Annotated in this window: 106 protein-coding genes, 2 tRNA genes and 2 pseudogenes (1 of these 110 only partly in view); 36 read left to right on the plus strand and 74 right to left on the minus strand. The window is 64.4% G+C overall.

What is annotated here, in order from left to right:
• Positions 1–72: 72 nt before the first annotated feature.
• Genes QJT82_RS02745 through yajC form a run of 5 tightly spaced genes read right to left on the minus strand, consistent with a single transcriptional unit; the run spans position 73 to position 4,365 of the window.
• Positions 73–936, minus strand: coding sequence for a phytoene/squalene synthase family protein (locus QJT82_RS02745; protein ID WP_028342065.1), 864 nt, complete (start codon positions 934–936; stop codon positions 73–75).
• On the minus strand, positions 933–1,316 hold the full coding sequence (locus QJT82_RS02750) for an Mth938-like domain-containing protein (protein ID WP_018271534.1): 384 nt from the start codon (positions 1,314–1,316) through the stop codon (positions 933–935). Before QJT82_RS02750 ends, QJT82_RS02745 begins: the two co-directional genes overlap by 4 nt.
• Before the next feature lie 6 nt (positions 1,317–1,322).
• Positions 1,323–2,357, minus strand: a complete 1,035-nt coding sequence (secF, locus tag QJT82_RS02755) for a protein translocase subunit SecF (protein WP_028342066.1) — start codon at positions 2,355–2,357, stop codon at positions 1,323–1,325.
• A 10-nt stretch (positions 2,358–2,367) separates the two neighbouring features.
• Positions 2,368–3,969, minus strand: a complete 1,602-nt coding sequence (gene secD / locus QJT82_RS02760) for a protein translocase subunit SecD (RefSeq protein WP_028342067.1) — start codon at positions 3,967–3,969, stop codon at positions 2,368–2,370.
• A gap of 39 nt (positions 3,970–4,008) precedes the next feature.
• A complete protein-coding gene (gene yajC, locus QJT82_RS02765; RefSeq protein WP_026192737.1) occupies positions 4,009–4,365 on the minus strand; it encodes a preprotein translocase subunit YajC in 357 nt (118 codons plus the stop codon).
• Between the two features lie 190 nt (positions 4,366–4,555).
• Here yajC and QJT82_RS02770 point away from each other — a divergent pair, with 190 nt between their 5' ends.
• Complete coding sequence (locus tag QJT82_RS02770) at positions 4,556–5,539, plus strand: ATP-binding protein (RefSeq protein WP_028342068.1); 984 nt, start codon at positions 4,556–4,558, stop codon at positions 5,537–5,539.
• A 243-nt stretch (positions 5,540–5,782) separates the two neighbouring features.
• Here QJT82_RS02770 and QJT82_RS02775 read toward each other — a convergent pair whose 3' ends face one another.
• The gene (locus QJT82_RS02775; protein WP_028342069.1) at positions 5,783–7,174 is read right to left on the minus strand and encodes a LysM peptidoglycan-binding domain-containing M23 family metallopeptidase; all 1,392 of its coding nucleotides are present in this window, start codon (positions 7,172–7,174) and stop codon (positions 5,783–5,785) included.
• A 110-nt stretch (positions 7,175–7,284) separates the two neighbouring features.
• The gene (locus tag QJT82_RS02780) at positions 7,285–7,941 is read right to left on the minus strand and encodes a protein-L-isoaspartate(D-aspartate) O-methyltransferase (protein ID WP_051447967.1); all 657 of its coding nucleotides are present in this window, start codon (positions 7,939–7,941) and stop codon (positions 7,285–7,287) included.
• Positions 7,942–8,317: 376 nt separating this feature from the next.
• Between QJT82_RS02780 and QJT82_RS02785 the strand changes: the two genes are divergently transcribed.
• Positions 8,318–8,695: a response regulator gene (locus QJT82_RS02785; protein WP_026192734.1), complete on the plus strand. Its 378-nt coding sequence runs from the start codon at positions 8,318–8,320 to the stop codon at positions 8,693–8,695.
• Positions 8,696–8,808: 113 nt separating this feature from the next.
• On the opposite strand, the gene surE is transcribed toward QJT82_RS02785, so the two are convergent.
• Positions 8,809–9,576: a 5'/3'-nucleotidase SurE gene (gene surE / locus QJT82_RS02790; RefSeq protein ID WP_028342071.1), complete on the minus strand. Its 768-nt coding sequence runs from the start codon at positions 9,574–9,576 to the stop codon at positions 8,809–8,811.
• Between the two features lie 623 nt (positions 9,577–10,199).
• On the opposite strand from surE, the gene QJT82_RS02795 reads away from it, so the two are divergent.
• The gene (locus QJT82_RS02795; protein WP_155258598.1) at positions 10,200–10,622 is read left to right on the plus strand and encodes a hypothetical protein; all 423 of its coding nucleotides are present in this window, start codon (positions 10,200–10,202) and stop codon (positions 10,620–10,622) included.
• Between the two features lie 108 nt (positions 10,623–10,730).
• On the opposite strand, the gene serS is transcribed toward QJT82_RS02795, so the two are convergent.
• The 10 genes and pseudogenes from serS to QJT82_RS02845 form a co-directional block, all read right to left on the minus strand.
• Positions 10,731–12,062: a serine--tRNA ligase gene (gene serS, locus QJT82_RS02800; RefSeq protein WP_028342073.1), complete on the minus strand. Its 1,332-nt coding sequence runs from the start codon at positions 12,060–12,062 to the stop codon at positions 10,731–10,733.
• A gap of 204 nt (positions 12,063–12,266) precedes the next feature.
• The gene (gene tatC, locus QJT82_RS02805; protein WP_028342074.1) at positions 12,267–13,073 is read right to left on the minus strand and encodes a twin-arginine translocase subunit TatC; all 807 of its coding nucleotides are present in this window, start codon (positions 13,071–13,073) and stop codon (positions 12,267–12,269) included.
• Positions 13,070–13,612: a Sec-independent protein translocase protein TatB gene (gene tatB, locus QJT82_RS02810; protein ID WP_028342075.1), complete on the minus strand. Its 543-nt coding sequence runs from the start codon at positions 13,610–13,612 to the stop codon at positions 13,070–13,072. The genes tatC and tatB overlap by 4 nt, the downstream gene beginning before the upstream one ends.
• Positions 13,613–13,772: 160 nt before the next feature.
• Entirely contained in the window at positions 13,773–14,006 is a 234-nt protein-coding gene (locus QJT82_RS02815; protein WP_016846882.1) for a twin-arginine translocase TatA/TatE family subunit, read from the minus strand.
• Between the two features lie 222 nt (positions 14,007–14,228).
• A pseudogene (gene scpB, locus QJT82_RS02820) lies at positions 14,229–15,053 on the minus strand (SMC-Scp complex subunit ScpB); the annotation flags it as partial.
• Positions 15,054–15,075: 22 nt separating this feature from the next.
• The gene (locus tag QJT82_RS02825) at positions 15,076–15,897 is read right to left on the minus strand and encodes a ScpA family protein (protein ID WP_028342077.1); all 822 of its coding nucleotides are present in this window, start codon (positions 15,895–15,897) and stop codon (positions 15,076–15,078) included.
• A complete protein-coding gene (gene nagZ, locus QJT82_RS02830) occupies positions 15,894–16,916 on the minus strand; it encodes a beta-N-acetylhexosaminidase (protein ID WP_028342078.1) in 1,023 nt (340 codons plus the stop codon). Before nagZ ends, QJT82_RS02825 begins: the two co-directional genes overlap by 4 nt.
• Positions 16,917–16,962: 46 nt before the next feature.
• The gene (locus tag QJT82_RS02835; protein ID WP_028342079.1) at positions 16,963–18,429 is read right to left on the minus strand and encodes an SPOR domain-containing protein; all 1,467 of its coding nucleotides are present in this window, start codon (positions 18,427–18,429) and stop codon (positions 16,963–16,965) included.
• Between the two features lie 118 nt (positions 18,430–18,547).
• Positions 18,548–20,344: an arginine--tRNA ligase gene (gene argS, locus QJT82_RS02840; protein ID WP_028342080.1), complete on the minus strand. Its 1,797-nt coding sequence runs from the start codon at positions 20,342–20,344 to the stop codon at positions 18,548–18,550.
• A gap of 9 nt (positions 20,345–20,353) precedes the next feature.
• Positions 20,354–21,562: a deoxyguanosinetriphosphate triphosphohydrolase gene (locus tag QJT82_RS02845; RefSeq protein ID WP_028342081.1), complete on the minus strand. Its 1,209-nt coding sequence runs from the start codon at positions 21,560–21,562 to the stop codon at positions 20,354–20,356.
• Positions 21,563–21,700: 138 nt separating this feature from the next.
• On the opposite strand from QJT82_RS02845, the gene erpA reads away from it, so the two are divergent.
• The gene (gene erpA / locus QJT82_RS02850) at positions 21,701–22,030 is read left to right on the plus strand and encodes an iron-sulfur cluster insertion protein ErpA (RefSeq protein ID WP_016846874.1); all 330 of its coding nucleotides are present in this window, start codon (positions 21,701–21,703) and stop codon (positions 22,028–22,030) included.
• Between the two features lie 63 nt (positions 22,031–22,093).
• On the opposite strand, the gene QJT82_RS02855 is transcribed toward erpA, so the two are convergent.
• The gene (locus tag QJT82_RS02855; protein ID WP_264641819.1) at positions 22,094–25,222 is read right to left on the minus strand and encodes an efflux RND transporter permease subunit; all 3,129 of its coding nucleotides are present in this window, start codon (positions 25,220–25,222) and stop codon (positions 22,094–22,096) included.
• 3 nt (positions 25,223–25,225) lie between these two features.
• Positions 25,226–26,359 carry an efflux RND transporter periplasmic adaptor subunit gene (locus QJT82_RS02860; protein WP_028342083.1) on the minus strand — a complete coding sequence of 378 codons (1,134 nt, stop codon included), beginning with the start codon at positions 26,357–26,359 and terminating at the stop codon, positions 25,226–25,228.
• A gap of 162 nt (positions 26,360–26,521) precedes the next feature.
• Here QJT82_RS02860 and xth point away from each other — a divergent pair, with 162 nt between their 5' ends.
• Positions 26,522–27,313 (plus strand): exodeoxyribonuclease III, encoded by a 792-nt coding sequence (gene xth / locus QJT82_RS02865; RefSeq protein WP_028342084.1) that lies wholly within the window; start codon positions 26,522–26,524, stop codon positions 27,311–27,313.
• A 21-nt stretch (positions 27,314–27,334) separates the two neighbouring features.
• Here xth and QJT82_RS02870 read toward each other — a convergent pair whose 3' ends face one another.
• From QJT82_RS02870 to QJT82_RS02880, 3 genes are all read right to left on the minus strand, one after another.
• Positions 27,335–28,171, minus strand: a complete 837-nt coding sequence (locus tag QJT82_RS02870; protein ID WP_028342085.1) for a tetratricopeptide repeat protein — start codon at positions 28,169–28,171, stop codon at positions 27,335–27,337.
• Complete coding sequence (gene ilvD / locus QJT82_RS02875) at positions 28,158–29,882, minus strand: dihydroxy-acid dehydratase (RefSeq protein ID WP_028342086.1); 1,725 nt, start codon at positions 29,880–29,882, stop codon at positions 28,158–28,160. The genes QJT82_RS02870 and ilvD overlap by 14 nt, the downstream gene beginning before the upstream one ends.
• Before the next feature lie 391 nt (positions 29,883–30,273).
• Positions 30,274–31,890, minus strand: a complete 1,617-nt coding sequence (locus QJT82_RS02880) for a sensor domain-containing diguanylate cyclase (protein ID WP_028342087.1) — start codon at positions 31,888–31,890, stop codon at positions 30,274–30,276.
• 232 nt (positions 31,891–32,122) lie between these two features.
• Here QJT82_RS02880 and QJT82_RS02885 point away from each other — a divergent pair, with 232 nt between their 5' ends.
• The gene (locus QJT82_RS02885) at positions 32,123–32,305 is read left to right on the plus strand and encodes a hypothetical protein (RefSeq protein WP_016846867.1); all 183 of its coding nucleotides are present in this window, start codon (positions 32,123–32,125) and stop codon (positions 32,303–32,305) included.
• Between the two features lie 252 nt (positions 32,306–32,557).
• On the opposite strand, the gene QJT82_RS02890 is transcribed toward QJT82_RS02885, so the two are convergent.
• The 4 genes from QJT82_RS02890 to QJT82_RS02905 all read right to left on the minus strand — a co-directional run bounded on the left by QJT82_RS02890 (position 32,558) and on the right by QJT82_RS02905 (position 38,409).
• Positions 32,558–33,472: a hydroxymethylglutaryl-CoA lyase gene (locus QJT82_RS02890; protein ID WP_028342088.1), complete on the minus strand. Its 915-nt coding sequence runs from the start codon at positions 33,470–33,472 to the stop codon at positions 32,558–32,560.
• On the minus strand, positions 33,469–35,478 hold the full coding sequence (locus QJT82_RS02895) for an acetyl/propionyl/methylcrotonyl-CoA carboxylase subunit alpha (protein WP_028342089.1): 2,010 nt from the start codon (positions 35,476–35,478) through the stop codon (positions 33,469–33,471). Before QJT82_RS02895 ends, QJT82_RS02890 begins: the two co-directional genes overlap by 4 nt.
• Before the next feature lie 14 nt (positions 35,479–35,492).
• Positions 35,493–37,097 carry a carboxyl transferase domain-containing protein gene (locus QJT82_RS02900; RefSeq protein ID WP_028342090.1) on the minus strand — a complete coding sequence of 535 codons (1,605 nt, stop codon included), beginning with the start codon at positions 37,095–37,097 and terminating at the stop codon, positions 35,493–35,495.
• Positions 37,098–37,236: 139 nt separating this feature from the next.
• The gene (locus tag QJT82_RS02905; RefSeq protein WP_028342091.1) at positions 37,237–38,409 is read right to left on the minus strand and encodes an isovaleryl-CoA dehydrogenase; all 1,173 of its coding nucleotides are present in this window, start codon (positions 38,407–38,409) and stop codon (positions 37,237–37,239) included.
• Between the two features lie 192 nt (positions 38,410–38,601).
• On the opposite strand from QJT82_RS02905, the gene QJT82_RS02910 reads away from it, so the two are divergent.
• Together QJT82_RS02910 and QJT82_RS02915 are read left to right on the plus strand one after the other, a co-directional pair.
• Positions 38,602–39,255, plus strand: a complete 654-nt coding sequence (locus QJT82_RS02910) for a TetR/AcrR family transcriptional regulator (RefSeq protein ID WP_028342092.1) — start codon at positions 38,602–38,604, stop codon at positions 39,253–39,255.
• A gap of 2 nt (positions 39,256–39,257) precedes the next feature.
• Positions 39,258–39,752 carry an Lrp/AsnC family transcriptional regulator gene (locus tag QJT82_RS02915; RefSeq protein WP_035632032.1) on the plus strand — a complete coding sequence of 165 codons (495 nt, stop codon included), beginning with the start codon at positions 39,258–39,260 and terminating at the stop codon, positions 39,750–39,752.
• Between the two features lie 33 nt (positions 39,753–39,785).
• Here QJT82_RS02915 and QJT82_RS02920 read toward each other — a convergent pair whose 3' ends face one another.
• Positions 39,786–40,091, minus strand: coding sequence for an ETC complex I subunit (locus QJT82_RS02920; RefSeq protein WP_016846428.1), 306 nt, complete (start codon positions 40,089–40,091; stop codon positions 39,786–39,788).
• A gap of 244 nt (positions 40,092–40,335) precedes the next feature.
• Here QJT82_RS02920 and QJT82_RS02925 point away from each other — a divergent pair, with 244 nt between their 5' ends.
• Positions 40,336–41,499, plus strand: a complete 1,164-nt coding sequence (locus QJT82_RS02925; protein WP_028342094.1) for an OpgC domain-containing protein — start codon at positions 40,336–40,338, stop codon at positions 41,497–41,499.
• A 6-nt stretch (positions 41,500–41,505) separates the two neighbouring features.
• Here the strand turns inward: QJT82_RS02925 and QJT82_RS02930 are convergent, their stop codons facing one another.
• Positions 41,506–43,326 carry a carbamoyltransferase C-terminal domain-containing protein gene (locus QJT82_RS02930; protein ID WP_028342095.1) on the minus strand — a complete coding sequence of 607 codons (1,821 nt, stop codon included), beginning with the start codon at positions 43,324–43,326 and terminating at the stop codon, positions 41,506–41,508.
• 366 nt (positions 43,327–43,692) lie between these two features.
• On the opposite strand from QJT82_RS02930, the gene QJT82_RS02935 reads away from it, so the two are divergent.
• Positions 43,693–43,977, plus strand: coding sequence for a hypothetical protein (locus QJT82_RS02935; RefSeq protein WP_080686822.1), 285 nt, complete (start codon positions 43,693–43,695; stop codon positions 43,975–43,977).
• Positions 43,978–44,317: 340 nt separating this feature from the next.
• Here QJT82_RS02935 and QJT82_RS02940 read toward each other — a convergent pair whose 3' ends face one another.
• From QJT82_RS02940 to QJT82_RS02960, 5 genes are all read right to left on the minus strand, one after another.
• Positions 44,318–45,094 carry a cyclase family protein gene (locus QJT82_RS02940; protein ID WP_028342096.1) on the minus strand — a complete coding sequence of 259 codons (777 nt, stop codon included), beginning with the start codon at positions 45,092–45,094 and terminating at the stop codon, positions 44,318–44,320.
• 797 nt (positions 45,095–45,891) lie between these two features.
• Positions 45,892–45,968 (minus strand) — tRNA-Pro (locus tag QJT82_RS02945).
• A 120-nt stretch (positions 45,969–46,088) separates the two neighbouring features.
• On the minus strand, positions 46,089–46,526 hold the full coding sequence (locus tag QJT82_RS02950) for a DUF192 domain-containing protein (protein ID WP_196238190.1): 438 nt from the start codon (positions 46,524–46,526) through the stop codon (positions 46,089–46,091).
• Positions 46,527–46,689: 163 nt separating this feature from the next.
• Positions 46,690–47,352 carry a cold-shock protein gene (locus QJT82_RS02955; protein WP_018271501.1) on the minus strand — a complete coding sequence of 221 codons (663 nt, stop codon included), beginning with the start codon at positions 47,350–47,352 and terminating at the stop codon, positions 46,690–46,692.
• A 210-nt stretch (positions 47,353–47,562) separates the two neighbouring features.
• On the minus strand, positions 47,563–48,324 hold the full coding sequence (locus QJT82_RS02960; protein WP_028342098.1) for a Sir2 family NAD-dependent protein deacetylase: 762 nt from the start codon (positions 48,322–48,324) through the stop codon (positions 47,563–47,565).
• 251 nt (positions 48,325–48,575) lie between these two features.
• Here QJT82_RS02960 and QJT82_RS02965 point away from each other — a divergent pair, with 251 nt between their 5' ends.
• Positions 48,576–48,737: a hypothetical protein gene (locus tag QJT82_RS02965; RefSeq protein ID WP_162832435.1), complete on the plus strand. Its 162-nt coding sequence runs from the start codon at positions 48,576–48,578 to the stop codon at positions 48,735–48,737.
• A 439-nt stretch (positions 48,738–49,176) separates the two neighbouring features.
• On the opposite strand, the gene QJT82_RS02970 is transcribed toward QJT82_RS02965, so the two are convergent.
• The gene (locus tag QJT82_RS02970) at positions 49,177–49,362 is read right to left on the minus strand and encodes a hypothetical protein (RefSeq protein WP_035632016.1); all 186 of its coding nucleotides are present in this window, start codon (positions 49,360–49,362) and stop codon (positions 49,177–49,179) included.
• A gap of 254 nt (positions 49,363–49,616) precedes the next feature.
• Positions 49,617–50,060, minus strand: coding sequence for a GrlR family regulatory protein (locus tag QJT82_RS02975; protein ID WP_245288787.1), 444 nt, complete (start codon positions 50,058–50,060; stop codon positions 49,617–49,619).
• A gap of 73 nt (positions 50,061–50,133) precedes the next feature.
• Here QJT82_RS02975 and QJT82_RS02980 point away from each other — a divergent pair, with 73 nt between their 5' ends.
• The 4 genes from QJT82_RS02980 (at position 50,134) to QJT82_RS02995 (ending at position 53,072) form a co-directional block, all read left to right on the plus strand.
• Positions 50,134–50,307 (plus strand): hypothetical protein, encoded by a 174-nt coding sequence (locus QJT82_RS02980; protein WP_018271496.1) that lies wholly within the window; start codon positions 50,134–50,136, stop codon positions 50,305–50,307.
• A 68-nt stretch (positions 50,308–50,375) separates the two neighbouring features.
• A complete protein-coding gene (locus QJT82_RS02985; protein ID WP_028342101.1) occupies positions 50,376–50,603 on the plus strand; it encodes a hypothetical protein in 228 nt (75 codons plus the stop codon).
• 1,026 nt (positions 50,604–51,629) lie between these two features.
• On the plus strand, positions 51,630–52,082 hold the full coding sequence (locus QJT82_RS02990; RefSeq protein ID WP_028342102.1) for a VOC family protein: 453 nt from the start codon (positions 51,630–51,632) through the stop codon (positions 52,080–52,082).
• A gap of 348 nt (positions 52,083–52,430) precedes the next feature.
• Complete coding sequence (locus QJT82_RS02995; RefSeq protein WP_028342103.1) at positions 52,431–53,072, plus strand: glutathione S-transferase family protein; 642 nt, start codon at positions 52,431–52,433, stop codon at positions 53,070–53,072.
• Between the two features lie 18 nt (positions 53,073–53,090).
• On the opposite strand, the gene QJT82_RS03000 is transcribed toward QJT82_RS02995, so the two are convergent.
• From QJT82_RS03000 to QJT82_RS03010, 3 genes are all read right to left on the minus strand, one after another.
• The gene (locus QJT82_RS03000) at positions 53,091–53,339 is read right to left on the minus strand and encodes a hypothetical protein (RefSeq protein WP_035632019.1); all 249 of its coding nucleotides are present in this window, start codon (positions 53,337–53,339) and stop codon (positions 53,091–53,093) included.
• A 130-nt stretch (positions 53,340–53,469) separates the two neighbouring features.
• Entirely contained in the window at positions 53,470–53,727 is a 258-nt protein-coding gene (locus QJT82_RS03005) for a PilZ domain-containing protein (RefSeq protein WP_018271493.1), read from the minus strand.
• Positions 53,728–53,812: 85 nt separating this feature from the next.
• The gene (locus QJT82_RS03010; RefSeq protein WP_028342104.1) at positions 53,813–54,022 is read right to left on the minus strand and encodes a hypothetical protein; all 210 of its coding nucleotides are present in this window, start codon (positions 54,020–54,022) and stop codon (positions 53,813–53,815) included.
• A 251-nt stretch (positions 54,023–54,273) separates the two neighbouring features.
• Between QJT82_RS03010 and QJT82_RS03015 the strand changes: the two genes are divergently transcribed.
• Positions 54,274–54,915 carry a methyltransferase domain-containing protein gene (locus tag QJT82_RS03015; RefSeq protein WP_051447968.1) on the plus strand — a complete coding sequence of 214 codons (642 nt, stop codon included), beginning with the start codon at positions 54,274–54,276 and terminating at the stop codon, positions 54,913–54,915.
• A gap of 323 nt (positions 54,916–55,238) precedes the next feature.
• Here QJT82_RS03015 and QJT82_RS03020 read toward each other — a convergent pair.
• The 3 genes from QJT82_RS03020 to QJT82_RS03030 all read right to left on the minus strand — a co-directional run bounded on the left by QJT82_RS03020 (position 55,239) and on the right by QJT82_RS03030 (position 56,042).
• A tRNA-Glu gene (locus QJT82_RS03020) sits at positions 55,239–55,313 on the minus strand.
• A gap of 158 nt (positions 55,314–55,471) precedes the next feature.
• A complete protein-coding gene (locus QJT82_RS03025; protein ID WP_196238189.1) occupies positions 55,472–55,621 on the minus strand; it encodes a hypothetical protein in 150 nt (49 codons plus the stop codon).
• A 76-nt stretch (positions 55,622–55,697) separates the two neighbouring features.
• Positions 55,698–56,042: a hypothetical protein gene (locus QJT82_RS03030; protein ID WP_155258600.1), complete on the minus strand. Its 345-nt coding sequence runs from the start codon at positions 56,040–56,042 to the stop codon at positions 55,698–55,700.
• A 178-nt stretch (positions 56,043–56,220) separates the two neighbouring features.
• Here QJT82_RS03030 and QJT82_RS03035 point away from each other — a divergent pair, with 178 nt between their 5' ends.
• Positions 56,221–57,453, plus strand: a complete 1,233-nt coding sequence (locus QJT82_RS03035) for a Zn-dependent hydrolase (protein ID WP_028342106.1) — start codon at positions 56,221–56,223, stop codon at positions 57,451–57,453.
• Between the two features lie 7 nt (positions 57,454–57,460).
• On the opposite strand, the gene QJT82_RS03040 is transcribed toward QJT82_RS03035, so the two are convergent.
• Positions 57,461–58,330 carry a sulfite exporter TauE/SafE family protein gene (locus tag QJT82_RS03040; RefSeq protein WP_245288788.1) on the minus strand — a complete coding sequence of 290 codons (870 nt, stop codon included), beginning with the start codon at positions 58,328–58,330 and terminating at the stop codon, positions 57,461–57,463.
• A 391-nt stretch (positions 58,331–58,721) separates the two neighbouring features.
• On the opposite strand from QJT82_RS03040, the gene QJT82_RS03045 reads away from it, so the two are divergent.
• The 4 genes from QJT82_RS03045 (at position 58,722) to QJT82_RS03060 (ending at position 63,680) form a co-directional block, all read left to right on the plus strand.
• Positions 58,722–59,759: a PrsW family glutamic-type intramembrane protease gene (locus QJT82_RS03045; RefSeq protein WP_028342108.1), complete on the plus strand. Its 1,038-nt coding sequence runs from the start codon at positions 58,722–58,724 to the stop codon at positions 59,757–59,759.
• Between the two features lie 78 nt (positions 59,760–59,837).
• Entirely contained in the window at positions 59,838–61,697 is a 1,860-nt protein-coding gene (locus tag QJT82_RS03050) for an acyltransferase family protein (protein ID WP_035632022.1), read from the plus strand.
• Between the two features lie 88 nt (positions 61,698–61,785).
• On the plus strand, positions 61,786–62,358 hold the full coding sequence (locus QJT82_RS03055; protein ID WP_028342109.1) for an HdeD family acid-resistance protein: 573 nt from the start codon (positions 61,786–61,788) through the stop codon (positions 62,356–62,358).
• A 236-nt stretch (positions 62,359–62,594) separates the two neighbouring features.
• Positions 62,595–63,680, plus strand: coding sequence for a 3-deoxy-7-phosphoheptulonate synthase (locus tag QJT82_RS03060; protein WP_028342110.1), 1,086 nt, complete (start codon positions 62,595–62,597; stop codon positions 63,678–63,680).
• Between the two features lie 66 nt (positions 63,681–63,746).
• Here the strand turns inward: QJT82_RS03060 and QJT82_RS03065 are convergent, their stop codons facing one another.
• From QJT82_RS03065 to epmA, 3 genes are all read right to left on the minus strand, one after another.
• Entirely contained in the window at positions 63,747–64,013 is a 267-nt protein-coding gene (locus tag QJT82_RS03065; protein WP_028342111.1) for a hypothetical protein, read from the minus strand.
• A gap of 242 nt (positions 64,014–64,255) precedes the next feature.
• Positions 64,256–65,347: a lysine-2,3-aminomutase-like protein gene (locus QJT82_RS03070; RefSeq protein ID WP_028342113.1), complete on the minus strand. Its 1,092-nt coding sequence runs from the start codon at positions 65,345–65,347 to the stop codon at positions 64,256–64,258.
• Positions 65,344–66,396, minus strand: coding sequence for an EF-P lysine aminoacylase EpmA (epmA, locus tag QJT82_RS03075; RefSeq protein ID WP_028342114.1), 1,053 nt, complete (start codon positions 66,394–66,396; stop codon positions 65,344–65,346). Before epmA ends, QJT82_RS03070 begins: the two co-directional genes overlap by 4 nt.
• A 504-nt stretch (positions 66,397–66,900) precedes the next feature.
• Here epmA and efp point away from each other — a divergent pair.
• The 3 genes from efp to QJT82_RS03090 all read left to right on the plus strand — a co-directional run bounded on the left by efp (position 66,901) and on the right by QJT82_RS03090 (position 69,951).
• A complete protein-coding gene (gene efp / locus QJT82_RS03080) occupies positions 66,901–67,467 on the plus strand; it encodes an elongation factor P (RefSeq protein ID WP_016844580.1) in 567 nt (188 codons plus the stop codon).
• A 128-nt stretch (positions 67,468–67,595) separates the two neighbouring features.
• The gene (locus tag QJT82_RS03085) at positions 67,596–69,200 is read left to right on the plus strand and encodes a peptidoglycan DD-metalloendopeptidase family protein (RefSeq protein ID WP_028342115.1); all 1,605 of its coding nucleotides are present in this window, start codon (positions 67,596–67,598) and stop codon (positions 69,198–69,200) included.
• A 328-nt stretch (positions 69,201–69,528) separates the two neighbouring features.
• Positions 69,529–69,951, plus strand: a complete 423-nt coding sequence (locus QJT82_RS03090) for a DUF805 domain-containing protein (protein ID WP_028342116.1) — start codon at positions 69,529–69,531, stop codon at positions 69,949–69,951.
• Positions 69,952–69,972: 21 nt separating this feature from the next.
• Here the strand turns inward: QJT82_RS03090 and QJT82_RS03095 are convergent, their stop codons facing one another.
• The 3 genes from QJT82_RS03095 to QJT82_RS03105 all read right to left on the minus strand — a co-directional run bounded on the left by QJT82_RS03095 (position 69,973) and on the right by QJT82_RS03105 (position 72,021).
• The gene (locus QJT82_RS03095; protein ID WP_028342117.1) at positions 69,973–70,866 is read right to left on the minus strand and encodes a dihydrodipicolinate synthase family protein; all 894 of its coding nucleotides are present in this window, start codon (positions 70,864–70,866) and stop codon (positions 69,973–69,975) included.
• Between the two features lie 127 nt (positions 70,867–70,993).
• Positions 70,994–71,500 carry a cupin domain-containing protein gene (locus QJT82_RS03100; protein WP_028342118.1) on the minus strand — a complete coding sequence of 169 codons (507 nt, stop codon included), beginning with the start codon at positions 71,498–71,500 and terminating at the stop codon, positions 70,994–70,996.
• A 41-nt stretch (positions 71,501–71,541) separates the two neighbouring features.
• On the minus strand, positions 71,542–72,021 hold the full coding sequence (locus QJT82_RS03105; RefSeq protein ID WP_028342119.1) for a carboxymuconolactone decarboxylase family protein: 480 nt from the start codon (positions 72,019–72,021) through the stop codon (positions 71,542–71,544).
• Positions 72,022–72,116: 95 nt separating this feature from the next.
• Here QJT82_RS03105 and QJT82_RS03110 point away from each other — a divergent pair, with 95 nt between their 5' ends.
• Both QJT82_RS03110 and QJT82_RS03115 read left to right on the plus strand, forming a co-directional pair.
• Positions 72,117–72,692, plus strand: a complete 576-nt coding sequence (locus QJT82_RS03110; RefSeq protein ID WP_028342120.1) for a MarR family transcriptional regulator — start codon at positions 72,117–72,119, stop codon at positions 72,690–72,692.
• 140 nt (positions 72,693–72,832) lie between these two features.
• On the plus strand, positions 72,833–74,068 hold the full coding sequence (locus QJT82_RS03115; protein WP_028342121.1) for a lytic murein transglycosylase: 1,236 nt from the start codon (positions 72,833–72,835) through the stop codon (positions 74,066–74,068).
• Positions 74,069–74,352: 284 nt separating this feature from the next.
• Here QJT82_RS03115 and QJT82_RS03120 read toward each other — a convergent pair whose 3' ends face one another.
• The 7 genes from QJT82_RS03120 to QJT82_RS03150 all read right to left on the minus strand — a co-directional run bounded on the left by QJT82_RS03120 (position 74,353) and on the right by QJT82_RS03150 (position 82,080).
• The gene (locus QJT82_RS03120) at positions 74,353–75,171 is read right to left on the minus strand and encodes a glucose 1-dehydrogenase (protein ID WP_028342122.1); all 819 of its coding nucleotides are present in this window, start codon (positions 75,169–75,171) and stop codon (positions 74,353–74,355) included.
• An 18-nt stretch (positions 75,172–75,189) separates the two neighbouring features.
• A complete protein-coding gene (recJ, locus tag QJT82_RS03125; RefSeq protein ID WP_028342123.1) occupies positions 75,190–77,031 on the minus strand; it encodes a single-stranded-DNA-specific exonuclease RecJ in 1,842 nt (613 codons plus the stop codon).
• Positions 77,032–77,086: 55 nt separating this feature from the next.
• Positions 77,087–77,806 (minus strand): haloacid dehalogenase type II, encoded by a 720-nt coding sequence (locus QJT82_RS03130; protein ID WP_028342124.1) that lies wholly within the window; start codon positions 77,804–77,806, stop codon positions 77,087–77,089.
• Between the two features lie 124 nt (positions 77,807–77,930).
• Entirely contained in the window at positions 77,931–78,929 is a 999-nt protein-coding gene (glpX, locus tag QJT82_RS03135; RefSeq protein WP_028332190.1) for a class II fructose-bisphosphatase, read from the minus strand.
• An 80-nt stretch (positions 78,930–79,009) separates the two neighbouring features.
• Positions 79,010–80,329: a homoserine dehydrogenase gene (locus QJT82_RS03140; protein WP_028342125.1), complete on the minus strand. Its 1,320-nt coding sequence runs from the start codon at positions 80,327–80,329 to the stop codon at positions 79,010–79,012.
• Positions 80,330–80,367: 38 nt separating this feature from the next.
• A complete protein-coding gene (locus QJT82_RS03145; RefSeq protein WP_016842955.1) occupies positions 80,368–81,588 on the minus strand; it encodes an LL-diaminopimelate aminotransferase in 1,221 nt (406 codons plus the stop codon).
• A gap of 216 nt (positions 81,589–81,804) precedes the next feature.
• A complete protein-coding gene (locus QJT82_RS03150) occupies positions 81,805–82,080 on the minus strand; it encodes a hypothetical protein (protein ID WP_016842954.1) in 276 nt (91 codons plus the stop codon).
• 291 nt (positions 82,081–82,371) lie between these two features.
• Here QJT82_RS03150 and phaC point away from each other — a divergent pair, with 291 nt between their 5' ends.
• Both phaC and QJT82_RS03160 read left to right on the plus strand, forming a co-directional pair.
• On the plus strand, positions 82,372–84,180 hold the full coding sequence (phaC, locus tag QJT82_RS03155; protein WP_028342126.1) for a class I poly(R)-hydroxyalkanoic acid synthase: 1,809 nt from the start codon (positions 82,372–82,374) through the stop codon (positions 84,178–84,180).
• A gap of 73 nt (positions 84,181–84,253) precedes the next feature.
• Entirely contained in the window at positions 84,254–84,652 is a 399-nt protein-coding gene (locus QJT82_RS03160; protein WP_028342127.1) for an MAPEG family protein, read from the plus strand.
• A 50-nt stretch (positions 84,653–84,702) separates the two neighbouring features.
• Here QJT82_RS03160 and QJT82_RS03165 read toward each other — a convergent pair whose 3' ends face one another.
• The 8 genes and pseudogenes from QJT82_RS03165 to QJT82_RS03200 form a co-directional block, all read right to left on the minus strand.
• A complete protein-coding gene (locus tag QJT82_RS03165) occupies positions 84,703–85,293 on the minus strand; it encodes a class I SAM-dependent methyltransferase (protein WP_028342128.1) in 591 nt (196 codons plus the stop codon).
• A gap of 14 nt (positions 85,294–85,307) precedes the next feature.
• Complete coding sequence (gene argC, locus QJT82_RS03170; protein WP_028342129.1) at positions 85,308–86,288, minus strand: N-acetyl-gamma-glutamyl-phosphate reductase; 981 nt, start codon at positions 86,286–86,288, stop codon at positions 85,308–85,310.
• Positions 86,289–86,408: 120 nt separating this feature from the next.
• The gene (gene argC, locus QJT82_RS03175) at positions 86,409–87,455 is read right to left on the minus strand and encodes an N-acetyl-gamma-glutamyl-phosphate reductase (RefSeq protein WP_028342130.1); all 1,047 of its coding nucleotides are present in this window, start codon (positions 87,453–87,455) and stop codon (positions 86,409–86,411) included.
• Positions 87,452–88,126, minus strand: coding sequence for an FMN-binding negative transcriptional regulator (locus QJT82_RS03180; protein WP_028342131.1), 675 nt, complete (start codon positions 88,124–88,126; stop codon positions 87,452–87,454). Before QJT82_RS03180 ends, argC (QJT82_RS03175) begins: the two co-directional genes overlap by 4 nt.
• A 342-nt stretch (positions 88,127–88,468) precedes the next feature.
• On the minus strand, positions 88,469–89,458 hold the full coding sequence (locus QJT82_RS03185) for an MBL fold metallo-hydrolase (RefSeq protein WP_028342132.1): 990 nt from the start codon (positions 89,456–89,458) through the stop codon (positions 88,469–88,471).
• A gap of 217 nt (positions 89,459–89,675) precedes the next feature.
• Positions 89,676–90,113, minus strand: a complete 438-nt coding sequence (locus tag QJT82_RS03190; protein WP_245288791.1) for a tetratricopeptide repeat protein — start codon at positions 90,111–90,113, stop codon at positions 89,676–89,678.
• 18 nt (positions 90,114–90,131) lie between these two features.
• Positions 90,132–92,326, minus strand: a pseudogene (locus QJT82_RS03195) (DUF3857 domain-containing protein); the annotation flags it as partial.
• A gap of 141 nt (positions 92,327–92,467) precedes the next feature.
• Positions 92,468–92,998 carry a DedA family protein gene (locus QJT82_RS03200; RefSeq protein WP_028332199.1) on the minus strand — a complete coding sequence of 177 codons (531 nt, stop codon included), beginning with the start codon at positions 92,996–92,998 and terminating at the stop codon, positions 92,468–92,470.
• A gap of 189 nt (positions 92,999–93,187) precedes the next feature.
• Between QJT82_RS03200 and QJT82_RS03205 the strand changes: the two genes are divergently transcribed.
• The 4 genes from QJT82_RS03205 to QJT82_RS03220 all read left to right on the plus strand — a co-directional run bounded on the left by QJT82_RS03205 (position 93,188) and on the right by QJT82_RS03220 (position 97,732).
• The gene (locus QJT82_RS03205) at positions 93,188–93,556 is read left to right on the plus strand and encodes a hypothetical protein (protein WP_028342133.1); all 369 of its coding nucleotides are present in this window, start codon (positions 93,188–93,190) and stop codon (positions 93,554–93,556) included.
• 126 nt (positions 93,557–93,682) lie between these two features.
• Positions 93,683–95,743: a DNA topoisomerase IV subunit B gene (parE, locus tag QJT82_RS03210; protein WP_028342134.1), complete on the plus strand. Its 2,061-nt coding sequence runs from the start codon at positions 93,683–93,685 to the stop codon at positions 95,741–95,743.
• Between the two features lie 228 nt (positions 95,744–95,971).
• Positions 95,972–96,763: a hypothetical protein gene (locus QJT82_RS03215; RefSeq protein ID WP_028342135.1), complete on the plus strand. Its 792-nt coding sequence runs from the start codon at positions 95,972–95,974 to the stop codon at positions 96,761–96,763.
• A 198-nt stretch (positions 96,764–96,961) separates the two neighbouring features.
• Positions 96,962–97,732 carry a glucose 1-dehydrogenase gene (locus QJT82_RS03220; RefSeq protein ID WP_016842941.1) on the plus strand — a complete coding sequence of 257 codons (771 nt, stop codon included), beginning with the start codon at positions 96,962–96,964 and terminating at the stop codon, positions 97,730–97,732.
• 36 nt (positions 97,733–97,768) lie between these two features.
• Here QJT82_RS03220 and QJT82_RS03225 read toward each other — a convergent pair whose 3' ends face one another.
• Positions 97,769–99,013, minus strand: a complete 1,245-nt coding sequence (locus QJT82_RS03225) for an FAD-dependent oxidoreductase (protein ID WP_028342136.1) — start codon at positions 99,011–99,013, stop codon at positions 97,769–97,771.
• Between the two features lie 72 nt (positions 99,014–99,085).
• Positions 99,086–100,582 (minus strand): caspase family protein, encoded by a 1,497-nt coding sequence (locus tag QJT82_RS03230; RefSeq protein WP_028342137.1) that lies wholly within the window; start codon positions 100,580–100,582, stop codon positions 99,086–99,088.
• 230 nt (positions 100,583–100,812) lie between these two features.
• Between QJT82_RS03230 and QJT82_RS03235 the strand changes: the two genes are divergently transcribed.
• The 4 genes from QJT82_RS03235 (at position 100,813) to QJT82_RS03250 (ending at position 105,883) form a co-directional block, all read left to right on the plus strand.
• Positions 100,813–101,766: a helix-turn-helix transcriptional regulator gene (locus tag QJT82_RS03235; protein ID WP_028342138.1), complete on the plus strand. Its 954-nt coding sequence runs from the start codon at positions 100,813–100,815 to the stop codon at positions 101,764–101,766.
• 250 nt (positions 101,767–102,016) lie between these two features.
• Complete coding sequence (locus QJT82_RS03240) at positions 102,017–102,709, plus strand: helix-turn-helix transcriptional regulator (protein ID WP_245288789.1); 693 nt, start codon at positions 102,017–102,019, stop codon at positions 102,707–102,709.
• 253 nt (positions 102,710–102,962) lie between these two features.
• The gene (locus QJT82_RS03245; protein WP_028342139.1) at positions 102,963–104,498 is read left to right on the plus strand and encodes a DEAD/DEAH box helicase; all 1,536 of its coding nucleotides are present in this window, start codon (positions 102,963–102,965) and stop codon (positions 104,496–104,498) included.
• Between the two features lie 317 nt (positions 104,499–104,815).
• Positions 104,816–105,883 (plus strand): GGDEF domain-containing protein, encoded by a 1,068-nt coding sequence (locus QJT82_RS03250; RefSeq protein ID WP_028342140.1) that lies wholly within the window; start codon positions 104,816–104,818, stop codon positions 105,881–105,883.
• Positions 105,884–106,000: 117 nt separating this feature from the next.
• Here QJT82_RS03250 and QJT82_RS03255 read toward each other — a convergent pair whose 3' ends face one another.
• From QJT82_RS03255 to QJT82_RS03290, 8 genes are all read right to left on the minus strand, one after another.
• Positions 106,001–106,483, minus strand: coding sequence for a TfoX/Sxy family protein (locus QJT82_RS03255; RefSeq protein WP_028342141.1), 483 nt, complete (start codon positions 106,481–106,483; stop codon positions 106,001–106,003).
• Positions 106,484–106,660: 177 nt separating this feature from the next.
• Positions 106,661–107,050, minus strand: a complete 390-nt coding sequence (gene sufA, locus QJT82_RS03260; RefSeq protein ID WP_264641923.1) for a Fe-S cluster assembly scaffold SufA — start codon at positions 107,048–107,050, stop codon at positions 106,661–106,663.
• A gap of 74 nt (positions 107,051–107,124) precedes the next feature.
• Entirely contained in the window at positions 107,125–107,496 is a 372-nt protein-coding gene (locus QJT82_RS03265; RefSeq protein WP_028342143.1) for an SUF system Fe-S cluster assembly protein, read from the minus strand.
• Positions 107,493–108,734 (minus strand): cysteine desulfurase, encoded by a 1,242-nt coding sequence (locus QJT82_RS03270; RefSeq protein WP_028342144.1) that lies wholly within the window; start codon positions 108,732–108,734, stop codon positions 107,493–107,495. Before QJT82_RS03270 ends, QJT82_RS03265 begins: the two co-directional genes overlap by 4 nt.
• 2 nt (positions 108,735–108,736) lie before the next feature.
• Positions 108,737–110,059, minus strand: a complete 1,323-nt coding sequence (gene sufD / locus QJT82_RS03275; protein ID WP_028342145.1) for a Fe-S cluster assembly protein SufD — start codon at positions 110,057–110,059, stop codon at positions 108,737–108,739.
• Positions 110,060–110,076: 17 nt separating this feature from the next.
• Positions 110,077–110,829, minus strand: a complete 753-nt coding sequence (sufC, locus tag QJT82_RS03280; protein ID WP_028342146.1) for a Fe-S cluster assembly ATPase SufC — start codon at positions 110,827–110,829, stop codon at positions 110,077–110,079.
• 57 nt (positions 110,830–110,886) lie between these two features.
• Complete coding sequence (gene sufB, locus QJT82_RS03285; protein WP_038380064.1) at positions 110,887–112,383, minus strand: Fe-S cluster assembly protein SufB; 1,497 nt, start codon at positions 112,381–112,383, stop codon at positions 110,887–110,889.
• Positions 112,384–112,477: 94 nt separating this feature from the next.
• On the minus strand, positions 112,478–113,268 hold the 3' portion of the coding sequence (locus tag QJT82_RS03290) for a cysteine desulfurase family protein (RefSeq protein WP_028344969.1). It continues 367 nt past the right edge of the window; only the last 791 of its 1,158 coding nucleotides appear in the window; its start codon lies beyond the right edge, outside the window; its stop codon occupies positions 112,478–112,480.

Below are 113,268 nucleotides of genomic sequence, written 5' to 3' on the forward strand. Positions count from 1 at the left end.
TTTGCCTCCATCCTTGGCACAGCGACGCGAATCTACTGCGAATCTATGATTGCGAACTTGTGACTCGGGACACTAGCGACCGAACTCCTCCGTGCGCGCGGCTCGCCACAACGTCCAGAGCGTGCGCAGGCGCGAGACCGGCCTCGGCAGGAACGGGTCGTAGTCCTCCCTCCTCGCCCGGTTCAGCTCGCGCCTGACGCAAGCGAGCGGCAGAAAGATCGGCCTCACGCCGGATGGGACATCCGCAAGCAGTCCGAATGCAGTCTTGAGATGGCCCTGGGCCTCGTCCGCAAGCTGATCGATCGCGGCACGGATGTTCGGCGTCACCTTGCCGGCAAACACCTCCTCCTTGCTGCCGCCGTGCTGCTGCAGCAGTTGCAACGGCAGAAACAGCTGCTGCCGTGAGGCGTCGCGGCCGAGCGAAGCGATGACCTGCGCCATGCCCTGGGCAAGACCCGCATGACGGACCAGGTGATCGATCGCCTCCGACGGCCGCGCCACCACGCGCGTGGCCTGCGAGAACAGCCCTGAGGCCGTGGCGTCGAGATAGCCCTCGAGCGCCGTCAGCGACGGCATCGGGTCGTTGTAGAGATCGAACTGGTGCTCCTCGACCAGCAGCGAGAATGGCGAGACCGGCAGACGGTGATTGCGGATCGTGTGCAGCAGTTCTGCCGCGACCGGATTGCCCTCGACGCCGCCATGGCCCGCTCCGGCCAGCATGTCGGTCCACCATTGCAGCCGCATCTCGCCGGGCAGCGGCTGGCTGACCTGCTCGTGCACGCGCGCGACCTCGATGTTGAAGGCGTAGATCGCAAGCATCGCCCGCCGTTCCGAACCCGGCAGGAACAGGGTCGACGCGTAGCGCACGAAGTCATGGCTCCGCACCAGATCGGCGCAGAAGGCCGCGCCGTCCTGCGGTGCCTCCGTCGCGCTCATGGCACCGCGATCAGCGCCGCCGCGACGCGCCGCCGCTCGCCCAGCATGATGTTGTAGGTGCGGATCGCGGGTCCCGTCTGCATCGGATCGAGCACCACCCGCACGGCCCGCAGGGCCTCGCGCAGGCCCTTTGGCGGGACCCAGACGTCGGTGCCGGTGCCGACGATCAGCGTGTCGATCGCATTGGCGGCGGCGAACACCTTTTGCAGCGAGTATTCGTCGATCTCCTGCGGTCTGGTGACCGGCCAGGCCCAGATCGAGTCAGGCAGGCACAGGAGCGAGCCGCGGTGCGACATATCGGCAAACGCGAAGCCACCCTTGCCGTAGGCCTCGATCGGCGCCGACCTCGGAAGATGGGGAGCGTCCGAGGAGTTGCTCATGACCGGCTACTTCTTGGCTGCCGCCGTGTCCGGCTTCTTGGCCGGCGCGTCCTGCGCCGCCTCTCCACCCCGCGTGGTGTGAACACCGAGATAGATCAGGATCGGCGCCGCGATGAAGATCGAGGTGTAGGTGCCGACCAGCACCACGCCGAACATCATGACCGCGGTGAAGCTGTGGATCGCCTGGCCGCCGAACAGCAGCAGTGCGAGCAGCGCCAGCGTCACGGTGACGTGCGTGATGATCGAACGCGACAGCGTCGAGTTGATCGATTCGTTCAGCAGCTGCGGCATCGGCATCTTCTTGTAGCGCCGCAGCATCTCGCGGATACGGTCGTAGATCACGACGGTGTCGTTGAGCGAGTAGCCGAGAATCGTCAGCAGCGCCGCGATGCTGGTGAGGTCGAAATCGACCTGGGTGATCGACATGAAGCCGATCGTGAGCACGATGTCGTGGACGTTGGCGATCATGGCGCCGAGCGCGAACTGCCATTCGAACCGGAACCAAAGGTAGATCAGGATGCCCATGATCGCGAACATCAGGCCGATCATGCCGTAGGCCAGCAGTTCGCCGGAGACGCGCGGTCCCACCACCTCGACGCGGCGGTAGTCGACGGATTCGCCGAGCGCGCCGCGCACTTTCGTCACCGCATCCTGCTGCGCCTTGTCGCCGCCGGGCTGCTCGGCGACGCGGATCAGGACTTCCGCCGGACCGCCGAACTGCTGCAGCTGCACCTCGCCGAGGCCAAGGCCGTTCAAGGTCGTGCGCATCGCGGCGATGTCGGCGGTGCCGGACTTGGCCTGCACCTCCAGCAGCGTGCCGCCCTTGAAGTCGATGCCGAAATTCAGGCCGTGGGTGAAGAACAGCGTGATGGCAAGGATCGAGAGCAGCGCCGAGATCGGGAAGCTGATGCGGCGAAAGCGAGTGAAGTCGAAATGCGTGTCGTCAGGCACGATGCGCAGCGCCGGCAGCAGGCCGAGCGCCGCGACCACGGTCAGCACGGTAATCAGGATACCAAGGCCAATGAGAACGGTATGAGTCACAACAGGCCTCTCAGATCGGCACGGTTTGCGGCCGCTTCCACCGCACCCAGCCGGCGACGATCAGGCGCGTCAGGGTAAAGGCGGTGAACACCGTGGTGATGATGCCGATGCCGAGCGTCACGGCAAAGCCGCGGACCGGTCCGGTGCCGATGTAGAACAGCACGGCGGCGGCGATGAAGGTAGTGATGTTGGAGTCGAGGATGGTCGCCAGCGCCCGCTTGAAGCCGGCGTCGATCGCCGAGATCGCGTTGCGGCCGCCGCGCAATTCCTCGCGGATGCGCTCGTAGATCAGCACGTTGGAATCGACCGCGATGCCGACGGTCAGCACGATGCCGGCGATGCCCGGCAACGTCAGCGTGGCGTTGAGCAGCGACAGCAGCCCGAAGATCATGGCGACGTTGATCGCCACCGCGATGTTGGCGAACACGCCGAACAGCCGATAGGTGATCAGCATGAACACGATGACCAGGATCGAGCCGACATAGGCCGCGAGCTCGCCCTTCTCGATCGAGTCCTGTCCGAGGCCGGGACCGACGGTGCGCTCCTCGATCACGGTCAGTGGTGCCGGCAGCGCGCCGGCACGCATCAGGATCGCCAGATCGTTGGCCGATTGCACGGTAAAGCTGCCGGAGATCTGGCCCTGTCCGCCGGTGATCGGCTCACGGATCACGGGTGCCGAGATCACCTTGTTGTCGAGCACGATCGCAAACGGCTGGCCGACGTTTTCGGCGGTCGCCTGCGCGAATTTGCGCGCGCCCGACGTATTGAACTTGAAGCTGACAATCGCCTCGCCGGTGCGCTGGTCGAATCCGGGCTGGGCATCGGAGAGCTCGCCTCCGGAAACCAGGACCTGCTTCTTGACGACATACGGAACCGGCGGCGGTGACGCGCTCATCAAGAGCTCGGAGTCCGGCGGCAGGCGGCCCTGCTGGGCCTGGTCGGGCGACACCGAGCTGTCGACCATGCGGAATTCCATCTTGGCGGTCTTGCCGAGCAGTTCCTTCAGGCGTGTCGGATCCTGAAGGCCCGGCACCTGGACCAGGATGCGGTCGGTGCCCTGACGCTGGATCACCGGCTCGACCGTGCCGAGCTCGTTGACGCGCCGTTCGACGATCTGGATCGATTGCTCAATGGTCTGCCGGATGCGCTCGGTGATCGCGGCCTGCGGGACCGTCAGGCGGATCAGGCCGCCGCCGGCATCGGCAACCTCGAGGCTGCGCTGGCCGCTGGAGCCGAGCAGGCCGCCGAGCGGCTGCGACAGCTCGCGGAGCTTCGACAATGCCGTCGACTGGTCGCCTTCCTTGGAGATGCGGACTTCCACCGCGTCGTTGCGTGTGTTGAGGCCGGTGTAGCCGATCTTGGCTTCACGAAGCACCTTCCGAACATCGTCGCGAATCTGGTCGAGCTTCTCCTTCTTCACGTAGTTGGAGTCGACCTCGAGCAGCAGATAGGAGCCGCCCTGCAAATCGAGGCCGAGGACCAGGCGCCGCTGCGCCCAGGCCGGCCAGGTCTTCACCTGCGCCTCGGGGAAGAAATTGGGCACGGCGCACAGGCAGACCACCAGCGCTGTCAGGATAATCCCCAGCGCTCGCCACCGCGTGAAATACAACATCGAGTTGACCCGTCAGATTCCAAAAAGGCGCCGCGGCGATCAGCTCGCGGACGCCTCGTCCTTGGCGTCGCCCTTCGCCGGCTCACCCTTGGTACGCACACCCGAGATCATCTGGCGCATCTGGCGCACGCGCACGCCGTCCGAAATCTCGAACTCGATCTGGTCGTCGTCGACCACCTTGGTCACCTTGCCGACGAGGCCGCCCGAGGTCACCACAGTGTCGCCGCGGCGGATGTTCTTCACGAGGTCCGCATGGTCGCGCACCTTCTTCTGCTGCGGGCGCAGAATCAGGAAGTACATGATGACGAAGATCAGCGCGAATGGCAGCAGCGACATCAACATGCTGTTGGTGTCACCAGTCGCTCCAGCCTGGGCAAACGCAGGAGTAATCAGCATTCGGACGATCCTCGGATAAGACGGGAAAGAACCGGCAGCGCCCTCGGATTCGGGGCGGTATGGCGGTCCGGACAAATTCGCGCGGACTATAGCGGCCGCGGTCCCAATTGCAACGTTAACGCACCTTCATTTAGGGCGCTTGCGGGACCGCCGCCAGCCCGATAAGGCTGCGCCGTCAGGAACTGGACAAATGCCGAAAAAAGCCAAGAAAACGACCAGTAAAACAACCCGCAAAACCACCCCCAAGGCTGCCGCCAAGCGTGCTGAAAACGCCGCGACAAAACGCCCGGTAACGGCGCTCGACGGCGCAGCGGCCGAGCGGATCGCGAACGCCCTGGAGGTCATCGCCAGCCGCCTCGCTGACGCCTCCCCGGCCCTCGATCCGGCCGAGACCTTCGGCGCCGCGGACGCCTTTGTCTGGCATCCGGACGGGCGCCTGGCCCCGGTGCCACGCGTCAGCCGCGTCGAGATCGGCCTGCTCAAGGGCGTCGACCGGATGCGCGATATCCTGATGGAGAATACCGAGCGCTTCGCCGACGGCCTGCCCGCCAACAATGCGCTGCTCTGGGGCGCCCGCGGCATGGGCAAGTCGTCGCTGGTCAAGGCCACCCATGCCAGCATCAATCTCGACCGCAAGCCGGCCGACCGGCTGAAGCTGATCGAGATCCACCGCGAGGACATCGAGAGCTTGCCCGGCCTGATGGAGCTGCTGCGCAGCTCCTCCTTCCGCTTCATCGTCTTCTGCGACGACCTCTCGTTCGACGGCAACGATGCCTCGTACAAGTCGCTGAAGGCCGTGCTGGAAGGCGGCATCGAGGGGCGCCCCGACAACGTCATCCTCTATGCGACCTCGAACCGGCGGCATCTGTTGGCGCGCGAGATGATCGAGAACGAACGCTCGACCGCGATCAATCCCGGCGAAGCGGTCGAGGAGAAAGTCTCGCTGTCGGACCGCTTCGGCCTCTGGCTCGGCTTCCATCGCTGCAGCCAGGACGAATACCTCGCGATGGTGAAGGGCTATTGCGACCATTACGGCATCAAGATCGCCGAGGACGAACTCGAGCGCGAGGCGCTCGAATGGTCGACCACCCGCGGCTCGCGCTCGGGCCGCGTCGCCTGGCAGTACACGCAGGAGCTCGCAGGCCGGCTCGGCGTGCGGCTGAGCGGCAACTAACAGGCGATGGGAGGCATAGCCCCTCCCGTCATCGCCCGTGTAGCCCGGATGGAGCGCAGCGCAATGCGGGATCGGTGCACTCCGCGAGTGAGCTCCCGGATTTCGCGTCGCTCCATCCGGGTTACGCGGCTGAGCGGCAAGTAATCGCCGCTGCAATCGCCAAAACAAAACGGGGGAGGCTTGCGCCTCCCCCGCTGTCTTTGTTGTGAGACTTGGAAGTCCCTTGAAGTCCCGACGCGTAGCTTACGCGCCGTTGAGGAACTGGAGCGGATCCACCGGCGACGATCCCTTGCGGATCTCGAAGTGGAGCTGCGGCGAGCCCGCCTCGCCGGACTGGCCCGACTTGGCAATCACCTGACCGCGCTTGATGGTATCGCCGCGCTTCACCAGGATTTCGCTCGCATGGGCGTAGGCGGTGACGTAGCCATTGGAATGACGGACCAGCACGAGATTGCCGTAGCCCTTCAGCTCATTGCCCGAATAGGCGACGACGCCGTCTTCGGCCGCTTTCACCGGCGTGCCCTCGGGCACCGCGACGTTGATGCCGTCATTGACCTTGCCGTTGGTCTTCGAGCCGTAGGCGGTGATGACCTTGCCGCGCACCGGCCAGCGGAAGGTCGGCAACGCGCCGGTGGCCTCGCTCGACTTGGTGACGACGGGCGCTTCAGCGGCGGCCGCCGGCTGCTCGACCGTCGCGGTTGGCTGGACCAGCCGCGCGCTCTGCTGCGGCAACGCGGTTGCAACAACCTTCGGGGCCGCGACCGCCGGCGCCGGAGCCACGGCAGCAACCGGCGCGGCGGCAACAGGTTGCGCAACGGGCGCGGGTGCCGCCATCGCCGTCTTGGCGCCGGGCACCACGAGCTTCATGCCGAGGCTCAGCCGGGCCGACTGGTCGAGATTGTTGGCGCGGGCGAGTTCGGCCACCGGAATGTGGTGCTGGCGCGCGATGCTGTGCAGCGTGTCGCCGCGATTGACATGGTGGACGCCGGCGGGCGCGGCTGCCACGGCGACAGGGCGCGCGGCCGGTGCGGCCATTGCTGGCGCCGCGGCCGACGCCGTCGGGCGCGGAATGACCAGCTGCTGGCCGGGCGACAGCGCGCGCGGTCCCTTGTAGCCGTTGGCGCGCAGGATCTCGGCGGTCGAGACGTTGTAGCGGCGTGCCAGCACTTCCAGCGTATCGCTGGTGCCGACGATGATGGTGGTGCCGTTGTGCCCGGCAGGGGCTGCGGCGACCGAATGCGGAACGGTGCCGGTGGATTCGATCTGCGGACGCGCGGGCGGCGGCGTGTAGGACGAGACCCCGCGCCCTCCTCCGGAGACGCCGGCATTGCCATTGGCGACCGGATAGGACTGCGGCGCCGCTGCGACCGGCGGCGGCAACGGCTGTGACTGGTATTGCGAATACTGCGGTTGCGTTCGCGGCCGCGCGTATTGCGGCAACTCGCGCGGCGGCGGCGCCTGCTGCACGGTGCCGGTCGGCTGCGGATCAAACGCAAACGGATTTTGCGAGTAGGAGTTTTGCGAGAAGCGCGACGACATATCGGCGCTGCAACCGGCAAAAGCCATGGACATCAGCGTCAGCACCGCAACCTGCGGCACGCGACGCGAGCGAAGCAACTCGACAACCCCAGACATGGTTACTCACTCGTACGCAACAAAAGACTGTTTTGAGTAAACACGTACCGAGTAAATAACCGCTTAACCCTGCGAATAAGGCGTTGGTGCCAAGCAGCAAATCGCCAAATTTACAATTCGCGCGCGATTCCCGGCAGCGCCGGCACAAAGCGGACGTCGACCAATTCCTTGCGGTCGAAGCCGTTCTCGGTCCGCACCACGCGGACGAGGGTCTGGGTACCCTGATGCGGCCCGACCGGGGCGATCAGGATGCCGCCGGGTTCGAGCCGCTCCAGCAGCTTCTCCGGGATCTGCTCCATCGCCGCGGTGACGATGATGCGGTCGAAATCGCCTGCCCCGGCCGGAACGTCGAAGCCGTCCCCGAGCAGCACCTCGATATTGTAATAGCCCAGCTTTTCGAGGCGCTTGCGGGCGCCGTCGGCCAGCGTCCGGTAGCGCTCGATGGTCAGAACCTGCTTGCACAACCGGGACAGCACGGCCGCCTGGTAGCCCGAGCCGGTGCCGATCTCGAGCACGCGATGGTCCTTCTGCAGCTGCAGTTGCTCGGTCATGTAGGCCACGACGAAAGGCTGGCTGATGGTCTGCCCGCAGGCGATCGCAAGCGCGCTGTCGCGATAGGCCTCGTTGCGATCGCGCGGATCGACGAAGACCTCGCGCGGCACCTCCTCCATCGTACGCAACACCGCCCGATCGCTCACCCCGCGCCGCCGCAGGGTCAGCTGAAACATCATCTTCTCGGTCGGATCGGGGTTCACGGCCATGTTCATCAGCGTCTCTGGGCAGCAGCGCGGAATCTCCGCCCTCTTGATGCCATTGAAATCCGAAATACCGCGTTAAGGAAAAATTTCCCGTCGCGTTTTGTTCCCGGCCAGGAACCATCGCCCGGTTTCGCATTGGCGCTGGCCCGGTTGCATCACATATAATCGCGACGATGCGCGGGTTAACGTCTGGGTGGTGCAGATCGGGGCTCTGGTAGAGCCAACATACCTCGTCGGCTGTTGGGCAAATCTTGCGCAACAAGGTCAGCCAGGGCGACGCGGCAAACCCTGCTGCGCGCTGGAAAAGGACCAATTCCCAAACGTTTGCATTGCGCGCTGTAATGTTATTTGCGAGCCTGATTCAGGGAAGGGCAAGGATTCCATCATGACAGCGATACGGCCGGCGGGCTGTTCAGTTTTCCTCGTAGAGGACGAGGTCATGATCCGGATGATGGTCGCCGATATGCTGGAGGAACTCGGCCATAGCGTCGCGGCCGAGGCCGGCGAGATCGGCGAAGCGGTCAAGCTTGCGCAATCGACCGAATTCGACCTCGCGATCCTCGACGTCAACGTCAATGGCAAGGTGATCACCCCGGTCGCCGAGCTGATCAACGCCCGCAACCGCCCCTTCATCTTCGCGACCGGCTATGGCTCGTCCGGCCTGCCTCCGGAGTATCGCGACCGTCCGGCGCTGCAAAAGCCCTTCCAACTGGAAACGCTGGCCCAGGTGATCTCCAGCGCGATGAAGGGTGCGCCGGTTTAGATCTCACCGCATTGGAGGTGCGTAGCCCGGATGCAGCGAAGCGCAATCCGGGAATCTTGCACCCATTGCGAGCGGACCCGGATTTAGCTTCGCTTCATCCGGGCTACAAGGGCTCACTTCAGCGTATCAAGCAACGTTTCCGAAAATGCTTCATCGGTGCGGTCGAGCCGCAGCGGCGTCACCGAGACGTAGCGCGCCGCAAGCGCGGCGAGATCGGTGCCTTCAGCCGGCGCATCCATCATCGCCGCGCGCTCGAAGCCGATCCAGAAATACGGGTTGCCGCGTCCGTCGTGACGGCGATCGATCTTCAGGAAACCCTGATTGCGCTTGCCCTGCCGCGTGATCCGGATGCCCTTGACGTCATCGGGCATGCAGGACGGGAAGTTGACGTTGATAACCGTGTTCCTGGGGACGCCGGCGCCGATCACCTTGCGGATGATGTCGGGTCCGAATTTCAGCGCAGTGTCCCACAGCGGCGCATTGCGCGTCTCGATCGAGAATTCCTGCGACAGCGCGAATGACGGAAAGCCCAAAATGGTGCCTTCCAGCGCACCGGCGATGGTGCCGGAATAGACCACGTCCTCGGCGACGTTGCGGCCCTTGTTGACGCCGCTCAGCACGAGATCGGGCAGCTTGTCTCCGAGAATGTGGCGCGCGCCCATGATGACGCAATCGGTCGGCGTGCCGCGCACTGCGAAATGACGCGGGCTGACCTCGCGCAGACGCAGCGGATCGTTGAGCGACAGCGAATGCGAGACGCCGGACTGATCGAGCTCGGGGGCAACGATCCAGACATCGTCGGACAACGCGCGTGCGATCTGCTCGACGACCTTAAGGCCCGGAGCGTGGATGCCGTCATCATTGGTGCAGAGAATTCGCATCCGTCAAAGTGCCTTTTGTTCCGATTCGACGCGGGTTTCTTACGCTGCGGTTTCTTGAGTTGATTGCCGTCTTAACCGGCTAGGGCCGCGGAGGCAAACCTGGCGATGGCCCGTGCCATCGTGCCGACGTCACGCGCCATGGACGGACAAATCGCGCGCTGCCGGCAATCTTGCGCTCGAACACCGGCCAGGCCGGTCTCGCCGGCCGCCGAACAACCGCGATAACGGGCGCTGGCGGCGGCGCCCCTGGCATTTTTACCCGCGGGGCCTGACGCAGTTCGGCCCCGAGACCCCGGGACGTGACAGCTTCTGACCTTGGAGGCTCGGGCTTGGCAGGTTCAGGCTTTGGCTCTTCAACCTTGGAAGCTTCAGACTTGGAAGCATCAGCCTTGGGAGCTTCAGACTTGGAAGCTTCAACCTTGGGCGGCTCACCCCTCCGCGCTTCCGGCCTGGCGGGCTCAAGAGCAATTGGTGCGGTTTGGCGAGGCTCGGGCTTGGGAGGCTTCGGAAGCTCCGATGTGGGGAGCTCGGACTTGATGGAATCGGCCGTGATGGGATCGGCCTTGGCGGGTGCGGTCGTGAGCGACTCGGCCTTCGGAGCTTCAAACGCGCGAGGCTCGGCCTTGGACGGTTCGGGGGCGACCGAAGCCGCCTGGGGGAGCTCAGACCTCGCCGGCTCGACTTTCCGAGGCTCAACCCTGAGCGGTTCGGGTTTGGGCGGCACCGGAGCGAGTGCCTCGGCCGGCTTTGCGATCGGCGCCGTCGCAGCCGATTTCGATTTCAGCCTGGCCAGCAGCTCCTCGATCGAGGGCACCGATGTCGCGTCAAGCGGCACGCGCGGCGGCGGGGCCGGCGGCGTCGCCCGGACCGGTGGTGGCGACGACGCAATCGGTGCCGGTGGTGGCGGCAAATCGGCCGGCGCCAATTGGGCGAACTTGCCGCGCGCGATCTCCAGCGCCTTGTCGAAGTCGGGCCTGTCGATCCAGGCCTTCGATTGCACCTCGGTCACGCGCGCCTCCCACAGGCGCGCGGCCTCGATGTCGTAATAGCCCATCTGCTTCTGATTGATCAGCTGCAGACCGTGGCCCGTAACGGCCCATTGTCGACCAAGCCAGTGGATGTCACGGTGGAGCGGCATCACACTGGCCCTCGCCTCACATGCCGTGCTCGATGACCTTGAGCCCGCCCATATAGGGCTGCAGCACATCGGGCACCGCGATCGAACCATCCTGCTGCTGATAGGTCTCCATGACCGCGATCAAGGCGCGCCCTACCGCGGTGCCGGAGCCGTTCAGCGTATGCACGAAGCGCGGCTTGCCGTCAGGGCCGCGATAGCGCGCGTCCATGCGGCGGGCCTGGAAATCGCCGCACACCGAGCAGCTCGAAATCTCGCGATATGCGCCGCCGTCGCCCTGCCCCGGCATCCACACCTCGATGTCGTAGGTCTTCTGCGCGGAGAAGCCCATGTCGCCGGCGCACAGCGTCATCACACGATAATGCAGGTCGAGCTTCTGCAGAACCTGCTCGGCGCAGGACAGCATGCGCTCCAGCTCATCCTTGCTGGCTTCCGGTGTCGTGATCGACACCAGCTCGACCTTTGTGAACTGGTGCTGGCGGATCATGCCGCGCGTGTCGCGCCCCGCCGCGCCGGCCTCCGCACGGAAGCACGGCGTCAACGCGGTGAGCCGCATCGGCAGCTCCTTCTCGTCGAGGATGGATTCGCGCGCGAGGTTGGTCAGCGACACTTCCGCGGTCGGGATCAGGCCGAGGCGCTCGCTGCGCAGATCGGCATCCGGTGCCGCGAGCAATTCACCCTTGATCGCCCAGAACTGATCGTCCTCGAATTTCGGCAACTGGCCGGTGCCGAACATCACGGCGTCGCGCACCAGCAGCGGCGGATTGATCTCGGTGTAGCCGTGCTCGCCGGTGTGCAAATCGAGCATGAACTGCCCGATCGCGCGCTCGAGCCGCGCCAGCCCTTTCTTCAGCACGACGAAGCGTGCGCCGGACAGTTTCGCCGCCGCCTCGAAATCCATATAGCCGAGCGCGGTGCCGAGATCGTCATGCAGCTTCGGCGCAAAGCCGTAGTCGCGCTTCTTCCCGTACACATGGTGCTGGATATTGCCGTGCTCGTCGGTGCCGTCGGGCACCTCGTCGAGCGGCAGGTTCGGAATCGACGACAGCTCCTTGGTCAGCTCGTCATCGGACGATTTCGCCGCCGCCTCGAGCTCCGGCATCGTGGTCTTCAGCTCGGCGACCTCGGCCATCAGCTTGGCCGCACGCGCCTCGTCCTTGGCCTTCTTGGCCTCGCCGATCTCCTTCGAGGCCGCATTGCGCCGCGCCTGGGCCTGCTCGGACGCCAGGATCGCCGCCCGCCGCTTCTCGTCGATCGCCAGCAGCGACGGCGACAACGGCCCAAGCCCGCGGCGCTTCAGGCCGGCGTCGAAGGCTGTCGGGTTGTCGCGGATCGCTTTGATGTCGTGCATGGGTCAGTCCTGGCAGGCTATGCGTATGCAACCAACTATTGCGCTGGCAAACTACGGCTATGTAGTTCCACTATCACGACCCTCATCGTCAGCGAAAGCGGGTGATCCAGCATTCCAGAGACGTCGGCGTGTCACCGAGAAGTCACGGCGTGCTGGATACCCCGATTTCGCGGGGTATGACACCGACTGTGAGGCGAAATCACTCTATTCGGCGGGATTGGTCGCCGACGGCGCCCCGGACGAGGCGGTCGAGGTGGCAGCCTTCTTCTCCACGATGCGGACCGCGATGATGGCGCCCTCGTAGAGCGCGAGCAGCGGGATCGCGAGCGAGGCCTGGCTCAGCACGTCGGGCGGCGTCAGCACCGCGGCGATGATGAAGGCGATCACGATGAAGTAGCGCCGCTTCTCCTTCAGCATCTTCGAGGTGACGATGCCGATGCGGCCGAGCAGCGTCAGGATCACCGGCAGCTGGAACGCGATGCCGAAGGCGAAGATCAGCGACATCATCAGCGAGAGATATTCGCCGACCTTGGGCAGCAGCTGGATCTGCGCGGTCTCCGCGCCGCCGGCCTGCTGCATGCCGAGCGAGAACCGCACCAGCATCGGCAGCACGACGAAATAGACCAGCGCCGCGCCCATCACGAAGAACACCGGGGTGGCGATCAGATACGGCAGGAACGCGTTGCGCTCATGCCGGTAGAGACCGGGCGCGACGAATTTGTAGATCTGGGTGGCCACGATCGGAAACGAGATGAAGCCCGCGCCGAACAATGCGAGCTTCAGCTGGGTGATGAAATATTCCAGCAGCGCGGTGTAGATGAATTTCGAATTCTCCGGCCCGGCGATCCAGACGAACGGCCAGACCAGCACATTGTAGATCTGCTTGGCGAAGAAGAAGCAGATGATGAAGGCCACGCCGAAGCCGAGCAGTGCCTTGATCAGCCGCGAGCGCAGCTCGATCAGGTGATCCATCAAGGGGGCCTTGCTGGCCTCGATGTCTTCGGCGCTCATGACGCCCTCGCGTCCTTGCGCACATCGGGCTGCGTCGGCGTCACGTCCTGCGGCGTCGGCTCGCCCTTCACCTCATTGGTGATCGCGAGCGGCTCGCTGACGGCAACATGCGTCTCGGCCTCGACGAAGGTTTCGGGCGTCGGCTCGGCGGGAGTCGTGGGAGTAACCGGTGCGTCACTTGACGTCACCAGTGCGTCGCTGGACGTCACCGGTGCGTCGATTGCGGACGCAACCTGCGCATCGACCGGCTTGTCGATCTGCAGGGCGTCGCCGACGTCCTTCTGCAGCGAGGTCATGATGTTGCCGCTGGTGATGCCGGTTGCGGCCTCCCTGACCTCGTCAAAGCTCTTCTTGAGGTCGGCCATCTCGGCCTCGCGCATGGCTTCCTGGAACTGGCCCTGGAATTCGGAGGCCATCTTGCGGGCCTTGCCCATCCATTGCCCGACCATGCGCAGCACGCCCGGCAGTTCTTTCGGGCCGATGGCGATCAGCGCGACGACCGCGATGACGACCAGTTCACTCCACCCGATATCGAACATGAATTCTTCCGCCTAAGCGCGCCGCCATCGGCCCCATCGCTCCTAACAGGATCTGGGGCTGCCGGCGCCTTTTCTCAATCGGCGTCCATAGCGCGTCTGTGCGACGGCGTCACCGTTTCGCGCAAGAAAAAACGTCGAAATATGCGTCAGTACAAGCGCGTTAGACGGCCTTGCTGCCGACGTCCTGGCGCGCGGCCGACGTCGCCGCATTGTGATCGATCGACTTGGTGGGCTCGGTCTTCTCGGCGACCTTGTCGTCGTCCTGCATGCCCTTCTTGAAGGCCTTGATGCCCTGAGCGACGTCACCCATCAGATCCGAAATCTTGCCGCGTCCGAACAGCAGCAGGACCACTGCGATCACGACGATCCAGTGCCAAATGCTCAACGAACCCATCCTGCAACCCTCCAGAAATGGCCGGCGGACCGGCCTGAACTTTGCCGGAAGGTAGGCCCGCGGGGTGTCAAAAACAAGGACCTCGGCCGCGGCAAATCGCTGTCGCGGCTACGTAATATTGCTAGGCTTAACCGGGAATATTCAGGCTTATTCGCCCTTGTCCTCGGCGTTGGCCTCATCACCCGCATGGTCGATCCGGTCTTGCGGCTCGCCAGCGTCAGGTTCGGCCGTATCCGCGTCAGAGGCAACATCCGCCTCGACCTCGGCCTCGGCGGTGGTTTCAACCTCCGCAGTCGCTTCGACCTCAGTCTTTTCGGCCTCAATCTTGGGTTCCTCGGCTTCCGGCTCGATGGCCGGCGCCAGCAGCAGTTCCAGCGTATCACCCGGCTCGAGCGGCTCCTCGTCCTCCCGCAGCGTCGCGTCATCCGACGGCGACGGAACGGAAAATCCGGTCGGCAGACGCGAGTCGAGCAGACCCGTGCCCTTCAGCTCCTCGAGCCCCGGCAGGTCGCCGAGCGCTTCCAGGCTGAACTGCGAGAGGAACGCGTCGGTGGTTCCGAAGGTCAGTGGACGGCCCGGCGTCTTGCGGCGGCCGCGCGGGCGGATCCAGCCGGTCTCGAGCAGCACGTCGATCGTGCCCTTCGACGTGACCACGCCGCGAATCTCTTCGATTTCGGCGCGGGTAACCGGCTGGTGATAGGCGACGATCGCCAGCACCTCGATCGCGGCACGCGACAGCTTCCGGGTCTCGGTGCTCTCGCGCGTCATCAGCCACGACAGATCGCCCGCGGTGCGGAACGTCCACTTGTTGGCGACACGCACCAGGTTGACGCCGCGCGGCGCGTATTCCGCCTGCAACTGTGCCAACGCCGCCTTGACGTCGACGCCGTCGGGCATCCGCTTTGCCAGCGTTGCCTGATCGATCGGCTCGGCCGATGCAAACAACAGGGCTTCCAGGAGCCGCAATTCCTCAGGACGCGCCACCGGATCCATAGGAGAAACCTCCTCCTCGGGCTCTTCTCTGCGCACTTCCGCCAAGCTTGCCATGGGCTTGCTCTCCTTCTTCCACTTACTCAACCGACAGGTCCGGCGCGGCCATTGCGGCCTGCGCTTGACGCTTTCGGAAATAGATCGGCGCGAACGCCTGCTTCTGGTTGATCTCCATCTCGCCTTCGCGAACCAGTTCGAGGGCGGCCGCGAAGCTCGAGGCGAACACCGTCGCCTTCTGCTTGGGATCTGCGACGTACTTCATCAGGTACTCGTCGAGGCAGCTCCATTCCTCGGCGAGGCCGACCAGCCGCTCCAGCGACGCGCGCGCTTCGGCGAGCGACCACACCGTCCGCTTGGCCAGATGCACCGATGTCAGAACGCGCGACGCGCGCTGCGTGGCATAGGCCGACAGCAGGTCGTACAATGTCGCGGTGAACTTCGGATGCTTGATCTCGGCGATCGATTCCGGATTGCCGCGCGGAAAGATATCGCGCTGGAACTGCGGCCGGTTCATCAGCCGGTTCGCCGCCTCGCGGATCGCCTCCAGCCGGCGCAGCCGGTTGGCGAGCGCGGTCGCCATTTCCTCGGCGCTCGGCCCCTCCGCGGTCGGCGGCTCGGGCAGCAGGAGCCGCGACTTCAGGAACGCCAGCCACGCCGCCATCACCAGGTAGTCGGCCGCAAGCTCGAGGCGAATCTTGCGCGCCGCCTCGATGAACGAAAGATATTGGTCGGCGAGCGCGAGGATCGAGATCTTCGACAGGTCGACCTTCTGCTGTCGCGCCAGCGTCAACAGCAGATCGAGCGGGCCCTCGTAGCCCTCGACGTCGACCACCAGCGCCGGTTCGCCCTCGGCGAGGTCGGCCGGCCGCCCGGTATCAAACGAAAGAATTTCAGCGGTCATGCCGTCCCTACCCGATCCAACAACGCATCCAGTTCAGCCCGTGCCGCCTGCCGGTCGAGCGGCTGAGGCGGCTTGCGCGCGGCGAGCGTCGCGTTGGCGCGCTCAAGCGCCTTGCCGGTCAGTTCCGGCGTTTCGCGTGCGACCTCGCGCATCTCGTCAATATTGCCGTTGCAGTGCAGAACCATGTCGCAACCGGCGGTGACGATGGCGCGGGTCCGCTCGGCAATCGATCCGGCCAGAGCATTCATCGACACGTCATCACTCATCAACAAACCTTGGAACCCGATCAGGCCGCGAATCACCTGTTCGACGATTGTCGCAGAAGTCGTCGCCGGATGGACGGGGTCGAGCGCGCTAAACACAACATGTGCAGTCATCGCCATCGGCAGGTCCGCGAGCGGCTGGAACGCAGCAAAATCGGTCCGTTCCAGCTCGTCCCTGGCGGTACCGACCGTCGGAAGCCGGAAATGGCTGTCCGCCGTGGCCCGGCCATGGCCGGGAATATGCTTGAGAACCGGCAGCACCCCGCCCTGTTCCAGCCCGTCCGTGACCGCGCGGGCGATCGCCGCGACCTTGTCCGGCTCGGTTCCATAGGCCCGGTTGCCGATCACCGCATCCGCCCCGGCCACGGGAACGTCGGCCAAGGGCAGGCAATCGACGGTGATTCCGAGATCGATCAGATCGGCCGCAATCAGCCGTGAGCTGAGCCGGGCTGCCGCAAGTCCAAGCTTCGGATCAATGTCGTAGAGCGCCCCAAAGCTCGCGCCCGGGGGATAGGCCGGCCAATGCGGCGGGCCGAGCCGCTGCACCCGCCCGCCTTCCTGATCGATCAGGACCGGGGCATCGGCGACGCCGACTGCGGACCGGAGTTCCCCAACAAGAGCCGCCACTTGGGCAGGACTCTCGATGTTGCGCTTGAACAGGATGAAGCCCCATGGCCGCTCGGCGCGAATGAATTCGCGTTCGGCGTCGTTGAGGATCAGCCCGGATATGCCTGTGATGAATGCGCGGTTCGTCATTCGGCCGATTAGGCCGTATGCAGCTCACGGGTCAAGGAAACCGCCCTTAATTTCTTTGGATGAGGCACTGCGGTCCACCCGCCGACATCAGGCTCTTGCACACTTGGCTCGCCTCTTCCGAGGACGCGAACGGGCCGGCAAAGGCGCGGTAGTAGACGCCTTTCTCTCCGAGATCGACGCGCTTCACCACCAAGGGCTGCGAACCGAGCACGTTGCGATACTTGCCCTGCAGCGTCCGATAGGACGCCTGCGCGTCCGCCTCGTTCTTCTGCGAGGACACCTGGACCAGATATCCGCCGCCACCAACCGGAGCCGCCGAGGTCGACGCCACCCTGGTCGGAGGCGCGGCCGGAGCCGCCTCAGCCTGGCCGGGAACAAGCGACATTGGCGAGTTGACGCTGGCATTGGCCGCAGCCGGGTTGCCACGCGACACCGGAGGCTTCGCCGCCGCCGGAGGTTTTGCAGGCACGGCCGCGGTGGCCTGCGTGCCATCGGGCGTATCGCCCTTAACCGAGAGGGTGCGGACCTTGCGCGGCTCGTTGTTCGGCAACGTGCCGTTCGCGGTGAGCGGCGCCGGCGCGGGTTGCGCCGTCTGCACGCTGGCCGCCGGCGGCGGATTCGCATTGGCGTTCAGCGGCGGAAACACGACGCGCGGTCCGGCGGTCTTCGAATTGACGTCGACCGGCGTCTCTTCACGCGACACGATCTTCTCGGTGCCGTCGCCCGTCGCCATCCGGTCCGGCGTCTTGGCCGGCGCATCGGCCTGGGCCGGGATCACCTTGGTCGGCGTGTTGTCAGCCTTGATGATCGGCGGCTCACCGCTGCGGGGCGAGCCGACATAGGTCCGGTAGGCGTACGCGCCACCGACGCCGAACACGCCAAGCGCCAGCACCGCGGCGACCGTTATCAGGCCGCTGCGCCGCCGACGGGGCTCGGGTTCTTCCTCGTATGCCTCCTCATAGGCATAGGGATCGTCCGGATAGGCGGGATCGCGCTGCAGGTCCTGCTCGCCGGCTTCCAGCTGGCCGTAGAGCGCGTCGTCATAGCGCGACGGATCCTGACTCTGACCGCCACTCTGATAGTGCGGCTCCTCGTCAAATGCCTCCGGCTGCCGAGGGGCCTCGACCGGCCGATACTGCGCCACCGGCGCAGGCGCGGGCTGCGCCTGTTGGGCCGCATAGCGGTGCAACGGATGCACCGGCTTCGGCTGGTAGTCCTGCTCGGGCTCTTCGTCTTCGGTGTGCTGCACGGGAGGCGGAGCGACGGCCTCCTGCCGCGCGCGCTGCATCCAGGGCGGCGGGCCCGCGGGCGGCGCATCCTCTTCCGCGGCCTGCGGCTCGTATTGTTGCGGCCGCGCGTTGGCGCGCGACTGCAGCGGACGCGGCGGCGGCTTGTTGGAGGAGCCGAACGGATCCGTCTGGCCGATCAGCCGTGCCAGTTCGGCAAGCGGATCGCTGTCGGCCTTGGAAGCCGTGTCGGCGGGAAAATGTCGGTCCTGATATCGATCAGCCATTGTGATGATGCATCCCCTTCGGGACAGCGCCAAGATCGCCGGCACAGCCGGTCCGTACGAGTTGGCCTCTGCCAGACGCCCTCACAAATCCCCACTCGTGAGGGCCTAATGCCCCTGCCTACCGCATCTCGGTCGGAGCGTGGACGCCTAGAACAGCTAAGCCCGATGCCAGAACCGAGACGACGCCCTGAACCATTGCCAGTCGCGCCCTCGTGATCTCTGCATCATTATTGATAATGAAGCGTAAATAGGGCAAATCGCGCCCCTTGGTCCAAAGCGCATGAAATTCACTGGCCAAATCATAGAGATAAAAAGCGATTCGGTGCGGCTCATGTGCCACCGCCGCAGCCTCGATCATCCGCGGATAAAGCGCAAGCCGCTTGAGCAGCTCGAGCTCGGCCGGGTCGGTCAGCCGCTCGACCGTAGCATTACGGAGATAGGCCAGCCGGGCCTCATCGGTCTCGGGCAGATCGGGAACCGCTTCCTCCCGCGCGTTGCGGAAGATCGAGTGGCCGCGGGCGTGGCCGTACTGGACGTAGAAGACCGCGTTGTCCTTTGACTGCTCGATCACCTTGGCGAGGTCGAAATCGAGCACCGCGTCGTTCTTGCGGAACAGCATCATGAATCGGACAGCGTCGGAGCCGACCTCGTCGACCACCTCGCGCAGCGTGACGAACTCGCCGGACCGCTTCGACATCTTCACCGGCTCGCCGTCGCGCAGCAGCTTCACGAGCTGCACGATCTTGACGTCGAGCACAGCCTTGCCCGCGGTCACCGCCTTCACGGCGGCCTGCATGCGCTTGATGTAGCCGCCGTGATCGGCACCGAACACGTCGATCAGATTGGTGAAGCCACGCTCGAACTTGTAGCGGTGGTTGGCGATGTCGGATGCGAAGTAGGTGTAGGATCCGTCCGACTTGATCAGCGGACGATCGACGTCATCGCCATAGGCGGTGGCGCGGAACAGCGACTGCTCGCGGTCCTCGTAGTCCTCGACCGGCTTGCCCTTCGGCGGCGGCAAACGGCCCTCGTAGATGTCGCCCTTGGCGCGCAGGAAATCGATGGTCTCGGCGACCTTGTTGTTGCCTGACGTGATCAGCGAGCGCTCGGAGAAGAACACGTCGTGATGGATATTGAGCGCGGCGAGATCGCCCTTGATCATCTCCATCATCATGGCGATCGCCTTGTCGCGTACGATCGGCAGCCACGCGGCTTCCTGCATGTCGAGCAGCTTCTCGCCATATTCTTTGGCGAGCGCCTCGCCGACCGGCACGAGGTAGTCGCCGGGATAGAGCCCTTCCGGGATCGCGCCGATGTCCTGGCCGAGTGCCTCGCGGTAGCGCAGGAACGCCGAACGCGCGAGCACGTCGACCTGGGCGCCGGCGTCGTTGATGTAATATTCGCGGCAGACGTCGAAGCCCGCGAATTGCAGCAGGCTGCACAGCGCGTCGCCGAACACGGCGCCGCGGCAATGGCCGACATGCATCGGCCCGGTCGGGTTGGCCGAGACGTATTCGACATTGACCTTCTCGGCCTTGCCGACGTCGCTGCGCCCGTAAGCCGAGCCGGCGGCCAGCACGGCGCGTAGCGCGTCCGACCAGACTTGCGGCTTCAAGGTCAGGTTGATGAAGCCGGGCCCGGCGACATCGACCGACGCCACCAGCGCATCGGCGCGCAGGCGCTCGGCGATCTTGTCGGCAAGCTCGCGCGGCTTGGCCTTGGCGTCCTTGGCGAGCACCATCGCGGCATTGGTCGCCATGTCGCCATGGCTGGCGTCGCGCGGCGGCTCCACCACGACGCGGGACAGATCGATGCCGGCGGGCCAATTGTCCTCGGCTGCCACAGCGGCACAGATCGCGTGCACGCGCGTCAACATGTCGGCAAAAAGGTGTGGTGAAGCAGTGGTGTCGGCCATGGCAGGGCGCTAACGCAAATCCGGGGTCGAGTCAAAAAGCCTTTGGTGCTCGATCAGGGCGAAACGGTCGGTCATCCCGGCAATGAAATTGCCGATCCGCCTGTTCCGAGCGCCCCCGGTCTCCTGCACGCTCCCCTCGATCCATTCCGCCGGCAGGTCTTCAGGCGATTGCTGGTAGCGCTCGAACAGATTGCGGACCACCTCCTCCGCCTCCCCCATCACCAGCATCACCCGCTTGTGGCGATACATCCGCCGGAACAGGAACGCCTTGATCGCCGCCTCCTGCTCCGCCACCTCGGACGGAAACGCAATCAGCGGGGCATTGTGGTGGCGCACGTCGTGCGCCGATTGCGGCTGCGCCGCCGCGAGGCGTCGGCTGGCCTCGTTGAAGACTGCGCTGATGAAGTGTGAGATCAGCTCACGCACCAGTTCGGCGCCGCGCCGGACCTCGTCGAGCCCGGGATAGTGACGGTCGATCTCGGCGATGATGTCGGCGGTCAGCGGCATCTCCTTGAGATCGTCGACCGCGAAAAGACCGGCACGCAGGCCGTCATCGATATCGTGCGCGTCATAGGCGATGTCGTCGGCGAAGGCCGCGATCTGCGCCTCGAGCGAGGCATAGCTCCAGAGCTCGAGGTCGTAGCCCTTGTTGTAGTCGGCAATTCCGATCGGGATTCCACTCTCCAGGTAGCGGCCTGCGGGCGCGCCATTGCGCTCGGTCAGCGGACCGTTGTGCTTGACGATCCCCTCGAGCGATTCCCAGGTCAGGTTCAGCCCGCCGAATTCGGGGTAGCGATGCTCCAGCGACGTGACGACCCGCAGCGCCTGCGCATTGTGGTCGAAGCCGCCGTCATCCCTGAGGCATTCGTCGAGCGCCCGCTCGCCGGCATGCCCGAACGGCGGATGGCCGAGGTCATGCGCCAGCGCCAGCGTCTCGGTCAGGTCCTCGTCGACCCCGAGTTGGCGGGCCAGCGCCCGGGCGATCTGCGCGACCTCCAGCGAATGGGTCAGCCGGGTGCGGTAGTGATCGCCTTCGTGGAAGACGAAGACCTGGGTCTTGTGCTTGAGGCGGCGGAACGCGGTGGAATGGATCACCCGGTCGCAGTCGCGCCGGAACGGGCTGCGGGTCCGGCTCGGCGGCTCCGCGACCAGCCGGCCGCGGCTGCGATCGGGGTCGCAGGCATAAGGCGCGCGGGGGGCAGCCATTCCGACCGACACTGTATTTTAGTCCTTATCCATTTGATTCCATGGTCCGACGCACTTAACTATGACTGAGGCGGCCGACCAAATGAATTGGGGATGACGCCGGGCCTGATCCCGATCGGATCACGCTCAAATAGGGTTTCGGAGACCGACATGACTGCTGCCATCACCGTCAGCGAACGGGCCGCCCGCCGGATCGGGCAGATCCTCAGCAAGGAAGGCGAAGGCGCCAAGCTGCGCATTTCGGTCGAGGGCGGCGGCTGCTCCGGTTTCCAGTACAAGTTCGACGTCGAGCGCACCCAGGCCGATGACGACCTCGTGATCGAGCGCGACAGCGCGGTGGTGCTGATCGATCCCGCCTCGGTCCCCTTCCTCGCGGGCTCGGAAGTCGACTTCGTCGACGACCTGATCGGCGCCTCGTTCCGCGTCGTCAATCCAAACGCCACCGCCTCCTGCGGCTGCGGGACCAGCTTCTCGATCTAACGCCTCACGATCCGGAGCAGTTTCTCCCGGCGAGCCGGTTTCCGGCTCGCGCCGAACGCTCGGCTATTCCGCCGCGACCACCTGCGGCCGCTCGACGTCGCCGCCCGCCTCCACCTGCGGATCGAGCTTGCGCCGCAGCCTGCGGTCGATGCGGTCGAGGTAGATGTAGATGACCGGCGTGATGAACAGCGTCAGCAGCTGCGAGACGCAGAGGCCGCCGACCACGGCGACGCCGAGCGGCTGACGCAGTTCGGCGCCGGCGCCCGCGCCGAGCGCGATCGGCAGCGTGCCGAAGATCGCCGCGAACGTCGTCATCATGATCGGACGGAAGCGCAGCAGCGCCGCCTCGCGGATCGCATGCTCGGCGCTCAGGCCGACCCGGCGTCGCTCCAGCGCGAAGTCGACCATCATGATCGCGTTCTTCTTGACGATGCCGACCAGCATCACGATGCCGATCATCGCAATCACCGACAGCTCCATTCCGAACATCATCAGCGTCAGGATCGCGCCGATGCCGGCCGACGGCAGGCCGGAGATGATCGTGATCGGGTGGATGAAGCTCTCATAGAGAATGCCGAGGATCACAAACGCCGCGAACACCGCGGCGAGGATCAGCACACCCTGCCCGCGCAGCGAATCCTGGAACACCTGCGCGGTGCCGGAGAAGCCGGTCACAATCGTCGGCGGCAAATTCGCGGTCTGCTCGAGTTCGGTGATCTTGTCGACCGCGTAGCCGAGTGAGGTGCCCGGCGCGAGGTTGAAGGAGATCGTTACCGCCGGCTGCTGGCCCTGGTGGTTGATCTGCAACGGCCCGACCGTCGGCACCAGCCTCGCCACCGCATCCAGCGGAATGGTCTGGTTGTTCGCGGTCTTCATGTAGAGCTTCGAGAGGTCGGACGGATCGACGCGGAACTGCGGCTGCACCTCGAGGATGATCTGGTAGTCGTTCGACGGCATGTAGATGGTGCCGACCTGCCGCGCGCCGTAGGCGTTGTAGAGCTGGTTGCGGACCTGATCGACGGTGACGCCGTAGACCGCCGCCTTCTCGCGATCGATGTCGACCGTCATCTGCGGGTTCTTGATGTAGAGGTCGGTGGTGACATCGAGCAAGCCCGGTATCTTCTCGATCTTGTCGCGCATCTCGGGCGCCAGCCGGTACAGCGCCTCGGTATCGCCGCTCTGCATCACATACTGATACTGGCTCTTGGAGATACGCCCGCCGATGCTGAGGTTCTGGATGCTCTGGAAGAACGCCTGCATGCCCGGGATCTCGCGCGCCTTCTGCCGCAGACGGCCGATCACGACGGTGGCGTTGTCACGCATCTTCTGCGGCTTCAGCGCGATGAACAGCCGGCCGTAATTCGCCGTCGGATTGGGACCGCCGGAGCCGACCGTAGAGTTGATGTACTCTATCGCCGGATCGGTCCGGAGCACCTCGACCAGCGCCTGCTGGCGCACCTTCATCGCCTCGAACGAGGTGTCGGTCGCAGCCTCCGTCACGCCGATCAGAAAGCCGGTGTCCTCCTGCGGGAAGAAGCCCTTCGGCACGATCATGTAGAGGTAGATGGTGCCGCCCAGCGTAGCCAGCGTCACCACCAGCATCAGGGCCTTCTTGGCCAGCACCCAATCCAGCGCCCATTCATAGGCCCGCAGCCAGGCCTCGAACATCGCCTCGAACGCCCGCAGCACCACGTTCGGCCGCTTGGTCGCGTCATGCGTGCGCAGCACGCGGGCGCACAGCATCGGCGTCAAGGTCAGCGACACGAAGCCGGAGACGATGATGGCAACCGAGATCGTCACCGCGAACTCGCGGAATACGCGGCCCACAATGCCGCCCATCAGCAGCACCGGAATGAACACGGCGATCAGCGAGAAGGTGATCGAGATGATCGTGAAGCCGATCTCGCGGGCGCCCTTCAGCGCCGCCTCGAACGGCTTCATGCCGTGCTCGATATGGCGGACGATATTCTCCAGCATGACGATGGCGTCGTCGACCACGAAGCCGACCGAGAGCGTCAGCGCCAGCAGCGTCATGTTGTTGATGGAGTAGTCCAGCGCGTACATCGCCGCGCAGGTGCCGAACAGCGAGATCGGCACCGCCAGCGCCGGAATGAACGTGGCAGAGGCCGAGCGCAGGAACAGGAAGATCACGAGGATCACGAGGCCGATCGCGATCAGCAGGGTCTCCTCGACGTCGCTGACTGCCTGGCGGATCGAGACCGAGCGGTCCATCATGACCTGCATGGTCACCGAGGGTGGGATCGCGGCGCGCAGCGACGGCAGCTTGGCCAGCACGCCATCGACCACCGCCACGGTGTTGGCGTCGGGCTGCTTCTGGATCGCGAGCACGATCGCCCGCTCGTCGTTCATCCAGGTCGCGATCTTGTCGTTCTCGACGCTGTCATAGACCTTGGCGATCTCGTCGAGCCGGACCGGCGAGCCGTTGCGCCAGGCGACATAGATCTGGCGGTAGTCGGCCGCCTTGTCCATCTGGCCGGAGGCCTGCAGCGCGACGTCCTGCTTGGGGCCGTTCAAGGTGCCGACCGGGGTCGAGGAATTGGCGCGCGACACCGCGGCGCGGATATCCTCCATCGAGACGCTGCGGGCAGCCGCCGCCTCCGGATCGGCCTGGACGCGGATGGCAAATTTCTGCGCGCCGTAGATCAGCACCTGGGCGACGCCCGGCAGCTGCGACAGCGCCTGCCCGATGGTGATGTCGCCATATTCATTGACGCTCGACAGCGGCAGTGTCGCCGAGCCGAGCGAAACGAACAGCACCGGGAAGTCCGCCGGGTTCACCTTCCGGAAGCTCGGCGGGATCGTCATCTCGATCGGCAGGCGGCGTTGCGCGATCGTCAACGCGGTCTGCACGTCGAGCGCGGCAGCGTCGATGTTGCGGTTGAGGTCGAACTGGATGGTGATGACGCTCGTGCCCTGCGAGGAGTTCGAGGACATCGAGGAGATGTCGGCAATGGTCGAGAGCTGGCGCTCGATGATGCCGGCGACCGAGGCCGCCATGGTGTCGGCGCTGGCGCCGGGCAGGGTCGCGGTCACCGCGATGGTCGGGAAGTCCACCTTGGGCAGCGCCGAGACCGGCAGCAGGCGGAAGCCGAACACTCCGAATGCGATGATCGACGCCGTGATCAGCGTCGTCATGACCGGGCGGCGGATGCAAAGCTCGGAGAGCGTCATCGGTCAGGCTCCGGCCTTGCGCGCCCGCAGTTCGACCCGCGATCCCTCGGACAGCAGCAGCTGGCCGTCGACGACGACGCTTTCATCGCCCGCCAATCCGTCTGAGATCACCGAGCTGCCCTGGAAGGTGCGATCGACCTTGACCGGCTGGACCTTGGCGACGCCGTCCCTGACGACGAAGACGAAATTGCCGTTCTGGCTGCGCTGCACGGCGACCGTCGGCACCACGACCGCGTCTTCGCTGCGGATGATCAGCTTGGTCTGCACGATGGTGCCGGGCCACAGCGTCTCGCTCTCGTTGTTCATGATGCCGCGCACGGTCACCATGCCGGTGGTCGCGTCGACGGCGTTCTCGACCATCGCGACCTTGCCGCGCTCGGAACGCTGGTGGCCGGGAATGGTCGCGATCACCTTTGAATCGCCCTTGCCCATCGCGTCGCGCAGATCGACCAGCGCCCGCTGCGGGATCGCGAAGGTGACATAGACCGGCGCCATCTGGTTGATGACCGCGAGCGGCTGGGTGTCGGCGGGGCGGACGAAGTTGCCGACCTTGACGTTGGCGGCGCTGATCCGTCCCGCGAACGGTGCGCGGATGACGGTGTAGCTCTTCTGGACGCGGAGATTTTCCAGCGCGAACCGGTCGGCCTTGATGGTGCCGATCAGGACGTCGGACTGGGTCTTGGCGTTGTCGAGGTTGACCTGCGTGGTCGCGCCCTTGCCGACCAGCTCGGTGTAGCGGCGGAGGTCGCGCTGCGCGCCCTCGAGCTGGGCCTGGTCGCGGGCCAGGACGCCCTCGGCCTGCTCGATCTGCGCGTCGATCTGCCGCGCGTCGAGCGTGAACAGGAGATCGCCTTCATTGACCTTGGCGCCGTCCTCGAAATGCACCGAGACGATGGTGGTCTCCAGCCGCGACTTCAGCGCCACGCTGGAGACCGGCGTGACCTGCCCGATGGCATCGACATCGACCGGAACCGATTTGCGTTCCGCCTTGGCGAGATCCACGGACACCACGCGCGGCCGCGCCGTCCCTTGCGCGGTGGCGGCGCCGCCACCCATCCATGAAGTGCGGGTCATGTAAGCCGCCCCGGCCGCAATGCCGAGAACAGCGACAGTCAGAACCAAATTGCGTTTTTTCATAAGTTTTGCACGTGCGCCGCCGGCTTCCCTTGCAGGCCGGTGCGCGTCGTCACTCCCCCGTCGGCAATTGTTGCGCCTTGTTTCCGGAGAGGGTTAGCACAGGCGGACCGCCCATGGTATGCCACCTAAGTGAAATAGTGCGGCTTCAATCCGGTCATTTGCATGCGCATCGCTACGTGGAACGTCAACTCGGTCCGGCAACGGATCGAACTTCTGGTCAGCTGGCTGAAGGAGTGTTCCCCCGACATCGTCTGTCTGCAGGAGATCAAATGCGTCGACGACGCGTTTCCCCGCCTCGAGGTCGAGGCGCTCGGGTACAATGTCGTCACCCACGGCCAGAAGACCTTCAACGGCGTCGCGCTGCTCTCCAAGCTGCCGTTCGACGAAACCAAATCGGGCCTTGCCGGCGACGACGAGGACGCCCATGCCCGCTTCCTCGAAGGCGTCGTCACGCTGAAGCAGGGCGTGATCCGGGTCGCGTGCCTCTATTTGCCCAATGGCAATCCCGCGAATACCGACAAATATCCGTACAAGCTCAAGTGGATGTCGCGGCTTCTTGAGTATTCGAAGGAGCGGCTGAAGGCCGAGGAGCCGTTGATCCTGGCCGGCGACTTCAACGTCATTCCGGCGGCCCGCGACGTCTACAATCCCGCCGCCTGGGCGGATGATGCCCTGTTCCGCCCCGCCACCCGCGAGGCCTTCCAGTCCCTGCTCGGCCTCGGCCTGACCGACGCGCTGCGGGCGGTCAATGACGAGCCCGGCCAGTACACCTTCTGGGACTACCAGGCCGGCGCCTGGCAGAAGAACTGGGGCCTGCGCATCGACCACCTCTTGATGTCGCCGCAGGCGAGCGACCGGCTGATCGATGTCGGCATCGACAGCTATGTCCGCGCCTGGGAGAAGCCGTCCGACCACGTCCCGGTCTGGGCCGATCTCGATTTCGAGACCGCCTGACCTCGCCGGCCGGCCGGGAGATCAATCCCGGCGGCCCTGCACCCAGTGCTCGAGCATCTGCAGCGCCATCGCGCGATCGTCCTCGGACGCCTTGGCGATCGCCCGGTTGTAGCTTTCCTTGATCCAGGCCTCGTCCGGCGTCGCGCTGTCGCGCGCCAGCGTCAGCCACATCAGGCCGCGTGCCCGCTGCGGCGGCAGGCGGTCGCCGTTGAACAGCATCTGGCCGAGCAGCGCCTGCGCCTGATGCTGGCCCTTCTGGGCGGCGAGCCCAAGCCAGCGCGCCCCGTAACGGAAGTCGTCCCGCGAGGCGTCCGGCGTCTTCAGGTACAGCCGGGCAAGATCGTACTGGGCGTCGGCATTGCCGAAATAGGACGCGGCATAGGAGAACATCTCCCGCGCCCGCTCGGTATCCGCCTTCACCTTGGAATTGGGAATGCCGCTCAGATAGTAGCGGCCGAGCGCCACGAAGGCGTTGGCCACGATCGAGGCCTGCGGCGCCGACGGAGAATCCTCGGCATGCGCATTGGCGATCCGGCTGAAATACTCGAAGGCGCGCATGTCGTCCTGGATGACGCCATCGCCCTCGGCGTACATCTTGCCGAGCTTCCACTGCGCGACGGGGTGACCGCCCTCGGCCTGATACTGCAATGAGCTGAACGACGAGGTCGGCGAGGTCGCCGCAGGCGCCACCGGAGTCGCGGCCCGTTTCAGCGCGCCGGCTGTCCCGGGCTGCGGGGAAACCACAGGAAGAACCGTATCTTGTGGGTTAACCGGAGCGCCGTCGAATCCGAATCCGGGGCCCGCCATCGGGATGGCCCCTAACGCAAACGCAAATATCGTACGCCTAAACGTCCGCATAACACTGTTTCTCGTACGCGCCACCCGGATGGGTGACTGCGCCATCCACCGCCGGCCCCACTTGCTCGGCGTACTTCCACAGCGCACCAGATGTATGGTTCGTCGCGCGAGGGGCCCATTTGGTCTTACGATTTGCGAGTTCGGCGTCGCTCAAATTTACGTTAAGGGTGCCGGCAACCGCATCGATCTCGATGATGTCGCCGTCTTGCAACAACCCGATCGGCCCGCCGACGGCCGCTTCGGGTCCAATATGTCCGATGCAGAAGCCACGAGTGGCGCCGGAGAACCGGCCATCGGTGATCAGGGCAATCTTGCCGCCCATCCCCTGCCCGGTCAGTGCCGCCGTGGTCGCCAGCATCTCCCGCATGCCGGGACCGCCCTTCGGCCCCTCGTAGCGGATCACGATAACCTCGCCTTCCCTGTAGGTGCGCTTCTGCACCGCCTCGAAGGCGTCTTCCTCGCGGTCGAAGCACCGGGCCGGACCGGTAAACCTCAGGTTGGACATTCCCGCGACCTTCACGATCGCACCCTCCGGAGCGAGATTACCCTTCAGCCCGACAACGCCACCTGTCACGGTGATCGGATTGTCGGCGGGCCGCACCACATCCTGGTGCGGATTCCATTTCACGCTTTTGAGGTTTTCGGCGATCGTTCGGCCAGTGACGGTCAGGCAATTCCCGTGCAGGTGGCCATTGTCGAGCAGCGTCTTCATCAGCAGCGGAATGCCACCTACTTCAAACATGTCTTTGGCAACATAACGGCCGCCCGGCTTCAAATCCGCGACGTAAGGAGTCTTTTTGAAGATTTCGGCGACGTCGAACAAATTGAATTTAATGCCGCACTCATGGGCGATCGCCGGCAGGTGCAGCGCAGCATTGGTCGAACCACCTGAGGCTGCAACCACGGCCGCAGCATTTTCAAGGGCTTCGCGGGTGACGATGTCGCGGGGCCGGATGTTCTTCTCGATCAGCTCCATCACCTTCTCACCGGCGGCGGCGCAGAAGGAGTCGCGGATCTCGTAAGGCGCCGGGGCCCCGGCAGAATACGGGAGCGCGAGGCCGATCGCCTCGGAGACGGTGGCCATGGTGTTGGCGGTGAACTGGGCGCCGCAGGCACCGGCCGACGGGCACGCCACCCGCTCGATCTCGTCGAGGTCCTCGTCCGACATGGCTCCGACCGAGTGCTTGCCGACCGCCTCGAACATGTCCTGCACGGTCACCGGCTGCCCGCGGAAGTTGCCTGGCAGGATCGAGCCGCCATAGATGAAGATCGACGGCACGTTGAGGCGGACCATCGCCATCATCATGCCCGGCAGCGACTTGTCGCAGCCGGCGAGCCCGATCAGCGCGTCATAGGAGTGGCCACGAATCGTCAGCTCGACCGAATCGGCGATGCATTCACGCGACGGCAGCGACGAGCGCATGCCGTCATGGCCCATCGCGATTCCGTCGGTCACCGTGATGGTGCAGAACTCGCGCGGCGTGCCGCCGGCCGAGGCCACGCCCTTCTTCACCGCCTGCGCCTGGCGCATCAGCGAAATGTTGCAGGGAGCGGCTTCATTCCAACATGAAGCAACGCCGACAAAGGGTTGATGAATCTGGGCTGTCGTCAGCCCCATCGCATAGAGATAGGACCGGTGCGGTGCGCGCTCTGGGCCCTCCGTCACGTGACGGCTGGGCAGCCTGCCCTTGATGTTCGTCTTGACGTCCATCGCGACCCTGTTCCCGGCGCTCTTTCCTGCATCAACGCCGGAACCCGAAAAAATGTCCCACCGTCGGATTCAGCTACGTGAATATCCTTTCATGTCGGGGTGTGGCTAAAAAGCGGCGCGACTACGGACCGGGTGCTTTTAAGGTTAAATGTTCAAGAACCGTTGCAGTTTCGCAACAATCGTGGCCGCCGGGCAACCATGTATTATCAATCCTTATGGGAACCTGACGCGTGGCTGACCACATAGCTGTCAGATTGCCGCCTTGTGATGGAGCTCGCTTGAGTAGCGGGATTGAAGGACAGCCCTTGCTCACGGATTCAACTGTCAAACGGCGTATTCGGTGTCATCACCCGCGCATGCGCATGCGGGTGATCCAGTATTCCAGAGCCGTTTACCCGGTGGCCAGCTTCGGTGGCGACGGAGGTGACCAGCACTCCGTGCGATTCCGGCCGTGCTCCTTGGCCTGGTAGAGCGCCGCATCGGCGGCCTTCATCAGGGCATCGATCCCGGGCATGCTTGTGAGGGCCTCGGCAACGCCGATGCTTACCGTGAGTGACACCGGCCGATCATCCGCGCCCACCGTCAACGCTTCCGCCCTCTTGCGGATGCGCTCGGCGACGGTTCGGGCGCGCGACAAAGTGGTCTCCGGCAGCAGGACCGCGAACTCCTCGCCTCCGACGCGGCCGACGACGTCGGACTTGCGCTTGCCCCGAATGCATATCCCGGCGACAGCCTTGATGGCTTCGTCGCCGACCGCATGTCCGAAGCGGTCATTGATGCTCTTGAAGTGATCGATATCGACCATCAGCACGGATACCGAACGATAGTAGCGCTGGAACCGGCTCCACTCCGCATCCAGCGTCGTCAGGAAGTGCCTGCGGTTGAACAATCCGGTGAGCGGATCGGTGGTCGCAAGCACCTCCAGCTGCCGTGCGTTGCGTACGAGATCGGTCACGTCGACGAAGGTCAGCATGCGACCGCCGTTTGCCATCGTCGAGCAATGGATCCTGATATGGCGGCCGTCCGGCGTCTGCATGTCGCGCTTGTGGTCGCCCGCCTTGATCTCGGCGATCCGCTTCGCGGGAAAGGCCCTGACTTGCTCCGGGGTCGCGTCCGCCGGAACGGCGCGGCGGTTGCGCGTGAGCAGCGTGATGTATGCCGGATGCCGCGCGACCTCCTCCTCGCTCACCTCCCAGAATTCCCGCATTCGCCGATTGAGGAAGATCGCATTGAGATCGCGGTCGAGCAGGACGACGCCGTCCTCCACGTTCTCGAGCGCACCGGTCAGCAGCTTCAGCTTGTCCGATGCGCGCACGATGTCGGTCACGGGCGTGTAGCTCACCATCCGGCCGCCGTCGGGCAGCGGCGTGCACTGACATCGAACCACATCACCATTGCTGCGCCTGAGATCGATCGGGTTTGGGTCCCCGACGCTCACGAGGCGGACGCGCTCGGCAAGGTAGGCATGAAGCTGCTCAGCCGGCAGCTCATAGGCCATGGTCTTGCAGCCGTGCTGCATCAGATCGGCGAAGGTGGGGTTGCGGTCGGCCACCGCGTCCGGAAGCGCCCACATGCTCCGAAACGCACGATTGATAAACAGGGCTTTCAGCTCTGCGTCCAACAGCAGGATGCCGACGGGGATCTGATCGAGCGCTGCGCGCAGCGCCAGCATGTGCCCGCGCAGAATATCGCCGCTGCGCCGCTCCGGAATGGCGGCCGGCGCGGGAGCGGCAGGCGCGGGCGCCGCAGCGTTGGCCTGCTGCTCTTCAAAAACCAGGCCAAGCTGGCGGTCCGATTGCCACAGCCGTTTGCATGGCTTCACCTGATTGCTGCCGACGAGCAACAGTTGAATGTGATCGGGAATGCCAACGACACTTTCGAGTTCCACGGTGGCGCTCGTCTCCGTGAGCTGGCGGACCGTGCAGTCGAAGGCCGACCGGCCGAAGTTGAAGACGATTTTTCCGGCCAGAAACGTTCGGCCGCGGGAAGCTGACACCTGTCCGGACATGGCGAGAATCCACCTGGAGCAATTGCGAGCCCCCTCACCTCAGCACGTTTGAGTCACCAAGCCATGAACGCTTTCGGGAGGGTTTAATCGGGCGCCGCGCCGATGACGGCGGCTGTGTGCGCCGCAAAACTGCCGGGAAGAATTTAGTTCTACCCTATAATTATGCTGCGCTAGACGCAGTCGGAGTAGTAGCGTCGCAACTCCCTCAGTAACAGTCAGGGAAATTCCCGCCATGTCTGCTCTTCAAGCGAAGCTGGAACGATTTGAGATCCTCGCCGACGAATGCGAGCTGATCGCTAGCAGGACGCTGGATGGGAGCAACCGCGAACTGTACCAGCGGCTGGGCGGGCACTATCGCGAGCTGGCGACCGATATGAGGGCCGTGATCGCGACGATCAACGCTCCGGCAGCGTAAGAAAAAGGGCCGCTCGAAACAACAAGCGGCCCAAGTCTAGGGAGGAAACGCCCTCAAGGAGGGCGGCGATAGCGCAAGGCGCTGTCGCACCATACGCATATGGGTTGAGAGTCCAGCTTCGGGAGCCCAGACTGCGCAAGCCGGGGGTGCGACTATGTGCCTTGAATCTGCGCTTCGCAGCGCATAAGTCCGAGCGCGACCGCCGAAGATTGAGGCGGCTACAATCCCAAATCGCTCCAAGCATCCCACAATTTACGATTTGGGGAGCCGCTTGCGCTTCGCGTTGAGCGCGGACGCAACACGGCTGACCGGCGGACGGCCGAGCAATCCGGCGACCTCGTTCGTCGTGGCCAGCAGCCTGTCCATGTCGATCCCTGTCTTCACGCCCATGCCTTCGAGCATGTAGACGACGTCCTCCGTCGCCACATTGCCGGTGGCGCCGGGGGCGTAGGGGCAGCCGCCGAGACCGCCCGCGGCGGCATCGATGACGCGGACGCCCTCTTCCATGCCGGCATAGAGATTGGCGAGCGCCTGGCCATAGGTGTCGTGGAAGTGCATCGCGAGGTTGCCGACCGGCAACTCAGAACCGACCGCACGCAGCATCTGCTTGGCCTTCAGCGGCGTGCCGACGCCGATGGTGTCGCCGAGCGAGATCTCGTAGCAGCCGAGATCCCACAACGTCACCGCGAGGTCGGCGACCGCCTTCGGCTCGATCTCGCCGTCGAACGGACAACCGAGCACGCAGGAGATATAGCCGCGCACCTTGACGCCGTCGGCCTTGGCGCGGGCCAGCACCGGCTTGAAGCGCTCGATCGATTCCGCGACCGAGCAGTTGATGTTGGCGCGGGAGAAGCCTTCGGAGGCCGCCGCGAACACCGAGACCACCTGGGCGCCCGCCGCGCGCGCTGCGTCATAGCCCTTTTCGTTCGGCACCAGCACATGGAATTCGGCACCCTTGACGTGGCTGACGCCGCGCAGCACCTGGTCGGAGCTTGCCATCTGCGGGATCGCCTTCGGCGACACGAAGGCGCCAACCTCGACCGTATTGAGCCCGGCCGCCACCAGCGCCTCGACGAAGGCGATGCGCGCCTCGACGCTGACCGGCGTCTTTTCGTTCTGCAGGCCGTCGCGCGGCCCCATCTCGATGATCTTGATCTGATCGCTCATGACGCGGCCGCGGGCTCGACTTCGGCAAGCTCGACGCCCTCGCCGACGATGTCGCCGACCTTGCATTTGAGCTTCTTCAGCACCCCGGCATAGGGCGCGCGCAGGGTCTGCTCCATCTTCATCACTTCCAGGGTGAGGATCGGCGCGCCCTTCTCCAAGGTCGCGCCCTCTTCGGCCAGCAGCGCGACCACGGTGCCCGGCAAGGGAGCCACGATCTTGTCCTCGCCGACCTGCTCCTCGCTCTCGCCGCCGAACGGATCGACCCAATGCAGGTCGAAGCGGCCGTTGCGGGTGCGCAAGTAAAGCTCGTGGCCCTCGACGACCGAAGCAATGCGCGACTTGAGACCGTTGAGCGTCAGGTCGAAGCCGTCATCGCCGGCTGACGAGATCGCGAAGACGAGCTCGCGGCCGCCGACGGAGAGCGTCGACGGTCCGTTGCCATAGTGCAGCGTGATGGTCTGGGCGGGCTCATGGCCCTGCCGGAACGAAAACACCCGCTGACGGCGGCCGACCGGCATCCAGCCGAAGGCCTGCCAGGGCGAGTTGGCCTCGCGCCGCGCCGCCTTCTGCTCGTCGTTGACGATCGCGGCCACCGCCGCGCAAAGCTCGAACTCGCCGGCCGTGCCCGTGCCCGATGTCAGGTTCTTCAGCTCGCGCTCGATGAAGCCGGTATCGATCGCATTGGCTCGCGTATCCTTATGCGTCATCAGCGACGACAGGAACGGGATGTTGGTGACGATGCCGCGGACATCGGTTTCCTCAAGCCCGCGATTGAGCTTCTCGATCGCGCCCTCGCGCGTCGGCGCCCAGGCGATCACCTTGGCGAGCATCGCGTCGTAGTAGGGCGAGACATTATCGCCGCTGCGATAGCCGGCATCGATGCGCAGGCCGTCGCCTTCCTGTGGCGTGCGCCAGGTCTTGATGCGGCCGACCGAGGGCATGAAGTTCTTCTGGGGATTTTCGGCGTAGACGCGCGCCTCGATGGCATGCCCGTTCAGCCTGATCTCGTCCTGCTTCAGCGGCAGCGCCTCGCCGAAGGCGACGCGGAGCTGCCATTCGACGAGATCGACGCCGGTGATCAGCTCGGTGACGGGATGCTCGACCTGCAGGCGGGTGTTCATCTCGATGAAGAACACGTCCTTGCCGTCGGAGACGAACTCGATGGTGCCGGCGCCGATATAATTGACCGCGCCGGCAGCCTTGCGGGCGGCCTCGCAAACCGTCTCGCGTTGCGCGGCGTTCAGCGTCGGCGACGGCGCCTCCTCGATCACCTTCTGGTGGCGGCGCTGCAGCGTGCATTCGCGCTCCCACAGCGAGAGCAGATTGCCGTGGCTGTCGCCGATGATCTGCACCTCGATGTGGCGCGGGTTCTGCACGTATTTCTCGATCAGCATGCGATCGTCGCCGAATGCCGCCTTGGCCTCGCGCTTGGCGCTGGTGATCGCGGCCGTGAGTTCAGCCGCCGAATTGACCACGCGCATGCCGCGGCCGCCGCCGCCGGCGGACGCCTTCACCAGCACGGGGAAGCCGATCCGGTTGGCGGCCTCCGCCAGCGTCGCCTCGTCCTGGGCCTCGCCGTGATAGCCGGGCACCAAGGGCACGCCGGCCTTCTCCATCAGCGCCTTCGAGCCGGACTTCGAGCCCATCGCCGTCATCATCTCGGCGGTCGGGCCGACGAACACCAAGCCTGCTTCAAGACAGGCCTGCGCGAACTCCGCATTTTCAGACAGGAAGCCGTAGCCGGGATGCACGGCCTCGGCGCCGGTCTCCTTGGCCGCCGCGATGACGCGCTCGATGTTGAGATAGCTGTCGCGCGCCCGCGCCGGCCCGAGCAGCACGGCCTCGTCGGCGAGCGCGACATGCATCGCGTCGCGGTCGGCCTCGGAATAAACCGCGACGGTGCGCAGCCCCATGGCGCGCGCCGAGCGGATGACGCGGCAGGCGATCTCGCCGCGGTTGGCGATCAGAAGCGTGCGGAAACGCCGGGTGAGTTTTGAGCGGTCCATGGTCAGTTCCTGGGTCACATCCTGAACAGGCCGAACTTCGTCGGCTCGATCGGCGCGTTGGCCGCCGCCGACAGGCCGAGCCCGAGCACGAGGCGCGTATCGGCCGGATCGATCACGCCGTCATCCCACAGCCGCGCCGTCGCGTAATAGGGATTGCCCTGCTTCTCGTACTGCGCGCGGATCGGCTCGCGGAACTTGTCTTCCTCTTCCGCCGACCAGCTCTCGCCCTTGGCCTCGATGCCGTCGCGGCGCACTTGACTGAGCACCATCGACGCCTGCTCACCGCCCATCACCGAGATGCGCGCGTTGGGCCACAGCCAGAGGAAGCGCGGGCTGTAGGCGCGGCCGCACATGCCGTAATTGCCGGCGCCGTAGGAGCCGCCGATCACGACGGTGAATTTCGGCACCCCGGCGGTGGCAACCGCCGTCACCAGCTTGGCGCCGTCGCGCGCGATGCCGCCGGCCTCGTATTTCTTGCCGACCATGAAGCCGGTGATGTTCTGCAGGAACACCAGGGGAATGCCGCGCTGGCAGCACAGCTCGATGAAATGCGCGCCCTTCAGCGAGCTCTCGCTGAACAGGATGCCGTTGTTGGCGATGATGCCGACCGGATAGCCAAAGATATGGGCGAAGCCGCAGATCAGCGTGGTGCCGTAGAGCTTCTTGAATTCGTCGAATTCGGAGCCGTCGACGATCCGCGCGATGATGTCGTGCACGTCGAACGGCTTTCTGCCGTCGGCGGAGACCACGCCATAGATCTCCTCGGCCGGAAACAGCGGCTCCTGCGCAGGGCGCATGTTGAGCTGAGCCTTCACCGGCTGCTTCAGTGTGCCGACGATACGGCGCGCGATCCCGATCGCGTGGGCGTCGTTTTGCGCATAGTGATCGGTCACACCCGACTGCCGGGAGTGCACATCGGCGCCGCCGAGCTCTTCGGCGGTGACGACCTCGCCCGTCGCCGCCTTCACCAGCGGCGGACCGCCGAGGAAGATGGTGCCCTGGTTGCGCACGATGATGCTCTCGTCGGACATCGCCGGCACATAGGCGCCGCCCGCAGTGCAGGAGCCCATCACGATCGCGATCTGCGGGATGCCCTGCGATGACATCTGGGCCTGGTTGTAGAAGATGCGGCCGAAATGCCGCTCGTCGGGAAAGATCTCGTCCTGCAGCGGCAGGAAGGCGCCGCCGGAATCCACCATATAGACGCAGGGCAGATTGTTCTGCCGCGCGATGTCCTGGGCGCGCAGATGCTTCTTCACCGTCATCGGGTAATAGGTGCCGCCCTTGATGGTGGCGTCGTTGGCGACGATGATGCACTCGCGCCCTGCGATGCGCCCGACGCCGGTGATGACGCTGGCGGAATGCACGTCACCGCCATAGAGCCCGTTGGCGGCGAGCGGCGACAGCTCCAGAAACGCCGTACCGGGGTCGACCAAAAGATCGACGCGATCGCGCGCCAGCACCTTGCCGCGCGAGGTGTGCCGCTTGCGCGAGGTCTCGCCGCCGCCGCCGGCCACCTGGTTGAGTTTTCCGCGGAGCTCCGCGACCAGGCCGCGCATCACCTCGGCGTTGCGGGCGAATTCAGAAGATGTGGGATCGATCGTCGAATGAAGCGGCATCGGTGTTGCACGTTTCGTTGGAGTATCGGTGGGTTCATGGTCAATCATCGTGCCGGGGTCAGCACAACTGCCACCACTGATGCGGTGACAGCCCCTCACCCCGCCCTCTCCCCGCAAGCGCGGGGCGAGGGAGAAGACATCAGGCCGTCTTGGCGAACAGCTCGCGGCCGATCAGCATGCGGCGGATCTCGCTCGTGCCGGCGCCGATCTCGTAGAGCTTTGCATCGCGCAGCAAGCGGCCGGTCGGATAGTCGTTGATGTAGCCGTTGCCGCCGAGCAGCTGGATCGCATCCAGCGCGCACTGGGTGGCCTTCTCGGCGGCATAGAGGATGGCGCCGGCGGCATCCTCGCGCGTGGTCTCGCCGCGGTCGCAGGCTTTCGCCACGGCGTAAACATAGGCGCGCGAGGCGTTCATCGTGGTGTACATGTCGGCGACCTTGCCCTGCACCAGCTGGAACGAGCCGATCGGCTCGCCGAACTGCTTGCGCTCGTGGACGTAAGGCAGCACCACGTCCATGCAGGCCTGCATGATGCCGATCGGCCCCGCCGCCAGCACCGCGCGCTCATAGTCGAGACCACTCATCAGCACATTGACGCCGCGGCCGACCTCGGAGAGCACGTTCTCCTCCGGCACCTCGCAATCCTCGAACACCAGCTCGCAGGTGTCGGAGCCGCGCATGCCGAGCTTGTCGAGCTTCTGCGCGGTCGAAAATCCCTTCATGCCCTTTTCGATGATGAAGGCGGTGATGCCGCGCGGGCCGGCGTTCGGATCGGTCTTGGCGTAGACCACCAGCGTATCGGCGACCGGACCGTTGGTGATCCACATCTTGTTGCCGTTCAGCACGAAGCGGTCGCCCTTCCTGTCGGCGCGGGTCTTCATCGAAACCACGTCCGAGCCCGCCGACGGCTCCGACATCGCGAGCGAGCCGACGTGCTCGCCCGAGATCAGCTTCGGCAGATATTTGCGCTTCTGCGCCTCGTTGCCGTTGCGGCGGATCTGGTTGACGCAGAGGTTGGAATGGGCGCCGTAGGACAGGCCGACCGCGGCCGACGCCCGCGAGATCTCCTCGACCGCGATGCAGTGCTCGAGATAGCCGAGGCCCGAACCGCCATACTCCTCCTCGACGGTGATGCCGTGCAGGCCGAGCGCGCCGATCCTCGGCCAGAGGTCGCGCGGAAACTGGTTGCTGCGGTCGATCTCGGCGGCGCGCGGCGCGATCTCGTTGGTCGAGAAATCATGCACCGTCTCGCGGATCGCGTCCGCGGTCTCGCCAAGGTCGAAATTGAAGATTGCCGCCTGGTTCGAGGCCATGATCCCTCCCGTGAGATTCATCGTGCAATTAAACGATCATACGTTTTTTTCTTGGCTTCGCAAGCAATCGTGCTATGGTTTGCGCGTGAAATCCGCAGTTCATTGAATTCACTGGGATTTCATGCGATATACATACGGTCGTTCGCTTGTTTCCTGGTTCTCCCTGGCAAGCCAACACCCTCCGAGGCCCCGATGGCACGCACGATCGGCTCACACGGCCCCACCACGCTGGAGGCGATCCGCAAGGCCGGCGTGCGCCTGATCTTCGAGCACGGCTACGAGGCCATGAGCCTGCGCCAGCTTGCCGCCGAGGTCGGCATCCAGGCCGGCTCACTCTACAACCATATCTCAACCAAGCAGGACCTGCTGTTCGATCTGGTGCAGGATCATATCAACGATTTGCTGCGCGAGCTTGATCTTGCGCTCGAGGGCAAGGCCGATCCGGTCGAGAAGCTGCGTGCCTTTGTCGCGTTCCACGTCAGCTATCACATGACCCGCAAGCGCGAGGTCTTCATCGCCAATTCGGAGCTGCGCAGCCTCGATGCGAAGAACTACGACGCAGTGGTGGCGTTGCGCGGCGCCTATGAGCAGCGGCTGGCGCAGATCCTCACCGACGGGGCGTCGGTCGGCGTGTTCGAGGTGGTCGACATCCAGGTCGCGACCTTCGCGATCCTGGCGCTGCTCACCGGGCTCTGCACCTGGTACCGCCCCGGCGGCCGTCTGACCCGCGACGCCATCATCGCGGCGCATGAGAAGCTGGTGCTGTCGGGCGTCGCGCCGCAGGCCGCGATCGGCCAGGCGAGCCACGGCAGCGACAGCCGGCGCGCCGCCGTGGCGGGCTCGTGACCGTGACAGAGCGCCCACAGCTCGATGACATCGATCTGCGGATCCTGTCCGAGTTGCAGCGGGATGGCCGGATCAGGATCAACGAGCTCGCCGAGCGGATCGGCATCACTGCCCCGCCTTGCCTGCGCCGGGTTCGCGCCCTGCGCAGCCGCGGCGTGATCCAGGCGATCCGCGCCACGCTGGACGAACGGCTGCTCGGCTATGAGGTGACGACCTTCGTGCTGATCCAGCTCGACAGCCAGACCCTGAGCGCGATCGAGGCGTTCGAGGCTGATGTTGCGGCCGTGCCGCGCTTCCTGCAATGCTGGCGGATCTCGGGCGATGCCGACTTCATGCTCCGATGCGTCGCGCCCAGCGTCGACGACATGCGCCAGCAGCTGCTGCAATTCGCCGGCCTGCCCAATGTGCGCAAGATCAGAAGCTTTCCGGTGCTCGGCGTCTCCAAGGATGCGCCGCTGCCGATCCCGGGCGCCCTCGCCGCGCCTGCGGCGAGCTGATCGGGGCGCCAGTCCGGACCAGTGCGTCCAACCTTAGTGGGTCCACGGCTCCCAGCGGCGGAACGCGAAATTGTCGGCATAGGCGATCTGGCGGTGCGCCGAATCCTTCGGCTCGATCACCTGGTAGGCGATGCCCTTGCGCTCGCAATAGGCGACCGCCTCTTCCTTGGTCTCGAACTGCAGCGTCAGCTGCTGCTTCATGTCGGTGGACGAGGTCCAGCCCATCAAGGGCTCCACGGAGCGCGGCTGCTCCGGCTCGTAGTCCAGTTGCCACTCTTTGGTCTTGGCACGTCCCGATTGCATCGCGTTTTTGGCGGGCTTAAAAATGCGTGCGGTCATGGATGGTCGGCCCCGTGGGATGTGCGACATGGAAGCGATTTGAAGGAAACCGCCGGGATAGTATAGAGACACCTATCAACGATCTGATCGGTGATTCCTCGGATCTCGGAGGCAGCCTTCGCCGGACCGGTATAGTCATTCTACCGCGCTGTGACAATCTGGCCTCGGGAGGCTTCCCTTAGCAGTCCCCTGGGCCCGCGGCGCGATCTTCTCGACAAGCATCACCTCGAGGAAGCGGCGCCCCATGGAAATCCACGCTACCCTGCCCGAAAAAGGACGTGACCTCCGGCTCGACCTGTTCCGCGGGGTCGCGAACTGGGCGATCTATCTCGATCACATCCCCGACAATGTCGTGAACTGGATCACGACGCGGAATTACGGCTTCAGCGACGCCGCGGACCTGTTCGTCTTCATCTCCGGCTACACCGCCTCCTTCGTCTACGCCCGCATGATGCTGGAACGCGGCTTCATCGTCGGCGCCACCCGGCTGACCAAGCGGGTCTGGCAGCTCTACGTCGCCCACATCATCCTGTTCGTGATCTACATCGCCTCGATCAGCTATCTGGCGCTGCGCTTCGGCGATTCCGAGATCATCAACGAGTTCAACGTCGCCGGCCTCGTCGACAACGCCACCGAGACGCTGCGCCAGGGCCTGTTTCTGAAATTCAAGCCGGTCAATCTCGACGTGCTGCCGCTCTATATCGTGCTGATGGGCCTGTTCCCGCCGGTGCTGTGGTTCATGCTGCGGCGGCCGAACTGGACCATGGCGGCCTCGCTCGTGCTGTGGCTGGTGTCGCGCCACCAGGGCTGGAACCTGCCGGCCTACCCGGCCGGTAGCTGGTACTTCAATCCGTTCGCCTGGCAGGTGCTGTTCGTGTTCGGCTCGTGGTGCGCGATGGGCGGCGCGCGCAACAACATGGGCATCATCAACTCGCGCTACACGTTGTGGTTCTGCATCGCCTATATGATTTTCGCGCTGATCATGACGATGGCCGGGCGCTTCCCGGACTTCGGCGCCATGTTCCCGGACTGGCTCTATTCGGCCTTCAACCCGAACGACAAGACCAACCTCGCGCCGTATCGCTTCCTGCACTTCGTGGTGATCACGGTGCTGGTGATCCGCTTCATCCCGAAGGACTGGGCGGCGCTGGAGTGGAAGGTGTTCGATCCCTTGATCGTCTGCGGCCAGCAGTCGCTGGCGGTGTTCTGCGTCGGCGTGTTCCTGTCCTTTGTCGGACATTTCGAGCTCTCGATGAGCTCGGGCTCGCTGTTCGCGCAGATCTTCGTCAGCATCTCCGGCATCGCGATCATGACGATCGTGGCCTATTACATCTCGTGGTCGAAGCGGCAGGACAAGCCGGTCAAGCCGCCGGCGGCAAAGCCCGCGGCACCGGCGACACCCGCGTAATAAGTTTCAGCCGCCGCCGCGACTGGGGTCCTGCGTGGTCGAGGAGACGATGGTGGCGACGTCGCCGAACGTCGTCATGACAGGCGTGACCACCTTGTGCATGGCGGTCTTCGACACCAGGGTGTCGTGCATCACGAGGTGGTCGATCCCGGTGGTGAGGAAGCAGCTGACCGCGTCCTGCGGCGTCTCGATGATCGGCTCGCCCTTGACGTTGAACGAGGTGTTGATCAGGACCGGCACGCCGGTCAGCGCCTCGAACTCCTTCAGCAGGCGGTAGAGCATCGGGTTGGTCTCTTCCCGCACGCTCTGCACCCGCGCCGAACCGTCGACATGCACGATCGCCGGAATCCTGTCGCGCCATTCCGGCCGCACCGGCTTTGCGATCAGCATGTAGGGCGAGTCCTCCTCGCCTTCGAAGATCTCCTTCATACGCTCGGCCAGCACGATCGGCGCGAACGGCCGGAATGCCTGGCGGTGCTTGACCCGGCTGTTGAGGATGTCCTTCATCTCGGCCTTGCGCGGATCGGCGATCAGGCTGCGGTTGCCGAGCGCGCGCGGACCGAATTCGGAACGGTCCTGAAACCAGCCGATCACGCGCTGGTCGGCGAGCAGCTTTGCGGTGTCGCGGCAGATATTGTCGCTGCGCTTCGCGTCGATCTGGATGCGCACCAGGAAGCTTTGCAGCGCGGCGGTCACCTCGGCGTCGCTGTAGCGCCGCCCGACATAGGCGTGGTCCATCACGAACGAGCGGCGCTGCTTGAGCACTTCGAGCCAGCCGTAATAAGCGCAACCAATCGCGATGCCGTCGTCGCCGGCGGCGGGCTGGATCCAGATGTTTTCGAAACCTGACTCGCGCGCGATGCGGCCGTTGGCCACGCAGTTCAGCGCGACGCCGCCGGCGATGCAGAGATTTTTCGCCCCCGTGGTCTCGCGCAGCCAGCGCGCCCGCGCCAGCAGCACGTTCTCGGTGTCGTCCTGCACCCGCCAGGCGATGTCCTCCCAGTGCCGCATCGCCGGGCTCTTGTCCCAACTGCCGCTGTCGAGCACGAAGGGCTGCTGGTTCTCGGCGCCCCAGAATGGCACGTGCAGCTTGCCGTCCTTCATCTCGAGCAGATGGCCGACCTGCTCATGGCGGCCATAGGGCGCAAGCCCCATCAGCTCGCCGCACTTGTTCCAGTCGCCGAACACATAGGTCGAGACCCGGCTGTACAGCGCCCCCAGCCCCGGCATGTTGTAGAACTCGTCCGACAACAGCCCGCGCGCCGGCTCCATCCAGACCTTCTTCAGGCATTCGAGCCTGGTGTCGTCGAACCTGTAGTAGCTCTCGGACTCGCGGGCCAGCGGCGACGCCTCATCCTCGGAGTAGGACTCCATCGCGTCGGCCCGATAATTGCCGACGCCGTCGACGATCATCACGACGCCGTCCTTGAATGGGGACACCGCGAACGCGCTGTAGGCATGCGCGAGGTGGTGCGAGATCGACACCACCTTGTCGGATTTGGAACGAAACAGCGGGTGCTTGATTGCCTCGTTGCGTTCGGCGATCGGCAGGAAGCCCGGCATATCCTGGTGGAGCATCCGCTCCTCCATCTCGAGCACCGGCAGGATGTAGCTGTTGTGCACCACGAGATCGACGTCGTCGAGGGTGATGCCCTCGGCCGACAGGCAGTAGTCGACGACTTCCTTGTAGAAGCCGGAGGCGTGCTTCTCGCGGGTGATGCGCTCCTTGGAGATCGCGTAGGCGATCGCGCCGTCACGCAGCAGGCAGGCGCTGACGTCATGGTCGTAGACGTTGAGACCAAGGACGTAAGTGTGTTGTTTCGGCATGGGCACTCTTTGGAAGGATACAGCAACGCTGAGAGAACAGGATCGTGTCGACTTCAAGTTCTCGCCGGCATTTTCCGACGTTCTCAAATCTCTGCTTCTGCGATGCACAAATCAAATCGGCGCAACGCAAGATGAACAGAATGAACGGCGGATGAACGACAAGATGAGCGCAGCAACGACAGTATCCTTTGCAGGCGGGACTGTAACTTGACCTTACCTGTTGGTCTCAATAGAGTCGTTAAAGCTCGCAAGAACCTTAGTGAAAATATTGTCTTAGCATGCACGAACCGAATGCCGGTGTCGCGCGTCTAAGCGAGACAGCCAGCATCAGTTCAGATGTTTGGAAGTGGACTGGAGATCTTCAGAATGACTAAACGCTACAATATCCTGACTCGTTGCCTAGCAGCAGTCGCTTTGTTGTTCGTCTATGTCGCAAGCACCTCTGCCATCCTGGTCGGCGTCACCACAGCGCCTGCGCAAGCCTGGCGCGGACGCGGCGGTGGCTGGGGCTATCGCGGCGGCGGCTGGGGCCGCGGTCGCGGGTGGGGCTATGGCCGCGGATATGGATATGGCCGTGGCTATGGCTACGGCGGTTACGCCGGTCCCCGTTGCTGGTGGACCCCGCGTGGTGTTCGCGTTTGCCGGTGGTAACAACCGCCCGGTCGACACAAGCGATATTGAAGACATGAAATCAGGTGCGTCGGTCCCGACGCACCTGATTTGCTTTTTGGGGGTTGGTTCACCTGCCGGGCTTGGCTCAGCTGCGGCACGCAAGAAAGAGCCCCGGAGACGCCGGGGCTCTAGTCACGGGAGAGAACGCTTCCGAAATCGGGACGCGAGGACGAGCCGGCGGCCCGATCACCCAATGCATCTACTACGTGCATGAAAGCAGATTCGGCTGCCTCAGGCTGTAGCCGTGCCGCAACAACCCGCCGTAATGCACAGCCTGTCCACCGGTTCCCGAAGCTGGCCGAACACAACCCCGGCGCGCCTAGCCGTCGAGGATGGCGACCGCCCTCGTCCAGCCCGCCGACGCGCGCTCGATCTTCACCGGGAAGCACGACACCATGAACCCGGTCGACGGCAGCTGCTCGAGATTGTGCAGCTTCTCGATGTGGCAGTAACCGATGTGCCGCCCGGCCTTGTGGCCTTCCCAGATCAGGCTGGCGTCCCTGGTCTCGGCGTATCTCTTCGCGGTGAAGACGAACGGCGCGTCCCAGCTCCAGCCGTCGATGCCGGTCAGCCGCACGCCGCGCTCGAGCAGATACATCGTCGCCTCGTAGCCCATGCCGCAGCCCGAATTGACGTAGTCGGGCTGGCCATATTTCGCGCCCGCGCTGGTGTTGACGACGACGATCTCGAGCGGCGACAGCGCGTGGCCGATGCGCTTCAGCTCGGCTTCGACATCCTTGGCGGTCGCGACGTAGCCATCAGGCAGATGCCGAAAGTCGAGCTTCACGCCCGGCTGGAAGCACCACTCCAGCGGCACCTCGTCGATGGTCCAGGACCGCTCGCCGCGGTTCATGGTCGGATGGAAATGCCAGGGCGCGTCGAGATGCGTGCCGTTGTGGGTGGAGAGCGAGACCTGCTCGACGGCCCAGCCCTGCCCGTCGGGCAAATCATCGGCCTTCAGACCATCGAAGAACTGCAGCATGCGCGGCAGCCCCTGCTGGTGATCGATATACTGGATGGTCGGATGATTGCCGGGCGGATCGGCCGGAACGTCGTTCTGCAGGGGAACGGAGATATCGATCAGTCTGCGCGCCATGGTTTTCTCGCGGGATTGGACTTGTCGGGTCGAACCACCCTGCCAGCGCGCGCGCTTTATCGGCAAGCCACATCCGCTCGAGATCGCAGCTCACGATGTCGTGGCTTGGACTGCGGCAAGGCGGCGCAACGTTGAACCTATCCCGCGCCCGTACGACCCATTGGCACTGGGGATTTCAGGGCCCAGTATTTCGACGGCGCCGTCCGGACGAGCATATTCCGTCCAGGCGGCGTTGTTGCCTCAGGCGAGACAATCTCGGCCGAAGCCTGGTTACCCGTGCCAGAACGCTGTTCACGCACAGAGAGCCACAGAAACAATCCGTGTGCTCATGTCGCGCGGATTGCTGGTGGTGTTGCCACGGCGATACAGAGATACCCCCACAACGATGCTAACCAACCTGCATCTGAATCAAGACGGGGTTGCGTCGTGTCGGGATTTGATCACTGGAACGGTGCAAATAGAGCTTACTCGTCCGTAGAAGCGCCGCATCTGCGCGATGAGCAGCAGCAGTTCGACCGCTATCACAAATTCGACGACCCCATCTCGCGACCGCCGGAGAGTGGCTCAAGAACCGTGATCCTGGATCGCTACAACCCGCCGGCTCGTTGACCTGGTCAGCGCCCGGGCGGCTGAAGTTGCGAGCAGTGGAGCGCGGGTCTTCGGTCCCGCGCGTGCTATTTCAGGGTGCCAACTGACCGCGATTTGCGGACTAGGTCAGACACGAATGCCGAGCACGCGCCGATCATTGCGTCCGCCTCATCTACCGACGGAGCGTTCTGTTAAGTCTTTGATTTGGATGGTCGGGGCAGCTGGATTCGAACCAACGACCTGCAGTACCCAAAACTGCCGCGCTACCAGGCTGCGCTATACCCCGACATTTCCGAGAAGCCCCGTGGATACACGCTTCAGCCAGCGCCAGCAAGGCACGGATGGGGGCTTCGTGCGGCGAATCCGGGCACCGCTTTCCGTCCGGAAATCGCGTCAAAACCGGATGCTAACGGCCGCCGAACAGCGGATGGGCAACCCGATCGCCGGGCTGGATGCCGTATTTCTGCGCGGTCCCGGCAATCACCTCGAGCACGCCCTTGGCCAGCCCGCGCGACGGAATGATCCTGGTCGAAAGCGGCTCGGTGTTTTCGGCGATCCGCAGGATGCGCCCGTCGGCGCGGATGAAGATCATGTCGAGCGAGATGTAGGTGTTCTTCATCCACATCGACACTTCCTGCTCCGGCGAGAAGTCGAACAGCATGCCTTTGCCGTCCGCGAGCTCCTTCCGGTACATCAGGCCGGTTTCCTTCTCCTGCTCGGTGGTCGCCATTTCGACCGAGAAGACGTGCACGCCCGATTTGGTGACGATCTCGAGCGGCTGGACGCTTGCAGCCTGCGCGGCCGGGACCAGCAGCGCGCCGAACATGATGATGAGCGAGGCCATCAGCCACGGGCGAAGCCGCTCAACAATGCGAACGAAATTCATCGACAAATACTCACACCGGAGACAATTTTCCGGCGGACCCTAACCCGACGATTGCGGCAAATGCCAGAGCCGGGAGGGCTCGCCGGCGGCTCACGTTTCCGTCAGGGAGTCTGTTCTGGCGCTAATGCGACGACAGCGCCGACGGACCGGTCTCCGGGTGGATCTCGGCGGCCATCATGCCCTTGGAACCGGGCCCAAACCGCACCAGCACATACTGGCCGGGGCGCAGTTCGGTCATGCCGAAGCGGCGCAGCGTCTCCATATGCACGAAGATGTCGGGCGTGCCCTCGCCGCAGGTCACGAAGCCGAAGCCGCGCAGCCGGTTGAACCACTTGACCTGCGCGCGCTCGAGCCCGCTGGTTGCGGTCACCGTGACATGAGTGCGCGGCGGCAGCATCTGCGCCGGATGGATCGCCGTCGATTCGTCCATCGAGACGATGCGGAAAGCCTGGTAGCCCTTCGCGCGCTGCACGCATTCGACGACCAGCCGTGCGCCCTCATAGGCGGTCTGATAGCCGTCGCGCCGCAGTACGGTCACATGCAGAAGGATGTCGGGCCAGCCATTGTCGGGGACGATGAAGCCGTATCCCTTCGAGGCGTCGAACCATTTGATGACGCCGGAAACCTCGACGAGGTTGGCCGCGGTGTCGCCGAGACCGGAGAAGGCATCGATCGCCGGATCGCGCGGCGCGCTTCCATACTCGCCTTGACCAATCCTGCTTTGCCCAACTCCGCCCATCGGCGGTCCGCCGAGCTTCTTGGACTCAAATCCGTCCGACCCCATGACCCCGGACCCCACACATCAAATGCAGATCGCCGTCGTTGCGGCGCACCCTGTACACGCTGCTCTCCATGACCAACTCACTCGGACTGATTTTGGACGCGGCGCGAATCTCTCAACCAAAAGATAACACTCCCGCTTGCGGGGCATAGCTAAAAAACGATTCTTGCGGGAACTATGAACAGGCTTGCACAGCCGCGAATCAATCGGGCATCAATTGCCTACGAAAGGACCAAGCGTGTCGCCGATGTCGTGGCGGATCACCAGATCGGCGATGTCGTCCTGATCGGTCGGCTCGTTGTTGATGATCACGAGCCGCGCGCCGCTCTCCTTCGCCATCATCGGAAAGCCTGCGGCGGGCCACACCACAAGCGATGACCCGATCGCCAGAAACAGGTCGCAGTGCCTGGAGAGTTCCGCCGCGCGGCGCATCGCATCCTCAGGCATCGATTGCCCGAACGAGATCGTCGCGGTCTTCACCGGATCGCCGCAGTCCGCGCAGTCGGGCGCGCTGCCCGTCTTGTCGAACTGCTGCTTCACCCACGACAGCTCGTAGTCCTTGCCGCAGCCGATGCAGCGGCCATAGGTCGTGTTGCCGTGCAGCTCGATCACGTCGTCGGCCTTGAAGCCCGATGCCTGATGCAGGTTGTCGATGTTTTGCGTGATAATGCCGGGAACCTTGCCGGCCCGGTAGAGCGACGCAAGCGCGCGATGGCCGCGACCGGGTTTGGCCGCCGCAAAGGTCTGTTCCATCGCAAAGCGGCGCCGCCAGGACTCGTCGCGCGCGTCCTGGCTGGCGACGAACTCGTCGAACGGAATCGGCCGGTTGCGGGTCCACAGCCCGCCGGGCGAGCGGAAATCGGGAATGCCGCACTCGGTGGAGATGCCCGCCCCGGTGAACGGCACGATGGACGACGCCTCGGCAATCATGTTGCCGAGCTGCTCGACGCCGTTGCGCAAGTCTTTTGCGATCACTGAAAACAATCCGGTTGGCCGCAGCGACTATAGCACGGCCAAACCGATTGCGAGTTCAACCGTTGCGCGAGCGATCGGCTGCCATCGAGATGCCTTGATCGATCGGCTGCGACCAGCCGCCTCGGCGCATCCGCTTCGTCGCTCTTCCACCGCCTCAGCATCATCACATTCCTGCACTGGCCGCTCCGCATTGACGCCCAATTCGCTGACGCCAATGCGCCCGGGACAGGACCACGGCCAGGAGGATGGGCATGACCGATCAGGAAGACCGCGTCGCGCGCGAGCGCGAGGAGATCGTCGCACGTGTCGCCAGCTTCAGGGCGACGCAGCAGAAGTTCGAGCGCGATCGCCAGGAATACTACGACAACACGCTCGGCAATGCCTGGAGTGGCTTTCAACGCAAGACCGCTTGACGCAAGGCCGCTTGATGCCCTGCCGGGCGACCGCGCTGGTGGTCCGGGCACCGCGATTGCGCCATGAGGCGCAAGTGAGAAAGCCCGGAGCGGCGTGCTCCGGGCTTATGGCTATTGCCAGTGCCGCTGTGCGATGGTTGCCGCAAACGCAGTTCCGGTTCCCTGGAGCGTTTTCCGATCGGATCGCTCGAAAACGCGCCAGCCATGCGATAGCGCAAAGCTACCATCGGATAGCGCTGGAACAAAAATACAACCTCAGAGATTAGCTTGACGGAGAACGAGGTTGGCGTCGATGCCGGCGTGGATGGAACTGCTGCTTAACGTGATGGGCTTTGCCGGTTTCATCGGCATCGCGATGTATCACAAGCATCCGAACGGGAAGCTGCCGGACTGAGCGCCGGCGGCCCGTCTCCACTTGCCTCTCCCCGGCTTGCCGTCTTCAGTTTGCCTTCCGAGCCTCTCCCGCTGTCCGGACCAGCCGGTCCGACTTCACGAGCACTTTGCCGCTCTCCGGCTGCGGCCGAAGCCAGAAGCTGATCGCGACGAAAGCCGAGCAGAACAGCAGCCCCACCACCATCACGCGCCGGTGGGTCGGTCGATCAGCACTGTGGAACGATGGCATCATGGCTGTCACCCGCAGCCATCCCAATCGCAATCGCAAGTGGTGACAACACCATGCTGCCCTTAACCTAACCAGGTAGGGTTAGCGGTGGCCGGGTAATGCCTCGTCAGGAAAGTTCCGATCAGCCACTGCAGCGGGATTCACAGCGATATCCCCCACTTGTCCGCAGCAAATTCACAGCACCAGTGGGTCCAATTATCCAACAAAATACGGATCTTGCTGCACCCTCGTCCACAGCCTCACGCCGCGTGCGCGCGTCAGGCATCCGCCAGCCGTTTCAGGGTGGCCCGGAAACCCAGGCTGCGGGTTCCAACCAACACGGTCCCGAACACTTCGGCCTCGTCACCGCTGAACGTGCCGGAGAACCCGCTCGTCACTTCCTGTCCGGCGAACAGCGGACGGGTGAACGGGTCGGCGAACGGCGAATGCTGGTTGGTGCTGAGATGTCCCTTCCAGGTGCCCTCGCCGACCGTGTAGGCCCCGATCGACCAGAAATACGGCCCGCCGCCGATCAAGAGACCGTCGCGCAGGATCAGGATGCCGCTGTCGCGGCCCCTCACGCCGTCGGTCATGTGGATGTGGATCGAATAGAGCCCGTTCTTCATCGATCGCGCCGCCCGGTCCTGGCGGCCCGCAGTATGGCTCCAATCCGGCCGGCGTGCGAGCAGGCCGATACCGCCCGGCCCTCCGAATCGGCGCAAAACGCAGCTCCCGGGCGCTTACAAATCGTTAAGAAAGCCCTGACAAGGTTCGATCCTCCGGAGGGAGAGAGCCATGCTCGTATACCCCGTACCTGTCGAAGTGACGCAAGCCAGAGTGCAGCTCGTCGTCGACCAGACGGCGAAGGAGCAGCCGCGCATCATCAATGAGGATGTGCTGGATGTCTTCGCCGCGAAGAACCAGGCCGACCGGGAAGCGGTCGAGACCATCCTCGACATCAAGGTGTGAGAGCGGCACCAGCCGACAGGAACCTCTCGACTGCGCGCGGGTCATCCTGGTGACGCCAGGAGGCGCCCATGTGCAAGCTCATCGCGGTCACCGTCCTCACCCTGATATGCGGCGCGGCATTTGCCCAGGATACCGGTCCCGCGCCGCAGAGCGGCATGGAACGGCCTGAAAACACCAACGGAGCTACCCAGAGCGGCGCGATGGACACCACGGGCATGGGCGTGAAGCGGGCCAACAAATCCGAGATGAAGGACACGGCAAAGGGCGCGGCGAAAAGGTACGACGCAAAAAAGTAGGTTCCCACGACCAACATCCGGAGAGTTGCGACCTTCAAAAAGCGACCTTCAAAAAAAGTGGCGACCTTCAAAAAAGGAAGGAACGACTCTCTCGTTCCGCCGTTGGTTTGGCGAGCGGTACAACGAGGGAGAAATCCACCGGAAATATCAGCTCAACAAGCCCCGTCAGCTTACTTCGGTAAACTGGCGGGGTTTTGTTTTCTGGAGGCGGTCGGCCAGCTGGCGGACCCAGTCCGCATTGAACAAGCGCAACGGCACATCACGCGTGGTGCCGACAGCTCACCGCCCTGTCGGCTTTGGAAGGACCCGGCGAATCCCCCTCGCGGGGTCCTTCTTTGAACCTTTTGTACGGCGCGAAGACATAAAGGGCGCTGGGGATTTCAGGGCCCAGCATCCGGCGCAGCGCTGTGGGACGAACATACTCCGTCTACGCGGCGCTGTTGCATTTTATAAATTCAACCTTAAGTTTGGTCTCCAACAGTTGACGGCTCACGCCCTGAGAGATCCCCAGTCCGTTAGCTGGGAAAGCCCCGCATCCAGCCTGCGGGGCTTTCTATTTTCCGGCCCCAGGAACTTTCCGCGCGCAGCGACATTGTATGCCCGGTTGCCGGCACGATCTCCCCAAGGCCGGTCGGCATCAGACCTCGCGAGCCCACTCGCGGGGTTTTGCGCTTTAGAGGACGTCCAACCTCGCGCGTCCTTGATTGGCCGTGATCGGCAATCGGTGCGATAGAGGCCGCGCCTCCAAGGCTCGACCACAAGCCCCGTCCCAGAAATTCTGCTGGGCGGGGCTTTCTTGCATCCGCTTGCTGTGCAAGCGTGTCGCCGCGCGTCCCGTCCATACCTGGCTGCGTGATCGCGCGGCGCAACGGGCGCCAGCGCTCGCGAAGGCGTGAGCATGCAAAGGCGAAATGCGCTCGGCAAAAGTCGCGCAAACCCCTGCCCCGCGCCGCGTTTTGCTGCTATTTCTTGCCCCGTCTCGCCCGAGCCCAAACAAAATCTCTGAATCTGCAGGAGGATAAAAAAATGCGCTATCTGCACACCATGCTGCGCGTCCGCAATCTCGATGTCGCGATGAAATTCTATCAGGACGCGCTGGGGCTGAAGGAAGTGCGCCGCATCGACAATGAGAAGGGCCGCTTCACGCTGTTGTTTCTCTGCGCGGAGGAAGATCTGCATCTGCTCAAGTCCCTGCCGCAGACCCGCGGCGCGCCGCTGGTCGAGCTGACCTACAATTGGGACGAGGAGAAATACGGCGAGGACCGCCATTTCGGCCATCTCGCCTACGAGGTCGACGACATCTACGCGACCTGTGAGAAGCTGATGAAGATGGGCGTCACCATCAATCGGCCGCCGCGCGACGGCAACATGGCATTCGTGCGTTCGCCCGACCTGCACTCGATCGAGATCCTGCAAAAGGGCGAGCCGAAGGCCCCGGCCGAGCCGTGGGCGTCGATGCCGAACACCGGTCACTGGTAAACACCGCGCCCGCAGCCGCGTTCCTGTCGGCATTTCGCTTCTGCTGAAGCGCCGAGCGAACGCGAGGAACGCGACACGATCGTTGACGTTGCCTCCTCACAAGCATGCGAGGAGGCAACGATGGGAAGAGGAATTTTGCTTTGGCTGTTGGGTGTGCCGATCCCGGTGATCATCGTGTTGTGGTTGTTGTTCGGTCACTGACGGCGTCTTGATGCATAGCTATCAGCGAGGCTCTGCCGCAACGCGGCGGGGCCTCTTTTTTTGCTCTCGGTACAATTCACCCCGCGCTTTTCCCCGACGCTTCAGCTATGAACGCGCGCAAAGCACAACAGCGGGAAGAAACGCGTGATGGATAGCAAGCCGCAACTGACAATCTGGGGCCGGGCCAATTCGGTCAACGTGCAGAAGGTGCTCTGGTGTCTCGTCGAGCTCGACCTCCCCTATCAGCGCATCGATGCCGGCATGCAGTTCGGCAAGAACGATCAGCCCGACTATCTCGCGATGAATCCGAATGGCCGCGTCCCGACGCTGGTCGACGGCGACTATGTGCTGTGGGAATCCAATTCGGTGATGCGCTATCTCTGCATGGCCTACGGTCAGGGCGCGCCGCTCTATCCGCAAGCGCCGAAGGCGCGCGCCGCCGTCGACCGCTGGCTCGACTGGACGCTGTCGACGCTGCAGCCGGTCGACCGGCCGGTGTTCTGGGGCCTGGTGCGCACGCCGCCGGAGAAGCGCGACATGGTGCAAATCCAGAAGGACGCCGATGCCGAGGGCGTGGTGTGGCGCGTCGTCGAGGCGCAGCTTGCACGGCGCCGCTTCATCGAGGGCGACCATTTCACGATCGCCGACATCGCGCTCGGCGCCTTTGCGCGGCGCTGGCTCGGCGTCGAGGGCGTCAGCAAGCCGAAGCTGCCCAATCTCGAACGCTGGTTCGGTGAGATCGCAGGCCGGCCGGCCTTCGTGCGCTTCATCGCGCCGCCGATGTCGTGAGCGCGGGCGGCAAACCGCTCACCGTCCGCGGCCGGACATCCCGCCATCGACGCTGATGCCGCCGCCGAGCTTCACGCAGGTGTCGGCGCCCTCGACCTTGACGAAGCCCGGTCCGTACGACGCGCAAGGATTGCTTCGCGTCGCGGATTTCGACGGCAAGGTTTTGCCGGCGTCAGCGGGCGTCTGGAAACTGCGGCGGTCGCCCTGCTGGGCGAACGCAGCGGCGGGAAGCAGGACGGCGATGATGGCGAAGCAGGTCTTGCGCATCCGGCCTTTTATCCTGCGCCACCGGATGAGGCTAGCTCATGATGCGATCGGGCAGAATTGCGGCATGAGCTTGCTTCTTTCTTGAGCATGATCTGTTCGGAAACCCGGATCCACTTTTTCGGATCATGCTCTACCGCACGAACTTGACGCCGAACGTCCTGCCCTCGCGCCACACCACTTCGCAGGCGCGCCCGGTGCGGGCGTCGCGCGAGAACGCCAGCCGCAGCTTGGCCGGCAGCGTGTTGTTGTCCTGGACCGTGATCTTGGCGCCCGACGAAGACATGTCCTCGACCACGCAGGGCCGCGCGGCGAATCCGCCGTCGAGCGTGATCCAGCCGGATTGCCGCAGCGATTTGCGCGTTTCGCGCTTCCTGGTCCCTGGAGCCATCACATCATCCCGGGCCCAGCCGTATCGCCGTTGGCTTTACAAAGGGTTGCGAAAGAGCGGCGGATTGCAGCGATCTCAGGATTGTTCACATCTGCCAGCGCGGCACGGCGCCGTTGCAAATCTGGATTTCGAAGTCGGTTCGGACTCCGCAAGTGACATCCTGGCTGACTTGGCTGATCTGCTGCATGGCTTGGTACCAAGCGGAGCGCGGCTGCCTGGCTGTGGCCAAGTGCTGCGGTGACGTCGTTGCCGTAAATGCCGCCAGCGTTCGCGCGATAGTCACATCGTCGCTCATCAAGGACGCAGTCTTGGCAACGAACTCAATTGATGAAGCGACCTTGGCCCTCTCCGTTTGGTGGCGAGTCCGCGCGGCTTGGGCCGCAGCAAATCTCGATCGCTAAACGCCGCACTTGATCGGATTGATCGTGGTGCGTATGCTGTTTTCTTTTGAAGGGAGCGGGCGACTGCTGCACATCTCTTTTCCGTTTGCTGGGGCTCAGTTCGATATTTGCAATACGGTAGTGTGCCACCTTCAAAGGAAAAACAATGGACGGTCTCTCGCCAACCACCATTCGGCAACTTTACGAACACGCTCTCGATGCGCCCGGTCCAAAGACGTGGTGGATCACGCGCCTCGCGATGTACAAAGCGCTCCATCGCGCTCTATCGGAATATGACGGAAACGAAAAAACTTGCCTGTCGATATCCGGATCGAAGGGACTCGGTGTTGAGCTGGGACTGACCAAAACGAAATACACAGAGGTCAGCTATCCTGATGCCAACTTCATAGATTTGCCATTCGAGAGCGACACTTTTGACTTCTGTGTCTCGGATCAGGTTCTCGAACACGTCGAGGGCGACCCCCAAAAAGCATTCTCTGAATCAATCAGAGTTGTGAAGCCGGGCGGCTACGTCTGTCACACGACCTGTTTCGTCAATGGCATTCACGCGGCGCCGAAGGACTTTTGGCGCTTCACTCCGGAATCGCTAAGGCTGTTATCTGACAAGGCGAACGCCGAGTCGATCGCTTGTGGGGGATGGGGCAACCGCGAGGTGATCAACTTGATGGCGTCCCCGCTTCGGATGAAACCCATCCCGGACGATCCTGCCAATCCAATTTACCAATTGGCATTACGAAATGAGCCGAGCTGGCCGATCGTCGTGTGGATTATTTCCAGGCGAAATTGATCCAGCAATTCGCACAGTCGCGCAGCAGGTCGAAAAAGTCATCGGTCTGCCCTGACGTCATGTTCCGAGCAGCGCCAATCGCGATCGTAAGCCCCCAATCAAGAAGCAGTTGCGGCAATTGCAGGTCTGACGGCAGAGCAAAGACAAGCGCCAGTTCACCCTGGACCGTTCCGGCCCCAAGCGCGGCGATCGCCCGCGCTTGGGGATCACTTCACGGAGTTGCTGATAGAGCTGTCGTCGCGAGATTGACCGGGTGATGCGCCGAAAATATCAATCTGGACGCGTAAAGGTCTGATTTTGTGGAGTCTTCACTTTGGCCGTGATGGCGCTCCCTAGCGGAATCGAACCGCTCTCTCCACCGTGAAAGGGTGGCGTCCTAACCGATAGACGAAGGGAGCAAAACTCCCGGCAAATCAATACGTTAGACGTGAGATGCGCCGGACTGGCCACAGCCCTCAAGCCGCGACGGGCGAACGTATAGTGGCGATTGGCCGGGCGGGCAAGCGTTCAGAGCGCTTTTCCCGGATTGCAGGTCACGCTGCAGGTCACCTGGAGATCACCTGCAGGACAATCCGGCCTCGATCGAGGTCCAGAAGCCGCAATGCGTCGGCACATGCGCATGCGCCCGCGAGCCGCCGACGTGAATCAGGATTGCGGCGGCAAGCGCGACGACGACGACGGGAACAATGAATCTTCGGATCGGCATGGGCCTGCGCATCGACCGACATCGTGGCCTAACTAAGGCCTGCGAGATGTCCGGCAATGGCGCTCAGCGGCAGCCGTCAGTGATTGCTGGCGACGTCCTGACGATTATTCGGCTGCGCCGCCACAGGCGTCCGCTTGATGCAGGTGCTGCAGATTACGAGCTTGCGCGCCAGCCGCTCGTCGGCGTCCGCTTCCGACAGTTGCGCGCCCGATGTGTCCGCTACTGCGGGCGACGCGTTGCGCGCATGGCGCCGCGGCTGCGGGAGATTGGGGTCCTGTCCGGCACCGTCCCAGGCCAGCGGACCTGTCCCCGGCGGCGGCGTAGTCATGCTGTATTGCTGCGAAACCTGCGCGCAGGCGCCGAGCGCGATCGGAAAAAACAGCACAGCGGCCTTGCGAGCCCAGTTCCGGAATGCAGACATGATCACACTCTCACGCTATTCGTACTGCGACCTAAGAGCAGAACCGCTAAGAAATCGTTTGCCCTGATTGTTCCGTCGCACCCAACCACGACGGCATCAAGACGGGATTGAGGCGCCAAGGAGCAAATCGAGGCGCAAATCAAGACGCGAAATCAAGACGGCAATCCGGAGTCCAGTCATGCCAGGCATCAACGGTCGCTTCGACGGCAAGCGCGCGCTCGCCGATCTCAACGCGCTGCGCGCGATCGGCGCCTACAAGACCGGCGTGCACAAGCCGACATTCTCCGAACCGCATCTGCGCTCGCTCGACTGGCTCGCGGCGCGTTTGCCCGACGCCAATCTCACCGCAACGATCGACGGCATCGGCAATGTGCTCGGCTCCAGCGCAAAGGCGGGACCAAAGCTGCTCGCCGGCTCGCATCTGGAGAGCCAGAACCATGCGGGCTGGCTCGATGGGCCGCTCGGCGTGATCTACGCGCTGGAGGCGGCGCGCGTCATCAATACGGATCCGGACGCGAACGGCGCGGTCGAGGTCGCTGCGTGGTGCGACGAGGAAGGACATTTCGGCAGTTTCCTCGGCAGCCGGTCGTTTGTCGGCGCGGTGACCGAAGCCGACATCGATGCAGCCCGCGACCGCTCCAGCGATCGCACCATGCGCGATGCATTGCGCGACGCAGGCTTCGCCGGCCGCCCGCGCCTCAACGCCGAGACCGGCCGCCACATCGGCTATCTCGAAGCGCATATCGAGCAAGGCGACACGCTGGAAAGCAGCGGGCTCAAGATCGGCGTCGTCACCTCGATCGTCGGCATCTGGCAGTATCGCATCACGTTCACCGGCGAGCAGAACCATGCCGGCACCACGCGGATGGCGGTGCGCAGGGACGCCGGCCTGGCGCTGGCGCGGTTCTGCGTCGCGGTCGACGACAGCTTCCCTGCCCTGTCGGGACCGCGCACGGTGTGGACCACCGGCCGCATCACGCTGGACCCGGGCGCGCCGAGCATCATTCCAGGCGGCGCCGAGATGCTGTTCCAGATTCGTGACGACAATCCCGAGGTGATCGCACGTCTCGAGGAGCAGCTGCATCGCCTGGCGGCCGAGGCCACCGCTCAGGGCCGTTGCGGCGTGAAGGTTGAGCGCATCCGCACCGGGGTGCCCGCGATGATGACGCCCGCATTCCAGGATGCGATCGAAGCCGCGAGCGCAGCCTGCGCCGGCGGCAAATCGATCCGCATGCCGAGCGGCGCCGGCCATGACGCCCAGGTCCTCGCCACCATCATGCCGGCGGCGATGCTGTTCGTGCCGTCGATCGGCGGCATCAGCCATCACTGGAGCGAGAACACCGACGACGCCGACATCGTCACGGGTGCCGAGGTATTTGTCGAAACCTGCCGGCGCCTGCTCGCAGGTTAGAGCACCTTCAGGTCGGACCGCCCCGGTTGCCCGACTTCAGCGAAGCCAACGCGTGCGAGCTCTGCACGGCGCTTCTCCTCGCGGTGAAGAAGACGTACAGCAAGCAGATGTCGATCAGGATCGTGCCGGCCATGACGCTGTAGGCCCAGGGGCTTTCCATCAGCTTCACTTCGATCAACACGCGCGACAGGCCGAATCCCACGACCCACGCATCAAAGCTCATGCAGATCCGGCGAAACGTCTCGGCGTCGAGCCGCCGGATCAGCCAGGCACCGAGCGGTATGCCGAGGACAACGCAGGGAACGAGCACGAACAAGAGGCTCCGGCTCTCGTCGATGAACAGACCGAGCTTGTAGTACGCGATTGCAGTCAGGCTGGACTCCGTCACCCGAACCAGTGCGAGACCGGCCCGAAACTCATCTTTGACGAGGCCCTGATTGTTGAAAAGGATCGCCAGCGGCGGGCCCGAAATGGTCGTGACCGAGTACAAGACCCCGAGCATCGTTCCAAAAGGCAAACCGACCAGCCATTTCGACTGGATCGGCCTCCGCCAACCGGCCGCCTGCAGCAGAATGAGCGGCAGAATGATCGAGTAGGTGGCGAACTTGGTCCAGCCGGGCTGAAGCGACGTCAGCGCAAAGGCTCCGACCGCGATGCCGGGCAGCATGCCGATGAGAATAGGCAGCACGCGCCGCCACACGGCCGGAACACCGCTCAGGTTGATGCACAGAACATACAGATTGACGAAGACTTCGACGAGGACCACCGCGGGATTGAGGACGCGGTTGGTGTAGAAGACGAGTGCGACCGGCACCGTGAGCGAGGAAAACCCGTAACCAAGCGCGCCATTCACAAACGCCGCAAACAGCGCGATCACGGCAAGAACGATCACAGCAGAATCAATCGAAAGCATCTCTGGCTTTTACCGGATCAGTCGCCTTGCCCACGGCATTATAGCCCAACGAAGGGAACGCGGTGCCGAAAGCTGATTGGACCCACCGGTCGCAATCCCACCCATCGTCGGGGTTATCGAAGCTCCTGCGCCTGGAAACGCCATGGGCCTGCCTCCCGTCAGGAACTTGTCCGGGTGCCGCCCTCCCCCTTGAGCTGATCGAGGCCCGCAACGGCACCTTTCCAACCCGCTTTCGTAAGGCACCGTGGCATATTGGTCACGAGAACGGCATCAGACCGATTTGCAATCCGCTGAACTTGCTGCCATTTCTTCGGCACGCATCGCTTTGGTGCCATCAAAGGGGCCCGTCCGGCTCATGTTGTTGCTTGAGTCGCTTCCAACCGTTATCGGCGCCGCCGCCATTGCCCCCGCATTGCTGGTGTTGTGGCTCGTCATCGCCGCCGACGAGCGCCCCGGACCGCCGGTGCAGGTGTGGCTCGCCTTCGTGCTCGGCGCGGCCAGCATCTCGCTGCTCGGCCTGGCGCGAATTCCGTTTAATGCGCTGCTCGCCATTCCCGACAATCCCTGGGCGACGCAGGCGGTGCGTGCAGCTTTCGGGGTCGCGGCACCGGAGGAGATCGTCAAGGTGCTCGTCATCGTCGTCATCTCGACGCGGCGCCGCGCCTTCGCCGATCCGATGGATACGGTGGTCTATGGCGCGGCCGCCGGACTTGGATTTGCCGCCTATGAGAACCTCGCCTATCTGGTCCAGCACAAGGACATGTGGCGCGCGCTCGCGGCGTTGCGCAGCGTGCTCACGGTGCCGTTCCACGGCGCGCTCGGTATCATCGCCGGCGCCTATCTTGCGATCGCGCGCTCCGGCGGCGCGCTCGGCGCCTACCGGGGTCACCGCGACTGGGCGCGCATGACGAACTGGGCGCTGGTGCTGGTCGCGCCGGTCGCGCTGCATGCGGCGTTCGATTTTCCGCTGCTGGCGCTCCAGCGCATCCCCGATCTCGGCTCGACCACGCGGCTGCTGCTCGGCTCGGCCAGCGTGCTGATCGGCTTCTCCTCGATCGGCTTTGCAATCCGCCTGGTGCGACGCCTCGGCAAGCATCATGCGCCGCGCACCGACGTTGCGCGCGAGCGGCTCAGCCAGCTGCGGCGGATGTGGGCGCTGCTGCTGATCGGCGGTGGCGCCGGTTTTGCCGGCGTCTCCTTCCTGCTCACCTCGCTGCATCATTGGTACGTCAATCCCGAGCGCAATGCGTCGTTCATCCTGGTCCCGATCGGCTTCACCTCGATCCTGATCGGACTGGCGCTGCTGATCGCGACCACCGCGGTCTACTTCCTCGGCCGCAACCGGATGCGGACCGCCTCGGAGGGCTTTCCGTCCGCACCCGGTCAAAGCTAGCGCCCCGGCCGGCACCGCTCCCCTTGCAAAACAACCTCGGCAGGTTCAGGGAGAGACACAGACAGGCGCGAGAGGACGATGGGGCACAACTACAAGAATTATCGGCCGGATATCGACGGCCTGCGGGCCGTTGCCGTCTCGTTGGTCGTGCTCGGCCACGCGTTCCCGCAATATGTTCCCGGGGGTTTCGTCGGGGTCGATATCTTCTTCGTCATTTCCGGCTACCTGATCACCGGGATCATCTATGGCGACATTCAGAACGGGAGCTTCAGCCTTGCGACGTTCTATGCGCGTCGCATTCGCAGGATTTTTCCCGCCCTGATCGTCGTCTTGATCGCCGCCTTCGTCGCCGGATGGCAACTTCTGATGCCGAGCGAGTTGGTGGCCCTTGGAAAGGAGATTGCTGCAGGCGCGGGTTTCTCGGCAAACCTGCTGTTCTATTCGGAAGGTGGCTATTTCGATGCGGCCGCGCAAACGAAGCCGCTGCTCCATCTCTGGTCGCTCGGCATCGAGGAACAGTTCTATCTTGTCTGGCCTTTGCTGCTGTGGGCGCTGATGCGATGGCGGATCGCCGCCGCCGCTCCCCTTGCCCTGATCTTCATCGCATCGCTTGTCGCAAATATCCTGGTCGTTCGAACCAACCCTGAAGCCGCATTCTACCAGCCGTTCACGCGGGCGTGGGAGCTCGCAGCCGGAGCATTGGTGGCCGTCTGCCTGCCCAACGGATTCTCCGCGGCGCGCGATCTTCTCGGATGGTCTGCGCTCGCAGTGATCGCGGCGGTAACCGCGTTCTATTCGCCCTCCATGACCTACCCCGGGATCGCAGCGGTGGCGCCGGTCGCCGCAGCAGCTGCCCTCATCATGTCAGGTCGCAATCGATTTCTCTCGACCCGTACCGCGGTCGCGATCGGGCTGATCAGCTATCCGCTCTACCTCTGGCATTGGCCGATCCTGGTTTTTGCGGCGAGCTTCAAGGGTCGTCCCCTGACTTTGGCCGAGAACGGGCTGGCCGTTGGGGCCAGCTTCATTCTGGCCTGGGCAACCTATCGCTACGTCGAGCGCCCAATCAGGTTCGGGCAGTGGCGGGTGGCGCCGGTCCTTGCGGCATCGATGGTGGCCGTTGCATCGGTGGGAGCGTTGGCGATCGTCGACGGCTTTGCCTTTCGGCTTCCGGCGATCGTTCGCGAAGCCGGCGCCATGACCGTATCCAGGGACTTCCTGAGATACGGCGAATGCCATATCTCCGCTTCCGCCAATCTCGCGTTTGATCCGAGTTGCGTCGACGCCAGCAAGCGCCCGCTTGTTTTCGTATGGGGCGATTCGACCGCCGGCATGCTTGCCGCCGGGCTGCGGCAAGTCCAGGGCGATCAATTCGGGTTAGCCCAGTTCACCGTCAATTCCTGCCCGCCGCTCTTCACCGCGCAGGCCGAGACCATTCCGTTTTGTGTTCAAACCAACCGCCACATCGTTGCTGCGGTTGCCCGCTCGCACCCCGATGTCGTGCTCCTGCACCTGGTGTGGAGCAGAGAACCCACCGCCGACGATCTCCGCCCGACGATTGCCGCCCTCAGACAGGCCGGCGCCGTTCGTGTCATCCTGGTCGGCCCTGTCCCGGTCTGGACCGACACGGTGCCCCATCTGACGGTGCAATATTTCCTGCGCCATCATGCATTGATCCCGGAACGAAGCCACGACGTGCGATTGACCAAGCAGACTGACGACAGGGTTGGGCAGATCGCCGCCGATCTCGGGATCGAATATCTGTCGCCCTATGACGAGCTGTGCAACGCGGACGGATGTCTGACGAGGGTCGGGACCAGCGCAAACGACCTGGTATCGGCCGACTTCCTGCATCTGTCGCCGCGCGCCTCGCGATATCTGGCGGCCAAGCTTGTGCCAAGGATTCTGGCTGTCGAAAACCGCCATGCGGAAAGATGAGCGCACAGCTATTGCTGCCGCAACTGACGGGCTGACCATTTATAACGGGTTAGGATAGACTGCACATGCGCAGATCCGGAGAGCCGCGATGACCCTGTCCAACGACCTCGACAAGCTGCGATCGGAAATGCAGGCCGCGGTGAAGGCGCACTGGAAGGCGTTCCTGTTCGAGGGCATCCTGCTCGTGATCCTCGGCATTGCCGCGATGATCGTGCCGACATTCGCGAGCCTCGCCGTCACCATCTTCCTCGGCTGGATGTTCCTGATCTCAGGCATCGGCGGGCTGATCGTGACGTTCTGGGCGCGCAACATGCCGGGCTTCTGGTGGTCGCTGATTTCGGCCGCGCTCGCTGTGCTTGCCGGCATGGTGCTGCTCGCCCGTCCGATGCAGGGCGTGCTGACGCTGACCATCGTGGTCGGCGCCTATTTCGTCGCCGAGGGCGTCGCCACCGTCATGTACGCGCTGGAGCACCGCCGCGAATTGTCGGGACGCTGGTCCTGGCTGCTGATCGCCGGCCTGATGGACGTCGTGATCGCCTTCTTCATCATCGCCGGCTTGCCGGAATCCGCAGGATGGGCGATCGGCCTCCTCGTCGGCCTCAATCTGATGTTCGGCGGTGCGACCCTGATCGGCATGGCGTTGGCGGCGCGCAACACCTGACGCCGAACCGCGGGGGGCTTGCTTTTGGGGGGTGACAGCCCCAAATCCCTGCGCTATAGAGCCGCCCCATGATCACATCCGCCACCAGCTATTTTTGGTACTTTAGCTACGACAGCTCGCTGGCGGCAGGAGGATCGCGCTCAATCTGAAGAATTGCAGCAAAAGTCCAAAACAAGCCGCCAGACCTGGCGGCTTTTTTGTGTGCCGGCAGGTCCCGAAATCCAAAGGAGCCAGCCGTGTTGAGTACGACAGACGATCTTCGCATCAAGGAATTGAAAGAGCTCAGTACGCCCGAAGAGGTGATGCGGGAGGTCCCTCGCACCCTGACGGCGACCCGGGTCGTGATGGGCGCCCGCCACGCCGTCCACGCGATCCTGAACGGCACCGATGACCGCCTGCTGGTCGTCGTCGGCCCCTGCTCCATCCACGATCCCGCGGCGGCCGTCGATTACGCCGAGCGCCTCGCCAGCCTGCGCGAACAGCTCGCCGACCGCCTCGAGATCGTGATGCGGGTCTATTTCGAGAAGCCCCGCACCACCGTCGGCTGGAAGGGGCTGATCAACGATCCCGATCTCGACGGCAGCTTCGACATCAACAAGGGCCTGCGGCTCGCCCGCAACGTGCTGTCGGCAGTGAACAATCTCGGCCTGCCGGCCGGCACCGAATTCCTCGACATGACGACGCCGCAGTACATCGCCGATCTGGTCTCCTGGGCCGCGATCGGCGCGCGCACCACCGAGAGCCAGATCCATCGCGAGCTGGCTTCCGGGCTGTCCTGTCCGGTCGGCTTCAAGAACAGCACCGACGGCGGCGTGCGGATCGCGGCGGACGCGGTGAAGTCGGCCTCGCACCCGCATCATTTCATGGCGGTCACCAAGGGCGGCCGTTCGGCGATCGCCGCCACCAGCGGCAACGAAGACTGCCACGTCATCCTGCGTGGCGGCCGGGCGCCGAACTATGATGCCGCGAGCGTCGATGCTGCCGCCGCCGAGCTCGGCCGCGCCGGTGTCGCAGCGCGGCTGATGATCGACACCAGCCACGCCAACAGCAGCAAGAAGCCGGAGAACCAGCCGGCAGTTGCCGCCGACATCGCGCGCCAGGTCGCAGGCGGCGAACAGCGCATCATCGGCGTGATGATCGAGAGCAATCTTGTTGCGGGACGCCAGGACGTCGTGCCGGGCAAGGCGCTGACCTACGGCCAGAGCATCACGGATGGCTGCATCGACCTCGGGACGACGGCTGACGTGCTGAAGCAGTTGGCCGATGCCGTCGACGCAAGGCGCAGCGTGCGGCGTGGTGGCCTGCAGGAGCGTTCGGCCTGACACGGCCGGACGGATTGAGCGTTGCCGGCGGGGCGTACATCGCGCTCCGCCGGTCTCTTCCGTGGCTTAGCAGCCGCGGCAGATGCTCTTGATCTTCTTGTCGAGCGCCGCGTCTTCCTTGTTGGCCTGACTGTTCGGATCGCTGATGTTCTTCTCGTTGCCAACGTCGCCGCGGCGCGGCTGACGATGTCCGATCGGCGCCTCCGGGACCGTCCCGCCCTTCTGCATGGAGGACGATCCGCCCTGCTGCTGCGCCCATGCCTGGGACGTGCCAAGCTGGGGCGCTCCGGCCGCAACCATCATCAGAGCCATCAACAAAACTGTCTTCCGCATCTCGCGTCTCCGCTTCTCAACCCTATCGCGCCCGTTCCGGGACCTCGACGGTAGCACAGTTGCGTCGCCCCTGCGCTGCGCAATCCTGTACCTTCCGTATATCGGCCATCGTGCCAAGGAGCCAGATTCCCGCGGCGACCAGCACCACAAAGAAGCCGAACATCACAGCATTTTCGATGCTGCGGTTGCCCTCGTCCTCGGGCGGCTCCTGCCGTCCGTCCCCGGCCCCGCTCATCGCCGCCTCAGGATTGCGGCGGGTAAAGATGAACGTCGCCGCAATAATCGACGATACGGTAGCGCCGTTCCACCGGAACTTCACGTTCGCGGGAAGCCGGCTGCGACAAATAGCTCGGGCCGATCGGCGCCTTGCCGTAGCCGCCCGGGATGTCGAGCACATAATCCGGCTGACATAGTCCGGAAACACGCCCGCGCAACGCCCGCATCAATTCCTGCCCGGCTTCGATCGTGGTGCGCAAGTGCGCAGTGCCGGGCGCAAGGTCGCCGTGATGCAGATAATAGGGCTTGATCCGGCACTCCACGAAGCCGCGCATCAACGCCTCGAGCGTCGCAGCATCGTCATTGACGCCGCGCAGCAGGACGGACTGGCTCACCAGGGGAATGCCGGCGTCTGCAAGGCGCGCGCACGCCGCGCGAGCATGGGTGCTCAGCTCACGCGGATGGTTGGCGTGGATCGCAATCCAGGTCGTCGCGCCTTCGACCCGCAATGCCGCGATCATCTCGGGATTGATACGGCCCGGATCGGCGATCGGAACACGGGTGTGGAGGCGAACGATCTTCACATGATCGATGTCGGCGAGATCGGCCATGATCTCTGTCAGCCTGCGCGGCGACAGCATCAAGGGATCGCCGCCGGTCAGGATGACTTCCCAGATCTCCGGATGGCTGCGGATGTAATCCAGCGCCGCGCGGTAGGCGTCATCGGACAAGGCCGAGGCCTTTCCCGGCCCGACCATTTCGCGCCGGAAACAGAACCGGCAATACACCGCGCAGACATGGACGAGCTTGAACAACACCCGATCGGGATAGCGATGCACGATGCCGGCGACCGGCGAATGCGCATCGTCACCGATCGGATCAGCGTTCTCGCCCGGCTGCTCGACGAGTTCGTCGGCGCTCGGGATGAACTGCCGCGCGATCGGGTCGGCGGGATCGGCCGGATCAATCAGCGCGGCGAGATCCGGCGTCACGGCGACCGCGTAGCGCGCAGCGACCCGCTCGAGCCCGGCAAGTGCTGCGACCGGCGCGAGCCCGGCATCAACCAGGTCGCGCGGCTGTCGCAGCGTCGCCGCCAGTTTTGGTTCGATCCTGTTCATGCCTCTCCCGCAGGCGGTGTCCAGACCACCTGATCAATTCGTGGCGCGCCGCTCGCCAGCATCACCAGCCGGTCGAAGCCGAGCGCGACGCCGCTGGCCTCCGGCATCTGGCCGACAGCGGCAAGGAAATCGTCGTCGAGCGGATAGCGCTCGCCATAACGGCGGGCCTTCTCGTCCATCGCTGCGGTGAAACGATGGCGCTGCTCGGCCGCATCGGTCAGCTCGCCGAAGCCGTTGGCGAGCTCGACGCCGCAGGCATAGACCTCGAAACGCTCGGCGACATCAGGATCGCCGGGCTTGGTGCGCGCCAGCGCGGCCTCTGGCGACGGATATTCGAACAGCACCGTCAGACGGCCCTGCCCCAGTTGGGGCTCGACATGCTCGACCAGCACCTTGCTGAAGATATCGGACCAGGTGTCGTCATCTGCAACCCGCACCCGCGCTGCTGCAGCCGCCGCAAGCGCCTCGCGATCGCCCGCGCCGCCCGTGATCGTCGCCAACAGATCGATGCCGGCGAAGCGCTCGAAAGCTGCCGCGACCGTCAGCAATTCCGGCTCGGCAAAGGGATCGGCCATCCTGCCACGGAATGAAAACCGCCCGATCCCGGTCGCCTGCGCCGCATGGGCGATCACGACGATCGTGTCGGCCATGATGGCGTCATAGCCGGCATTGGCGCGGTACCATTCCAGCATGGTGAATTCGGGCAGATGCAGGTCGCCGCGCTCGCGGTCGCGGAACACCCGCGCGAACTCGTAAATCTTCGGCTCGCCGGCCGCGAGCAGCTTCTTGCAGGCGAACTCCGGCGAGGTGCGCAGATAGCGCGGCGCATGCGAGCCATCAGCCTGCCTGAGCTCGGTGCGGGGAGCGTGTAGGTGGGTCTCGTTGCCCGGCGAGATCTGCAGGATCGCGGTCTCGACCTCGGCAAATCCTTGCTCCTCGAACCAGGCGCGCACCGCTCGCGTGATCGCGGCCCGCGCCTGCAGGAACGGCCTGCGGTCGGCGTAGCGCTGCGGCGTCCACCAGGGCGACGGCTGGTCATGAGCTGTCATCGCAAGAGCATCCTCATGGATTCAACATCAACGAGCCGCCATCCGCACTCAAAAGTCTTGCACAACCGATTGATTCCACACAAGTTCATAAGCCCGCACAGCCCCAACCTCCGCGGAACGCAGCGAGGTTGGTCCCTTCTTGTCTAAAGACGCGCACCTTGTCCATGTGCGCGCCTGGCTTAACCTGAACGACCGCTCGACATCCAAGGAGAGGAACGCCTTTCCCCTGGGTCGAGGACTGGCGTTGCCTCTACTGAAGACCGGCACATTCTCGGTTCCTGCGAGCTTTGCCGAGCACAACCGGACCGCACTGAAAGCGCCCGATCCGGCCCGAAAATAGGGCCGATTGGGACGGCCGGGACGGTTCGCGACCTTGCGAATTCGACCGCAAAAGACTGGCATCTCAGGGACAAATCAGTATGTTGCAGCCCGAAATCGCCGCCATGGCCGAGGGGCTGCCGATCCGGTTGGCGCCCTTAGGCTCTCAAATTCAGGAAAACACCTTTGAAAGTCATCGCCAGTTCCATCCGCAAGGGCAACGTCATCGAGCAGGACGGCAAGCTCTATGTGGTCCTTTCCGCCGAGAACATTCATCCCGGCAAGGGCACCCCGGTCAGCCAGATCGAAATGCGCCGCATCGGCGACGGCGTGAAGGTCTCGGAGCGCTACAAGACCACCGACCAGGTCGAGAAGGCCACCGTCGAGGACCACAACTACAACTACCTCTATGAAGATGGCGATGGCTTCCACTTCATGAACAACGACAACTACGACCAGGTCCAGGTCTCCAAGGAGATCGTCGGCTCGTCTGCCCCGTATCTGCAGGAGAACATGACCGTTAAGCTCTCGATGCACGAGGGCAACCCGGTCGCGATCCAGCTGCCGCAGCGCGTGACGCTGGAAGTGGTCGAGACCGAGCCCGTGACCAAGGGCCAGACCGCCTCCTCGTCCTACAAGCCGGCCATGCTGTCCAACGGCCTGCGCACCGGCGTGCCGCCGCACATCACCACGGGCACCCGCATCGTGGTCATGACCGAGGACGGTTCCTACGTCGAACGCGCCAAGGACTGAGCGCTTGAGGCGCGGTGGGATTTGAAATGAATCGTCACCGCGCCTCAACTTGTTGGTTAAGCATCAACTTTACCGAAAACCGCTACACACTTTTCCGGAACTTGCTTTAGTCTCTCGGGCGATCAGACATGAGCCCGGGGAGTGCAGTGAACAGGAAGGTGGTCAGCTTCGTCAGTTGCTGGCTGGCAGCCCTGCTCTCGCCTCTTCACGGCGCCCATGCCGACGAATTCCGAACGCCATCGATCTCGGCCATGCGGGTCGAATGGCGTGCCGTGCTCGACCAGTTGCGGCAGGAGATCGGCAGCCGCCCGGCCGTCTCCGCCGGCTTCACTTTCGCCGGCCAGCGCCGCGTTCCCGCCACCGATCCGCGGGCGACGCCTGCGCTGGTGCAGTTGAACGCTGTGACAGCGCCGCTGTTTCCCGGCATCGCGCAGAGCCCGATCCCGGTGCTGCTGCCGTTCGATCCCGCCAGCTATCTCGACGCGCGGCAAAACGGTGCGCCGGACAGCCTGTCGATCGCGCGCTACCAGGCCGACTTCCGCGCGGTCGATTTCTTCCATGCCGGTGCGTCCGGCTACGATGCCGTGTTCTCGCTCGACCCCCGCGCCGGTGACGGCATGCCGCCGCGAACATTTGCGAAGCCGGTCGAGGTGCAGATTTCCGGCTCGATCCTGGTCTACGACCTCGCCGACCGGCTCGGCGGCAAGGGCGAGCCGGTCAAGACGCTGGCCGCGCAGTTTCCGGACCTGCGCCGCTTCATTCGCGAGGGCTATGTCCGCTACGCCTTCACCCGCTTCGGGATTCCCTATGTCGTGTCGATCCAGTGCCTCGACAGCGCGCCGCGGCCGAAGCGGCTGGCCTGCCGCGAGGCCTATCCGGTCGTCGAGCGCTTTCTGAAGGCTTTGCGCGTCGCCGGCGGCCAGCCGTCACGGCCGCGCAGCGACGTCGCCTCCGACATCGCCGAGCGGCCCGCCGCGCAATCCACCGACTTCACCTACCACCCGAGCGGCGACATCGTCGCAGGCAGCGGCGGCCGCAGGCAACTAGGCGGTCACGCCGACTTCACCGTCTATTCGCAGATCCGCTTTCCGCTCGAGAAGGCGCCGGCCTTCGCGCACTCGCAATCCTTCGCCAGGCGCAAGCCCGGCGCGGCCATCGACGCGTATCCCTGGCAGGACAATTTCTGCGAGGCGCGCAGCTTCGAGGTCGGCCAATGCGCCAGCGGCTACGGCCATCAGGGCCAGGACATCCGCCCCGGCGCATGTCCTGTCGACAGCAAGGATGGTTGCGACCCCAAACAGCAGGCGGTCGTTGCGGTGCGCGACAGCATCGTGATCCGCTCGCCGCAACAGCAGGCCGCGACATTGCAGGTCAACACCCGCACCGAGCACGTCCGCTTCCGCTACATGCACATGAACCCGTCAGTGATGGATGCCGACGGCCTGCTCAACGGACGCCGCGTCAGCGAGGGCGAGAAGATCGGCGTGGTCTCGAACTATCTCGACCACCCCAATGGCACGTCGCGGCATCTGCATTTCGACGTCCAGGTGTTCACGCGCGACGGCTGGCTGTGGGTCAATCCCTACACCACGCTGGTGTCGGCCTATGAGCGGCTGATCCGCGGCCGCGGCCGCGAGATCGGACCGGAGCCAGGGCCTGCGGCCGCCGTGGCCCATGCCCTGCCCGACGACGTCTTGCATCGCATCGACACCCAGGAGGGTGGCGGCAATTAGAGTGTTGTCGAGCGAAGGGGACACCGGTTCCGGGCGCACTGCCAAAATATCGAAAACAACCCCATGCAAAGTAGTCGGCGGCTGCCGTCGTTCGACACGACAGCTTGACACGTCGGGCAAATCAGCGGCATTATTCCATTATTCCGAAATTGTGCAAACGCCCACCGCAGGTTCCATTCGGAATCGCATCGATGCGCGCCATGTCGCGGCGACAATTGCCAGCTTGAATGATCATGATGGAAGCAGCAATCCGCGGGAACCTGTCCCGCTTTGACCATCGGACGCAAGTCTCTATCAGATGCCCATTCAGGCTGGACCACAACCAAGCATGCTCTCGACCTTCAGCTGGTTCTTTCTTTCGGTGAAAGGCCGCATCAGCCGGCAGGAATTCGGCCTGGGATTTTTCGGCCTCGTCCTGGTCGACATGCTCGTCATTCGCATCGGCGTAAGGCTCGACCCCGGTCCACGATATTACGACAGCAGCCCGCCCGCCGACGACCTGTCCGTCCTGCGCTTGCTGCTCATGCTGTCATTGTGGCCGTTCGCCGCGATCCTGGTGAAGCGGCTGCACGACCTCAACGTCTCGGGCTGGTGGGCGCTCACGATCCTCGCCATTCCCCACCTCGCCGCCGCGCTGCACGTCAAATACTGGATCCCCTATCTGGCGCTCGTCGCAACGCTGAGCGTGCTGCCGGGATCGAAGGGTGACAACCGGTTCGGCCGCGACCCACTGGCGCGCGCCGGCATCTAGCGCCTTGCGCCGCGGTTGCGATCAATCGATCTCGATCGCAGCCAACGTCTCCTTGACCCGCCTCTGAGCGTCCGCAGGGAGCGGCAATATCGGACGTGGAGGCTCCGCCGCACAGATCCCTCTGAGATTGGCAAGTGCGTAGACGACACGCAGACTGGAATATCTCCTGAACAGATCCCAAATCGGCTGCAGACGCCCGTTGAGCTCTCGCGCCCGGGCCGCATCGCCGCTCGTCGCGGCGCGAACGATGTCCACGCAGATCTTCGGGAAGATTCCTGCGACAACGCTGTACCAGGTATCTGCGCCCGCCAGCAGCGCCTCGGTGCAATTCCAGTCGGCGCTGTAACCCAACGCAACGCCGTCCGGAACGACAGCCCGCAATTCCCTGAGATGGCCCGCCACCATCGAAGCATCCAGCGCCGGACTTTTTACCGCGACGATTCCGTCCACACGCCCCAACCGGCCGATGAGCGCCGGCGTGAATTGAAAATGGGTCGTTCCGGGATTGTCATAGATGCAGATCGGCAAGCCGCTCTCGCGAGCCACGGTTTGAAAATGCTCAAAGACCTCGTCATCGGTCAGCGGCGTATAGGAAACCGCCGCCAGCAGGCCTGCCGTCGCGCCCGCATCGCGCGCATCCTGGGCCAGCCGCACCGCATCGTCGGTGCGCAGTGCGCCGATGCCAACCAGTATTGGTGTGTTGCCATCTGCCAAGGCGGTGGCCGCCTGCACGGCGCGCCGCCGCTCATCGCGGCTGAAATACGGATATGAGCCGGTACTTCCGAGCAGCCCGACCGAATCCACCTTCGCCGCAATCAAGGGGTCGAGCAAGGCGCGGAGCGCACCCACATCGACCCGTCCATCCCGGTTCGAAGGCGTTATCGGGAAGGCAGAGAGCCCCTTCAGACTGATCATCGGTTCGTCCCTCGTCGGCAACCGTCGCCGTAACCTGCCGCGCAATCAATCGACGCGCCCCGTCGCGCGCAAGGTCCAGTTTCACGCGAACTGGGCACCAAACTGGTCCAGTGCTTCCCGCCGGTCGTTATTCGAGCATCGTGGTCAGCTGCGCGCCCTCGTCAGCCACAAACACCGCGATCAGCTCCGCCGGCTCCGTGGTGCTCGCATTGGCCGAAACCATGTGGGTCGACCCCGGCGGCTCGAAGAAGGACTGGCCGACCTTGAAGGTCTCGACCGGCCCGCCGCCGAGTTGGGAGCGGATTTCTCCCTTGGTGATGTAGGCCGTCACCGAACCGGAATGGCGGTGCGGCGGCGTGAAGCCGCCGGGACCATAGAACACGCGCACCACCGTGACGCGCTTGCCCGCGACATTGGGCAGCGCGTGCGAGGTGATGACCTCGACCTTATCGAGCGGCGACGCCGCATTGGCGCTGGCGCACAGCGGCGCGATGACGGAGGAGATCGCGTCCATCGGGGTCGGCAGTGCCTTGCCGATCACGAAGGCGGAGGCCAGCCCCGCGATCACAGCCAGCGCGACCGGCCGCGGCGGCCGCGCGAATGGAACAGATGGAGTCATTGCCATCGAGGTCATTGTTTTTCTCCCTGTCGGTTGCCGTTTGATCCGTCTCGACGTTACGAAGCCGCCGCGTCCGCACGCTGCCGGCGCGGCGGCGGCGTCCAGCGATAGGCCGCGCCGAACCGGTTCCAGACGTTGATCGATGCGATCGCCGAGGTCAGGTAAGTCAGCTCCTGCTCGGAGAATTCGGCGGTGGCCTGCGCATAGACCTCGTCGCTGACGCCGTTCGGCAAGGTGGTCAACGCTTCGGTCCAGGCCAACGCAGCGCGCTCGCGCGGCGTGAACTGCGGCGCCTCGCGCCACACCACGACGAGGTTCAGCTTGTCGGTGGGCACGCCGAGGCTCTCGCCCTGCAGGATGTGATACTGCACGCAGAAGGCACAGCCGTTGATCTGCGAGGCACGCAGCTTGACCAGTTCGAGCAGCTGCTTGTCGAGGCCGGCCTTCGCCGCAAACTGGCCGAGTGCGCGCACCGCGGCGAAGACGTCGGGCGCGAGCTTCTCGAAGTCGGTGTATTCCTTGCGGGCATGTGACATTGGCCTGGCCTCGTGTTATCAGTGTACTGAGATATTATCAGAGCTCTGATATCATCGGCAAGATGCGGACATCGGCGAAGGCGACAGCAGGCGACATGGCGGCAATGCAGAAACGAGGCAAATCCGGCACCGCCGAGCGGCGTCCGGTCGGAAAAGCCGCCGGCCGAAGGGCCGCAGCGAATACAGGATCGACCGCAGGCGACGTCCTGCTCGCCCCTTCTGTCCCGGCGCCGGGCGAAGGCAAGCGCGGCGAGCAGGGCTATCTCGCCTATCTGCTGCGCCAGGCCCACGCGGCCTCGCGGCTGTCGATGGAGCGCCAACTGGGACGGCTCGGCGTCACCTCGCCGCAATTCGTCGTGCTGACGATGCTGAAAGCCTATCCGGGGCTCTCGGGCGCCGATCTGGCTCGCGTCGCGCTGCTGACGCCGCAGACCGTGAGCGTGATCATCCGCAACCTCGAGCGCGACGGCGCAATCCGCAAGACGGCGCACCCCGTCCACGGCCGCGTGCTGCAATGGACCCTGACCGGCCATGGGACCACGCTGCTGGAGAAATGCCGGCAGATCGCCCAGGCCCAGGAACGCCGGCTCGCCGCCAGTCTCGACGCCAGGTCGGAACAGGTGGTGCGCCGGTGGCTGTCAAAAATCGCCATAGATTTGCAGGATAGCTAGAGCATGCTCCCGAAAAGTGGGAACCGGTTTTCCCTCGCGACAAACGCGGAACGCGTTTGCGCGGAGGTCATGCTCAAAACAATGGCTCCTGCGGCGGTGTGGCTTTTGGCTCGCCCGATCGGCGCCGCTACACTGGCCCGATGAAACAGCCTGATTCTCCGAAATCCCCTGCCCGCCGCGCCGTCCTGAAGGCGGGGCTCGCCGCAGGCGCGGTGCTCGTCAATCCGCTCGGCGCGCTCGCGGCCGCCCCTCCCGGCTTCGACCAGTGGCGCGACAATTTTCGCGCCCGCGCGCTGGCAAAAGGCATTTCGGAGGCGACCTGGACTCGCTGCATGGGACAGGTCGAGCCCGACATGAGCGTGTTCAGGCAGATGCGCAACCAGCCTGAATTCCACGAGCAGATCTGGCAGTACATCAATCGCCGCGTCTCCGATTGGCGCATCATTCACGGCCGGGAAGCGCTGAAGAAGAACGAGGCGCTGTTCGGCCGGATCGAGCGCGACTTCGGCGTCGAGCGCGGCACGCTGCTCGCGCTGTGGGGCGTCGAGTCCGCCTATGGCGATCCGCTGGTGCAGCAGAACCACATGACGCCGGTGTTTCCCTCGCTGGCGGCGCTCGCCTGGAACGAGCCGCGCCGCAAGGCCTATTGGGAGACCGAACTGATCAACGCGATGAAGATCGTGCAGCGCGGCTGGAGCACGCCTGAGGAGATGAACGGCTCCTGGGCCGGCGCGATGGGGCATTCGCAGTGGATGCCGGAAGTCTGGCTCAATGTCGGCTTCGATTATGACGGCGACGGCAAGGTCTCGCCGTTCGGCCGGCCCGACGACGCGCTGGGCTCGACCGCGAAATATCTCGTCAATCGCGGCAAATGGCACCGCGGCGAGCATTGGGGTTACGAGGTCCGCGCGCCCGGCGGCGACGCCAGCAGCAGCCGCACCTATGCGGCCTGGGCCAGCGCCGGCGTGACGCGCGCCGACGGCCAGCCGTTTCCGCAGCCGAACGCATCAGCGCGACTGTGGATCCCGGTCGCGGGCGGCCCGGCATTCCTGCTCGGTCCGAACTTCAATTCGGTGAAGAGCTACAACCCGTCGATGAACTACGCGCTGGCGATCTGCCATCTCGGCGATCGCTGCCTCGGCGGGCCGCCCTTCATCCAGCCCTTCCCGGGCTCGGAGCGCGCGCTGACGCTCGCCGAGGTGCAGGAGATGCAGACGCGGCTGACCAAGGCCGGCTTCGACACCGGCGGCACCGACGGCCGCGTCGGCAACGACACCATGAAGGCGATCAAGGATTTTCAGATCAAGATGGGCCTGTTGCCCGCCGATGGTTACGGCGGGCTCAAGGTGCTGGCGCGGTTACGGCAAGGCGGGTAGCTCGCAGCACATACTCCGTGTCGTCCCTGCCTAGTGCGCAATTGCGCACGGGAGCAGGGACCCATAACCACGGATGATGATTGTTGCACACCGCTGGAATGACAAGTCCCGTTCACAACATCGGCCGCGGAGTATGGGTCCCTGCTTTCGCAGGGACGACGGCGGTTGGGATGCAAATGCGCCGCTCAACTCCTCGCAGCTGCGTAGCCCGGGTGAGCGAAAGCGATACCCGGGGCGGTTTTCCCGCATGTCGCTCCGCTCATGCGGGCTACGACAGTTCGCGGCTAACCGTTCGGAGGCTGCTGCACGACGCCGCCGGCGTTCATGCCGCCGTCGATCACGAGCTCGCTGCCCGTGACGTAACGTGACGCATCGGAAGCGAGATAGAGCACACCTTGCGCGATCTCGATCGCCTGGCCGGCGCGGCCCAGCGGCGTGGCGAACCTTGCCCGCTCCTCCGGATCGATCGGCGCGTTCTGGCCAGCACCGGTCGCGCCGGTCGGGATCTTGCCCCAGATCGGCGTGTCGATGATGCCGGGGTGCACCGAGTTGACGCGGATGCCGTCGCCGATCTGCGCGCATTCCATCGCGATCGACTTGGCGAACAGCCGCACCGCGCCCTTCGTCGCGCTGTAGCCGGAGAGCGTCGCCGCACCGCGCAGGCCAGCCAGCGACGACATCATGATGATGGAACCGCCGCCATGCTTGCGCATCAGCGGCAGGGAATGCTTCACCGACAGGAACACGCCGTCGATATTGATGGCGGTCTGGCGGCGCCAGTCGGCGAGCGACATCTCGACAATCGAAGGCGCCCCGATGCCGATACCGGCGTTCGAGACCATGATATCCAGGCGGCCATAGCGCTTGCCGATATCAGCGACAACCTCGATCCAGCGCTCCTCGCTGGTGACATCCTGCTGCAGAAAGACCACGTCGCGACGAGCCTTCTTCAGCCGCGCTGCGAGCTCCGGTCCCCTCAACTCATCGATATCGGTCGCAACAACGGTCGCGCCTTCCTGCGCGAGCAATTCAACGATGGCCTCGCCAATGCCTGATGCGCCGCCGGTCACCAGTGCGACCTTGCCTTCAACCTGTCCTGACATGTCCTCTCCCAACGTTTCTTATCGGATCACCGTCGGGCCCTGATCCGGCACCGCGACGTCGAGGACACGGAATTGCACACGTTCGGTGCCTTGCCAACGGTCGACCGCAAGAGAGCCCGCCACGTGCAACTGTTGCCCGCGATTTTGCGTCAAGGCGCTGCCGAGCTTCTGTCCGACGGAACGGAACGCGATACCGTTGACGATGGAGCCGTCGCCGGACTTGAAGCGCAGCCGCAGATGCGCCTGCCCGACTTCGTCGGCATAGACCAGCTGATGCGACGGCAGCGCGATCACCGGTTCCGGATTGGCACTGCCGAACGGGCCCGCGCGATTGAGCGTCGCAGCGAATTCCGCCGTCACCGCGCGCGCGGTCACGGCGCCGTCGATGAACAGCTCGTTCTCGTGACGCGAATTGGCGACGTCGGCCGCCAGCGCGCTCTCCATGTAGGCGCGGAATTCGGCGAGCTTCTCCTTGCGCAGCGTGACGCCGGCCGCCATCGCGTGCCCGCCGCCCTTCATCAGGAGGCCGTCATGCACCGCCTGCCGCACCGCCTTGCCGAGATCGACGCCGCCGATCGAGCGGCCCGATCCGGTGCCGATGCCGCCGGGCTCCAGCGCGATCGCAAACGCGGGACGCGCGAACTTTTCCTTCAGCCGCGCCGCGACCAGCCCGACCACGCCGGGATGCCAGCCTTCCGCCGCGGTGACGATGACAGCGCCCTTGTCCTCGAGCCCGAGCGAAGCCAGCGCCTCGGCCTCGGCCTGTGCCTCGGCCGCCTGCTCGATCACGCGCCGTTCGGCATTGAGGCGATCGAGCTCGGCCGCGATCCGCGCAGCTTCGGAGACGTCGCCTTCGAGCAACAACCGCACGCCGAGATCGGCGCGCCCGATACGACCGCCGGCATTGATGCGCGGCCCCAGCATGAAGCCGAGATGCCAGGCCTCCGGCGGGCCGTTGAGGCGCGCGACATCCATCAGCGCGGTGTGGCCGACATGGTCGCGGCGGCGCATCGCGATCAGGCCCTTGGCGACGAAGGCCCGGTTGAGCCCGATCAGCGGCGCGACATCGGCCACGGTACCGAGCGCGACGTGATGCAACACGCTAAGCAGGTCCGGCTCCGGCATCTCGCCGGTCCAGAAGCCGCGCTGGCGCAGTTCGCGATTTACGGCAACCAAGGTCACCAGCACGAGGCCGACCGCTGCGAGATGGCCGAGCCCCGAGAGATCGTCGGGCCGGTTCGGATTCACCAGTGCATCGACCTCGGGCAACACATCGCCGGTCTGGTGATGATCGATCACGACGACCGACATCCCGAGCTTCCTGGCTTCCGCCAGCGGCTCGATGCTGGTGGTGCCACAATCGACCGTGACGAGCAGCGTCGCGCCCTTTGCCGCCAGCGCGCGCACGGCGTCGACGTTCGGCCCGTAGCCTTCGAAAATGCGGTCGGGAATGTGGATCAGCGGGTCCAGCCCGCAATGGCGCAGATGCCAGGTCAAGAGCGCGGCCGAGGTCGCGCCGTCGACGTCATAGTCGCCGAAGATCGCAACCTTCTCGCCGCGATCAGCGGCATCCGCAATGCGCTTGGCCGCGTGCTCCATCTCGGTGACCGTGTGGGGGTCCGGCATCAGCTTGCGGATGGTCGGGTCGAGGAAGTCGGGAACCTCGTCGATCGCGACGTCGCGCCCCGCCAGAACGCGCGCCAGCATTTCCGGCAATTGATAGCGCTGCACGATCGCGAGCGCCCGCGCCGCCCCGCGCGCATCCAGCCGGTCGCGCCAGAGTTTCCCGGTCAGCGACCGCGTCACGCCGAGGAACGCCTGTGGCGCCTCAACGGGCAGTGCGGATGCGTGCAGCGTCATGATCCTTTCCCAATCAGGTAGGAATCGTAACGCTTCGATGATTTGTGGACCAGTTCTAGCAGCCCATCCGGCCGGCGATTTCCCCGAAATCCTTGGCCACGATGTCCCATTCTCCGGTGGCCTCGAAATCGTATTTTTGCAGCGGGCCGTATTCGGTCGGACGCGCCACGAAGGCGGTCTTCAGGCCGAGCTTCTGCGCGTGCTTCAGGTCGTAATTGTGCGCGGCGACCATCATCACCTGCTCCGGCGGCAGACAGAGCAGCTTCGCGGCGCCGAGATAGGTTTCAGGATCGGGCTTGTAGTGCTCGAACAGTTCGGCCGACATCACGAGGTCCCAGGGCAGGCCTGCGAACTTCGCCATGTTGGTGAGCAGCGCGACGTTGCCGTTGGAGAGCGGCGAGATGATGTATTTGGTCTTCAGCCGGGTCAGGCCGGCGACGCTGTCGGGCCAGCCGTGCAGGCGATGCCAGCCCAGCGTCAGATGCTGCAGGTCGGCCTCGGTCAGGCCCTTGACGTCGAACTGCGCGACGAGTTTTTCCAGCGAGCGGCGGTGCAATACGTCCAGGATGACGTAGCCGTTCTGCGGGTTCTTGCGCACCTCGTCCATCGAGGCCGCATAGACCGCGCGCCAGCCGTCGACCAGCGCGGTCCAATCGGCCTTGATACCGCGCGTCTCGCCCCATCTGGTGAAGTCGTTGATCAGGCTGGTGCGCCAGTCGACCACGGTCCCGAACACGTCGAATACCAGCGCCTTGACCTCGGACAGATCGGACATGCGCGTCTCCCTGTTTTTTGTTGTTTGTTTAGCGCGTCGTTCCGGGATGGTGCGCAGCACCAGACCCGGAACCTCGAGATTCCGGTTCTGGTCCTTCGGACCATCCCGGAATGACAGCGTCTGTTTAATCCAGGTGGAATTTCTCGAGCTGCCGATGCTCGGCCTTGATGTAGCGCACGGTGCCGGTGACCGAGCGCATCACGACCGTCTCGGTCTCGATCACGTCCTTCTTGAACTTCACGCCAGTCAGCAGCGAGCCGGTGGTGACGCCGGTGGCGGCGAACAGGCAGTCGCCCTTGGCCATGTCCTCGATGCCGTAGATCATCTTCGGATCGGTGACGCCCATCTTGTGCGCGCGCTCGCGCTTTTCCTCGGTGTCGAGGATCAGGCGGCACTGCATCTGGCCACCGATGCAGCGCAGCGCCACCGCCGCGAGCACGCCCTCGGGCGCGCCGCCGGTACCGATATACATGTCGACGCCGGTCTCGTCGGGCTTGGCACAGTGAATGACGCCGGCGACGTCGCCGTCGGTGATCAGCTGCACGGCAGCGCCGGTCGAACGCACGCTGTTGATGATGTCGGCATGGCGCGGACGGTCGAGCACCAGCACGTTGATCGCGCTGGGGTCGACGCCCTTGGCCTTGGCGAGCCGGCGGACGTTGTCGGCCGGCGGCGCATCGAGCTCGATCACGTTCTTGGCGTAGCCCGGGCCGATCGCGATCTTCTGCATGTAGACGTCGGGCGCGTGCAGCAGCGTGCCGCCATCGGCCATCGCCATCGTGGCGATCGAGCCCGGCATGTTCTTGGCGCACAGCGTGGTGCCTTCGAGCGGGTCGACCGCGATGTCGACCTTGGGACCGGCGTTGAGGCCGACCTTCTCGCCGATGAACAGCATCGGCGCCTCGTCGCGCTCGCCCTCGCCGATCACGATGGTGCCCTCGATCGGCAGCTTGTTGAGCTCGCGCCGCATCGCATCGACGGCGGCCTTGTCGGCGGCCTTCTCCTGGCCGTGGCCGCGCAGCCGCGCGGCCGACACCGCCGCGCGCTCCGTCACGCGCACGATTTCGAGCGTCAGGATGCGCTCGAGCAGCATCTGCGGCGGAACGGAAATATGGGTCGACATCGGCGTACTCCTTAAGCCTCGGGGACAGGCCAGCCTGCCCGCATCAATCGTCTCACGCCCGACCCGTTTCAGGCCATGCGCTAGTTTTTCTCAATCCGGATCACCTGCGGCCGGCCGCTGATGACCTTATCGCGCTGCACTGCGGCCAATGCACGATGCACGGCATCCTCGCTGGTCGCATAGGTAATCAGAATGACCGGGACCGGTGAAGGTTTTTTGGCCGCACCGTTCACATCGACGCCATCGGGGTGCCGTTGCACGATGGATTCCAGAGATATCTTCTGTTCCGCCAGGCGGGTGGCGATTGTTGCGGCAGTGCCTGCAAGATCGCGCGCCATCAGGCGGATATAATAGCCACCCTCATGGCGTTCCATCGGCGCCTTGGTGGTGTCACGCAACCGCTCCACCGGCCGTCCGAACGGCTTGGCACGGATGCCGCGAGCGACGTCGGCGATGTCGGCGACCACGGCCGAAGCCGTCGCGCCGCCGCCGGCGCCGGGTCCCACCAGTGTGATCGGCGGAATCCCCTCGCCGTCGATCGCGACCGCATTGGTGACGCCCATCACCTGCGCAATCGAGGATGATTTCGGCACCATGGTCGGATGCACGCGCTGCTCAATGCCCTTTGCCGTGCGCACCGCTACACCGAGCAGCTTGACGCGGTAACCGAGTTCCGCGGCGGCCTTGAGGTCTTCCGGCGTGATCGAGGAGATGCCTTCGACATAAACCGCGCTTTCCGCGACCTTGGTTCCGAAGGCGAGGCTCGCCAGGATTGCGAGCTTCTGCGCGGTGTCGTGACCATCGACGTCGAACGACGGATTGGCTTCGGCATAGCCGAGACGCTGGGCGTCCTTCAGACACTCCTCGAACGACAGGCCCTCCTGCTCCATCCGGGTCAGGATGTAATTGCAGGTGCCGTTGAGGATGCCGTAGACGCGGTTGACGCTGGTGCCGGCGAGGCCCTCGCGCAGCGTCTTGATGACCGGGATCGCCGCACCGACCGCCGCCTCGAAATTCAGCGCGCCGCCGTGCTTCTCGGCCGCCGCCGCAAGGCGCAGTCCATGCTTGGCGATCAGCGCCTTGTTGGCGGTGACGACCGACTTGCCGGCCTTCAGCGCGGTCTCGATCGCGGACAGCGCGGGATCGCCGGCGCCGCCCATCAATTCGACGAAGCAGTCGATATTGGGATCTTCGGCGAGCGCCTCGGGGCTCTTCGCCCAGGCGATGCCGCGCAGGTCGAGGCCGCGCTTCTTGGCTTTCGAGCGCGCCGTGACCGCGACGACGCGAACGCCGCGGCCGCTGCGCTCGGCCAGCGCCCGTCCTTGCGTTTCGATGAGGCGGACGACATCGGCACCGACGGTGCCGAGCCCCGCTATGCCCACGTTCAGGGGTGCGACCATGGATTTAAGGGACCTGGAGATTAAGCAACCTGGAAGGATTAGCGTCGGTTGGCGAGAGGAACGACGTTGTGCAACGTTTCGATGCCGCTTTCAAGGAAGCGGCGCACGCCGCGCGCGGCCTGCCGGATCCGCTGCTCGTTCTCCACCATCGCGATGCGGACATAGCCCTCGCCATGCTCGCCGAACGCCACGCCGGGCGACACCACGACGCCGGATTTCTCCACCATCAGGGTCGCGAACTGCATGCTGCCGACCGCCTCGAACGCCTTGGGCAGCGGCGCCCAGGCGAACATCGAAGCCTGCGGCGGCGGAATGTCCCAGCCGGCGCGGCCGAATGACTCGACCAGCGCATCGCGGCGCTTGCGGTAGGTGTCGCGCATCTCGCGGATGCAGTCGTCGGGACCGTTCAGCGCCGCGGTCGCCGCCACCTGGACCGGCGTGAACGCACCGTAATCGAGATAGGATTTGACGCGCGCCAGCGCCGCGATGATCCGCTCATTGCCGACCGCAAAGCCCATGCGCCAGCCGGCCATCGAGAACGTCTTCGACATCGAGGTGAACTCGACGGTGACGTCGATCGCGCCGGGCACCTGCAGCACCGATGGCGGCGGATTGTTTTCGTCGAAATACACCTCGGCGTAGGCGAGATCGGACAGGATGAAGATGTCGTGCTTCTTCGCGAACGCGACGAGGTCCTTGTAGAAGTCGAGGTCCGCGACATAGGCGGTCGGGTTCGACGGATAGCAGACGATCAGCGCGATCGGCTTCGGGATCGAATGGATGATCGCCCGCTCGACCGCCTCGAAGAACTGCGGCGTCGGCTCCGAGGGCACCGAGCGGATCACGCCGCCCGCCATCAGGAAGCCGAACGCATGGATCGGGTAGCTCGGATTGGGGCACAGCACGACGTCGCCGGGCGCCGTGATCGCCTGCGCGACGTTGGCAAACCCCTCCTTCGAACCGAGCGTCGCAACCACCTGGGTGTCGGGGTTGAGCTTGACGCCGAAGCGGCGCGCATAATAGGCGGCCTGGGCCTTGCGCAGGCCGTTGATGCCGCGCGAGGCCGAGTAGCGGTCGGTCCGCGGCTTGCCCAGCGTCTCCTTGAGCTTCTCGATCACATGCGGCGGGGTCGGCAGGTCCGGGTTCCCCATGCCCATGTCGATGATGTCGGCCCCGGCGTTGCGCGCGGCCGCCTTGGCCTGGTTGACCTTCTCAAAGACGTAAGGCGGCAGACGGCGAATGCGGTAAAAATCTTCCATGGGACCCTTGCTCCGACAACCGCGATGCCAGAATCGACCCCCTTGGTCCAGTTTGCGGAAGCCGGCTCGGCCTCTGACAGAAATCGCACTGAATCAATGACTTAGAGCGAATTCAGGCGCACGATCTGGGGGCTGCGGCCGGATCTGCGGTTGAACTGGGTTTCTTTTAGCACGGACACCGGGCGGCGCCAGCGCTGATCGGCCGTTTGTCGGGCGCTACTTCCCGCTTTGGGCGGCCGTCGAGGCCTGCCGCGCGCGCGCGGCAATCAGCTCCTGCTCGATCTTGGCCTGGTCCGCCGGCTTGATCGTCGGATCGGCGCGGTCGGGCGGAAGATCATGGACCGGCAGGTAGCCGCCGGCGTCCTTCTCGCGCGCCGGCGCATCGGCCGGCATTGTCATATCGGCGATCGTGCTCGAGCACCCGCTCAGCGCCACCAACGACGCGAGCAGCACTGCGGCCGCGAGCCCCCTGTTCATTCGATCGATCGGCATGCGCCGAATTGTCCCCAACAAGCTAGCGCGCACGTCGCACGTTGCCGACACGGGTCGCACTGGTACGAGCCTTGCAGCGTCCCCGCTGCGTTAATTCCGACTTTAGCGTTTCAAACCATTGTCGCCCGAAACGCTTAAAGCGGGAACACCAAAAGCGACCCCTGAGGCTTCAATATGACGGAACAAAGATTTTTTCTCGCACCGCAACAGAGCGAAATGCTGGATTTTGACTGATTTTCATTGCCGCACCGCGCGATGACGCCCTCCAAACGACGCGATATTGTACCTCAGATGAGCAACGTTAGTACCGACACCCAGACCGCCCCGAAATTCAACGCCGAAGCCTTCGCCATGAACATCGCGCGGGCCATGGAGAGCAGCGGCCAGGCGCTGGCAGCCTATCTCAAGCCGCGCCAGTCGGGAGAAGTCCGCGACAAGCCGCCGAATGAGCTCGGTGAGGTGATCAAGACCTTCAGCGTGATCGCCGAATACTGGCTGTCCGACAAGGAGCGCGCCTCGTCGCTGCAGATGCAGCTCGGCAAGGACTACCTCGATCTCTGGGGCTCGGCGGTACGCCGCATGGCTGGCGAGGCCGATGCCAGGCCGGCGATCGCCCCGGCCCCGCGCGACAAGCGCTTCCAGGATCCGGAATGGAAGTCGAATCAGTTCTTCGACTTCATCCTGCAGCTCTATCTGCTGACCTCAAAATGGGCGCAGCAGCTGGTCCATGACGCCGACGGGATCGATCCCCACACGCGCAAGAAGGCCGAATTCTACGTCCAGCAGATCACCAACGCGCTGGCGCCGTCGAACTTCGTGCTGACCAATCCGGAGGTGCTGCGCGCCACCGTCGAGACCAATGGCGACAATCTGGTGCGCGGCATGAAGATGCTGGCCGAGGATATCGAGGCCGGCCACGGCACGCTGCGGATCCGCCAGTCCGACTCGAGCAATCTCGAAGTCGGCGTCAACATGGCGACGACGCCGGGCAAGGTGATCTTCCAGAACGAGCTGATGCAGCTGATCCAGTATTCGCCGGCGACCGAGAACGTGCTGCGCACGCCGCTGCTGATCGTGCCGCCCTGGATCAACAAGTTCTACATCCTCGATCTGCGCCCCGAGAAATCCTACATCAAATGGTGCGTTGACCAGGGCGTCACGGTGTTCGTGATCTCCTGGGTCAATCCGGACAAGGAGCTCGGCAAGAAGACCTGGGCCGACTACATGACCGAAGGCCCGCTCACGGCGATGGACGTGATCGAGAAGGTCACCGGCGAGATGAAGGTGCACACCGCCGGCTATTGCGTCGGCGGCACCCTGCTCGCCTCGACGCTCGCCTATCTCGCCGAGAAGCGCCGCCAGCGTGTGACATCGGCGACGTTCTTTGCCGCGCAGGTCGACTTCACCCATGCCGGCGATCTCCTGGTGTTCGTCGACGAGGACCAGATCTCGGCGCTCGAACGCGACATGCAGGAATCCGGCGTGCTCGAGGGCAGCAAGATGGCGATGGCCTTCAACATGCTGCGCTCGAACGACCTGATCTGGTCGTATGTCGTGAACAATTATCTGAAGGGCCAGACGCCCTCCTCGTTCGACCTGCTGCACTGGAATTCGGATGCGACGCGGATGCCGTCGTCGAACCACTCCTACTACCTGCGCAACTGCTATCTGGAGAACCGGCTGTCGACCGGCACCATGGTGCTGGACAACACGCTGCTCGATCTGTCGAAGGTGAAGGTGCCGGTCTACAACCTCGCCGCCCGCGAGGATCACATCGCGCCGGCGGAATCGGTGCTCTACGGTTCGCAGTTCTTCGGCGGCCCGGTGAGATATGTGCTGTCCGGCTCCGGCCATATCGCCGGCGTGGTCAATCCGCCCGCGTCGAAGAAGTACCAGTACTGGACCAACGACAACATCAAGGACATCAAGCTCGCCGACTGGCTGAAGGCCGCCGAGGAGCACAAGGGCTCGTGGTGGCCCGACTGGCGCGGCTGGCTGGAAAGCCATGATCCGGAGACGGTCCCGGCGCGCATGGTCGGCTCCAACGGCACGCAGGTGCTCGAGGACGCCCCGGGCAGCTATGTCCGCGTCCGCGCGTAGCGCCAAGTCTCCCGCTCAGCTATAAACAGACGGTCCCGACGGTCGGGAATCGAATTCACGTGAGGGGGAGACGATGACGCGCGAACTGTTCTGGCTGTCGCTGACGGTGATCCTGACCGGGCTGCTGTGGATTCCCTACATCATCAACCGCTGTCAGGTTCGGGGCCTCTCCGGCGCCATGGGCAACCCCTCGCGCAACGACAAGCCGCACGCGGAATGGGCCAACCGGCTGATGTTCGCCCATGACAACGCGATCGAGAACCTCGTGATCTTCGCGCCGCTGGTCCTGATCCTCAATGCGGCCGACTATTCCACCAAATGGACCGTGCTGGCCTGCGCCGTCTATTTCTGGGCCCGCGTCGCCCACCTGATCGTGTACACGCTCGGCCTGCCGGTGTTCCGCACCCTGGCCTTCACGGTCGGTTTCATCGCCCAGGCGGTGCTGGCGCTCGCGATCTTCAAGATCGTCTGATCCAAATATTCCCGCCGGTTGCGGCGACAGCCGCGCCGGCGCGGCATCAACTACCCGCTCTTCCGGACCACGATATGCAGCATCGTCGCGGGCGCCTCGTCAAAGCTCTTGATCTCGCTGGTGTCGGACGAGACTTGCGTCCACGCCCCTGACGAGGCGTAGGTCGCGGCGAGCCAGTCCGCCGCGGGATAATTGTAGTAACGGCCGATGCTGTCGCGGCCATCGCCATGGCCGATCTTGTAGCTCGCGTAGAAAACGCCACCGGGTTTCAGCGCCCGATGGATGCGGCCGATGATGCCGGCCAATTCGTCGCGCGGCACGTGCAGCAGGCAGGCGCTGGCCCAGACGCCGTCATAGGCTTCGCGGTCCTCGAGCTCATCGAACAGCATCGCCTCGACGGGATGTTTGATGCGGCGCGCCGCGACCTCGGCCATCTCGGGCGACCCGTCGGTCGCACGCAGCACAAAGCCTTCGGCGAGCATGACCGCGGCATGATTGCCCGCGCCGCAGCCGAGTTCGAGAATCGCGCCGCCCGGCGGCAGCAGCTTCAGAAAGCCGATCAGCCGGGTGGACGGGGCTTTCGCCCACCCGGCATAGGCCTCGGCATTGCGCCGATAGAATTGCAGCGTGGCGTCGTCCACGATCCGCTTCGCCGTCAGCTGTCGGCCAGCCCGAGCATCAGCCGCATGTTCTGGACCGCGGCACCCGAGGCGCCCTTGCCCAGATTGTCGAGCCGCGCGACCAGCACCGCCTGACGGTGCTTGTCGCTGGCGAACACGTAGAGCTCGAGCTGGTTGGTCTCGTTGAGCGCTTCCGGCTCGAGCCGCCCGCCCTTGGCGGCCTCGTTCTGCAGCGGCATCACCGAGACATATTTGCTGCCGGCGTACCACTTCGCGAGAACCGCCTGCAGGTCGGCACCATCAGGCTTGCCCGGCAGCGCGTCGAGTTGCAGCGGCACCGAGACCAGCATGCCCTGCCGGTAGTTGCCGACCGACGGGATGAAGATCGGCCTTCGCGTCAGATGCGAGTAGAGCTGCATCTCCGGGACATGCTTGTGCTCGAAGCCGAGGCCGTAGAGCTCGAAGGCCGGCGCCGAGCCGTCCTCGAAGCTGGCGATCATCGACTTGCCGCCGCCCGAATAGCCGCTCACCGCGTTGACGGTGACCGGATAATCCGCCGGCAGCAGGCCGGCATCGACGATCGGCCGCAGCAGCGCGATCGCGCCGGTCGGATAGCAACCCGGATTGGAGACCTTGTTCGCGTGACGGATCTTGTCGGCCTGGTCGGGCGCGAGCTCGGGGAAACCATAGGCCCAGTCGGGCGCAACGCGATAGGCCGTCGAGGCGTCGAGCACTTTTGGCGCGGCATTGCCCATCGTGTCGATCAGCGCCACGGTCTCCTTGGCAGCCTCGTCAGGCAGGCAGAGGATCACGAGATCCACCTCCTCCATCAGCGCGCGCTTGGCACCGGCGTCCTTCCGCTTGTCCTCGGCGATGTGCTTCACCGCGACGTCGCCGATCGAGAGCAGCCGCTCCTGGATACCGAGGCCGGTCGTGCCGGACGCGCCATCGACGAACACGGTGGCCTTGGTCGCACCGCTTTTGGTTTTCGGTTGGTTGGTGTCGGTGAGGGTCATGGCACGTTCCTTTCGAGCTCGTTCGTTTCGTTTAACACATCTGGCCGCGCCTGCGCCGCCAACGGGGATGGGCAGTTATCCTTAGATGGAGCGCCCCTCGCCAGCGACAACAACCTCCGCTCATGGAAACAGCGCGATCTGCTCCAGTCCGGTGGTTTCGGGCAAGCCGAACATCAGGTTCATGTTCTGGATCGCCTGTCCGGCCGAACCCTTCACAAGATTATCGAGCGTCGAGAGCACGATGGCGCGGTTCTTGATCCGGTCGGCGACGACGCCGATCTGAACATAATTCGAACCACGCACGTTCTGCGTCTGTGGCAGCACACCCTTCTTCGTCACATATACGAACGGCTCGCTGGCGTAGGCCCTTTCCAGCTCGGCGCGCAAATCGTCCGGCGTAGCCCCGTTGAGCTTGACATAGGATGTGCAGAACTCACCCCGCGCCATCGGAATGAGATGCGGGGTGAAGTTCACCGTCACAGCCGAGCCAGCGGCCGCGCCAATCTCCTGCTCAATCTCCGCCGAGTGTCGATGGCTTCCGATCGAATAGGGCGACAACCCTTCGCCGGCCTCGCTGAACAGCGTGTTCTGCTTCAGTCCGCGTCCGGCGCCGGTGACGCCCGACTTTGCGTCGATGATGATGTCGTCGACGTCAATCAGCTTTGCCTTCGCCAGCGGAACAAGCGCCAGCAGCACCGCCGTCGGATAGCAGCCGGGACAGGCTACCAGCCGCGCGGCCGTGACCTCCTCCCGGTAGAGTTCGGTCAGCCCATAGACCGCCTCGTCCTGCAATTCGAGCGCCCGGTGCTCATGGCCGTACCATTGCGCATAGCTGTCTTTGTTGCGCAGCCGGAAATCCGCGGACATATCGAGGATCTTGATTCCGGGATTGGCTTTCAGCACCGCGGCGATGATCTCTTGCGTCGTCCCGTGCGGCAGTCCGCAGAACACGGCATCGAGCCGCGTCCAGTCGACCTTTTCCCATTCCACGAGTTTTGGCAGGTCGAGCATGAAGAAGTGAGGAAACACCTCGCTCATCGTCTTGCCGGCATGGGTGTTAGCGGTAAGCGCGGTGATTTCGGCATTCGGGTGCCGCGCCAACAGGCGCACCGCGTCGGCGCCGGTGTAGCCGGACGCGCCCAAAATTCCGATTTTCTTCTTCGTCATTGCTCGCTCCTCGGAAGCGTAGTCATCTCGGTCTGTATCACCGCGAAAGCCTGCGGGCGCACCTCGCGCATCAAGGCCGCGATGTCCCGGGCACCGGCTTCGGCCTGCAAAGCGAGCGTGTTGCCGACCGCTGCGAAATCGGTTTCAGACTTGTGCTGGTTCAGCTTGAAGCTGCCCTCCACCTCTTCCACCATCATCTCGAGGCCCACGATGGCCTTCTTCATGGTTTCCAGCCTCGCGGCGGTCATCTTGCCCGACACCCACGGCTTTTTCGGCAGCAGCCGGTCCTCGAACTTGGCGCTCAGTGCGTCGATCTGAACGGCAAGCTCGTCATCCGACAACGTCCGCACCGGCCCGGTCAGATGCACCGCCTGATAGAGCCAGGTCGGCACCTGATCGGGTGACACGTACCAGTCCGGCGAAACATAGGCGTCGGCGCCGGTGACGGCCAGCAGCCAGGACGTGCCACCCGCCAGCTTTACCAGCGGATTGTGACGGGCAACATGAAACAGCGCCCGCGGCGTGCCGTCGGCGGCATAGGTCAAGTAGAACGGGAGCGCGGAGGCGATCGGCTTGCCGCCGTCCCACGCGCAGGCCATGCCGAAACCGCGCGCTTCCGCGAAGGCAAGGCTCGCGGCGCGGTCAGGCTTGAAGGGCGGTGGCGTATACATGATTGATGCTCCTGCATGACGAAGGAGCCGCCAGAACGAACCGCGTGTCTTTTTTCAGGAGAGCGCCGCGGGATCAGGTCCGGCGGCAGAGGCGATGGTCTTAAACGCGAGCGACCGCCCATACCGCGATAATGCGGCGGCGGCGGGCAATGATGATGGTCGCGGCGTTGATCATGGGCGCGGCTATAAGGCCGCGCCCGCTTGACGTCAAGATGTTGCTTGTCATTCCGGGGCGCGCGCCCTGCGCGCGAACCTCAGATGCGCAATTGCGCATCGGGGAATCCAGAGATTGCGGCGCGAGATTCCGGGTTCGATGCTACGCATCGCCCCGGAATGACGAACCTAGATCGCCGGATTCCACGGTGCCGGCACGACGCGATAGCCGCCGCCGTCCTTCACCACATGGCCGAGGCCCGGGAACGGATAGTGGAAGCCCTGCACCTGGAGCCGCTCGGCAACCACCATGTCGTAGATGCGGCGGCGGGTCTTCTCCGCCACGTCGCCGTCCTGGTCGAAGAACGCATGCCAGCCGGGGTTGGTCGCGAACAGGTTCGGATTGTTGGTGACGTCGGACTGGATGAAGACCTTGTCCGAGCCCGAGGCCAGCACGTAGGAGGTATGACCCGGCGTGTGGCCGACGGTCTCAACCGAGGTCAGGCCCGGCGCGATCTCCTTGCCCCACTCGTAGGGCGTGACCTTCTTGTTCAGGCCGGCCTCGAAGATATTGCGGTTGTTCTTGAACAGGCCCTGCATGCGGCCGGCCGGCGCCCGGCTCATCTCGCCGTCGTCCATCCAGAACTTCCACTCGGTCGCCGGCACCAGCACCTCGGCATTCGGGAATGCCGGCGCGCCTTCGGCGGTCAAGAGGCCGTTCACGTGGTCGCCGTGGAAGTGCGAGATCACGACCATGTCGACATTCTTGGGATCGAAGCCGGCGGCGACGAAATTGTCGGCGAACAGGCCATTGGCGCCCTTCGTGCTGGCCTTCGCCAGCGCGCCATTGCCGGTGTCGATCACCACCAGCTTGCCGCCGGTGTTGAGCACCAGCGGCGCGAACCAGATCGTCATTTGGTCGCGCGGCATGAACGCCTTCTCCAGTGCTGCGTTGACGTCGTCGCGTTTCGCGTTCGGGATGAATGAATCTTCCAGCTTGAAGACATTCTTGCCGTCGGACACCACGGTGACGAGGATGTCGCCGACCTTGTAGCGATAGAAGCTCGGCGCCTGCTTGTCGGCGAGCGGCGCCACAGCGGCCGCAGGAACGGCTGATAGCAACGGTGCGGCGGCGATGCCGGCAGCGCCGGCAAGAGCATGACGTCGTGTCAATTCCATGTGTTGTCCTCCCAGTGAAGCGGCGCCCAATAAATTCGCAGTTGGTAGGCGAGGATGTATCAGCCTTTCGATGCCCGCGCGATGACGGTTGCGCGACTTGGCCATCGTCCGGGCTAACCCCTGCGCCGCGGCCTTATTCCGAGGCCGACGGCCGGCAACGGCTCTCGCGGCGATGGGTCGGATGCGCTGGCGCACGGTCGTCGGGCAGATCAGGAGCTCAAAGACCACCGAAGAGTTGGCGCAGGTGGCCCAAAATTCCGCCGCCTCCCAGCAATCCCGCGAGGCGCGTGCGGGCGAGCGCATTACCGCGATCGGACGCCCTGCTGTACCACTTGGCGGCTTCCTGGATGTCCTTCGGAACACCCGTGCCGCTCTCATAGGCATATCCCAGATTGTACTGGGCCTCACTGTCGTTCTGATCGGCGGCAACCCGAAGCAGCGCGATGCCCCGGGACAGGTCGAGCGGCAAGCCGCGGCCCTTGATGTAAAGCAATGCGAGATTCCCCTGCGCCCAAGCCGAGCCCTGATCGGCAGCCTTCGAAAACCAGGTCGCAGCTTGCTGATAGTCCTGGGCGAGACCGGCGCCATCCCGATAGAGGCGCGCGAGGTGGTCTGACCGAAGACATCGCCCTGTTCGGCTGCCTTGGCGTACCATTGGGCTGCGACCTTCTCGTCACGCGCGGTGCCAAGCCCGTACTCAAATGCGTAGCCTAGCTTCCCCTGGCTGTAGGAATCGCCCTGCTCGGCGGCCATCAGAAACCAACGGATCGCTTCGGCGTAGTTGCGCTCGACGCTGTAGCCGCTTTCGTACATGTACCCCACATAGGATTGAGCTTTGGCGTTGCCATGCTCGGCATGCGGTCGGAGCAGAGCCATCGCGCGCGCGTAGTTTTGCGCCTGATACGCGTTCACGCCATCGGTAAACTCGGCGCTGATTTCCGTAACGAGCGGCACCGGTTTCGGCGTCAATCCGATCGGCCCGTATTTGAACTCCGCGAACTTGTCCAAGCCAGCCTTGATCGCCGCAGCAAATTCCGCCGGACAGACCGCAGCGTCGACGGTGAACCGCACCAACGCGCTGGAGCGAATCGTGCGGCCGTTTAGCGTGGCGGTCGCGTTGACCTCGATGCGCCCCGTCGCGGCGCCGTATGCCGTGCTGCCGCTGAAACTCTTGCTATAGATGACCGGCGCTGGCTTTTCGTAGAAGTTGGTTCCCTCAGGTACGGTGAGCGAACTGGTCTCCCGATATTCCAGCGAGCGGCACGGAAAGGCCCGGTCGGTTGGCCCGCTGGTGGCGAGCAGCAGCAGCGAGGGGCGCGGGTCAGTCAGGGGCAGCATCCTGATCCGCTCGAGATGATTGAGGCCGACGGGCTTGGTGATCTGGAAGTTCGCGGTTATCGCATAGCTGTCGGACAGGTCGCGCGGATTCGGGAAGCTGTAGTCGCCCGTACCGCTCAGCCCCGCCTGCTCGATCAGCTTCCTGGCGCCGTTCTGACGGTCCCCCGCGTCAAGGCCGAGTGCGACGGATCGTCCAACACTTGCTCCCAGTCCATTACCGGACAACACCGAGCGCGCCTGACGTGTACCATCGCTGTGCAGCGTGTATTCCGTATCCGCAGCCAACACGAAGCGCTGCGGTGCCGTCACCGGGATACGGCCGATCGTCCCCTTGTCGATGTTGAGCGCGGGTTTGCCGCCGAGGTTCGGCGGCAGGGAATCGAACGCCACCAGCGACGAGGTCGGGTCGAGATAGCGGTCGATTGCCGGAACATAGACAATCGCGTGGTCGAAATTCTGCGTCGCGACCTGCGTCAGCGTGTACTGCAGGCCGGCATTCACCACGACAAGGTTGGCTTCGATCCCCTGAACCGCGAGCAACGCCTTGAGGATCGCCGCATGCGCCTTGCAGTCACCGTAGCGCGCCGCGAGGACTGCGGATGCGGGTTGCGACGTCAAACCACCATCCTCGAGCCCGATCCCAACGTACCGGATATTCCGCGCGACCCAGTTGTGAATTCGTTCAACTTTGCTTCGGGCGTCCGAGGCGTCGCCGACGATCTCGGCAGAGAGCTTTTCCAAATTCTCGTCAGGCTGCGCCATCGGCGCGTTACGGGCGTTCAACACCGCCGCAAAAGTTGCATAGTCCGCGAAGGTGCTGACCTCGAACCGCCGGGCATCGTCGAATGTCGCCGCGTCCATCTCGCGCGGCCTCGGCGTTTCTTGCCTGAAGAGAACATGATGGACGATCCGGTCGCCTCGCCTCTCCTCTTCATGTTCGACATTGCGCAACCCGACATGCAACGGCTTCGACGCGGGCGCATCGAGCGTGAGCTCCATTACCTCGCGAGGTTGATCCGCCATCTGGCTCCAGTAGCCCGCAAATTCGCCGGGAAACACGGCTCTCTTCGCCTTGTAGATCAACCGCCCCTTGACCTTGTCGCCGGGAGCGACGTCCGGATAAGCAACCAACCGCTGCCGCTGCTCGTCAAAATAGGGAGAGGAGCCATCCGTCGAGTCCGGCTGGTCTCGGATTGCGCGTTCGTCGACCGCAATGACCCGGCCGTCGGCTTTCAACGTAGCGAGCTCGCTGGATGACAAGTCGTAGAAATAGCTGTTGTAGCGGAAGGTTCGTCGAGCGAGCGCCTCGGCCCCCTTCTCATCGAGCGCTTGGGCTTCGAAATCGAAGATAGTCGTGCTCAGGCCCTGCTCGTCGAAAGTAATCGCATAGCGGCTGATCGTCCGCCGCCAGCCCGGATCGATCCAGACCCGGTGCGGGTCCGCAGTCGTTGAAGCCGATTTATCGGCTGCAGCGAAGCTCAACGGCGTCAGTAGCAATAAAGCGAAGAGGAGACAGATGCGCGCAATCATGGTGATGCAAGCCCGACGACGACCGAAACGTCGGCTGTTGAGCTAGCACCGCGAGATTACCGTCGCCTCGCCGGGATAGAAAAAGTTTTAGGTTTCTCTTTTAGCGTGTAGGCGCCCGTCCGATGTCGCGGACTGTCGGCGCTACACGACCCGCCACACCCACTCGATGGCATGCGCAATGACGTCGCCGAACAACAGCAGTGCCGCCGACCAGACCAGCGCGGAGACGAAATTGGCGATCTGGAATTGCCAGTACGACATCTCGAAAATGCCGGCCGCGAGCGGCACCGAGGCGCGCAGTGGACCGAAGAAGCGGCCGATGAAGATGCTGGGCACGCCCCAGCTCTTCACGAAGGCCTCGCCGCGCGGCAGGATCTCCGGGTAGCGCGACAGCGGCCACATCTGCGCGACCTGCTCCTTGTAGCGGTAGCCGAACCAGTAGGAGACCCAGTCGCCGAGTGCAGCGCCGACGCCGCCCGCGATCCAGATCGGCCAGAAGCTGATCCCGCTGACGCCGATCAGGGCGCCGATCGCGACCAGCGCGCCCCAGGCGGGAACCAGCAATGAAATGAAGGCGAGCGATTCAGCGAACGCCAGCAGCATGACGATCGGAGCGGCCCAGGCCTGGTGATGGCGCACGAATTCGGCCAGGGCCCGCGCAAGGTCTTCCATCTCGTCGTGTGCCTTCCCGCTCCGTTGAACCTCGAATGAACCTTTCTAGCGGCACGCAGCCTAAGAACAGGTAAGCCAGCCGATTGCGTGACATCAAGTCACAAAGGCGGGGATCGAGCGTGATTTCCCGTAAGGCCCCTGAGGTCCGGACTGGCAGGCATCTCCCTCACAAGAAAAAGGAAATACCGGATGATCGGATCGCTGATGATGTGCGTGAGCGTTCTCGTCCTGCTGTTCGGAATGCTCGCGGGCATCGCCATGGGTATCCAGCACGACTTCACGTTGGGACCGGCGCATGCGCATCTCAATCTGGTCGGCGGCGTGCTGCTGTTCCTGTTCGGCCTCTACTACCGGCTGGTGCCGGAAGCGGGCAGCATGCCACTCGCCAAGATCCAGGGCTGGCTGCATATCGTCGGCGGCGTCCTGTTCCCGGCCGGCGTTGCCGCCGTGCTGATGAAGGGACCGTCGTTCGAGGTGGCGCCGATTGTCGGGTCGCTGCTGGTGGTCGCCGCCATGGCCCTGTTCACGGTCGTTGTGTTCCGTACCTCGAAGGCGTAATCGCGGTCTCCTATCTATGGGGATGGCCGGGCTCCAGGGCGCGGCCGTCCCCATAGGCAGCCCATCCGTGGCATAGTCAGAGCAACCGATTCGCCGCGCCGTGACCGGCGCGCCACTTGAAGAACCATGGCCAAATCATTGAAATCGAACGCCAAAAGCAAATCTGCCGACGATCTGTTCGAAGCCCCGGAGCCGAAGGGACGCGCCCCGGCGAAGGCTGCTTCGCGATCCGCTGGAGGCGCGGAAGCCGGCTATACGGCGGCTGACATCGAGGTGCTGGAGGGTCTGGAACCGGTCCGCCGGCGCCCCGGCATGTATATCGGCGGCACCGACGAGAAGGCCCTGCACCACTTGTTCGCCGAGGTGATCGACAACTGCATGGATGAGGCCTTGGCCGGCCACGCCACCTTCATCGACGTGGAGCTGACCGCCGACGGCTTTCTGACCGTGACCGACAATGGCCGCGGCATTCCGGTCGACCCGCATCCGAAATTCCCGAAGAAGTCGGCGCTCGAAGTCATCATGTGCACGCTGCACTCGGGCGGCAAGTTCGACTCCAAGGTCTATGAGACTTCGGGCGGCCTGCACGGTGTCGGTGTTTCCGTGGTCAACGCCCTCTCCTCGCGGCTCGAGGTCGAGGTTGCGCGCAGCGGCCAGTTGCATCGCATGACATTCGAGCGCGGCCATCCCAAGGGCAAGCTCGAAGACCTCGGCAAGGTCAACAACCGCCGCGGCACGCGCATCCGCTTCAAGCCGGACACCGACATCTTCGGCGCCAAGGCGGCGTTCAAGCCGCAGCGTCTGTTCAAGATGACGCGCTCGAAGGCCTATCTGTTCGGCGGCGTCGAGATTCGCTGGCACTGCGACCAGGAGCTATTGAAGGGCGTCGAAGATGTCCCGGCGGAAGCCAAATTCCACTTCCCCGGCGGGCTGAAGGATTATCTGGCCGCGGCGATCCACGCCGACACCCTGGTGCATCAGGATATCTTCTCCGGCAAATCCGGCCGCAGCGGCGCGCATGGCGCGTGCGAATGGGCGGTGGCCTGGACGGCCGATGCCGACGGCTTCCTGTCGTCCTACACCAACACGGTGCCGACACCCGACGGCGGTACGCATGAATCCGGCCTGCGCAGCGCATTGCTGCGCGGCCTCAAGGACCACGCCGAACGCGCGGGCCAAGGCAAGCGTGCGGCCTCCATCACCTCGGAAGACGTGATGGTGGGCGCGGCCGTCATGCTCTCGGTGTTCGTGCGCGAGCCTGAATTCCAGGGCCAAACGAAAGACCGCCTCGCCACCGCCGAAGCGCAGCGGATCGTCGAACAGGCCATGAAGGACCCGTTCGACCACTGGCTGTCAGGCAATCCCAACCAGGCCAACCGGCTGCTCGATTTCGTGATCGATCGCGCCGAGGAGCGGCTGCGCCGCCGCCAGGAAAAGGAAACCGCGCGCAAGACCGCCGGCAAGAAGCTGCGCCTGCCCGGCAAGCTCGCCGATTGCTCCGATGCCGGTACCGAAGGTTCCGAGCTCTTCATCGTTGAAGGTGACTCGGCCGGCGGCAGCGCCAAGCAGGCGCGCGACCGCAAGACGCAGGCCGTGCTGCCGCTGCGCGGCAAGATCCTCAACGTCGCCTCTGCCGGCAAGGACAAGCTGACCGCCAACGCGCAGCTCTCCGACCTCGTGCAGGCGATCGGCTGCGGCACGCTCGCGCATTACCGCGAAGAGGATCTGCGCTACCAGCGCATCATCATCATGACCGACGCCGACGTCGACGGCGCGCACATCGCATCGCTCCTGATCACCTTCTTCTACCGGCAGATGCCGCGGCTGATCGACGAAGGGCATCTCTATCTGGCGGTTCCGCCGCTCTACAAGCTGAAGCACGGCACCAAGTCGATCTACGCCCGCGACGACGCGCACAAGGATGAGCTGCTGAAGAGCGAATTTAATGCCAATGCCAAGGTCGAGGTGAATCGCTTCAAAGGCCTCGGCGAGATGATGCCGGCGCAGCTGAAGGAGACCACGATGGATCCGGCCAAGCGCACGCTGCTGCGCGTGGTGCTGCTGGCCGACGATCGCGAGGGCACCGCCGACTCGGTCGAACGGCTGATGGGAACCAAGGCCGAAGCCCGCTTTGCCTTCATCTCCGACAAGGCCGAATTCGCCAGCGACGACCTGCTCGACGTCTAGGCCCAACCGTTTGATCTGAAATGAGTTTCCGGCCGCCTCCAGATTGGGGGCGGCCGTTGCCATTTGCCTGTTCGGAGAGCCCCCGGCGGCTTCGTTTTCGGCCGGTTGTGTCCCACCAGCAACAGCATTTCCGGTGGAACCACGTATAGTCCGACCATGAGTTTCGGGAATCGGTGCCAGCGCACTCCCCTGAGCGACCTGATCGAACGCTAAGTCGAGGATTTGGATATGAAGAAGATTTTGCTCGCTCTGACCGCGGTTGCTGCGATGACGGCCTCGGCGTCGGCTGCCGACCTGGCCGCCCGCCCCTACACCAAGGCTCCTGCCCCGCTCCCGGTCGCTCCGAGCTGGACCGGCTTCTACATCTTCGGCGGTGGCGGCGGCGGCGTCTGGGATGCTGACACCGGCGTTCAGTCGACCGCCACGGGCGCTCCGATCCTCGGCTTCAACCAGCGCCAGGGCGGTGATGGCTGGTTCGGCACCGTCGGTGCCGGTTACGACTGGCAGACCGCCAACAGCTGGGTCATCGGCGTGTTCGCCGACGGTCAGTTCGGCAGCCTGAAGGGCACGATCCAGGATCAGGGTCCGTTCGTCGCCGGCAACATCAAGAACGACTACAGCTGGGCCGCTGGTGCGCGCCTCGGCTATCTGATCGCTCCGAACGTTCTGTCCTACGTCAACGCCGGTTACTCCAGCTCGCACTGGAAGGGCACCACGCTGTTCAACACCGCGTCCGCTCTTCCCTCGGGCCTGCACACCAACGGCTTCGATCGCAGCGGCTGGTTCGTCGGCGGCGGCGTCGAGAACAACCTGAACATCTTCGGCATCACCGCGCCGGGCTGGTTCATGAAGACCGAATATCGCGCCGCTTACTACGACAACAAGAACATCTCCGAGCTGGCCGACGGCACCAACATCTCGAACGGCCGCGACATCACCTTCAAGCCGTTCGTCCAGACCATCAGCACCTCGCTGGTCTACCGCTTCAACTGGACCGGTCCGGTTGTTGCCAAGTACTGAGCTGTGCGTACTGATCGCTGCTGAGATAGCAGACCAAAAGCCCCGGCATCGTCCGGGGCTTTTTTGTTGCCCGAACGTCCCGGGATCGCGCCACGCGCAGGCCCGCCGGCGCAGGGCGGACCGGCTGTGGCTGGTCTGGTCAGTGCCGTGACGATCGGGCACTCTCGCGCCCGGTTCAAACCTCAGCGGACAACAACAATGAAAAACGGACAGTTTGATCTCTCGGGCCGGGTCGCCATCGTCACCGGCGGCAATGGCGGCATCGGGCTTGGCATGGCGCGCGGCCTGGCGGACGCCGGCGCTGCGGTTGCCGTGGTCGGCCGCAACGAGGCGAAGTCGAAGGCCGCCGTCGAGGATCTCGGCAAGCGCGGCGCCAAGGCAATCGCGGTGGCAACCGACGTGACCGACAAGGCCGCCGTCGCGGCCATGGTCGAACGGGTCGTTCGCGAGCTCGGCCGGATCGACATTCTCGTCAACAACGCCGGCATGAGCATCCGCAAGCCTCCGCACGAGCTCGAGCTGGAGGAGTGGAGCAAGGTGATCGACACCAACCTCACCAGCGCGTTCATGTGCTCGAAGGCGGCCTATCCGGCGCTCAAGGCGTCGGGCCACGGCAAGATCATCAATATCGGCTCGATGATGTCGATCTTCGGTGCGAGCTTCGCCGCGGCCTATGCCGCGAGCAAGGGCGGCATCGTGCAGTACACCCGCGCCTGCGCCAATGCCTGGGCTCCCGACAACATCCAGGTCAACGCCATCCTGCCCGGCTGGATCGATACCGACCTGACCAAGGGCGCGCGCCAGCAGGTGGCCGGGCTGCACGAGCGTGTGCTTGCGCGCACGCCGGCGGCACGCTGGGGGGCGATCGACGACTTCGCGGGCATCGCCGTGTTCCTGGCGTCGCCGGCGTCGGACTTCGTCACCGGCACCGCGATCCCCGTCGACGGCGGCTATTCGGTGATGGCCTGAAAACACGAGCTCTCTTCCCATCGCGCGACGCGCAGTTCAGCCCGCGGCCGGCGAATGCACGTGCTCCGGCCGTACCCCGATGGCGACCAGACGTGCGGTGAGGCCCTGCAGCCAGGGCATTGCCGTGATCAACCGCAGCGGTAACGGCACCGGCTGATCGCCGGCCTTCAGCGCCGCGCTGATGATGTTGTTCTGCGCAATCACCTGCATGCGCTGCGTCACGCGCACCGGGAATTCGCGGCGACGCCGCACCGCATCGAGTTCGTCTTCCGACGGCACGCCGTGAACGAGCTTCGCCGCCAGGATGTTGGCGGTCGCGACCGCATCCTGCACCGCGAGGTTGACGCCGACGCCGCCGATCGGCGACATCGCATGCGCGGCGTCGCCGATGCAGAGCAGGCCGGGACGGGTCCAGCGCGTCAGGCGATTGATCGCGACCGTGAGCAGCTTGACGTCGTCAAAGCTCTTCACGTCGGCAATGCCGGCCTTGAGGATCGGCGCCAGCCGCAGCACGTCGTCGAGCAGCGCCGGCAATCCCCTCGCCTTCACGGCCTCGTATTGGCCCTTGGCGATCACATAGGCGCATTGCCAGTAGTCGCCGCGATCGAACGTCACCATCATCTTGCCGTGCTCGACGCGGGCGAACAGATTCTCGGTCTCATCCGGACGCCGCCCGACGCGAAACCACAAGACGTCCATCGGCGCGCCGATCTCCTCGACGTCGAGGCCGGCGCGCTCGCGCACGATCGAATGACGTCCGTCGCAGCCGATGGTGAGATCCGCTTCGATCTCAACCGGGCCATCGGGCGTGTTTGCAAGCACGCCCGCGACAGCGTCGCCGCGCAGGATCAGATCGGTCGCCTCGGCCTTCATCAGCACCTTCAGCGAAGGGAAGCGCCTGCCGCTCTCGCGCAGGAAATTGAGGAAGTCCCACTGCGGCATCATCGCGATGAAGGGATATTTGACGCTGAGGCGACGGAGGTCGGCGATCCGCACCGAGGTGCCGCCGAACATGCCGTCGAGCGTCTGAATGTCCTGATGCGGCAGCTTCAGGAAGCCGTCGATCAGGCCGAGTTCGTCCATCACCTGTAGGGTCGACGGATGCACGGTGTCGCCGCGGAAATCGCGGAAGAAGTCGGCGTGCTTCTCCAGCACCACGACATCGACCCCGGCGCGTCCGAGCAGATAGCCAAGCATCATGCCGGCCGGCCCGCCGCCGACCACACAGCAGCGGACCCTGATCTGACGCGTGTTCGGCCCTGCCGGATTGCCTGCATCCATGATGCCGTCCTCTCCGCTGCCTCGCCCTTCAGGACCCGATTGTAACGCGGATCTGGCGGCAAGGATGCAAGGCTAACGCCTGAAGGTCTTGATTTCCGACACGCTGCCGTCGCGATAGGTCAGCTCGACCGAGACCGCCTTGGTCTGCGGCGCCAGCTTCAGATAGGGCTGCGCGTCGGACGGGATCGCGCTGGGATCGCGCGAATAGCAGGGTGGCATCTTCAGGACCTTGTCCGGCACCGCGGTGTCGATGCCGATGCGCACCTCGCGGATCGCGCAGCGATACGACATCAGGTGCGTATAGTAGACCAGCAGCCCGTTGAACTCGCGGAATGACAGCCAGCTGGTCGCGGTCATGTCGAGGATCTTGCGCTGGTCGCGGATCAGCGCGGCGTCGGGATCGAACTTGATCGGGAACGGCCCCTGCATCATGCCTTGCGTATCGACATAGCGTATCTCGATCGTGGCGGCCGGCGCATCGGCCGGCAGCTCCACCGACGGATTGGGCATCCGCTTGCGCGTGCGCGGATCGAGCGTGTCGATGAAGCCGGTTTCGCGGAAATCGCCGCTGTCGCCGATCCGCCAGGAAATCCCGAGCGTCGGATCGGCGATCGAGAACACCACGGTCCAGCCGCCATTGTGCCGCGAGAAGCTCGCGATCGGCGCGTTGATCGAATCCTCCTTCGGCAGCTTGGGCACCGCGACCGGCGGCAGCGCGGCCACCTGCTGCGGCGGCGCGGACGGCCTGGCCGCCTCGGCCTGCCCCTTGGCGATCCCGTTCAGGAAGACGTCGTCGACCATCTGGTCGAAATAGACCGGGATCTGCTTGTGCTTCACGGTTTCGGCCATCTCGCTGACCAGGCGCCGCGTGCGCTGCGCGACCTGCACGAGATTCTCGCCGGGCTGCAGCAGCTCCTTGGCGAAGGTCCGCGTGAACACCGAATTGGGATTGGCATCGTCGTTCGAAAGACGGTCGAGCGCGGTCTGGCGCGGCCCCGCCGAAAACACCGAGAACACGCCCTCCGGCAGCTGCGTCATTGGCGCGAGGCCACCGCCGCCGGCGACCGCGCGCGTGCCGGCGCGCTCGAACGGATTGTTGCGGCAGGCGTCGAACACCAGGATCGAGGTCCGGGCCTTCTTGTTCTGCAAGCGCTCGACGATGCGGTCGGCGAGAACGGAGGCGTCGCGCACCAGTTCCTCCTGCCCTTCGGTGGCGGCCGGGACGTCGGTCGGCAGCAGGAAATTCTGGCCGGCGATCTCGAAGCCGTGGCCGGCATAGAAGAAGAACGCGGTATCGCCGGGTTCCACGGCGCGGTCGAACGCGAGCAGCGTCTCGGAGAACGCCTGCCGGTTGAGGTTCTCGGCCACCATGACGCTGAAGCCGAGCTGCTTCAGCGTGTCGCCCATGGTGCGGGCGTCGTTGACCGCCTTCTGCAGCCTGGGCACGTTCCTGTAGTCATTGTTGCCGATCACCAGCGCGACGCGCTTTTCGGCCTGGGCGGGCGCGGCCGATGCGACAAATGCAACTGCCCAAAGGATCGCCGAAACTCTCGAAAGCCAACTCTTCATCCCGTTTTCCCGCCTGCACGACAAGTACGCCGCCCGTACGACCGCCGCCTAATAGTCGGAGCAGCCGTTTGGCCGGTTCAAGGCCGACCGCGGGCGGCCGTTCCGGCCGGCCACGCCAGGCCGAAATGAGGGGGCCGATCCGTCTTAGGTCAAGTTTCTTTTTACGGCCCGCGTGATAGATTTGTGGCTCCATCCGGCTCGAGCTCTCCGCACGTCGCAACGGCTTTTCCGTGCACACATGGTCTACTGATCAAGTCGATCCCAAGGATCGCTTCGACTATTGGCGCGAGGTCCGCGCCAAGGGGCTGTTCGGCGTCACCGCCGAGCTGGAAGCCGACCGGCGCCGCGACTTCTTCGGCGAATTCTCGCTGCGCAAGCTCGGCGATGCCGGGCTGGTCGAGTTGCGCGCCTCGCCGTACCGCGTCGAGCGGCGCACGGGCGACATCGCCGACGCGGCCAGCGACAGCCTGTGCATCTACCAGCAGCTTGGCGGCGGCGGCTGGTTCGGCGGCGCGCGGCTCGATGAATTCGCCGTTCGCGACGGCATGTTCGCGACCAGCTATTCGGACCTGCCCTATCGCACTGTCCCGCTGCACGACGACGGCTTCCACCTGCGCATCATCAAGGTCCCGGTGGCGAACATCGTCCCGCCGGGCGCCGAGCTCGGCGAACTCGTCCCCAGGCCCATGCAGGATGAGACCGCGCTGCGGACCCTGCTGGAATCATGCTTCCGCGACCTCATCGAAAGCAACGATGCCGGGGCGGCGGGCACGGCTCGAATGGTGCAGGCGCTGGCCCATATCGCGCTGATCGAGCGCGGCATCATGCGGCCGAAGAGCCGGCTCGCGCAGCAGGCCTTGCGAACCGCCCATTTGTCGCTGGCCCGCCGCCTGATCCGGCGCCATCTGGCGCGTGCGGCGCTGTCGCCAACCCTGATTGCCGGCCTGCTCGGCATCTCGGTCCGTCACCTGCACATCTTGTTCGAGGAGACCGAGATGAGCTTCTCGGAGACCGTCACCACGCTCCGGCTCGAACAAAGCCGCCGCCTGCTCCGCGAGCAGCCGAGGCAAACGATCGCCGAGGTCGCCTTTGCCTGCGGCTTCGAGAGCCTTGCGACGTTCTACCGCCTCTTCAATGCATCCGAGTCCATGACGCCGGGCGACTACCGCGCGCAAACGGCCTGAGCGCCCGTCCGGACTGGCCGGGACACCGCGCTCGCAATTTGCCGTGGCTCGGCCGCCCCCTTCACCTCCTTGAATTTCACACCGCCGCGCGATCCGACCTTCGCTGAACCGAAGTGATCAGCCTGCGCGCATTGAGAAGATATTTTCCGGCCATTTCGCCAGAACCACTGCGGCGCTTCGTCCGGGTTCGGCACAGCAAATTTCCTTACCGGCGACGCGCGCTCTCATGCAGAGCAAGGGATCAGTCACGATGCGCGGTAAGCACGGGGATCACAGCCAGGAAACGCTAGCTACAGGCGCCACGCGCTTTCCTCTCCATGCCGCGGACCTGCGGGCGGATCAAATCCAGGCATCTGAGCCTGCCCGTCAGGGATCACCGGCGACCAGCAATCGCGGCTGGGCGCCGCTGCTCGAAGCCTGCCTCGCCGACTTCAAGGAAGCGACGGAGGCCGGTGATACCGCGAGCATTCCTGCGCTGGTCAAGATCGTGGCGGACCTTGCGCTGATTGAGCGCGGCGCGATCAGGCCGGGCAGCCGCCGCGCGCAGCAAGCGCTGCGCGTCGGCCGGCTCAGCCTCGCGCGCCGCTTGATCACGCGTCACCTGGCAAAGCCGGCGCTGTCGCCAAGCATGGTCGCCGAGATGCTCGGCGTCTCGGTGCGCTACCTGCACGTTTTGTTCGAAGCGACCGGGACCAGCTTTTCGCAGACGGTCACCGCCCAGCGCCTGTGCGAGAGCCGAAGGCTGCTTTGCCAGAAGCCGCCGCGGCCGATCGCCGACATCGCCCTCACCTGCGGGTTCGGCAGCCTTGCCACCTTCTACCGGATCTTCGGCGCATCCGAAGGCCGGACGCCCGGCGAATTCAGGATGAAAAACAGCGTGGAAGCCCCCGTGGCGGCCTCGCCGTCCGGGGCCGGGGTCGTGATTCATTTGACCGCCAAATGACGAGAAAGACGCTTATTTCAGTCAAAACGTTAAGCTTTTTGGGCTATCCGGCCGGTTCCAAGATTGACTTTACCGGTTTCGCCCCTATGTTGCGAGGCAACGCGGCCCTCGGATCGAAGCGCGATTCGTCAGGTTTGCCGTCCGTCAGCGTTAGTCAGAGCCCCCGAGCTTTATAGAAAAGCGAGCCGTTTCGGGGCCGAACGCGACAGCCTTTTACCTGCGATGCCGAACGGCGGTTTCGACCAGAGGCTCAATGTCTTTTTCCAATCTAGGCCTGTCCGATAAGGTCCTCGCCGCAGTTGCGGCCACCGGTTACACCACCCCCACTCCCATCCAGGAACAGGCAATCCCGCACGTCCTCGCCCGGCGCGACGTCCTCGGCATTGCCCAGACCGGCACCGGCAAGACCGCTGCCTTCGTTCTCCCGATGCTCACTCTGCTCGAGAAGGGCCGCGCCCGGGCACGGATGCCCCGCACCCTGATCCTCGAGCCGACCCGCGAGCTTGCCGCGCAGGTGAAGGAGCAGTTCGACAAATACGGCGCCGGTCAGAAATTGAACGTGGCGCTGCTGATCGGCGGTGTCTCGTTCGGCGACCAGGACTCCAAGCTGATGCGCGGCGTCGACGTCCTGATCGCAACGCCCGGCCGCCTGCTCGACCACACCGAACGCGGCGGATTGCTGCTCACCGGCGTCGAGCTGCTGGTGATCGACGAAGCCGACCGCATGCTCGACATGGGTTTCATTCCCGACATCGAACGCATCTGCAAGCTCGTCCCCTTTACGCGGCAAACCCTGTTCTTCACCGCGACGATGCCCCCGGAGATCAGCCGCATCACCGAGGCCTTCCTGCACAATCCGGCCCGGATCGAAGTTTCCAAACCCGCGACCACCGCCGTCACCGTCACGCAATTGCAGGTCCCGGCCGGTCGCGAAGCGCATGACAAGCGCGAGATCCTCCGCCGCCTGCTGCGCGACGCCAAGGATCTCAACAACGCGATTATCTTCTGCAATCGCAAGCGCGAAGTCGCCGTCCTTCACAAATCACTCCAGAAGCACGGCTTCAGTGTCGGCGCCCTGCACGGTGATATGGATCAATCCGCCCGCACCGCGGCCCTCGATCAATTCCGCAAGGGCGAGATTCCGCTGCTCGTCGCCTCCGACGTCGCCGCGCGCGGTCTCGACATTCCCGCGGTGAGCCACGTCTTCAATTTCGACGTCCCGCACCACCCGGACGATTACGTCCACCGCATTGGCCGTACCGGCCGCGCCGGACGCACCGGCACCGCGATCTCCATCGTCACCTCGCTCGATAGCAAATCGATGACTGCGATCGAGAAGCTGATCGGCCAGCCGATCCCGCGCGCCGAGGGCGACTACACAGTTCACAGCGAGGGCTCCGACGAGGACGCCGCGCCGCGCCGCTCGCGCAGCCGCGAAGGTTCGCGCGACGGCGCCCGTGGCGGCCGCAAGCCGCGACGTGAACGCGAGCCGCGTGACGGTGAGCGCGAGCCGCGTCACGGTGAACGCGAAGCGCGTCACGGTGAACGCGAGCCGCGTCACGGTGAACGCGAAGCGCGTCGCGAGCGGGAGCCCCGCGAAGAGCGCGCAGCGAAGCCGGAGCGCGAACCGCGCCACGGCCGCAATTCGGCTCCGCAGGCCGCTCCGTCGCACGTGCCGTCGATCGGGCGTGCCGAGCCACGGCGGCCGCAGCGCGAGGTGGACCACGAGCCCGCCGATCATTCGCACCTACCCGCCTTCCTGCTGCGACCTGTGCGCGCACGCGCGTAAGGTCTGCTCCGATGCCGCCGCGCCAGCGGCGGTAGTCCAGCCAATCTCTGTTGCCGCCCACGACCGGCGCACACGTCGATTTCCCGGCGTTTGAAGCAAATGCGCGCAGTTTTCGCATCGCAATGCGGGCAAACGAAAAGCGTCCGAAAGTGCCGCTCAAGACGGACAAGCATCGGGCGCGCCGCATGGTCGTCGCAACCGGCTTCCCCGTAGTTCCACTATTTACCTTGCCTTCACTCTCGTCCCGTACCCTCGCCCCAATAGTTTAGTCATTGCTGCCGGGCTTAATCGGCATTGCGTGCATTGAGGGCGTGACAGTGGTCAAGCTGCTGGACGAACACGAACGTACGTTGGCCTTTGCCGAAGTCGCACTTGGCCAGATCCGCTCGCTTCGCCAGACCGCAGTCCCCCGCAACTACGAAATCTGGTACGTCTACGCGACCGGATACAACGCGCCGCTCAATAAGGTCATCAACGAGACGCTGGCGCGCAGCGGCAAGCTCTCTGAATCCGATCTCGAGCAGATCTACGAGACCTACCTTTCGCACATCAAGACCTCGGACCGCATCGACAAGGTCGGCGCGCGCGTCATCGGCGAGATCGACGCCGTCATGAAGCTGATCACCGACGCACTCGGCGTGTCCGCGACCTATGACGCCAGCCTCGTCGGCGCCAGCGACAAGCTTGCGAGCGCGACCACCCGCGATCACATCAAGGCAATCGTCGATAGCCTGGCAAAATCGACGCGCGAGATGCGCGAGACCAATCAGGCATTGGAGAACCGGCTCGCGCTGTCGAAGTCGGAGATCAGCGACCTGCAACACAGCCTCGAGGCGATCCGCGCCGAGAGCCTGACCGATCCGCTCACCGGCCTCGGCAACCGGAAATATTTCGACCGCTCGATCGACATGGCGGTGCAGGCCGCGCTCGCCAGCGGCGAACCGCTGTCGCTCCTGATGTTCGACATCGACCACTTCAAGTCGTTCAACGACTCCTACGGCCATCTCACCGGCGACCAGGTGCTGCGGCTGGTGGCGCAGTCGCTGAAGCAGAACATCAAGGGCCAGGACATCACCGCCCGCTATGGCGGCGAGGAATTCGCCGTGGTGCTGCCCAACACGGCGCTGCGGCAGGCGCTGACGGTCGCCGACCACATCCGCCGCGCCGTGATGGCCAAGGAGCTGAAGAAGAAGTCGACCGGCGAGATCCTCGGCCGTGTCACGATCTCGGTCGGCGTCTCCATGCTGAAGCCGTCCGACGATACCGACTCGCTGATCGAGCGCGCCGACGCTTGCCTCTATGCCGCCAAGCGCGCCGGCCGCAACCGCGTGATCTGCGAGGCCGATCCGGAATACAGCACCGAGATCCAGACCCGCGTGGCGTGATCTCCCTCACTTCCTCCACCGTCATTGCGAGCGAAGCGAAGCAATCCACCGCAACCGCATATGCGGAATCATGGATTGCTTCGCTTCGCTCGCAATGACGTGGATGGATTGGCTGCCTCAGGATGAGGAGCGCTTCCTTGCCGATCGCTTCTTCTTCGCCGACGGCCCCTTCGCAACCGCCTTTCTGGCAGCTGCTTTCTTGCCAGTAGCCTTCCTTGCAGCAGCCTTCTTCTCAGGCACCTTCGACTTTCGCGCGGCCGCTCGTTTCCTCGGCCGCTTGCGCAACGCGGCACGCTGGGCGGCGCCGAGCGCCGACCGTGCCCAGACAGCGAGTTCTTCCGAATCATCGAACAGCCGTGCCGGCAGCTGCCAGTAGGAGTTCACCGTCACCGTCTTGGAACGCGTCTGATACTGGAACGGCCCGGAGCCTTCCGCCTCGAATTGCGGGATGGTCTCCTCGTCGGCACGGAAGTAGAGCCCGGCGCGCAGCGCGAGCGCGAAATTGGTGCCGTCAGCCGAGATACCGTAGCCGGAGAACATCCGGCGCAGCGTCACCGGGCCGAAGTCGGCGAACAGGTCGGTGAGGAATTCGCGGTCCATGTGCCAATCGCCCCCGTCTGTCGCCTCATGGTAAGGAGCGCGTCTCCATCCACGTCATTGCGAGCGTAGCGAAGCAATCCATCGCGCAACAAGCGGAAACATGGATTGCTTCGCTACGCTCGCAATGACGGGCAACACAGGTGCCGATCACACGACAATCGATATGCGGACGTCTCTCTAGACCGTGGCCGGCTTGAGCTGCACCGATTCGCCGCAACCGCACGCGGAGATCTGGTTCGGGTTGTTGAACACGAACTGGGCCTGCATCTTGTCGGCCACATAGTCCATCTCGGTTCCAAGCAGGAACAGCACGGCCTTCGGATCGACCAGGATCTTCACGCCCTTGTCCTCGACCACTTCGTCGGTCGGGCGGATCTCGTGGACGTATTCGACGGTATAGGACTGTCCGGCGCAGCCGCCATTCTTGATGCCGACGCGCAGCCCGACGATCTCGGAATCGGCGCGCTTGGTCAGCTCGGTGATCCGCTCCGCCGCGGCATCGGTCAACTTCATGACCTGCGGGCGGGGCCGCTTCGGCTTGGCTGGGGTTGGTGAAGCTTGCGTCATGTCACTCATGTGGTCAGTCCCAGCGGCAAATCAATTGCCGTTCTTCTTGAGCCTAAGTCCAATCCCCTAACGCATCACCACATATTGAGGACGAGGCGCGCCTCGTCCGACATCCGGTCCGGCGTCCAGGCCGGATCCCAGACCAGATTGACGTTGACGACGCCGACACCGGGAACGCTGGCAACCGCGTTCTCCACCATCTGCGGCAATTCGCCCGCGGCCGGGCAGTTCGGCGTGGTCAGGGTCATCAGGATATCGACCGAGCGATCGTCCTTGAGATCGACCTTGTAGATCAGGCCGAGCTCGTAGATGTCGGCCGGGATTTCCGGATCGAACACCGTCTTCAGCGCCGCGACGATCTCGCCGCTCATGCGCTCGGTCTCCTCCGCCGGCAGCGCCGAGGTGGTTTCCATGGTGGCCGTCTTGACTTCGGCTGTATCGGTCATGCGAACAATTCCCGCGCCTTGATCAGCGCCTGCGCCAGATGGTCGACTTCTTCCCTTGTATTATACATCCCGAAGGATGCGCGGCAGGTGGCCGTGACGTTGAACCGCTCTAAAAGCGGCATCACGCAATGCGTGCCGGCGCGCACCGCAATGCCCTGACGATCGATCACGGTCGCGACATCGTGGGGATGCGCGCCCTTCATCTCGAACGAGATCACCGGTCCCTTGTTGCGGGCGGTTCCGATCACGCGCAGCGAGTTGATCTCGCGCAGGCGATCCTGCGCGTAGGTGAGCAGCTCATGCTCGTGCGCGGCGATGCGTTCCTTGCCGATCGAATTGACGTAGTCGATCGCAGCGCCCAGCCCGATCGCCTCGACGATCGGCGGCGTGCCGGCCTCGAATTTGTGTGGCGGATCGCCATAGGTGACCCAGTCCTTGGCCACCTCACGGATCATCTCGCCGCCACCGTTGAACGGCCGCATCGCCACCAGATGCTCGTGCTTGGCATAGAGCGCGCCGATGCCGGTCGGTCCGTACACCTTGTGTCCGGTGAAGGCGTAAAAATCACAATCGAGGTCCTGGACGTCGATCGGCAGGTGCACCGCGCCTTGCGCGCCATCGACCAGCACCGGGATGCCGCGGGCGTGCGCCAGCCGGATCACGTCCTTGACCGGAACCAGCGTGCCGAGCGCGTTCGACATCTGGGTGATCGCGACGATCTTGGTGCGCGGGGTCAGGAGCTTCTCGAACTCCTCGATCAGGAAGTTGCCCTCGTCGTCGACCGGCGCCCACTTGATCACGGCACCGTGGCGTTCCCTGAGGAAGTGCCACGGCACGATGTTGGAGTGGTGCTCCATAATCGAGAGGACGATCTCGTCGCCCTCCTTGATGTTTTCCCCGCCCCAGGACGACGCCACCAGATTGATCGCCTCGGTGACGTTGCGGGTGAAGACGATCTCTTCACTGCGGCGGGCGTTGATGAACTTCGCGACCTTGCCGCGGGCGCCCTCATAGGCCTCGGTCGCGGCATTGGCGAGGTAATGCAGGCCGCGATGCACGTTGGCGTATTCGCTCTTGTAGGCCTCGGTCATGCGGTCGAGCACCGCATTCGGCTTCTGCGCCGAGGCCGCGTTGTCGAGATAGACCAGCGGCTTGCCGTAGATCTGCATGGCGAGCGCCGGGAAATCCTGCCGTACCAGCGCGACATCGTAACTGCCGTTGGCGACCGCCTTGTGCATGCTTACGCCCTCGCCTGAAGCCAGCGCTGCGCGGTGGCAATTGCGACCTCGCGCAACGTGTCGCTCGCGATGGACTCGATCGCCTCGCCGACGAAGGCCTGGATCAGGAGCGCCTGCGCTTCCTTCTCGGGCAGCCCGCGGGCGCGCATGTAGAACAGCAGGCTCTCGTCGAGCGCGCCGGTGGTCGCACCGTGACCGCAGGTGACGTCGTCGGCGAAGATCTCGAGCTCCGGCTTGTTGTCGGCTTCCGCGTCGTCGGACAGCAGCAGCGCGCGGGTCATCATCTTGGCGTCGGTCTTCTGGGCGTCCGGACGGACGATGATGCGGCCCTGGAACACCGAATGGGCGCGGTCGTCGACGACGGCACGGAAGATCTCGCGGCTCGCGCAGCGCGGCACCGCGTGGTCCATGAACAGCGTGGTATCAGCGTGCTGCGTGCCGTTGATCAGATTGACGCCGTTGGTCTCGACCGTCGAGCCCTCGCCGGCGCAGGTGATCGTCAGCTGATAGCGGCTGACATGACCGCCTGAGGTCAGGCCGAACGTGTTGAAATGGGCGTGCGCGCCGAGCGACACCGTCGCCGAGGAAATATTGAAGGCATCGACGCTGTCTTCGACCAGGCGCACGTGATCGAGCCGTGCGTTGTCACCGATCGCAACAACCAGTCCGTCATGGGTCTGGTAGGCCTTGGCGCCGTCGGCGGCGAGATAGCTCTCCACCAGCGTCACGCTGGTATCGCGGCCGAGCCGGAGCAACGACCGCGTGAATGTCGAGGCCGGCGCGGTGCCGGATGCGACATGTACGATATGCAGCGGCTGGGTCAGCACCGCGCCGTTGGCGACGTCGATGACGACCCCGTCGGTCGCCATCGCGCCGTTCAGCGCGATCATGGGGTTGGCGACATCGGACGCGAGAGCCTGCGTCGCGACGATCTCGTCGCCGGCTTCCAGCGCGAGGCGCAGAGGATTGATCGAGAGCCCCTTCTCCAGATCCTGCCAATCGGAAAGATCAGGCGCGAACGCGCCGTCGACCAGCACCAGACGCCGGACGCCTTCGATCGCGTGGGCCTCTACGACGGCCCTGGCGCGGCCCAGCGCGGCATCATCCGGGGACGCCGCGAGCGGCAGCACTTCGCGCATCAGCGCGCGCAGGTCGGTGTATTTCCAGTCCTCAATCCGGCGATGCGGCAGGCCTGATCGTTCATAAGCCTCGAAGGCCTGGCGCCGCTGGTCGGCGATCTTGCCCTCACCCGGTAGACGGTCGCGCACCACGGCGAATGCATCGCCCAGCGCGCGCCCGGTCTCGGTCTTTGCAACAACGTTCATCACAAAACCCGCGTTTGTCAGGCAGCGTCTTCGAACTGCGTGTAACCGGACTCTTCCAGCTCCAGCGCCAGCTCCTTGCCGCCGCTCTTCACCACCCGGCCCTTCGACATCACGTGCACGAAGTCGGGCACGATGTAGTTGAGCAGCCGCTGATAGTGAGTGATCACGACCATCGCGCGCTCCGGCGAGCGCAGCGCGTTGACGCCGTCGGCCGCGATCCGCAGCGCGTCGATGTCGAGGCCGGAATCCATTTCGTCGAGGATGCAGACAGCCGGCTCGAACAGCGCCATCTGCAGAATCTCGTTGCGCTTCTTCTCGCCGCCGGAAAAGCCGACATTGACGCCGCGCTTCAGCATGTCCTGCGGGATGTTCAGCGACTTGGCGACCTCGCGGACCTTCTTGAGGAAGGCCGGCGACGAGATCTCGTCCTCGCCGCGCGCCTTGCGCTGGGCGTTGAGCGCCGCATGCAGGAAATTCCATGTGGTCACGCCGGGGATCTCGACCGGATACTGGAACGCCAGGAACACACCCTTGGCGGCGCGCTCATTGGGCTCCATCTCGAGCAGGTCCTCGCCCCTGAACAGGATCTGCCCGCCGGTGACTTCATAGCCCGGCTTGCCGGCGATGACGTGGGAGAGCGTCGATTTGCCGGAGCCGTTCGGCCCCATGATCGCGTGCACCTCGCCCGGGTTCACCGTGAGCGACAGCCCGTGGAGGATCTCACGCTCCTCGACACGAACCTGCAGATCTTTCACTTCAAGCAGAGACATCTGATTTTTCCTGAGCATCACCCCGAGGCGCGTCGGCCGCGCCGTTAGCGGGATGGATTAGCCAACCGAACCTTCAAGGCTGATCGAGATCAGCTTCTGCGCTTCCACCGCGAACTCCATCGGCAGTTGCTGCAGCACGTCCTTCACGAAACCGTTGACGACGAGGCCGACGGCTTCTTCCTGCGAGAGCCCGCGCTGGATGCAGTAGAACAGCACGTCCTCGGAAATCTTCGACGTCGTTGCTTCATGCTCGAACGTCGCCGAGGAATTCTTGGCCTCGACATAGGGCACGGTGTGCGCGCCGCATTTGTCGCCGATCAGAAGCGAGTCGCAGGCGGTGTAGTTGCGCGCGCCGGTGGCCTTGCGATGGGCGCTGACGAGACCGCGATAGGTGTTCTGCGACTTGCCGGCGGCGATGCCCTTGGAGATGATCCGGCTCGACGTGTTCTTGCCGAGATGGATCATCTTGGTGCCGCTATCGACCTGCTGGAAACCGTTCGAGATCGCGATCGAGTAGAACTCGCCGCTCGAATTGTCGCCGCGCAGGATGCAGCTCGGATATTTCCAGGTGATCGCCGAGCCGGTCTCGACCTGGGTCCAGGAGATCTTGGAGTTCCTGCCGCGGCAGTCGCCACGCTTGGTGACGAAATTGTAGATGCCGCCCTTGCCTTCAGAATTGCCCGGGTACCAGTTCTGCACTGTCGAATATTTGATCTCGGCATCGTCGAGCGTGACGAGCTCGACCACGGCGGCGTGCAGCTGGTTCTCGTCGCGCTGCGGCGCGGTGCAGCCCTCGAGATAGGAGACGTAGGAGCCCTTGTCGGCGATGATCAGCGTGCGCTCGAACTGGCCGGTGTTGCGCTCATTGATGCGGAAATAGGTCGACAGCTCCATCGGGCAGCGCACGCCCGGCGGCACGTAGACGAACGAGCCGTCGGAGAACACAGCCGAATTCAATGTCGCGAAGTAATTGTCCGAGGTCGGCACCACGGTGCCGAGATATTTCTGCACCAGCTCGGGATGCTCGCGGATCGCCTCCGAGATCGGCATGAAGATCACGCCGGCCGCCTTCAGCTCCTTCTGGAAGGTGGTCGCGACCGAGACCGAGTCGAACACGGCATCGACCGCGATCTTGCGGTTCGGCGTCTGCTCGCCACCGGGCGGCGGCTCGACGCCCTCGAGGATCGCGACCTCGCGCAAGGGGATGCCGAGCTTCTCGTAGGTCTTGAGGATTTCCGGATCGATCTCGTCGATCGAGGACAGCGTCTTCTTCGGCTTCGGCGCCGCGTAGTAGTAGATGTCCTGGTAGTCGATCTTCGGATAGTCGACGCGCGCCCAGGTCGGCTCGGTCATGGTCAGCCAGCGGCGATACGCCTCCAGGCGCCATTCCAGCATCCAGGCCGGTTCATTCTTCTTTGCGGAGATGAAGCGGACGGTGTCTTCCGACAGCCCCTTCGGGGCCTTGTCGGACTCGATCAGCGTCTCAAACCCATATCGATACTGGTCGACGTCGATGCGCCGGACGCGCTCGACCGTCTCTTGTACAGCAGGCATTCAATCCTCCGCTCGCGGTTTCAAGGACCGCGGTGGATATCAAGTTCCGAAAATCTCGTACGATGCTTTGTTGACGAAATCCGCTTAGAACAGTTCAAGCTGTGTTTCGTCGTTCCCCCTTAACTAAGGTATCGGCGAGCTTTCGCCAAGCCTTGAGGGTCAAATCCACGTCTGTCTCCGTGGTAGACCAGCCAAGACTGAGCCGCACCGCTCCCTGGGACACCTCCGAACGGTATTCCATTGCCTCTAGCACGTGGGAAGGCTGGACCTTGCCCGACGAACAGGCGGAACCGGACGACACCGCGATTCCCCCAAGGTCGAACCCGATGACCGCCGTCTCGGCCTTCATTCCGGGCGCCGTGAACAGGACGGTATTGGGCAACCGCTTGACGTCATCGGAGAAGACCAGCACGTCCGGCGTCTGCCGCAGCCCGTGCTCGAGCCGGTCGCGCAGTCCCCTGACGCGGGCCGCATCAGGCTTCAGCGCCGCCATCGCGGCCTTGGCGGCCGCACCGAACCCGGCGATGCCGGCGATGTTCTCGGTCCCTGCCCGCCGCCCGAGCTCCTGCCCGCCGCCGCGCAGAAACGCCCCCAGGCCCTCGACGCCCTCGGCGAGCACCAGCGCGCCTGCGCCCTTCGGTCCGCCGATCTTGTGCGCCGACAGCGTCACCAGGTCGGCCTGCGTCGAGGCGAGATCGAACGGGATCTTGCCGAACGCCTGGATCGCGTCGACGTGCAGCAGCCCGCCAGCCGCATGGACGATTGCGGCGACGTCAGCCACCGGCTGAATGGCACCGGTCTCGTTGTTCGCCAGCATCACCGAGACCAGAGCCGGCGGACCGTCGGCCAGCAGTGCGCGCAGATGGTCGAGATCGATCACACCGG

The organism is Bradyrhizobium sp. Mp19 (assembly GCF_029952935.1).
Taxonomy (GTDB): domain Bacteria; phylum Pseudomonadota; class Alphaproteobacteria; order Rhizobiales; family Xanthobacteraceae; genus Bradyrhizobium; species Bradyrhizobium elkanii.

Bases quoted from the DNA above. Each gene is read 5' to 3' on its own strand.
- QJT82_RS02745 (WP_028342065.1), bottom strand. From the start codon at position 936: ATGAGCGCGACGGAGGCACCGCAGGACGGCGCGGCCTTCTGCGCCGAT.
- QJT82_RS02750 (WP_018271534.1), bottom strand. From the start codon at position 1,316: ATGAGCAACTCCTCGGACGCTCCCCATCTTCCGAGGTCGGCGCCGATC.
- secD (WP_028342067.1), bottom strand. From the start codon at position 3,969: ATGTTGTATTTCACGCGGTGGCGAGCGCTGGGGATTATCCTGACAGCG.
- yajC (WP_026192737.1), bottom strand. From the start codon at position 4,365: ATGCTGATTACTCCTGCGTTTGCCCAGGCTGGAGCGACTGGTGACACC.
- QJT82_RS02770 (WP_028342068.1), top strand. From the start codon at position 4,556: ATGCCGAAAAAAGCCAAGAAAACGACCAGTAAAACAACCCGCAAAACC.
- QJT82_RS02775 (WP_028342069.1), bottom strand. From the start codon at position 7,174: ATGTCTGGGGTTGTCGAGTTGCTTCGCTCGCGTCGCGTGCCGCAGGTT.
- QJT82_RS02780 (WP_051447967.1), bottom strand. From the start codon at position 7,941: ATGAACATGGCCGTGAACCCCGATCCGACCGAGAAGATGATGTTTCAG.
- QJT82_RS02785 (WP_026192734.1), top strand. From the start codon at position 8,318: ATGACAGCGATACGGCCGGCGGGCTGTTCAGTTTTCCTCGTAGAGGAC.
- surE (WP_028342071.1), bottom strand. From the start codon at position 9,576: ATGCGAATTCTCTGCACCAATGATGACGGCATCCACGCTCCGGGCCTT.
- serS (WP_028342073.1), bottom strand. From the start codon at position 12,062: ATGCACGACATCAAAGCGATCCGCGACAACCCGACAGCCTTCGACGCC.
- tatC (WP_028342074.1), bottom strand. From the start codon at position 13,073: ATGAGCGCCGAAGACATCGAGGCCAGCAAGGCCCCCTTGATGGATCAC.
- tatB (WP_028342075.1), bottom strand. From the start codon at position 13,612: ATGTTCGATATCGGGTGGAGTGAACTGGTCGTCATCGCGGTCGTCGCG.
- QJT82_RS02815 (WP_016846882.1), bottom strand. From the start codon at position 14,006: ATGGGTTCGTTGAGCATTTGGCACTGGATCGTCGTGATCGCAGTGGTC.
- QJT82_RS02825 (WP_028342077.1), bottom strand. From the start codon at position 15,897: ATGACCGCTGAAATTCTTTCGTTTGATACCGGGCGGCCGGCCGACCTC.
- nagZ (WP_028342078.1), bottom strand. From the start codon at position 16,916: ATGACGAACCGCGCATTCATCACAGGCATATCCGGGCTGATCCTCAAC.
- QJT82_RS02835 (WP_028342079.1), bottom strand. From the start codon at position 18,429: ATGGCTGATCGATATCAGGACCGACATTTTCCCGCCGACACGGCTTCC.
- argS (WP_028342080.1), bottom strand. From the start codon at position 20,344: ATGGCCGACACCACTGCTTCACCACACCTTTTTGCCGACATGTTGACG.
- erpA (WP_016846874.1), top strand. From the start codon at position 21,701: ATGACTGCTGCCATCACCGTCAGCGAACGGGCCGCCCGCCGGATCGGG.
- QJT82_RS02855 (WP_264641819.1), bottom strand. From the start codon at position 25,222: ATGACGCTCTCCGAGCTTTGCATCCGCCGCCCGGTCATGACGACGCTG.
- QJT82_RS02860 (WP_028342083.1), bottom strand. From the start codon at position 26,359: ATGAAAAAACGCAATTTGGTTCTGACTGTCGCTGTTCTCGGCATTGCG.
- xth (WP_028342084.1), top strand. From the start codon at position 26,522: ATGCGCATCGCTACGTGGAACGTCAACTCGGTCCGGCAACGGATCGAA.
- QJT82_RS02870 (WP_028342085.1), bottom strand. From the start codon at position 28,171: ATGCGGACGTTTAGGCGTACGATATTTGCGTTTGCGTTAGGGGCCATC.
- ilvD (WP_028342086.1), bottom strand. From the start codon at position 29,882: ATGGACGTCAAGACGAACATCAAGGGCAGGCTGCCCAGCCGTCACGTG.
- QJT82_RS02880 (WP_028342087.1), bottom strand. From the start codon at position 31,890: ATGTCCGGACAGGTGTCAGCTTCCCGCGGCCGAACGTTTCTGGCCGGA.
- QJT82_RS02885 (WP_016846867.1), top strand. From the start codon at position 32,123: ATGTCTGCTCTTCAAGCGAAGCTGGAACGATTTGAGATCCTCGCCGAC.
- QJT82_RS02890 (WP_028342088.1), bottom strand. From the start codon at position 33,472: ATGAGCGATCAGATCAAGATCATCGAGATGGGGCCGCGCGACGGCCTG.
- QJT82_RS02895 (WP_028342089.1), bottom strand. From the start codon at position 35,478: ATGGACCGCTCAAAACTCACCCGGCGTTTCCGCACGCTTCTGATCGCC.
- QJT82_RS02900 (WP_028342090.1), bottom strand. From the start codon at position 37,097: ATGCCGCTTCATTCGACGATCGATCCCACATCTTCTGAATTCGCCCGC.
- QJT82_RS02905 (WP_028342091.1), bottom strand. From the start codon at position 38,409: ATGGCCTCGAACCAGGCGGCAATCTTCAATTTCGACCTTGGCGAGACC.
- QJT82_RS02910 (WP_028342092.1), top strand. From the start codon at position 38,602: ATGGCACGCACGATCGGCTCACACGGCCCCACCACGCTGGAGGCGATC.
- QJT82_RS02920 (WP_016846428.1), bottom strand. From the start codon at position 40,091: ATGACCGCACGCATTTTTAAGCCCGCCAAAAACGCGATGCAATCGGGA.
- QJT82_RS02925 (WP_028342094.1), top strand. From the start codon at position 40,336: ATGGAAATCCACGCTACCCTGCCCGAAAAAGGACGTGACCTCCGGCTC.
- QJT82_RS02930 (WP_028342095.1), bottom strand. From the start codon at position 43,326: ATGCCGAAACAACACACTTACGTCCTTGGTCTCAACGTCTACGACCAT.
- QJT82_RS02935 (WP_080686822.1), top strand. From the start codon at position 43,693: ATGACTAAACGCTACAATATCCTGACTCGTTGCCTAGCAGCAGTCGCT.
- QJT82_RS02940 (WP_028342096.1), bottom strand. From the start codon at position 45,094: ATGGCGCGCAGACTGATCGATATCTCCGTTCCCCTGCAGAACGACGTT.
- QJT82_RS02950 (WP_196238190.1), bottom strand. From the start codon at position 46,526: ATGGCCTCGCTCATCATCATGTTCGGCGCGCTGCTGGTCCCGGCCGCG.
- QJT82_RS02955 (WP_018271501.1), bottom strand. From the start codon at position 47,352: ATGGGGTCGGACGGATTTGAGTCCAAGAAGCTCGGCGGACCGCCGATG.
- QJT82_RS02965 (WP_162832435.1), top strand. From the start codon at position 48,576: ATGACCGATCAGGAAGACCGCGTCGCGCGCGAGCGCGAGGAGATCGTC.
- QJT82_RS02970 (WP_035632016.1), bottom strand. From the start codon at position 49,362: ATGATGCCATCGTTCCACAGTGCTGATCGACCGACCCACCGGCGCGTG.
- QJT82_RS02980 (WP_018271496.1), top strand. From the start codon at position 50,134: ATGCTCGTATACCCCGTACCTGTCGAAGTGACGCAAGCCAGAGTGCAG.
- QJT82_RS02985 (WP_028342101.1), top strand. From the start codon at position 50,376: ATGTGCAAGCTCATCGCGGTCACCGTCCTCACCCTGATATGCGGCGCG.
- QJT82_RS02990 (WP_028342102.1), top strand. From the start codon at position 51,630: ATGCGCTATCTGCACACCATGCTGCGCGTCCGCAATCTCGATGTCGCG.
- QJT82_RS02995 (WP_028342103.1), top strand. From the start codon at position 52,431: ATGGATAGCAAGCCGCAACTGACAATCTGGGGCCGGGCCAATTCGGTC.
- QJT82_RS03000 (WP_035632019.1), bottom strand. From the start codon at position 53,339: ATGCGCAAGACCTGCTTCGCCATCATCGCCGTCCTGCTTCCCGCCGCT.
- QJT82_RS03005 (WP_018271493.1), bottom strand. From the start codon at position 53,727: ATGGCTCCAGGGACCAGGAAGCGCGAAACGCGCAAATCGCTGCGGCAA.
- QJT82_RS03010 (WP_028342104.1), bottom strand. From the start codon at position 54,022: ATGAGCGACGATGTGACTATCGCGCGAACGCTGGCGGCATTTACGGCA.
- QJT82_RS03015 (WP_051447968.1), top strand. From the start codon at position 54,274: ATGGACGGTCTCTCGCCAACCACCATTCGGCAACTTTACGAACACGCT.
- QJT82_RS03025 (WP_196238189.1), bottom strand. From the start codon at position 55,621: ATGCCGATCCGAAGATTCATTGTTCCCGTCGTCGTCGTCGCGCTTGCC.
- QJT82_RS03030 (WP_155258600.1), bottom strand. From the start codon at position 56,042: ATGTCTGCATTCCGGAACTGGGCTCGCAAGGCCGCTGTGCTGTTTTTT.
- QJT82_RS03035 (WP_028342106.1), top strand. From the start codon at position 56,221: ATGCCAGGCATCAACGGTCGCTTCGACGGCAAGCGCGCGCTCGCCGAT.
- QJT82_RS03045 (WP_028342108.1), top strand. From the start codon at position 58,722: ATGTTGTTGCTTGAGTCGCTTCCAACCGTTATCGGCGCCGCCGCCATT.
- QJT82_RS03050 (WP_035632022.1), top strand. From the start codon at position 59,838: ATGGGGCACAACTACAAGAATTATCGGCCGGATATCGACGGCCTGCGG.
- QJT82_RS03055 (WP_028342109.1), top strand. From the start codon at position 61,786: ATGACCCTGTCCAACGACCTCGACAAGCTGCGATCGGAAATGCAGGCC.
- QJT82_RS03065 (WP_028342111.1), bottom strand. From the start codon at position 64,013: ATGCGGAAGACAGTTTTGTTGATGGCTCTGATGATGGTTGCGGCCGGA.
- QJT82_RS03070 (WP_028342113.1), bottom strand. From the start codon at position 65,347: ATGAACAGGATCGAACCAAAACTGGCGGCGACGCTGCGACAGCCGCGC.
- epmA (WP_028342114.1), bottom strand. From the start codon at position 66,396: ATGACAGCTCATGACCAGCCGTCGCCCTGGTGGACGCCGCAGCGCTAC.
- QJT82_RS03085 (WP_028342115.1), top strand. From the start codon at position 67,596: ATGAGCCCGGGGAGTGCAGTGAACAGGAAGGTGGTCAGCTTCGTCAGT.
- QJT82_RS03090 (WP_028342116.1), top strand. From the start codon at position 69,529: ATGCTCTCGACCTTCAGCTGGTTCTTTCTTTCGGTGAAAGGCCGCATC.
- QJT82_RS03095 (WP_028342117.1), bottom strand. From the start codon at position 70,866: ATGATCAGTCTGAAGGGGCTCTCTGCCTTCCCGATAACGCCTTCGAAC.
- QJT82_RS03100 (WP_028342118.1), bottom strand. From the start codon at position 71,500: ATGACCTCGATGGCAATGACTCCATCTGTTCCATTCGCGCGGCCGCCG.
- QJT82_RS03105 (WP_028342119.1), bottom strand. From the start codon at position 72,021: ATGTCACATGCCCGCAAGGAATACACCGACTTCGAGAAGCTCGCGCCC.
- QJT82_RS03110 (WP_028342120.1), top strand. From the start codon at position 72,117: ATGGCGGCAATGCAGAAACGAGGCAAATCCGGCACCGCCGAGCGGCGT.
- QJT82_RS03115 (WP_028342121.1), top strand. From the start codon at position 72,833: ATGAAACAGCCTGATTCTCCGAAATCCCCTGCCCGCCGCGCCGTCCTG.
- QJT82_RS03120 (WP_028342122.1), bottom strand. From the start codon at position 75,171: ATGTCAGGACAGGTTGAAGGCAAGGTCGCACTGGTGACCGGCGGCGCA.
- recJ (WP_028342123.1), bottom strand. From the start codon at position 77,031: ATGACGCTGCACGCATCCGCACTGCCCGTTGAGGCGCCACAGGCGTTC.
- QJT82_RS03130 (WP_028342124.1), bottom strand. From the start codon at position 77,806: ATGTCCGATCTGTCCGAGGTCAAGGCGCTGGTATTCGACGTGTTCGGG.
- glpX (WP_028332190.1), bottom strand. From the start codon at position 78,929: ATGTCGACCCATATTTCCGTTCCGCCGCAGATGCTGCTCGAGCGCATC.
- QJT82_RS03140 (WP_028342125.1), bottom strand. From the start codon at position 80,329: ATGGTCGCACCCCTGAACGTGGGCATAGCGGGGCTCGGCACCGTCGGT.
- QJT82_RS03145 (WP_016842955.1), bottom strand. From the start codon at position 81,588: ATGGAAGATTTTTACCGCATTCGCCGTCTGCCGCCTTACGTCTTTGAG.
- QJT82_RS03150 (WP_016842954.1), bottom strand. From the start codon at position 82,080: ATGCCGATCGATCGAATGAACAGGGGGCTCGCGGCCGCAGTGCTGCTC.
- phaC (WP_028342126.1), top strand. From the start codon at position 82,372: ATGAGCAACGTTAGTACCGACACCCAGACCGCCCCGAAATTCAACGCC.
- QJT82_RS03160 (WP_028342127.1), top strand. From the start codon at position 84,254: ATGACGCGCGAACTGTTCTGGCTGTCGCTGACGGTGATCCTGACCGGG.
- argC (WP_028342129.1), bottom strand. From the start codon at position 86,288: ATGACCCTCACCGACACCAACCAACCGAAAACCAAAAGCGGTGCGACC.
- argC (WP_028342130.1), bottom strand. From the start codon at position 87,455: ATGACGAAGAAGAAAATCGGAATTTTGGGCGCGTCCGGCTACACCGGC.
- QJT82_RS03180 (WP_028342131.1), bottom strand. From the start codon at position 88,126: ATGTATACGCCACCGCCCTTCAAGCCTGACCGCGCCGCGAGCCTTGCC.
- QJT82_RS03185 (WP_028342132.1), bottom strand. From the start codon at position 89,458: ATGGAATTGACACGACGTCATGCTCTTGCCGGCGCTGCCGGCATCGCC.
- QJT82_RS03190 (WP_245288791.1), bottom strand. From the start codon at position 90,113: ATGGTACGCCAAGGCAGCCGAACAGGGCGATGTCTTCGGTCAGACCAC.
- QJT82_RS03200 (WP_028332199.1), bottom strand. From the start codon at position 92,998: ATGGAAGACCTTGCGCGGGCCCTGGCCGAATTCGTGCGCCATCACCAG.
- QJT82_RS03205 (WP_028342133.1), top strand. From the start codon at position 93,188: ATGATCGGATCGCTGATGATGTGCGTGAGCGTTCTCGTCCTGCTGTTC.
- parE (WP_028342134.1), top strand. From the start codon at position 93,683: ATGGCCAAATCATTGAAATCGAACGCCAAAAGCAAATCTGCCGACGAT.
- QJT82_RS03215 (WP_028342135.1), top strand. From the start codon at position 95,972: ATGAAGAAGATTTTGCTCGCTCTGACCGCGGTTGCTGCGATGACGGCC.
- QJT82_RS03220 (WP_016842941.1), top strand. From the start codon at position 96,962: ATGAAAAACGGACAGTTTGATCTCTCGGGCCGGGTCGCCATCGTCACC.
- QJT82_RS03225 (WP_028342136.1), bottom strand. From the start codon at position 99,013: ATGGATGCAGGCAATCCGGCAGGGCCGAACACGCGTCAGATCAGGGTC.
- QJT82_RS03230 (WP_028342137.1), bottom strand. From the start codon at position 100,582: ATGAAGAGTTGGCTTTCGAGAGTTTCGGCGATCCTTTGGGCAGTTGCA.
- QJT82_RS03240 (WP_245288789.1), top strand. From the start codon at position 102,017: ATGCGCGGTAAGCACGGGGATCACAGCCAGGAAACGCTAGCTACAGGC.
- QJT82_RS03245 (WP_028342139.1), top strand. From the start codon at position 102,963: ATGTCTTTTTCCAATCTAGGCCTGTCCGATAAGGTCCTCGCCGCAGTT.
- QJT82_RS03255 (WP_028342141.1), bottom strand. From the start codon at position 106,483: ATGGACCGCGAATTCCTCACCGACCTGTTCGCCGACTTCGGCCCGGTG.
- sufA (WP_264641923.1), bottom strand. From the start codon at position 107,050: ATGACGCAAGCTTCACCAACCCCAGCCAAGCCGAAGCGGCCCCGCCCG.
- QJT82_RS03265 (WP_028342143.1), bottom strand. From the start codon at position 107,496: ATGACCGATACAGCCGAAGTCAAGACGGCCACCATGGAAACCACCTCG.
- QJT82_RS03270 (WP_028342144.1), bottom strand. From the start codon at position 108,734: ATGCACAAGGCGGTCGCCAACGGCAGTTACGATGTCGCGCTGGTACGG.
- sufD (WP_028342145.1), bottom strand. From the start codon at position 110,059: ATGAACGTTGTTGCAAAGACCGAGACCGGGCGCGCGCTGGGCGATGCA.
- sufC (WP_028342146.1), bottom strand. From the start codon at position 110,829: ATGTCTCTGCTTGAAGTGAAAGATCTGCAGGTTCGTGTCGAGGAGCGT.
- sufB (WP_038380064.1), bottom strand. From the start codon at position 112,383: ATGCCTGCTGTACAAGAGACGGTCGAGCGCGTCCGGCGCATCGACGTC.